The sequence below is a fragment of the Geodermatophilus sp. URMC 63 genome (genome assembly GCF_053502565.1).
On record NZ_CP199956.1, the window covers coordinates 1,817,198 to 1,929,794 of the forward strand.

105 protein-coding genes, 5 tRNA genes, 1 other RNA gene, 1 pseudogene and 1 riboswitch (2 of these 113 cut by a window edge) are annotated in these 112,597 nt (G+C 76.1%); of the genes and pseudogenes, 55 read left to right on the forward strand and 57 right to left on the reverse strand.

The genetic code is table 11. The features are described 5' to 3' along the window. From ACWIZO_RS08765 to ACWIZO_RS08805, 9 genes are all read right to left on the reverse strand, one after another. A protein-coding gene (locus ACWIZO_RS08765) for a glycosyltransferase family 2 protein (protein ID WP_448642099.1) crosses the window boundary here: on the reverse strand, positions 1–709 show its start. Its footprint begins 1,853 nt before the window's first position; 709 of the gene's 2,562 nt are visible here — the first part of the coding sequence; its start codon is at positions 707–709; its stop codon lies off the left edge, out of view. Between the two features lie 32 nt (positions 710–741). Then, positions 742–1,575, reverse strand: coding sequence for a polysaccharide deacetylase family protein (locus ACWIZO_RS08770; RefSeq protein WP_448642100.1), 834 nt, complete (start codon positions 1,573–1,575; stop codon positions 742–744). Beyond that, positions 1,572–2,597 carry a glycosyltransferase family 2 protein gene (locus ACWIZO_RS08775; protein WP_448642101.1) on the reverse strand — a complete coding sequence of 342 codons (1,026 nt, stop codon included), beginning with the start codon at positions 2,595–2,597 and terminating at the stop codon, positions 1,572–1,574. Before ACWIZO_RS08775 ends, ACWIZO_RS08770 begins: the two co-directional genes overlap by 4 nt. Beyond that, positions 2,594–3,499 (reverse strand): glycosyltransferase family 2 protein, encoded by a 906-nt coding sequence (locus tag ACWIZO_RS08780; RefSeq protein WP_448642102.1) that lies wholly within the window; start codon positions 3,497–3,499, stop codon positions 2,594–2,596. Before ACWIZO_RS08780 ends, ACWIZO_RS08775 begins: the two co-directional genes overlap by 4 nt. Before the next feature lie 470 nt (positions 3,500–3,969). After that, positions 3,970–5,787 (reverse strand): hypothetical protein, encoded by a 1,818-nt coding sequence (locus ACWIZO_RS08785; RefSeq protein ID WP_448642103.1) that lies wholly within the window; start codon positions 5,785–5,787, stop codon positions 3,970–3,972. Between the two features lie 263 nt (positions 5,788–6,050). After that, a complete protein-coding gene (locus ACWIZO_RS08790; protein WP_448642931.1) occupies positions 6,051–7,103 on the reverse strand; it encodes a PHP domain-containing protein in 1,053 nt (350 codons plus the stop codon). Then, positions 7,100–7,645: a DoxX family protein gene (locus ACWIZO_RS08795; RefSeq protein ID WP_448642104.1), complete on the reverse strand. Its 546-nt coding sequence runs from the start codon at positions 7,643–7,645 to the stop codon at positions 7,100–7,102. The genes ACWIZO_RS08790 and ACWIZO_RS08795 overlap by 4 nt, the downstream gene beginning before the upstream one ends. A gap of 221 nt (positions 7,646–7,866) precedes the next feature. After that, positions 7,867–9,312: a phosphatase PAP2 family protein gene (locus ACWIZO_RS08800; RefSeq protein ID WP_448642105.1), complete on the reverse strand. Its 1,446-nt coding sequence runs from the start codon at positions 9,310–9,312 to the stop codon at positions 7,867–7,869. A gap of 112 nt (positions 9,313–9,424) precedes the next feature. Beyond that, complete coding sequence (locus ACWIZO_RS08805; RefSeq protein ID WP_448642106.1) at positions 9,425–9,958, reverse strand: CGNR zinc finger domain-containing protein; 534 nt, start codon at positions 9,956–9,958, stop codon at positions 9,425–9,427. Positions 9,959–10,045: 87 nt separating this feature from the next. Between ACWIZO_RS08805 and ACWIZO_RS08810 the strand changes: the two genes are divergently transcribed. The 3 genes from ACWIZO_RS08810 to ACWIZO_RS08820 all read left to right on the forward strand — a co-directional run bounded on the left by ACWIZO_RS08810 (position 10,046) and on the right by ACWIZO_RS08820 (position 11,505). Then, entirely contained in the window at positions 10,046–11,338 is a 1,293-nt protein-coding gene (locus ACWIZO_RS08810) for an MFS transporter (RefSeq protein WP_448642107.1), read from the forward strand. Further along, positions 11,324–11,412 (forward strand) — tRNA-Ser (locus tag ACWIZO_RS08815). The genes ACWIZO_RS08810 and ACWIZO_RS08815 overlap by 15 nt, the downstream gene beginning before the upstream one ends. A gap of 20 nt (positions 11,413–11,432) precedes the next feature. Beyond that, positions 11,433–11,505 (forward strand) — tRNA-Arg (locus ACWIZO_RS08820). 294 nt (positions 11,506–11,799) lie between these two features. Here ACWIZO_RS08820 and ACWIZO_RS08825 read toward each other — a convergent pair. Continuing rightward, complete coding sequence (locus ACWIZO_RS08825; RefSeq protein WP_448642108.1) at positions 11,800–13,116, reverse strand: alpha-hydroxy-acid oxidizing protein; 1,317 nt, start codon at positions 13,114–13,116, stop codon at positions 11,800–11,802. Positions 13,117–13,317: 201 nt separating this feature from the next. Here ACWIZO_RS08825 and ACWIZO_RS08830 point away from each other — a divergent pair, with 201 nt between their 5' ends. From ACWIZO_RS08830 to ACWIZO_RS08870, 9 genes are all read left to right on the forward strand, one after another. Beyond that, a complete protein-coding gene (locus ACWIZO_RS08830) occupies positions 13,318–14,376 on the forward strand; it encodes a hypothetical protein (RefSeq protein WP_448642109.1) in 1,059 nt (352 codons plus the stop codon). A 25-nt stretch (positions 14,377–14,401) separates the two neighbouring features. Next, positions 14,402–14,914 carry a MarR family winged helix-turn-helix transcriptional regulator gene (locus ACWIZO_RS08835; protein ID WP_448642110.1) on the forward strand — a complete coding sequence of 171 codons (513 nt, stop codon included), beginning with the start codon at positions 14,402–14,404 and terminating at the stop codon, positions 14,912–14,914. A 103-nt stretch (positions 14,915–15,017) separates the two neighbouring features. Then, positions 15,018–16,541 (forward strand): HAD-IIIA family hydrolase, encoded by a 1,524-nt coding sequence (locus ACWIZO_RS08840; protein ID WP_448642111.1) that lies wholly within the window; start codon positions 15,018–15,020, stop codon positions 16,539–16,541. Further along, entirely contained in the window at positions 16,538–17,614 is a 1,077-nt protein-coding gene (locus ACWIZO_RS08845) for a glycosyltransferase family 9 protein (protein WP_448642112.1), read from the forward strand. The genes ACWIZO_RS08840 and ACWIZO_RS08845 overlap by 4 nt, the downstream gene beginning before the upstream one ends. Beyond that, positions 17,611–18,591, forward strand: a complete 981-nt coding sequence (locus tag ACWIZO_RS08850; RefSeq protein ID WP_448642113.1) for a glycosyltransferase — start codon at positions 17,611–17,613, stop codon at positions 18,589–18,591. The genes ACWIZO_RS08845 and ACWIZO_RS08850 overlap by 4 nt, the downstream gene beginning before the upstream one ends. Next, positions 18,588–19,832: a glycosyltransferase gene (locus tag ACWIZO_RS08855; RefSeq protein ID WP_448642114.1), complete on the forward strand. Its 1,245-nt coding sequence runs from the start codon at positions 18,588–18,590 to the stop codon at positions 19,830–19,832. The genes ACWIZO_RS08850 and ACWIZO_RS08855 overlap by 4 nt, the downstream gene beginning before the upstream one ends. Before the next feature lie 20 nt (positions 19,833–19,852). Next, positions 19,853–20,533 carry a D-sedoheptulose-7-phosphate isomerase gene (locus ACWIZO_RS08860; RefSeq protein ID WP_448642115.1) on the forward strand — a complete coding sequence of 227 codons (681 nt, stop codon included), beginning with the start codon at positions 19,853–19,855 and terminating at the stop codon, positions 20,531–20,533. Next, positions 20,530–21,948: a D-glycero-beta-D-manno-heptose 1-phosphate adenylyltransferase gene (gene rfaE2, locus ACWIZO_RS08865; protein WP_448642116.1), complete on the forward strand. Its 1,419-nt coding sequence runs from the start codon at positions 20,530–20,532 to the stop codon at positions 21,946–21,948. Before ACWIZO_RS08860 ends, rfaE2 begins: the two co-directional genes overlap by 4 nt. Further along, positions 21,945–22,910 (forward strand): glycosyltransferase family 9 protein, encoded by a 966-nt coding sequence (locus tag ACWIZO_RS08870; RefSeq protein ID WP_448642117.1) that lies wholly within the window; start codon positions 21,945–21,947, stop codon positions 22,908–22,910. The genes rfaE2 and ACWIZO_RS08870 overlap by 4 nt, the downstream gene beginning before the upstream one ends. Before the next feature lie 117 nt (positions 22,911–23,027). Here the strand turns inward: ACWIZO_RS08870 and ACWIZO_RS08875 are convergent, their stop codons facing one another. From ACWIZO_RS08875 to ACWIZO_RS08905, 7 genes are all read right to left on the reverse strand, one after another. After that, complete coding sequence (locus tag ACWIZO_RS08875; RefSeq protein ID WP_448642118.1) at positions 23,028–24,674, reverse strand: VWA domain-containing protein; 1,647 nt, start codon at positions 24,672–24,674, stop codon at positions 23,028–23,030. Between the two features lie 136 nt (positions 24,675–24,810). Further along, complete coding sequence (locus ACWIZO_RS08880) at positions 24,811–25,788, reverse strand: UDP-glucuronic acid decarboxylase family protein (RefSeq protein WP_448642119.1); 978 nt, start codon at positions 25,786–25,788, stop codon at positions 24,811–24,813. 247 nt (positions 25,789–26,035) lie between these two features. Then, positions 26,036–27,379, reverse strand: coding sequence for an ABC transporter substrate-binding protein (locus ACWIZO_RS08885; RefSeq protein WP_448642120.1), 1,344 nt, complete (start codon positions 27,377–27,379; stop codon positions 26,036–26,038). An 87-nt stretch (positions 27,380–27,466) separates the two neighbouring features. Beyond that, positions 27,467–28,630 (reverse strand): branched-chain amino acid ABC transporter permease, encoded by a 1,164-nt coding sequence (locus ACWIZO_RS08890; protein WP_448642121.1) that lies wholly within the window; start codon positions 28,628–28,630, stop codon positions 27,467–27,469. Positions 28,631–28,635: 5 nt separating this feature from the next. Further along, positions 28,636–29,517, reverse strand: a complete 882-nt coding sequence (locus tag ACWIZO_RS08895; RefSeq protein WP_446758384.1) for a branched-chain amino acid ABC transporter permease — start codon at positions 29,515–29,517, stop codon at positions 28,636–28,638. 42 nt (positions 29,518–29,559) lie between these two features. Beyond that, positions 29,560–30,366: an ABC transporter ATP-binding protein gene (locus tag ACWIZO_RS08900; protein WP_448642122.1), complete on the reverse strand. Its 807-nt coding sequence runs from the start codon at positions 30,364–30,366 to the stop codon at positions 29,560–29,562. Beyond that, positions 30,359–31,159: an ABC transporter ATP-binding protein gene (locus ACWIZO_RS08905; protein ID WP_448642123.1), complete on the reverse strand. Its 801-nt coding sequence runs from the start codon at positions 31,157–31,159 to the stop codon at positions 30,359–30,361. Before ACWIZO_RS08905 ends, ACWIZO_RS08900 begins: the two co-directional genes overlap by 8 nt. Before the next feature lie 247 nt (positions 31,160–31,406). Between ACWIZO_RS08905 and ACWIZO_RS08910 the strand changes: the two genes are divergently transcribed. Then, positions 31,407–32,657, forward strand: coding sequence for a PucR family transcriptional regulator (locus ACWIZO_RS08910; RefSeq protein ID WP_448642124.1), 1,251 nt, complete (start codon positions 31,407–31,409; stop codon positions 32,655–32,657). Between the two features lie 76 nt (positions 32,658–32,733). Here the strand turns inward: ACWIZO_RS08910 and ACWIZO_RS08915 are convergent, their stop codons facing one another. Genes ACWIZO_RS08915 through ACWIZO_RS08925 form a run of 3 tightly spaced genes read right to left on the reverse strand, consistent with a single transcriptional unit; the run spans position 32,734 to position 34,379 of the window. After that, positions 32,734–32,967 carry a DUF2630 family protein gene (locus ACWIZO_RS08915; RefSeq protein ID WP_448642125.1) on the reverse strand — a complete coding sequence of 78 codons (234 nt, stop codon included), beginning with the start codon at positions 32,965–32,967 and terminating at the stop codon, positions 32,734–32,736. Positions 32,968–33,003: 36 nt separating this feature from the next. Next, positions 33,004–33,927 carry a prephenate dehydrogenase/arogenate dehydrogenase family protein gene (locus tag ACWIZO_RS08920; RefSeq protein ID WP_448642126.1) on the reverse strand — a complete coding sequence of 308 codons (924 nt, stop codon included), beginning with the start codon at positions 33,925–33,927 and terminating at the stop codon, positions 33,004–33,006. Continuing rightward, the gene (locus tag ACWIZO_RS08925) at positions 33,924–34,379 is read right to left on the reverse strand and encodes a PaaI family thioesterase (RefSeq protein WP_448642127.1); all 456 of its coding nucleotides are present in this window, start codon (positions 34,377–34,379) and stop codon (positions 33,924–33,926) included. Before ACWIZO_RS08925 ends, ACWIZO_RS08920 begins: the two co-directional genes overlap by 4 nt. Here ACWIZO_RS08925 and ACWIZO_RS08930 point away from each other — a divergent pair. From ACWIZO_RS08930 to ACWIZO_RS08950, 5 genes are all read left to right on the forward strand, one after another. Continuing rightward, entirely contained in the window at positions 34,378–35,085 is a 708-nt protein-coding gene (locus ACWIZO_RS08930) for an O-methyltransferase (RefSeq protein ID WP_448642128.1), read from the forward strand. The two genes, ACWIZO_RS08925 and ACWIZO_RS08930, sit on opposite strands and share 2 nt — an antisense overlap. Next, on the forward strand, positions 35,082–35,585 hold the full coding sequence (locus ACWIZO_RS08935) for a tRNA adenosine deaminase-associated protein (RefSeq protein ID WP_448642129.1): 504 nt from the start codon (positions 35,082–35,084) through the stop codon (positions 35,583–35,585). The genes ACWIZO_RS08930 and ACWIZO_RS08935 overlap by 4 nt, the downstream gene beginning before the upstream one ends. Beyond that, the gene (locus ACWIZO_RS08940; protein WP_448642130.1) at positions 35,582–36,226 is read left to right on the forward strand and encodes an HAD-IA family hydrolase; all 645 of its coding nucleotides are present in this window, start codon (positions 35,582–35,584) and stop codon (positions 36,224–36,226) included. Before ACWIZO_RS08935 ends, ACWIZO_RS08940 begins: the two co-directional genes overlap by 4 nt. Positions 36,227–36,329: 103 nt before the next feature. Further along, on the forward strand, positions 36,330–36,806 hold the full coding sequence (locus ACWIZO_RS08945) for a nucleoside deaminase (RefSeq protein ID WP_448642131.1): 477 nt from the start codon (positions 36,330–36,332) through the stop codon (positions 36,804–36,806). A 10-nt stretch (positions 36,807–36,816) separates the two neighbouring features. Next, positions 36,817–36,904: transfer RNA gene (locus ACWIZO_RS08950), tRNA-Ser, on the forward strand. Positions 36,905–36,973: 69 nt separating this feature from the next. Here the strand turns inward: ACWIZO_RS08950 and ACWIZO_RS08955 are convergent. Continuing rightward, positions 36,974–38,791, reverse strand: coding sequence for a protein kinase domain-containing protein (locus ACWIZO_RS08955; protein WP_448642132.1), 1,818 nt, complete (start codon positions 38,789–38,791; stop codon positions 36,974–36,976). A 71-nt stretch (positions 38,792–38,862) separates the two neighbouring features. Next, the gene (locus tag ACWIZO_RS08960; RefSeq protein ID WP_446758396.1) at positions 38,863–39,210 is read right to left on the reverse strand and encodes a hypothetical protein; all 348 of its coding nucleotides are present in this window, start codon (positions 39,208–39,210) and stop codon (positions 38,863–38,865) included. A gap of 251 nt (positions 39,211–39,461) precedes the next feature. On the opposite strand from ACWIZO_RS08960, the gene ACWIZO_RS08965 reads away from it, so the two are divergent. From ACWIZO_RS08965 to ACWIZO_RS09005, 9 genes are all read left to right on the forward strand, one after another. Further along, positions 39,462–39,546, forward strand: a tRNA-Ser gene (locus tag ACWIZO_RS08965). 115 nt (positions 39,547–39,661) lie between these two features. Beyond that, positions 39,662–39,757, forward strand: an RNA gene (ffs, locus tag ACWIZO_RS08970) — signal recognition particle sRNA small type. A 75-nt stretch (positions 39,758–39,832) separates the two neighbouring features. After that, entirely contained in the window at positions 39,833–42,178 is a 2,346-nt protein-coding gene (locus ACWIZO_RS08975; RefSeq protein ID WP_448642133.1) for a DNA polymerase III subunit gamma and tau, read from the forward strand. Between the two features lie 91 nt (positions 42,179–42,269). After that, positions 42,270–42,665 (forward strand): YbaB/EbfC family nucleoid-associated protein, encoded by a 396-nt coding sequence (locus ACWIZO_RS08980; protein ID WP_448642134.1) that lies wholly within the window; start codon positions 42,270–42,272, stop codon positions 42,663–42,665. 54 nt (positions 42,666–42,719) lie between these two features. Beyond that, complete coding sequence (gene recR / locus ACWIZO_RS08985) at positions 42,720–43,319, forward strand: recombination mediator RecR (protein WP_448642135.1); 600 nt, start codon at positions 42,720–42,722, stop codon at positions 43,317–43,319. Positions 43,320–43,489: 170 nt separating this feature from the next. Further along, entirely contained in the window at positions 43,490–45,136 is a 1,647-nt protein-coding gene (locus tag ACWIZO_RS08990; RefSeq protein ID WP_448642136.1) for an ABC transporter substrate-binding protein, read from the forward strand. A gap of 110 nt (positions 45,137–45,246) precedes the next feature. After that, positions 45,247–46,350 (forward strand): ABC transporter permease, encoded by a 1,104-nt coding sequence (locus ACWIZO_RS08995; RefSeq protein WP_448642137.1) that lies wholly within the window; start codon positions 45,247–45,249, stop codon positions 46,348–46,350. A gap of 11 nt (positions 46,351–46,361) precedes the next feature. Further along, complete coding sequence (locus ACWIZO_RS09000; protein WP_448642138.1) at positions 46,362–47,411, forward strand: ABC transporter permease; 1,050 nt, start codon at positions 46,362–46,364, stop codon at positions 47,409–47,411. Further along, complete coding sequence (locus ACWIZO_RS09005; protein ID WP_448642139.1) at positions 47,411–49,147, forward strand: dipeptide ABC transporter ATP-binding protein; 1,737 nt, start codon at positions 47,411–47,413, stop codon at positions 49,145–49,147. Before ACWIZO_RS09000 ends, ACWIZO_RS09005 begins: the two co-directional genes overlap by 1 nt. 72 nt (positions 49,148–49,219) lie before the next feature. On the opposite strand, the gene ACWIZO_RS09010 is transcribed toward ACWIZO_RS09005, so the two are convergent. After that, complete coding sequence (locus tag ACWIZO_RS09010) at positions 49,220–49,576, reverse strand: Rieske (2Fe-2S) protein (protein ID WP_448642140.1); 357 nt, start codon at positions 49,574–49,576, stop codon at positions 49,220–49,222. Between the two features lie 105 nt (positions 49,577–49,681). On the opposite strand from ACWIZO_RS09010, the gene ACWIZO_RS09015 reads away from it, so the two are divergent. Together ACWIZO_RS09015 and ACWIZO_RS09020 are read left to right on the forward strand one after the other, a co-directional pair. Further along, entirely contained in the window at positions 49,682–51,784 is a 2,103-nt protein-coding gene (locus tag ACWIZO_RS09015; RefSeq protein ID WP_448642141.1) for a TPM domain-containing protein, read from the forward strand. Positions 51,785–51,959: 175 nt separating this feature from the next. Then, positions 51,960–52,721, forward strand: a complete 762-nt coding sequence (locus tag ACWIZO_RS09020; RefSeq protein WP_448642142.1) for a VOC family protein — start codon at positions 51,960–51,962, stop codon at positions 52,719–52,721. Positions 52,722–52,742: 21 nt separating this feature from the next. Here ACWIZO_RS09020 and ACWIZO_RS09025 read toward each other — a convergent pair whose 3' ends face one another. Genes ACWIZO_RS09025 through ACWIZO_RS09035 form a run of 3 tightly spaced genes read right to left on the reverse strand, consistent with a single transcriptional unit; the run spans position 52,743 to position 55,076 of the window. Beyond that, positions 52,743–53,171 (reverse strand): PPOX class F420-dependent oxidoreductase, encoded by a 429-nt coding sequence (locus ACWIZO_RS09025; protein WP_448642143.1) that lies wholly within the window; start codon positions 53,169–53,171, stop codon positions 52,743–52,745. Continuing rightward, entirely contained in the window at positions 53,168–54,136 is a 969-nt protein-coding gene (locus ACWIZO_RS09030; RefSeq protein ID WP_448642144.1) for a pirin family protein, read from the reverse strand. The genes ACWIZO_RS09025 and ACWIZO_RS09030 overlap by 4 nt, the downstream gene beginning before the upstream one ends. Before the next feature lie 28 nt (positions 54,137–54,164). Beyond that, complete coding sequence (locus ACWIZO_RS09035) at positions 54,165–55,076, reverse strand: DUF5996 family protein (RefSeq protein WP_448642145.1); 912 nt, start codon at positions 55,074–55,076, stop codon at positions 54,165–54,167. A 143-nt stretch (positions 55,077–55,219) separates the two neighbouring features. Between ACWIZO_RS09035 and ACWIZO_RS09040 the strand changes: the two genes are divergently transcribed. Both ACWIZO_RS09040 and ACWIZO_RS09045 read left to right on the forward strand, forming a co-directional pair. Next, on the forward strand, positions 55,220–56,239 hold the full coding sequence (locus ACWIZO_RS09040) for a methylenetetrahydrofolate reductase C-terminal domain-containing protein (protein WP_448642146.1): 1,020 nt from the start codon (positions 55,220–55,222) through the stop codon (positions 56,237–56,239). Beyond that, positions 56,236–57,000, forward strand: a complete 765-nt coding sequence (locus ACWIZO_RS09045; protein ID WP_448642147.1) for a class I SAM-dependent methyltransferase — start codon at positions 56,236–56,238, stop codon at positions 56,998–57,000. The genes ACWIZO_RS09040 and ACWIZO_RS09045 overlap by 4 nt, the downstream gene beginning before the upstream one ends. Before the next feature lie 22 nt (positions 57,001–57,022). Here the strand turns inward: ACWIZO_RS09045 and ACWIZO_RS09050 are convergent, their stop codons facing one another. Beyond that, positions 57,023–58,552, reverse strand: coding sequence for a Mur ligase family protein (locus ACWIZO_RS09050; protein ID WP_448642148.1), 1,530 nt, complete (start codon positions 58,550–58,552; stop codon positions 57,023–57,025). Positions 58,553–58,763: 211 nt separating this feature from the next. Here ACWIZO_RS09050 and ACWIZO_RS09055 point away from each other — a divergent pair, with 211 nt between their 5' ends. From ACWIZO_RS09055 to mnhG, 7 genes are all read left to right on the forward strand, one after another. Beyond that, positions 58,764–60,575, forward strand: a complete 1,812-nt coding sequence (locus ACWIZO_RS09055) for an ABC-F family ATP-binding cassette domain-containing protein (protein WP_448642149.1) — start codon at positions 58,764–58,766, stop codon at positions 60,573–60,575. Positions 60,576–60,815: 240 nt separating this feature from the next. After that, a complete protein-coding gene (locus tag ACWIZO_RS09060) occupies positions 60,816–63,692 on the forward strand; it encodes a Na+/H+ antiporter subunit A (RefSeq protein ID WP_448642150.1) in 2,877 nt (958 codons plus the stop codon). Next, positions 63,689–64,180, forward strand: a complete 492-nt coding sequence (locus ACWIZO_RS09065; protein WP_448642151.1) for a Na(+)/H(+) antiporter subunit C — start codon at positions 63,689–63,691, stop codon at positions 64,178–64,180. The genes ACWIZO_RS09060 and ACWIZO_RS09065 overlap by 4 nt, the downstream gene beginning before the upstream one ends. Continuing rightward, the gene (locus tag ACWIZO_RS09070; protein WP_448642152.1) at positions 64,177–65,895 is read left to right on the forward strand and encodes a Na+/H+ antiporter subunit D; all 1,719 of its coding nucleotides are present in this window, start codon (positions 64,177–64,179) and stop codon (positions 65,893–65,895) included. The genes ACWIZO_RS09065 and ACWIZO_RS09070 overlap by 4 nt, the downstream gene beginning before the upstream one ends. Beyond that, a complete protein-coding gene (locus tag ACWIZO_RS09075) occupies positions 65,892–66,455 on the forward strand; it encodes a Na+/H+ antiporter subunit E (protein ID WP_448642153.1) in 564 nt (187 codons plus the stop codon). The genes ACWIZO_RS09070 and ACWIZO_RS09075 overlap by 4 nt, the downstream gene beginning before the upstream one ends. Beyond that, positions 66,452–66,781: a monovalent cation/H+ antiporter complex subunit F gene (locus ACWIZO_RS09080; RefSeq protein ID WP_446758418.1), complete on the forward strand. Its 330-nt coding sequence runs from the start codon at positions 66,452–66,454 to the stop codon at positions 66,779–66,781. The genes ACWIZO_RS09075 and ACWIZO_RS09080 overlap by 4 nt, the downstream gene beginning before the upstream one ends. Next, on the forward strand, positions 66,778–67,185 hold the full coding sequence (gene mnhG, locus ACWIZO_RS09085; protein WP_448642154.1) for a monovalent cation/H(+) antiporter subunit G: 408 nt from the start codon (positions 66,778–66,780) through the stop codon (positions 67,183–67,185). Before ACWIZO_RS09080 ends, mnhG begins: the two co-directional genes overlap by 4 nt. A gap of 36 nt (positions 67,186–67,221) precedes the next feature. Here the strand turns inward: mnhG and leuA are convergent, their stop codons facing one another. The 3 genes from leuA to ACWIZO_RS09100 form a co-directional block, all read right to left on the reverse strand. Next, a complete protein-coding gene (gene leuA, locus ACWIZO_RS09090) occupies positions 67,222–68,949 on the reverse strand; it encodes a 2-isopropylmalate synthase (protein WP_448642155.1) in 1,728 nt (575 codons plus the stop codon). Positions 68,950–69,125: 176 nt separating this feature from the next. Continuing rightward, a complete protein-coding gene (locus ACWIZO_RS09095) occupies positions 69,126–69,782 on the reverse strand; it encodes a helix-turn-helix domain-containing protein (protein WP_448642156.1) in 657 nt (218 codons plus the stop codon). Positions 69,783–70,030: 248 nt separating this feature from the next. After that, a complete protein-coding gene (locus ACWIZO_RS09100; RefSeq protein WP_448642157.1) occupies positions 70,031–71,623 on the reverse strand; it encodes a phospholipase D family protein in 1,593 nt (530 codons plus the stop codon). A 94-nt stretch (positions 71,624–71,717) separates the two neighbouring features. On the opposite strand from ACWIZO_RS09100, the gene ACWIZO_RS09105 reads away from it, so the two are divergent. Genes ACWIZO_RS09105 through ACWIZO_RS09115 form a run of 3 tightly spaced genes read left to right on the forward strand, consistent with a single transcriptional unit; the run spans position 71,718 to position 75,345 of the window. Continuing rightward, a complete protein-coding gene (locus ACWIZO_RS09105; RefSeq protein WP_446758423.1) occupies positions 71,718–72,986 on the forward strand; it encodes an aspartate kinase in 1,269 nt (422 codons plus the stop codon). Next, a complete protein-coding gene (locus ACWIZO_RS09110) occupies positions 72,983–74,035 on the forward strand; it encodes an aspartate-semialdehyde dehydrogenase (protein ID WP_448642158.1) in 1,053 nt (350 codons plus the stop codon). The genes ACWIZO_RS09105 and ACWIZO_RS09110 overlap by 4 nt, the downstream gene beginning before the upstream one ends. Before the next feature lie 11 nt (positions 74,036–74,046). After that, positions 74,047–75,345, forward strand: coding sequence for a glycosyltransferase 87 family protein (locus ACWIZO_RS09115; protein WP_448642159.1), 1,299 nt, complete (start codon positions 74,047–74,049; stop codon positions 75,343–75,345). Here ACWIZO_RS09115 and ACWIZO_RS09120 read toward each other — a convergent pair. The 5 genes from ACWIZO_RS09120 to ACWIZO_RS09140 form a co-directional block, all read right to left on the reverse strand. Further along, on the reverse strand, positions 75,324–77,171 hold the full coding sequence (locus ACWIZO_RS09120; RefSeq protein WP_448642160.1) for a prolyl oligopeptidase family serine peptidase: 1,848 nt from the start codon (positions 77,169–77,171) through the stop codon (positions 75,324–75,326). The genes ACWIZO_RS09115 and ACWIZO_RS09120 overlap by 22 nt on opposite strands. A gap of 4 nt (positions 77,172–77,175) precedes the next feature. Beyond that, on the reverse strand, positions 77,176–78,297 hold the full coding sequence (locus ACWIZO_RS09125) for a hemolysin family protein (protein ID WP_448642161.1): 1,122 nt from the start codon (positions 78,295–78,297) through the stop codon (positions 77,176–77,178). Next, positions 78,294–79,640 carry a hemolysin family protein gene (locus ACWIZO_RS09130; RefSeq protein ID WP_448642162.1) on the reverse strand — a complete coding sequence of 449 codons (1,347 nt, stop codon included), beginning with the start codon at positions 79,638–79,640 and terminating at the stop codon, positions 78,294–78,296. The genes ACWIZO_RS09125 and ACWIZO_RS09130 overlap by 4 nt, the downstream gene beginning before the upstream one ends. A 102-nt stretch (positions 79,641–79,742) precedes the next feature. Next, positions 79,743–79,816: transfer RNA gene (locus ACWIZO_RS09135), tRNA-Pro, on the reverse strand. A gap of 95 nt (positions 79,817–79,911) precedes the next feature. Beyond that, positions 79,912–80,820, reverse strand: a complete 909-nt coding sequence (locus ACWIZO_RS09140; RefSeq protein WP_448642163.1) for a metallophosphoesterase — start codon at positions 80,818–80,820, stop codon at positions 79,912–79,914. A gap of 76 nt (positions 80,821–80,896) precedes the next feature. On the opposite strand from ACWIZO_RS09140, the gene ACWIZO_RS09145 reads away from it, so the two are divergent. Next, positions 80,897–81,349: a GatB/YqeY domain-containing protein gene (locus ACWIZO_RS09145; protein ID WP_448642164.1), complete on the forward strand. Its 453-nt coding sequence runs from the start codon at positions 80,897–80,899 to the stop codon at positions 81,347–81,349. 88 nt (positions 81,350–81,437) lie between these two features. Here the strand turns inward: ACWIZO_RS09145 and ACWIZO_RS09150 are convergent, their stop codons facing one another. Genes ACWIZO_RS09150 through ACWIZO_RS09160 form a run of 3 tightly spaced genes read right to left on the reverse strand, consistent with a single transcriptional unit; the run spans position 81,438 to position 85,913 of the window. Further along, positions 81,438–83,630: a transglycosylase domain-containing protein gene (locus ACWIZO_RS09150; RefSeq protein WP_448642165.1), complete on the reverse strand. Its 2,193-nt coding sequence runs from the start codon at positions 83,628–83,630 to the stop codon at positions 81,438–81,440. A 40-nt stretch (positions 83,631–83,670) separates the two neighbouring features. After that, positions 83,671–84,924 (reverse strand): ArsA family ATPase, encoded by a 1,254-nt coding sequence (locus ACWIZO_RS09155; protein ID WP_448642166.1) that lies wholly within the window; start codon positions 84,922–84,924, stop codon positions 83,671–83,673. Continuing rightward, a complete protein-coding gene (locus tag ACWIZO_RS09160) occupies positions 84,921–85,913 on the reverse strand; it encodes an ArsA-related P-loop ATPase (RefSeq protein WP_448642167.1) in 993 nt (330 codons plus the stop codon). The genes ACWIZO_RS09155 and ACWIZO_RS09160 overlap by 4 nt, the downstream gene beginning before the upstream one ends. 103 nt (positions 85,914–86,016) lie before the next feature. On the opposite strand from ACWIZO_RS09160, the gene ACWIZO_RS09165 reads away from it, so the two are divergent. From ACWIZO_RS09165 to ACWIZO_RS09175, 3 genes are read left to right on the forward strand one after another with little or no spacing between them, the layout of a single operon-like run. After that, positions 86,017–86,190 (forward strand): hypothetical protein, encoded by a 174-nt coding sequence (locus ACWIZO_RS09165; RefSeq protein WP_204692708.1) that lies wholly within the window; start codon positions 86,017–86,019, stop codon positions 86,188–86,190. 10 nt (positions 86,191–86,200) lie between these two features. Next, on the forward strand, positions 86,201–86,683 hold the full coding sequence (locus ACWIZO_RS09170) for a RidA family protein (RefSeq protein ID WP_446758434.1): 483 nt from the start codon (positions 86,201–86,203) through the stop codon (positions 86,681–86,683). Continuing rightward, complete coding sequence (locus tag ACWIZO_RS09175) at positions 86,680–87,471, forward strand: NUDIX hydrolase (protein ID WP_448642168.1); 792 nt, start codon at positions 86,680–86,682, stop codon at positions 87,469–87,471. Before ACWIZO_RS09170 ends, ACWIZO_RS09175 begins: the two co-directional genes overlap by 4 nt. A 25-nt stretch (positions 87,472–87,496) precedes the next feature. Here the strand turns inward: ACWIZO_RS09175 and ACWIZO_RS09180 are convergent, their stop codons facing one another. After that, on the reverse strand, positions 87,497–88,174 hold the full coding sequence (locus ACWIZO_RS09180) for a Crp/Fnr family transcriptional regulator (RefSeq protein WP_448642169.1): 678 nt from the start codon (positions 88,172–88,174) through the stop codon (positions 87,497–87,499). Positions 88,175–88,386: 212 nt separating this feature from the next. Then, the gene (locus ACWIZO_RS09185; protein WP_448642170.1) at positions 88,387–88,626 is read right to left on the reverse strand and encodes a hypothetical protein; all 240 of its coding nucleotides are present in this window, start codon (positions 88,624–88,626) and stop codon (positions 88,387–88,389) included. A gap of 121 nt (positions 88,627–88,747) precedes the next feature. On the opposite strand from ACWIZO_RS09185, the gene nth reads away from it, so the two are divergent. Genes nth through ACWIZO_RS09210 form a run of 5 tightly spaced genes read left to right on the forward strand, consistent with a single transcriptional unit; the run spans position 88,748 to position 92,557 of the window. Then, positions 88,748–89,542 carry an endonuclease III gene (gene nth / locus ACWIZO_RS09190; RefSeq protein ID WP_448642171.1) on the forward strand — a complete coding sequence of 265 codons (795 nt, stop codon included), beginning with the start codon at positions 88,748–88,750 and terminating at the stop codon, positions 89,540–89,542. Then, positions 89,539–90,129 carry a TlpA family protein disulfide reductase gene (locus ACWIZO_RS09195; RefSeq protein WP_448642172.1) on the forward strand — a complete coding sequence of 197 codons (591 nt, stop codon included), beginning with the start codon at positions 89,539–89,541 and terminating at the stop codon, positions 90,127–90,129. Before nth ends, ACWIZO_RS09195 begins: the two co-directional genes overlap by 4 nt. Beyond that, positions 90,126–90,896, forward strand: a complete 771-nt coding sequence (locus tag ACWIZO_RS09200; protein ID WP_448642173.1) for an NUDIX hydrolase — start codon at positions 90,126–90,128, stop codon at positions 90,894–90,896. Before ACWIZO_RS09195 ends, ACWIZO_RS09200 begins: the two co-directional genes overlap by 4 nt. Next, positions 90,893–91,372 carry a plastocyanin/azurin family copper-binding protein gene (locus ACWIZO_RS09205; protein ID WP_448642174.1) on the forward strand — a complete coding sequence of 160 codons (480 nt, stop codon included), beginning with the start codon at positions 90,893–90,895 and terminating at the stop codon, positions 91,370–91,372. Before ACWIZO_RS09200 ends, ACWIZO_RS09205 begins: the two co-directional genes overlap by 4 nt. A gap of 12 nt (positions 91,373–91,384) precedes the next feature. After that, positions 91,385–92,557, forward strand: a complete 1,173-nt coding sequence (locus tag ACWIZO_RS09210; protein ID WP_448642175.1) for a MarP family serine protease — start codon at positions 91,385–91,387, stop codon at positions 92,555–92,557. A gap of 69 nt (positions 92,558–92,626) precedes the next feature. Here ACWIZO_RS09210 and ACWIZO_RS09215 read toward each other — a convergent pair whose 3' ends face one another. From ACWIZO_RS09215 to acs, 3 genes are all read right to left on the reverse strand, one after another. Beyond that, positions 92,627–93,493, reverse strand: coding sequence for an alpha/beta fold hydrolase (locus ACWIZO_RS09215; RefSeq protein WP_448642176.1), 867 nt, complete (start codon positions 93,491–93,493; stop codon positions 92,627–92,629). 110 nt (positions 93,494–93,603) lie between these two features. Next, positions 93,604–94,107 carry a phage holin family protein gene (locus tag ACWIZO_RS09220; protein ID WP_448642177.1) on the reverse strand — a complete coding sequence of 168 codons (504 nt, stop codon included), beginning with the start codon at positions 94,105–94,107 and terminating at the stop codon, positions 93,604–93,606. Positions 94,108–94,314: 207 nt separating this feature from the next. Then, positions 94,315–96,267, reverse strand: a complete 1,953-nt coding sequence (acs, locus tag ACWIZO_RS09225) for an acetate--CoA ligase (RefSeq protein WP_448642178.1) — start codon at positions 96,265–96,267, stop codon at positions 94,315–94,317. 135 nt (positions 96,268–96,402) lie between these two features. Between acs and ACWIZO_RS09230 the strand changes: the two genes are divergently transcribed. Continuing rightward, positions 96,403–97,110 (forward strand): (2Fe-2S)-binding protein, encoded by a 708-nt coding sequence (locus tag ACWIZO_RS09230; RefSeq protein WP_448642179.1) that lies wholly within the window; start codon positions 96,403–96,405, stop codon positions 97,108–97,110. A gap of 233 nt (positions 97,111–97,343) precedes the next feature. Here ACWIZO_RS09230 and hflX read toward each other — a convergent pair. The 3 genes and pseudogenes from hflX to ACWIZO_RS09245 all read right to left on the reverse strand — a co-directional run. After that, a pseudogene (gene hflX, locus ACWIZO_RS09235) lies at positions 97,344–98,297 on the reverse strand (GTPase HflX); the annotation flags it as partial. A gap of 131 nt (positions 98,298–98,428) precedes the next feature. After that, positions 98,429–99,454 carry an S-adenosylmethionine:tRNA ribosyltransferase-isomerase gene (locus ACWIZO_RS09240; protein WP_448642180.1) on the reverse strand — a complete coding sequence of 342 codons (1,026 nt, stop codon included), beginning with the start codon at positions 99,452–99,454 and terminating at the stop codon, positions 98,429–98,431. Further along, positions 99,451–100,146 (reverse strand): SDR family NAD(P)-dependent oxidoreductase, encoded by a 696-nt coding sequence (locus ACWIZO_RS09245; RefSeq protein WP_448642181.1) that lies wholly within the window; start codon positions 100,144–100,146, stop codon positions 99,451–99,453. The genes ACWIZO_RS09240 and ACWIZO_RS09245 overlap by 4 nt, the downstream gene beginning before the upstream one ends. A 46-nt stretch (positions 100,147–100,192) precedes the next feature. On the opposite strand from ACWIZO_RS09245, the gene soxR reads away from it, so the two are divergent. Both soxR and ygiD read left to right on the forward strand, forming a co-directional pair. Continuing rightward, a complete protein-coding gene (gene soxR / locus ACWIZO_RS09250; protein WP_448642182.1) occupies positions 100,193–100,660 on the forward strand; it encodes a redox-sensitive transcriptional activator SoxR in 468 nt (155 codons plus the stop codon). A gap of 114 nt (positions 100,661–100,774) precedes the next feature. Beyond that, the gene (gene ygiD / locus ACWIZO_RS09255) at positions 100,775–101,626 is read left to right on the forward strand and encodes a 4,5-DOPA-extradiol-dioxygenase (RefSeq protein ID WP_448642183.1); all 852 of its coding nucleotides are present in this window, start codon (positions 100,775–100,777) and stop codon (positions 101,624–101,626) included. Positions 101,627–101,640: 14 nt separating this feature from the next. Here ygiD and ACWIZO_RS09260 read toward each other — a convergent pair whose 3' ends face one another. The 11 genes from ACWIZO_RS09260 to ACWIZO_RS09310 all read right to left on the reverse strand — a co-directional run bounded on the left by ACWIZO_RS09260 (position 101,641) and on the right by ACWIZO_RS09310 (position 111,818). Beyond that, positions 101,641–102,387, reverse strand: a complete 747-nt coding sequence (locus ACWIZO_RS09260; RefSeq protein ID WP_448642184.1) for an SGNH/GDSL hydrolase family protein — start codon at positions 102,385–102,387, stop codon at positions 101,641–101,643. A gap of 18 nt (positions 102,388–102,405) precedes the next feature. Beyond that, the gene (cobA, locus tag ACWIZO_RS09265) at positions 102,406–103,647 is read right to left on the reverse strand and encodes a uroporphyrinogen-III C-methyltransferase (RefSeq protein ID WP_448642932.1); all 1,242 of its coding nucleotides are present in this window, start codon (positions 103,645–103,647) and stop codon (positions 102,406–102,408) included. Next, on the reverse strand, positions 103,644–104,720 hold the full coding sequence (gene cobC, locus ACWIZO_RS09270) for an Rv2231c family pyridoxal phosphate-dependent protein CobC (protein ID WP_448642185.1): 1,077 nt from the start codon (positions 104,718–104,720) through the stop codon (positions 103,644–103,646). Before cobC ends, cobA begins: the two co-directional genes overlap by 4 nt. After that, positions 104,717–105,064 carry a cobalamin biosynthesis protein gene (locus ACWIZO_RS09275; RefSeq protein WP_448642186.1) on the reverse strand — a complete coding sequence of 116 codons (348 nt, stop codon included), beginning with the start codon at positions 105,062–105,064 and terminating at the stop codon, positions 104,717–104,719. Before ACWIZO_RS09275 ends, cobC begins: the two co-directional genes overlap by 4 nt. Then, positions 105,043–105,897, reverse strand: coding sequence for an energy-coupling factor ABC transporter ATP-binding protein (locus ACWIZO_RS09280; protein ID WP_448642187.1), 855 nt, complete (start codon positions 105,895–105,897; stop codon positions 105,043–105,045). The genes ACWIZO_RS09275 and ACWIZO_RS09280 overlap by 22 nt, the downstream gene beginning before the upstream one ends. After that, positions 105,894–106,631, reverse strand: coding sequence for a cobalt ECF transporter T component CbiQ (gene cbiQ, locus ACWIZO_RS09285; protein WP_448642188.1), 738 nt, complete (start codon positions 106,629–106,631; stop codon positions 105,894–105,896). The genes ACWIZO_RS09280 and cbiQ overlap by 4 nt, the downstream gene beginning before the upstream one ends. Before the next feature lie 87 nt (positions 106,632–106,718). Next, complete coding sequence (locus ACWIZO_RS09290; protein WP_448642189.1) at positions 106,719–107,024, reverse strand: energy-coupling factor ABC transporter substrate-binding protein; 306 nt, start codon at positions 107,022–107,024, stop codon at positions 106,719–106,721. Next, positions 107,021–107,710, reverse strand: a complete 690-nt coding sequence (locus ACWIZO_RS09295) for an energy-coupling factor ABC transporter permease (RefSeq protein ID WP_446758459.1) — start codon at positions 107,708–107,710, stop codon at positions 107,021–107,023. Before ACWIZO_RS09295 ends, ACWIZO_RS09290 begins: the two co-directional genes overlap by 4 nt. Further along, on the reverse strand, positions 107,697–109,085 hold the full coding sequence (locus ACWIZO_RS09300; RefSeq protein ID WP_448642190.1) for a cobyrinate a,c-diamide synthase: 1,389 nt from the start codon (positions 109,083–109,085) through the stop codon (positions 107,697–107,699). Before ACWIZO_RS09300 ends, ACWIZO_RS09295 begins: the two co-directional genes overlap by 14 nt. Before the next feature lie 94 nt (positions 109,086–109,179). Beyond that, complete coding sequence (cobO, locus tag ACWIZO_RS09305; protein ID WP_448642191.1) at positions 109,180–109,794, reverse strand: cob(I)yrinic acid a,c-diamide adenosyltransferase; 615 nt, start codon at positions 109,792–109,794, stop codon at positions 109,180–109,182. 2 nt (positions 109,795–109,796) lie between these two features. Beyond that, the gene (locus ACWIZO_RS09310) at positions 109,797–111,818 is read right to left on the reverse strand and encodes a putative cobaltochelatase (protein WP_448642192.1); all 2,022 of its coding nucleotides are present in this window, start codon (positions 111,816–111,818) and stop codon (positions 109,797–109,799) included. Between the two features lie 61 nt (positions 111,819–111,879). Beyond that, positions 111,880–111,950, reverse strand: a riboswitch (cobalamin riboswitch). 107 nt (positions 111,951–112,057) lie between these two features. Between ACWIZO_RS09310 and ACWIZO_RS09315 the strand changes: the two genes are divergently transcribed. Together ACWIZO_RS09315 and ACWIZO_RS09320 are read left to right on the forward strand one after the other, a co-directional pair. Then, positions 112,058–112,519 (forward strand): hypothetical protein, encoded by a 462-nt coding sequence (locus ACWIZO_RS09315; RefSeq protein WP_448642193.1) that lies wholly within the window; start codon positions 112,058–112,060, stop codon positions 112,517–112,519. Further along, positions 112,516–112,597: the 5' end (the start) of a transcriptional regulator gene (locus tag ACWIZO_RS09320; RefSeq protein WP_448642194.1), read on the forward strand. It continues 212 nt past the right edge of the window; the window shows 82 of its 294 coding nt (coding positions 1–82); it begins with the start codon at positions 112,516–112,518; its stop codon lies off the right edge, out of view. Before ACWIZO_RS09315 ends, ACWIZO_RS09320 begins: the two co-directional genes overlap by 4 nt.

Consider the following 112,597-nt stretch of genomic DNA (forward strand, 5'->3'; position numbering starts at 1 on the left):
CGAACCAGACCTGCGCCCGGGTGGCCAGCTCGGCGGGCACGACCAGGCCCGAGACGGCGTCCGCGTCCGGCCGCTCGGCCATCGCGCGGGTGAGCTCGGAGAGCCACAGCGGATCGGCGACCTCGTCGTCGTCGATCCAGGCGACGACGTCGCCCTCCAGCGCCTCGCGCAGCGCGCGGTTGCGCGCCCGGGAGAGCCCGGCCTGCGGCTCGAGGACGTAGCGGACGTCGAGGCGGTCGGCGAACGCGGCGACGACGTCCCGGGTCGCGGAGCTGACCGGCGCGTTGTCGACCACCCAGACCGTGAAGTCCGGGTGGTCCTGCTCGACGAGGCTCTCCAGGCACGTGGTGAGTGCCTCGGACCGCTCGCGCGTGCAGATCACCACGCTGGCGGGCCCGGCCGTGGCGAGGTGGCGGGCGTGCCGCTCGGCGAAGCCCTCGGCCTGCGCCCGTCGGCGGCGCACCTCCTCGCCCCAGCGCTCGTCGAGCAGGCGCCGCAGCGCGGCTGCCGGCACCCCCTCCGCCGGCAGCGGCAGCACCTCCCAGCCCAGCGGCTCGCCGTCGAGCCGGACGAGGAGCCAGGCCTCGTCGGCCGTGCTGCCGTCCGGTGCGGTGCGCGGCACCGCGGGTACCGGTCCGCTCAGCTCCACGTCCAGGACGTGAGCCGCGGTGTCGCACACGGGTGTGAGGACGTTCTCCACCGCGGTCATGTCAGGTCATCGACTCCGTTCGGGCTGTGATGTCAGGTCAGCTCGCGGTGCAGGACGTGCACGGCGGCCTGGCGGGCCAGCCGCCACGCGGGTGCGGCGACGCGCTTGAGGCGGGGCGTCAGGCCGGGCTCCCCGACGCGGAGGAGCTCCTCGAAGGCGTCACCGGTGACGCCGGGCCGGACGTGCAGGCGAGGAACACGGTACGGACCGTCCGACGACGTGGCGATCCTCCGGCCCACGGTGCACCCGTTGGAGTAACCCGCGGCAGCCACCATTCGTTCCACCCGGCGGGAGGAGTACCCGTGGGGGTAGCAGAAGGACCGCACCGGCAGACCCAGGGCGTCCTCGATCGCCCGCCTGCTGTCGACGAGCTCGGTCCGGAGGTCGGCGGCCGGCAGCACGTCCATGGTCCGGTGGTTGACCGAGTGGCTGCCGATCTCCACCCCCGCGGCGGCCGCGTCGGCCAGCTCGGCCCAGCTCAGCCGCGACCCGTGGGGGTCGTCCGCCGCCAGGCGCAGGCCGACGTCACCGGTCGGCACGTACACCGTCGCCCGCGCGCCGACCCTGGTGAGCACCTCGACGGCGTTCAGGAAGTCGAGCAGGCCGTCGTCGAAGGTGACGGCGACGACCCGCGCGGCCGGGTCGGCGGACCGGAGCGCCAGCGCCTCGGTGAGGCCCACCAGCTGCCAGCCGTCGTCGGCGAGCTGGGTCAGCTGCTCCTCCAGCTCGGCGGCGGGCACCGCGTGCTCGTGCGGCGTCGCCGGCGCCGTCGCCGGCACGGAGTGGTACATGAGGACCGGCATGCGCCACCGGGCCGGCGGCACCGTGCGCCGGTCGGCGTCCGTCCCCGGACCGGCCGCGGTCACGCCTCCATCCTCTCGAGCCGGGGCTCGAAGTCCGTCGACGAGGCCAGCCCGACCAGGGGACGGGCGTGCACGGCCGCGTCGGCGGCCTGCCGGCGCCGGGGGGTGCGGGCCGACCGGACGCCGGCGGCGAGGTAGCCGAGCGCGGCCGCGCCGATCCCGAGCACGATCGCCGCGGCCCGGGCCAGCCCGCCGAGGTCGCCGCGCGCGGCCGCGGCCAGGTCGCGCGGCACCCCGCGGGTCAGGACCGTGCGGACGAAGGCGGTCTCCTCGTCGAGGACCCCGCTGCCCGCGGCCGACAGCGACGACATGACCCGCTTGCCGGTCCCCTCCGCCCAGTTGCGGCGGAGGAAGAAGCGGAACGTGCTGCGCTCGGGCGGGACCTCGTGCGAGATGACCGCGTCGGGCACGAAGCGCCACCGGGCGCCGGCGCCCACGTGGGCGTTCATGCGCAGGCAGAGCTCGGTGTCCTCGGGCTGGGACGCGTGCCCCACCTTGCCGAACTCGTTGGCGAACCCGCCGACCTCGAGGAAGAGGGCGCGGCGCACGGCCATATTGCCGCCCCACACGTTGCGCACGTCGGTGTCCTGCGGCCGCGGTGCCGTGCCGCCGACGGTCCAGGAGAACTCCTCCGGGAACCACCGCGGGGTGCCGTGCGGCCAGCGGGCCTCGACGGCACCGCCGAGGCCCACGGCGAACGGCGCCGCGCGGTGGGCGCGGACGAGGTTCTCGATCCAGTCCGCCTCGGCGACCTCGTCGTCGTCCATGAACGCGACGAGGTCGCCCTCGGCGAGCAGCGCGCCGGTGTTGCGGCCGCCCGAGGCGCCCCGGGCGAACCGGTTGGGGACCACCCGGGCCTGCTGACCGACCGCGCGACGCAGCCGCTCGAGCAGGACGTCGTTGTGGTCCACGACGACGATCAGCTGGCACGGGTGGGTCTGGGCGAGCACGGAGCCGACGGCCCGCGTGATCTCCCCCCACCGCGCCTCGGTGAAGCAGGGGATGACGACGGAGACGGAGGTCATGCGACGTCGTCCCGACGCCGGTCGATGCCGATCTGCTGCGCCCTGGTCAGGTCGGCCAGCGTGTCGAGGTCGTGGCCGCCCTCCCGGGGGAAGCGGGAGAACTCGGCCAGCGCGGCCGGCTGCCCGGCCGCACGGGCCTCGAGGGAGCGACGCCGGTCGACCGGGACGGAGCGGCCCACGCCGTTCGCCCGCTCGACGAGCAGCGCCCACAGCACCCGGAACCCGTCGCGCCAGGTGTTGAGGTTGCTCTGGCCGTGGATCCGCGGGAACTCGAAGCTCGGGACCTCGGAGATCGCCAGGCCGGCCTTGGCCACGCGGGTGTTGATGATCGTCTCGATCTCGAAACCGTCGCCCCAGAGCTTGCCGTCGCGGCCGACGTCGGAGGCGTCGAGCTCGAGCACCGGCAGGCAGTGGGCCCAGAAGGCGTTGTAGCCGTAGCACAGGTCGCTGTAGGACGTGCCGAACAGCACGTTGACCGCACGGTTGAGCCACCGGTTGCCCCAGGCGCGGGTGCGGGTGATGTCGCTGCTGCCGCCGCCCTGGCTGAACCGGGTGCCCTTGGCGAAGTCCGCACCCGTGACGAGCGCAGCGACGTACCGCGGGATCTCCCGCGGGTCGGCCGAGCCGTCGGCGTCCAGCATGACGATGATGTCGCCGGTCGCCGCGGCGAACCCGCACGCCATCGCGTTGCCCTTGCCGCGGCGGTTCTGCTCGACGACGACGACGTCCGAGCGGAGGGACCGGGCCATCTCGACGGTCCCGTCGATGCTGTGCCCGTCGACGACGATCACCTCGTGCAGGTCGTCGGGCAGCAGCCCGAAGACGTGGGGGAGGTTCTTGGCCTCGTTGTAGGTCGGGATGACGACGCTGATCCGGGGGCTGGCGCCCGTCGTGTGGGTCATCGTCACGGTGCCCTGCTGTGTGCGCATACCGGTCCTCTCGTACTGGGAGACGGGTCCGGTTTCGCCATTGCTCGCCGTCGGGCCTTCGGCGACCAGGTCGCCCGACGGGTCATCGCTACCCGTGTTGCTGAGTGGTGTGGCTGGGTGGGGTCGTCCTGTCAGGGCACGGCGCAGCGGCGCGGACGTGCACGACTCGGACAGGGCCCCCACGGGATTCGGCTCGGTCATCTCGGGGACACGCGGTTCCCCGGATCTCGATCTGAGTGTCACGGAGCGTCATCGCACTGTCCAGGAGAGTCCCACGTCCGTGTGCGGGGGACGCGCTCACCGGGTGACCGATCACACATGGTCACGGCGGTGGCCCGGATCCCTCCGGGGAGCCCGTCGCACCGGCACCACGAGGGTGCGTCGGCCACGGTGGCTCCCGACGGCCGGGACGTCCGTGCGAGGCAGGACGCGGGCCGGCGGCCCTAGTCGGGCCGGGAGTCCGGGTCGTTCGAGCCGGGGAGGTCGCCGGCGGCACGCAGCTCCGCCATGCGCATGCTGACCTCGCCCGGTGCGCTGCTCACCGACCGCGGGAGGACGGCGTCGTGGGAGTGGTCACCGCCGCTGTGGTGGCCGTTGCCGGCACAGCTGCCGCCCGAGCTCCCGGACGGCGTCGACGGCGCCGGCGGGGGAGCGGACGGTGCCGGCGGTGCCGGCGACGGGGCGGGCGGCACCGGCGCGGACGGCGGCGGTGGCGCGAGCGCCTGACCGGGCGTGGCGGACGACGGCGCGGGCGGGGCCTGGCGTGCCGACCGCTGCGCAGGAGCCCGCGCGTTCCAGGTGACCGAGTCGTGTCCGGCCTCGACCGGTGCGCACTGCGGGTCGCCCGCGTCCTGCGCCTCGGGAACGAGGGGGGCGGCGGACGGTGCCGCGACAGGGGCGGCGGCCTCGACGGTCGGCCCGCTCGTCAGCGCGTGAGTGGGCACCGCGGGCTGCGCGGCTGCGACAGGCGCTGCCGCCGTCGGCTCCGGGGTCGTCGTCGCCGGTGCCGGGTGGACCACCACGGGCGCCGGCGGGGTCGCCGCCGTGCAGAGCGGCGCCGCCGGGGCCGGTGCCCTCGGGGTCGCGGTCGTCGGGCTCTTGGTGGCCGTCGTGGCTGTGGTGGCCGTGGTCGCGGTGCTCTTGGTGGCCGTCTTGGTGGTCGTGCCGGGAGCCGACGTGGTCTGCGGCCTCGCCGTGCTGCTCGTCGACGCGGTGGCGGGGACCGGCCCGAGGGGCGTGGTCGTGGTCCCGGTCGTGCCCGACGTCGCGGTGCTCGTGGCGGTCGTCGTCTTCCCGCTGGTGGTGCCGGTGCCGGTCGGGTTCGGGACCGGGCACGAGGTGGGCGCAGGGGTCGGCACGGCGGCCGGGGCGGCGGGGGCCGGCGTGTGAGCGGGGGACGGTGTGGTCGTCGGCGCGGCGGTCGTCCCGGTCGTCGCCGTGCTCGTGCCCGTGCCGCCCGTGGTCGCGGACCCGCTGGACGGCGTGGACGGCGTGGACGGCGTGGTCGGCGTGGACGGCGTGCCGGTGGACCCGGAGCCGTGCGTGCTCGGCGTCTGCGGCGTCCCCGCACCCGGGGCGTCGGTACCGGCGGACGGCGGCACGGGGTCCGGGGCGCACGCCGGATCGGCGTCGACCGCGGTCGTCTCGTCCTGGTCCGCGGTGGACGCGGCCACCTCGTCGTCCGACCAGGCGTCCTCGTCGTCCGCCCAGGGGTCGGCCGGCGGGACGGCACACGGGTCCGGGTCCGTCGCGGTGTCGTCCGTCGCGGGGTCGTCGGTCGCGGTGTCGTCGCTGGTCGTGGGGCCGGTCGTCGCGGACGGGCCGTCGTCGGTCGACGTGGGTGCGGAGGTCTCCGGCTGCTCGGCGGTGACCGGGGTGTCCGTCGCCGGCGGCGGCGCGAGCTCGTCGGCCTGCGGAGCGCTCGGACCGGCAGCCGCGGTGTCGTCCGCGGTGGTGTCGTCCGCGGTGGTGTCGTCCGCGGTGGTGTCGTCGGTCGACCCGGGGTCCGTGGCGGTGTCGTCCGTGGTCGTGCTGTCCGTGGCGGCGTCGTCGGTTCCGGTCCACCCGGTCTCGGGCGAGGACTCCTCCGCCGTCGTCTCCTGCACGGCGCCGGGCACCTCGGCCGACTCGGAACCGGACGTGTCCGCGCGAGCCGACCCGCTGGCCAGGGACAGCACCGTCCACGCGGCGAACAGGAGCAGGACGGTGAGCAGGGCACGGGCGAGCCACGACCGGCCACCAGCCCCGAGCGACATCGTCACCGCCCGGCTCCGGCGACCGGAAGCACGTTCCGGCTCCGTCGCGCTGACCACGCTCACCCTTCGCATCCGGCGCCGCAGGGGCGGGACCTGGTGTGTCGTCCGTCCCGACTGTGGCCAGCGCCCGGCCGGGAGGTCAACTGTGGGGACGGCGAGATGGCTCACGGTCCCGGCACGCCGACCGTTCGTTGCTCAGAGTGAGCAAGACGGTGCGGTTCACCAAGGGTCGGGACGGGATCGTGGGTCGGCTCACGGGGTGCGGAGCGTCACCGCAGCCACCGGTCGAGCAGCTCGTCGGCGGTGCAGGTGTTGACCACCCGGTCCGGGTCGACGCCCGTCTCGACGGCGCGCTCGCAGCCGTTGCCCTGCCAGTCGAGCTGGCCGGGGGCGTGTGCGTCGGTGTCGATCGCGAACTCGCAGCCCAGCTCGACGGCGAGGGCGAGCAGCCGCAGCGGCGGGTCGAGCCGCTCGGGCCGCGAGTTGATCTCCACCGCGGTGCCGTGCTCGACGCAGGCGGAGAACACCGCCTCGGCGTCGAAGTCGCTCTCGGGACGGGGGCGCTGCCGGCGTCCCTCCCGCTGCTCGCGCGGGATGAGCAGCCGGCCGGTGCAGTGGCCCAGGACGTCGGTGTGGGGGTTGGCGACCGCGGCGAGCATCCGCTCGGTCATCGCCGCGCTGTCGGCGCGCAGGTCGGAGTGCACGCTGGCGACGACGACGTCGAGCCGGCCGAGCAGCTCGTCGGTCTGGTCGAGGCTGCCGTCGAGGTGGATGTCGCACTCGATGCCGGTGAGGATCCGGAACGGCGCGAGCTCCTCGTTGAGCCCGGCGACGACGTCGAGCTGGCGCTCGAGCCGTTCGGCCGTCAGCCCGTTGGCGACGGTCAGCCGGGGGGAGTGGTCGGTGAGCGCCATGTACTCGTGGCCCAGCGCCACGGCGGCCTCGGCCATCTCGCGGATGGGACTGCCGCCGTCGGACCAGTCCGAGTGCACGTGCAGGTCGCCGCGCAGCGCGGCGCGGAACTCGGCGACGTCGTCGGCCAGGGGCACCAGCTCGGCGTAGGCGTCCTGCAGCCGGGCCAGGTACTCGGGCACCTCGCCGGCGTGCGCCTGCACGATGGCGGCGCCGGTCTTCGGGCCGATGCCGCGCAGGTCGGTGAGCGTCCGTGTGCGGATCCGTCGGTCGAGCTCGTCGGGCCCGATGCTGTCGACGACCGCGGCCGCGGTGCGGAACGCGGCCACCCGGTGCGTGGGCTCGCGGGCGCGCTCCAGGAGGAAGGCGATCCTCCGGAGCGCGGCCGCGGGCGGGAGCGGCGCGGTCAGCTGGCCTTCTTCAGCTGCTTCTTGGTCCTGCGCTCGGCCTTGGCGGCGCGCTTCTGCGCGTCCTCCAGGCTCCGCTCGGTGGCCGAGGTGGCGCGCTTGGCGGCACGGCGGGCCCGGTAGCCGACCGACGGCCTGCCCTCGGTGTCGACAGCGGCGATGAGCAGGCCGCCGAGGAGGCCGGCGTTCTTCAGGAAGTTCGACAGCTGCCCGAAGCGCTCCTCCGGGTCCTCGTGCTCCCAGAACCGGTGCCCGGCCAGCGTCGTCGGCACGATGCTGCCGGCCATGGCGAGCGCCGCCAGGCGGGGGAACTTGCCCAGCGCGAAGAGCGAGCCGGCGCCCACCTTGATCCCGGCGTCGATCCTGACCCACTGCTCGACGTCGCGCGGCACCTGCACCGGCAGCTGCGCGTCCGCCGTCCTGGCGATCTGGTCGACCACCGGCCGGGCGCCCGGCACCCGGCTCTGCGGGTTGCGCAGGGTGTCGATGCCGCCGTAGATGAACGACGACGCGAGCAGGGGCCGGGCGATCCGGCGGACCAACATGGAGGACCTCTTCCGTCGATGGGACCTGACTGCGGGCCCCGTGACCGCACGGCGGGACGGAGCCCCCGTCCGGGACCGTAGTGAGGTCATCGCCGCGGCGCTCGGTCAGCCGTCGTCGCGGCGGGGCGCTGCCGGCGTTCCCCGTGTGGTGCCGGTCCTGCAGCGCCCGCAGGATGCGAGGAGCACCGGCAGTGCGACCCGGGGGCGGGTGAGGAGGCGGCTCAGGAGGTCCGGCAGCAGTACACGGTCAGCGGCGCGCGCTTGCGGAACACGAACGACGACGACGACGCGGGCGCCGTCTCGCCGTCGTAGGCCACCGGCTCGGGGCCCGACCACAGCTGCACGCGCAGCTCCGGCGTCTGGTGCTCCGCGTAGCCCGAGCTGCGGTCGCTGAGGCCCAGCAGCGCGCCCAGCACCGCCCGCGTGCGGCTGAACGGCACGTCGGCGCGCAGGTACTGCACGTCGAGCAGCCCGTCCTCCAGCCGCGGCCGCCACGCCGGCGCCAGCCCGCGCGGGGTGTAGCAGCAGTTGCCCACGAACAGGATCCAGACCTCGACCGGCCGGCCGTCGAGCACCATCGACACCGGCACCCCGCCGTGCAGCACCTGGGCCGCCGCGACCGCGGTCGCCAGCCAGCGGCCCAGCCGGCCCTCGAGGGCGTCGCGCCGGCGCACCATCTCCGGGTAGGCGCCGATGCTCGCGGTGTTGAGGAAGGGCGTCCCGTTGACGTCGGCGACGTCCACGCACACCGCCCGCCCCTCCTCGACCGCCGCGGCGGCCTCCTCCGACGTCTCGACGCCGAGGTCCCGGGCGAAGTGGTTGAGCGTCCCCGCCGGGACGACGGCGAGCGGCAGGCCGTGCTCCAGCGCGACGGCCGCGGCCGCCGCGACGCTGCCGTCGCCGCCGGCCACCCCCAGCGCGGTCGCCCGGCCCGACCGGGCCGCCTCGGAGAGCAGGTCGGTGATCCCGTGCTCCGGGGAGGTGTCCAGCACCTCCGCGGCCGGCAGCAGCTCCCGGATCTCCGCCGCCGGGTCGTACCCGTCGGGCCCCGACCGCGGGTTGACCGCGACCACCAGGCCCTCGCCGCGCGGCAGCGCGGGCGCCGACCGGACCGGCCGCACCCGCGCCGGCTCCGTCGGCCGCACCGGCCACCACCGCCGGCCGGCCAGCGCGATCCCCGCGCCGATCGTCAGCCCGCTGACGACGTCGCCCGGGTAGTGCACGCCGACGTGCACCCGCGAGTACCCGACCGTGAGCGCCACGGGGGCCAGCGCCGCGCCCAGGACCGGGCTCTCCAGCGCGACCCCGGTCGCGAACGCGCCGGCCGAGGCGGAGTGCCCGCTGGGGAAGGACAGCGTGTGCGGCGCCCGCCGCAGCTGCCGGTCGGTCGCCAGGTTGGCCAGGTCCGGCCGCACCCGGCCGAAGAGCCGCTTGAGGACGACGTTGACCAGCGCGCTCGACACGGTCATGGCGCCCAGCCCGCGCAGCGCCGAGCGCCGCAGCGGTCCACGCCGCAGTCCGAGCAGCGCGGCGACGAGCAGCCACAGCTTCCCGTGGTTCGCCGTCGTCGACAGCCGGCGCAGCCACCGGTCGGCGGGGGACTCGGGGAGCGCTCCGATCGCGGCGTGCAGCCGCGCGTCCCAGTAGCGCAGCCGCAGCGGGGTCATGCGCGAGACGCTACGGCCCCGTCCCTGGCTCGCGAGTCGTGAGCGGGACGGTGGCCCCCCTGCAGGGTCCCGCCGCGAGCCTGCGAGTGGTGGGGGGCAGGGGGGTCCTTTCTCAGACGCGGCGGCGGGCCCGGTAGGCGGCGACGGTCGAGCGGCTGGCGCAGGTGTTGGAGCAGTAGCGGCGGCTGGCGTTGCGCGAGGTGTCGACGTAGACGTCGTCGCACCCCTCGGCCGAGCAGACGCCCAGGCGCTGCCACCCGTGCTGGGCCACCACCTGGGACAGGCCCATGGCCACCGTCGTCGTCAGCTGCTCCAGCGCGGAGGCGTCGGGCCGGGCGTAGTGCAGGTGCAGCTCGCCGTCGTGGTCGGTGGCGTAGGGGTGCGGCCGGGCGAGGGCGAGCAGTTCGTTGAGCCGCGCGATGACGTCGTCCTGGGTCCCGGCGAGGGCGACGGCCCGCACCAGGTCGGCGGTCGCCGCGGCGCGGCGCGCCTCGGCGGGGGTGAGCTCCAGCGGCGTCTGGACGGGAAACCACTCGTCGTGGCTGCGCAGGAAGGCCTCGGCCCAGTCGGGATCGCGGTCGCGGTCGGCGTTGGCCAGGTCGATGGCCAGCTCGACGGCGTTCGACCCGTAGGTGTCGTAGTCCATGTGAGTCCCTACCGCCCTGCTAGTGTCGTAGGCGGTCAACGAGGTTTGACCGCCTACTGTTCCGAGTGAGCCGAATCGAGATCCGTCGTGCGTGCCTACCTGTCGGTCTGGCGTCTGCCGTCCGCCCCCGTCCTGCTGGTCGCGGGCTTCGCCGGCCGGCTGCCCTCGGCGATGGTCCCGCTGGCGCTGCTGCTCATGGTGCAGCAGCAGACCGGCTCCTACGCCGTCGCCGGGCTCGCGTCGGCGACCTACGGCGTCGCGATGGCGGTCATGGCCCCGGTGCTCGGCCGGCTGGCCGACCGGCGCACCCCGCGCCCGGTCCTGCTGGCCCAGGCCGCGGTCCACCCCCTGCTGCTGGTGCTGCTCGTGGCCGCCGTCCTCGGCGGGGCGCCCGCCCCGGTGGTCGTGGCCGCGTCGGCCGCTGCCGGCTTCGGGACGCCGCTGGTGTCCGGTGCCGTCCGCGCGCTGTGGTCGCGGGCCGACCCCGCCGTCCGCCCCACCGCCTACGCGCTCGACGCGACGGCGACCGAGCTGGTGTTCGTGGCCGGGCCGGCGCTGGTCGCCACCCTCGCCGTGCTCGCCGGCCCGGCGTGGGCGCTCGCCGTCGCGGGGGTGCTCGCGGTCGCCGGCGCGCTCGCCATCGCGGCGTCGGCGGCCATGCGCGGCTGGGCGCCCCCGCCGGCCGCGGCCCGCACCGGCCCGCTCGCCACCGTGCTCACCCCCGGCATGCCGCGGGTGCTGGTCAGCGGCTCGCTGCTGATGCTCGGCTTCGGGGCACTGGAGGTCGCCGTCCCCGCCTTCGCCGACGCCGCCGGGGCACCCGGGGTGTCGGGCCTGCTGCTGGCCCTGTGGTCGCTCGGCTCGGTCGCCGGTGGCCTGTGGTTCGGCGCCCGGGTGGTCAGCGCGTCGCTGCCCAGGCAGTACCGGTGGCTGCTGTTCGGCGTCACGATCGGCCTGGCCCCGCTCACCGCGGCGTCCAGCCCGTGGGTGCTCGGCGCCCTGCTCTTCCTCGGCGGGACGGCGATCGCGCCGGCGCTGACCGTGCAGAACTCGCTGGTCGGCGCCCTGGCCCCGGCGCACGCCACCACGGAGGCGTTCACCTGGCTGTCGACCGTGGCCACCGGCGCCTCGGCGGTCGGCGCGGCGCTCGGCGGCGCGCTGATCGAGGGCCCGGCCGGGGTGAGCGGCAGCCTGGTGCTGGCCGTCGCGGGCGCCGCCCTCGCCGTCCTGGTGACCCTCCTGCCGGGGCGGCGGGCGACCCGGACGCTCCGGCAGGAGGCGGTGGCGGCCCGACCCCGGGCTGGGAGGGGCCAGGCGGGCGCTGGTACTGTGCTCCTCGGTGGTTCCGGGGGGACTCGGACCCCGGGAGGCTTCGCCTAGTCCGGTCTATGGCGCCGCACTGCTAATGCGGTTTGGGTTAATCCCCATCCCGGGTTCAAATCCCGGAGCCTCCGCGCACGACAACTGCACACCGGCACCCGTAGCTCAACGGATAGAGCATCTGACTACGGATCAGAAGGTTAGGGGTTCGAATCCCTTCGGGTGCACGTCTGGTTGAGACAGCACCGCGGCCCCGTCCTCCTCGTGGAGGGCGGGGCCGCGGTGTCTCCGGGGTCGTGTGCGGTGCCGTGCCGCACGGGATCGTGGGTGTGTGGGGCGGGGGACCGGTCCAGGCGGTCTGGCCGCGTTGGTCGATCCACCGAGCTGTCGGTGGCCACTCGTTGGCCGGTTGCCCCCGCCCACGACCACTGTGAGCCGGGTCACACCGGTCGTCAACCCCGCCCGCCTGCCGGGCGTGTCGGTGCCGTCCTCCCGCCGGGTCCCGTGAACGGGAGGACGCCTCACCCCACCCGGCGCAGCACCTCCGGGGTCAGCTCCGTCACGGAGGTGTGCCCGGTCAGGCCCAGGCTGAGGTCGAACTCGCCCAGCACGTCGGAGACCACCTGCCGCACGCCGGCCTCCCCGCCGAGGCCCAGCCCCCACGCGTAGGGCCGGCCGAGCAGCACCGCGCGCGCTCCCAACGCCACCGCCACCAGGACGTCGGCGCCGCTGCGGATGCCGCTGTCGAGCAGCACCGGCGCCCGGTCGCCCACCGCCGCGACGACGTCGGGCAGCGCGTCCAGCGCGGAGATCGAGCGGTCGACCTGCCGCCCGCCGTGCGTGCTGACCACCACGCCGTCGACCCCCTCGTCCAGCGCCCGGCGGGCGTCGTCGGGGTGCAGCACGCCCTTGAGCAGGATCGGCAGCCGCGTGCGGGCACGCAGCCAGGCGAGGTCGGCCCAGGTGATCGAGGGCCGCGAGTAGATCGCCTGGAAGGTCTCGACGCCGGCCCGCGGCAGCGGCGAGCGCAGGTTCTCCCGCAGCGGGCCGGGCCAGGCGCGCGCCATCCCGACCATCGCCAGCACGGCGGCGAGCGTGGGCCGGGGCTGCCGGTCGCGCCCGGCCGCCTCGCCGGCCTGCGTGGGGGCGACGTCCCCCGCCGCGGCCACCCGCTGCTCCACCAGCCGCCGGAAGACCGGGTCGGAGGTGTACTGCGCGATGCCCTTGCCGAGCGCGAAGGGCAGGTGGCCGAGGTCGAGGTCGCGCGGGCGCCAGCCGAGCATCGTCGTGTCGAGCGTGACCACCAGCGCCTCGCAGCCGGCCGCCTCGGCCCGGTGCACCAGGCTCTCCACCAGGTCGTCGGAGGTGGACCAGTACAGCTGGAACCAGCGCGGCGCGTCGCCCATGGCCTGCGCGCAGGTCTCCATCGGCACCGACGCCTGGTTGGAGAACACGAACGGCACGCCGAGGGACGCCGCGGCGCGGGCCACCGCCAGGTCGGCCTCGCGGTGCACCAGCTCCAGCGCACCGACCGGGCCGAGCAGCAGCGGGGCGGGGATCCGCCGGCCGAACAGCTCCACGGAGGTGTCGCGGGCGCTGACGTCGCGCAGCACCCGCGGGACGACGGCCCACCGGTCGAACGCCGTGCGGTTGGCCCGCTGGGTGTGCTCCTCGCCGGCGCCCCCCGCCACGTAGGCGTAGGCGCGGGCGGTCAGCCGCCGCCGGGCGCGGCGCTGTAGCGGCCGGGCGGTGGTGGGCACGAGCGGGGAGCGCCCGTACACCCCGGCGCGGTAGACCTCGTTCTGGCGGCGGCGTCCGGTCCCGGCTGCTGAGTCCACGACCGTCACCGTAGTGACCCGCGTCTCGCCCGGGACGGCCCCGTACCGGCCGGTACGACACGCCCGGGACCCGACACGCCGCGCGGGGCGGACGACGCGCCGCGGACTCCTCGTCCGCGCGCGGTCCCGCCCCGCATCATGGGGGCGCGCTCCTCGCCGGACCACCGTGCGCGGCGCCGCACGACCGTCCAGGGGGGATCCGTGCCGGTCGGGACGACGCCGACGCGTCCGCCCTCCCCCGTCCTGACGACGAGGCTCGCGCTGCTGTCCGCCGTCGCGGGCCTGCTGGTGCTCGGCGTGGCGGGCGCCGTCCCCGCGGCCGCCGTCGACGACCCGGCCCGGCCCGACGCCCGGGTCACCCACGGTCCCAGCTGCCACCCCGGCGGCGTGGTGGTCGAGGTGACCGCCGGCACCGTCGCCTACGCGGTCACGCTGGCCACCACCCGCCGGCCCGAGGGCGAGGACCGCACCGAGGTCCAGCCCGGCGCGACCGTGGTGCTGCGCACCGGCGACGTCGACTGGGGCGAGACGATCGACAGCCGGCTGGAGTACGCCGCGCTCGACGGGTCCGGCACCGTCCACGTCGACGAGCTCGACGGCTTCTCCTACACCCGCCCGGCCGAGGAGGACTGCGCGGCGATCGCCGCGCCGTCGTCCGCGGCGGAGGCCCCGTCCGGCGTCGCCCCGGCGCCCGCCCCCTCCGTGGACGCTCCGCCGGCACCGGGGTCGTCCTCGGACGCGACGCCGGTCCCCGACGTGGCGCCGGGACCGCCCGCGCCGGAGACCGTCCCGGACACCCCCGCCGACACCTCCGCCGACACCCCCGCCGACACCCCCGCCGACGGACCGGCCGTCGGTGCCGGTGCGGCCGGCGCCTCGACCCGGCAGGTCCCCGCCGGGGGTGAGGTCGTGCTGACCGGCACGGGCTTCGCGCCCGGCGAGGAGGTCACCGTCCGGACCGCCGACGGCACCGTCCTCGCGTCCGTGCCGGCCGGCCCGGACGGCACCGTCGAGATCACCGTGCGCCTGCCCGGAGGCGCGGACGCCGGCGCCACGACGGTGGAGCTGACCGGGGCCACCTCGGCGGTGACGGCCGCGGTGCGGCTGCAGGTCGCCGCGGCCGCGGCGCCGGTCGACCCCCTCCCGCTCCCGCTGGTCGCGGCCGGCGTGGCACTGCTGGCGAGCGCCACCGGGCTGGTCCTCGCGGCCGGCCGGCGCGGGTCCGCCTCGGCGCGGCCCCGGCCGAGCGGGAGCGCCTGAGCGCCGCGTCGGCGAGACTGGGGCGATGCGGCCCGAGGACGTGCTGGCGACCCCGATCCCGTCCGGGGAGGTCCCGTCCGACCCGGCGGCGCTGCCCGGGTCCGCGCCGGGCGCCGCCGAGACCTGGCTGCGCATCGTCCAGGTGCACGACCGGGTCACCCACCGCGTCGACTCCGCGCTGCACCGCGACCACGACCTCTCCCTCACCGGCTTCGAGGCCCTGCGGCGGATCGCCGAGGCGCCGGGCGAGCGGGCCACCATGGGCGAGGTGGCCGAGGCGCTCGGGCTCTCGCGCGCCGGCGTGACCAGCACCGTCGGGCGGCTCGTCGAGCAGGGGCTGGTCGTGCGGGAGCGGCGGCCCGGCGACCGGCGGCTGCTGCACGCCCGGCTCACCGACGCCGGCCGCGCACGGGTCCGGGCCGCCGCGGCCACCCACGACGAGCTCGTCGCGCACCTGCTCACCCTGCTCGGGGACGACGCCGCGGTCGTCACCGACGCGCTCGCCCGGGTCTCCGCGGCCACCCGCATCCGCCGCTGACGAAGGACCCCCTCGCCCCCCACCCGCTCGCTCCGCTCGCGTGCGGGACCCTGCGAGGGGGCCGTTCCAGCATCTCACCGGGGGAACTTCAAGCCCGTAGTGTTTGACCGGCGCCCGGGTCGGGCAGGGCGCGATCATGCTCGCGGAGTGCACCGTCGTCGTGCCGACCATCGGTCGGCCGTCGCTGGACGTGCTCCTCGACGCCCTCGCGGCCGCTCCCGGGCCGCGTCCCGCCGAGCTGGTCGTCGTCGACGACCGGCCCGAGGGGCCGACGCTGACCGTCGAGCGGCCCGGGCTGCCGCCGGTCCGCGTGGTCCGCACCGGCGGCGGCGGGCCCGCTCGCGCCCGCAACCTCGGCTGGCGGACGGCGCGCACCCCGTGGGTGGCCTTCCTCGACGACGACGTCGTCCCCGACCCCGACTGGTACCAGCGGCTGGCCGAGGACCTCGCCGGCCTGCCCGCCGACGTGGCCGGCAGCCAGGGCCGGGTCCGCGTGCCGCTGCCCGGGGACCGCCGGCCCACCGACTGGGAGCGCGGCACCGCGGGCCTGGCCACCAGCTCCTGGATCACCGCCGACCTCGCCTACCGCCGCGCCGCGCTGGCCGCCGTCGGCGGCTTCGACGAGCGCTTCCCGCGGGCCTTCCGCGAGGACTCCGACCTGGCGCTGCGGGTCATGGACACCGGCTCCCGGCTGGTCCGCGGGCAGCGCTGGATCACCCACCCGGTGCGCCCGGTCGACCGCTGGGTCAGCGTCCGCGTGCAGGCCGGCAACGCCGACGACGTCCTCATGCGCCGGCTGCACGGCCCGGGCTGGCGCGAGCGCGCCGACGCCGCGCTCGGCCGCCGTCCGCAGCACCTCGCCGTCACCGCGGCCGGGGTCGCCGCGCTCGGGCTGGCCGCGGCGCGCCGGCCGCGCGCCGCGGCCCTCGCCGCGCTGGCCTGGGCGGCCGGCACCGCCGAGTTCGCCCGGGCGCGGATCGCGCCGGGCCCGCGCGACCGCGCCGAGGTCACCACCATGGCGCTCACCAGCGCGGCCATCCCGCCGCTGGCCACCTGGCACTGGCTGCGCGGCGTCGTGCGGCACCGCCGGGTGACGCCGTGGCGCGGCCTGCCCGACCTGGTGCTCTTCGACCGCGACGGCACGCTGGTGCGCGACTACCCCTACAACGGCGACCCCGAGCTGGTGCGCCCGGTGCCCGGTGCGCGGGAGGCGGTCGAGGCGCTGCGCGCCCGCGGCGTCCGCGTCGGGGTGGTGAGCAACCAGTCCGGGGTGGCCCGCGGGATCATCACCCCCGACCAGGTCGACGCCTGCATGGCCCGGCTCGACGAGCTGCTGGGCCCCTTCGAGACGATGCAGGTCTGTCCGCACGGCCCCGACGACGGCTGCGTCTGCCGCAAGCCCGCGCCCGGGATGGTCGTGGCCGCCTGCGCCGAGCTCGGCGTCGACCCCGCCCGGTGCGTGGTCATCGGGGACATCGGCGCCGACGTCGAGGCCGCCGCCGCGGCGGGGGCCGCCGGGATCCTGGTGCCGACGCCGGTGACGCGCCGGCAGGAGGTCGCCGCCGCGCCCCGCCGGGCGCCGACCCTGACCGCCGCGGTCGACGACGTGCTGGCGGGGCGCTGGTGAGCGCCCGCCGGGGGACGGTGCTCGTCGCCCGGCTGGACAACGCCGGCGACGTGCTGCTGCAGGGCCCGCTGGTCCGCGCCGTGGCGCACGGGGCCGAGCGGGTGGTGTTCCTGGCCGGGCCGGCCGGCGCCGAGGCCGCCGCGCTGCTGCCCGGCGTCGACGAGGTGCTCACCTGGGCCTGCCCCTGGATCCTCGGCGACCCGCCGCCGGTCGACGCCGCCGACCTCGCGGCCCTCACCGAGCGGGTGCGGGCGCTGGCGCCCGACGAGGCGGTGCTCTCCACGTCGTTCCACCAGTCGCCGCTGCCGCTCGCGCTGCTGCTGCGGGCGGCCGGCGTGCCCCGCCTGAGCGCCGTCAGCGTCGACTACCCCGGCTCCCTGCTCGACGTCCGGCACCGGACCGACGAGGACCTGCCCGAGCCCGAGCGCGCCCTGTCCCTGGCCCGCGCCGCCGGCTTCGACCTCCCCGACGGTGACGACGGCCGGCTCGCCGTCCGCCGTCCCCTGCCGCCCGTGGACGCGCGAGATCTGCACACTCGCGGCTTCCGGGCGCCCGGAGGCCACCGGTGTGCAGATCTCGCGGAGGCGCTGGTGCCCGGCTACGTCGTGCTGCACCCCGGGGCCTCCGTCCCCGCCCGCGCGTGGCCGGCCGGGCGCTGCGCGGAGGCGGTCGAGGCGCTGGCCGACGCCGGCCATCGCGTGCTGGTCACCGGCGGGCCGGGCGAGCGCGGGCTCACCGCCGCGGTCGCCGGCACCCGCGGCGTCGACCTCGGCGGGGCCACGACGCTGCCGGAGATGGCCGCGCTGCTCGACGGCGCCGCGGCCGTCGTCGTCGGCAACACCGGCCCCGCGCACCTGGCCGCCGCCGTCGGCACGCCGGTGGTCTCGCTGTTCAGCCCCGTCGTCCCGGCCACGCGGTGGGCGCCCTACGGCGTGCCCACCGTCCTGCTCGGTGACCAGGACGCCCCCTGCCGCGACACCCGGGCCCGGGTCTGCCCGGTCCCCGGCCACCCGTGCCTGACCTCGGTGACCGCCGCCGACGTCGTCGCCGCCGTCGAGAAGGTGAGTGCATGAAGGTCCTGGTCTGGCACGTGCACGGCTCCTGGACGACGGCGTTCGTCCAGGGCGGCCACGAGTACCTGGTCCCGGTCGTCCCCGGCCGGGGCCCCGACGGCCTGGGGCGGGCGCGCACGTGGGACTGGCCGGCGTCGGTCCGCGAGGTGACCCCGGAGCGGCTGCACGAGGAGGACGTCGACGTCGTCGTCCTCCAGCGGACCCGCGACCTGGAGCTGGTCCGGCAGTGGCTGGGCCGCGAACCCGGTCGCGACCTGCCCGCCGTCTTCCTCGAGCACAACGCGCCGGGTCTCGAGCCCGGCGACGGGCCGGTGCCGCACACCCGGCACCCGCTGGCCGACCGCGACGACGTCCCGATCGCCCACGTCACCCACTTCAACCGGCTCTTCTACGACAACGGCCGGGCACCGACGACGGTGATCGAGCACGGCATCGTCGACCCCGGCGAGCGCTACACCGGCGAGCTGGCGCGGGCCGCCGTCGTCACCAACGAGCCGGTGCGCCGGGGCCGCACGGTCGGGGCCGACCTGCTGCCCGGACTGGCCGCGGTCGCCCCGGTCGACGTCTTCGGCATGGGCCTGGCCGGGCTGCACGAGCGCCACGGCCTCGACCCCGACCGGGTCGCGCTGCACGACGACCCGCCGCAGGCCGCGATGCACGCCGAGCTCGCCCGCCGCCGCGTCTACATGCACCCGGTGCGGTGGACCTCGCTCGGGCTCTCCCTGCTCGAGGCGATGCACCTGGGCATGCCGGTGGTCGCGCTGGCCACCACCGAGGTGGTCGAGGCGGTGCCGGCCGACGCCGGCGTGCTCTCCACCCGGCCCGACGTCCTGTGGGACGCCGTCCGCACCTACCTGCACGACGAGGACGCCGCCCGGCTGGCCGGCACGGCGGCCCGCGCCGCCGCGCTGGAGCGCCACGGGCTGCCCCGGTTCCTCTCCGACTGGGACGCCCTGCTCGAGGAGGTGACCCGATGAGGACGCACCGGGCCCCCGGCGCACCGCTGCGCATCGACCTGGTCAGCGAGCACGCCTCGCCGCTGGCCGCGATCGGCGGCGTCGACGCCGGCGGGCAGAACGTGCACGTGGCGGCCCTGGCGGCCGGGCTGGCCGCCCGCGGCCACGAGGTCACCGTGCACACCCGCCGCGACGACCCCGACCTGCCCGGCGAGGTGCCCACCGACGACGGCTACGTCGTCTCGCACCTGACCGCGGGCCCGGCGGAGGCGCTGCCCAAGGACGACCTGCTCGCGCACGTTCCGGCGCTGGCCGCCGCGCTGCGCGCCCGCTGGGCCGTGCAGCCGCCCGACGTCGTGCACGCGCACTTCTGGATGAGCGGGCTGGCCGCGGTCGAGGCCGCCGCGAGCCTGCTCACGCCGGTCCCGGTGCTGCAGACCTTCCACGCGCTCGGCTCGGTGAAGCGCCGCCACCAGGGCGACGCCGACACCTCGCCGGCGCAGCGGGTCGAGCTGGAGCGGGGCCTGTGCCGGGCGGTCGGCCACGTGGTGGCCACCTGCAGCGACGAGGTGTTCGAGCTGCGCCGGCTGGGGCTGTCCCACGACCGCGTCTCGATCGTGCCGTGCGGCGTCGACACCACGGTGTTCACCCCGCGCGGGCCGGTCGCCCCGCGCACCGACCGGCCGCGGCTGCTGGTGCTCGGCCGGCTGGTGGAGCGCAAGGGCCAGGAGGACGCCGTCCGCGCGCTGGCCGCCGTCCCCGACGCCGAGCTGGTCGTCGTCGGCGGCCCGCCGCCGGACGCGGTCGACGCCGACCCCGAGGTCCGCCGGCTGCGCGCCGTCGCCGCCTCCCTGGGGGTGGCCGACCGGGTCCGCTTCGCCGGGTCGGTCGCCCGCGCCGACGTCCCGGCCTGGGTGCGCTCGGCCGACGTCGTCCTCGCCGTGCCCTGGTACGAGCCCTTCGGCATCACCCCGCTGGAGGCCATGGCCTGCGGCCGCCCGGTGGTGGCCACCGCCGTCGGCGGGCTGCAGGACTCCGTCGCCGACGGCGTCACCGGCGACCTGGTGCCCCCGCGCGACCCGGAGCGCCTCGGCGCGGTGCTCGCCGCGCTGCTCGCCGACGACGCCCGCCGCGCCGCCTACGGGGCGGCCGGGGTGCGGCGGGCCCGCGCCCGCTACCGGTGGGCCCGCGTGGCCGCCGACACCGAGGCCGTCTACCGGCACGTCCTGTCCACCCGGCGTCCCGTCGAGGCCGTCCGATGAGCGCCCCTGGAGGTCGCCCGATGAGCTCCGCCCCGTTGTCCGAGGCCCCCCACTCGGCCGGCGAGGTCGTCTCGCCCGACTCGTGCACGCACCTCACCGGCCGCGACCACGTCGCCTCGCTGACGCACGCGCTGCGCAGCCTCGACGCGTCGGTCGACACCCTCGACCGCTGGGGCGCGCTGCTGGCCGACGTGCTGTGCGGGGAGACGCGCGGGCGGCTGCTGGCGGCCGGCAACGGGGGGAGCGCCGCCCAGGCGCAGCACCTCACCGCCGAGCTGGTGGGCCGCTACCGCGCCGACCGGCCGCCGTTCTCCGCGATCTGCCTGACGGCGGAGACCTCCTCGCTCACCGCGATCGCCAACGACTACCCGGCCGACGAGCTGTTCGCCCGCCAGGTCGAGGCGCACGGCCGCGGCGGCGACGTCCTGGTGCTGCTGTCGACGTCGGGCCGCTCGCCCAACGCCGTCGCCGCGGCCCGGCGCGCCCGCGAGTGCGGCATCACCGTCCTGTCGATCACCGGCCCGGCGCCCAACCCGCTGGCGGCGGCCTCCGACGAGGCGGTCTGCATCGACTCCCCGTGGACGGCGACCGTGCAGGAGTGCCACCTGGTCGCCCTGCACCTGCTGTGCGCCGCCTTCGACGCCGCGGTGCTCGCCGAGCCGGCGCGCGTGCCGGTCAGCCGGATCGGGGTGGCCCGGTGAGGCCGCTGGTGGTCGTCGGCGACGCGCTGCTCGACGTCGACCTGGTCGGGACGGCGTCGCGGCTGACGCCCGACGCGCCGGTGCCCGTGGTCGAGGACGTCGAGAGCCGCGAGCGCCCGGGCGGTGCCGCGCTGGCCGCGGTGGTCGCGGCGCGGGCCACCGGCCGCGAGGTCGTCCTGGTGGCGCCGATGGCCGACGACGAGGGCGCGGCGCGGCTGCGGGCGCTGCTGGCCGGGCGGGTGCGGCTGGTCGCCGTCCCGGCCACGGGCGGCACCGCGGTCAAGCGCCGGGTGCGGGTGGGCGACCACTCGGTGGTGCGCATCGACAGCGGCGCACCGACGGTCACGCTCGGCGACCTGCCCGCCGAGGCCGTGGAGCTGATCCGCGACGCCGCCGCCGTGCTGGTGGCCGACTACGGGCGCGGCACGACCGCCGACCCCGCCGTCCGGGCCGCGCTGGCCTCCGCCGGCGGGCCGGTCGTGTGGGACCCGCACCCGCGCGGGGCCGACCCGGTGCCGTCGGTGCGGCTGGTCACCCCGAACGCCGCGGAGGCCGCGCGGGTCGCAGCCGGTGTCGACGGGAACGGCCTCGCTGCCGTGGGCGCCCGTGCCGAGGCGCTCATCCGGCACTGGGGCGTCGGCGCCGTCGTCGTCACCCTGGGTGCCCGCGGTGCGCTGCTGTCCTACGGGGAGGGCGCGCCGATGGTCGTGCCCGCCGTCCCGGTGACCGGCGGCGACCCGTGCGGCGCGGGTGACTCCTTCGCCGCCGCCGCGGCGCTGGCCCTGGCCGACGGCGCGGTGACCGGCGAGGCGGTGGCGGCCGCGGTGGCCTCCGCCGGGCGGTTCGTGGCGGACGGCGGTGCCGCGGCCTGGGACTCCGCTCCCGCTGGCGAGCCGGACGGAGTCGCCGACGGCGGGGTCTCCGCGCTGCTGGCCCGCGTGCGCGCGGCCGGCGGCACCGTGGTGGCCACCGGCGGCTGCTTCGACCTGCTGCACGCCGGGCACGTGGCCACGCTGCGCGCCGCCCGCGGGCTGGGCGACTGCCTGGTCGTGTGCGTCAACTCCGACGACTCGGTGCGCCGGCTCAAGGGCCCGTCGCGGCCGCTGGTCACCGCTGCCGACCGCGCCCGGGTGCTCGAGGCGCTCGAGTTCGTCGACGCGGTCGTGGTCTTCGACGAGGACACCCCGGCGCAGGTGCTCGACCGGCTGCGGCCCGACGTCTGGGCCAAGGGCGGCGACTACGCCGGCGCGGACCTGCCGGAGGCCGCGGTGCTGCGGCAGTGGGGCGGGCAGGCCGTCGTCCTGCCCTACCTCGACGGCCACTCGACCACCGCCCTGGTCGAGCGCTCCCGGAGCAAGGACCCCGTTCTCCCCACGCTTCGCAAGCTCAGCGCGGGGCCCGGAACGGGGCCGTGAGTGCACGGCCGGTCGCGGTCGTGCTGCGGCCGCTGGGGCTCGGCGACCTGCTGACCGGCGTCCCCGCGATCCGGGCGGTGCGGGCGGCGGTGCCGGAGCACCGGCTGGTCCTGGCGACGACGGCCGCGCTCGCGCCGCTGGCCGGCCTCGTGGACGCCGTCGACGAGGTGCTGCCCGCCCGCGAGCTCGAGCCGCTGGACTGGGCCGGCCCCCCGCCGGAGCTCGCCGTCGACCTGCACGGCAAGGGGCCGGCCTCGCACGCCGTCGTCGCCGGCCTGCACCCGGCCCGGCTGCTCACCTTCGCCAGCCCCGGCTGGCCGGGCCCCACCTGGTATCCCGACGAGCACGAGGTCCAGCGCTGGTGCCGGCTGGTCGCCGAGGGCCTGGGCGTCGCGGCCGACCCCGACGCGCTCGACCTCGCCGTCCCGGCCGTGCCCCCGCCGGTGCGCGGCGCGGCGCTGGTGCACCCCGGCGCGGCCTTCCCCGGGCGGCGGTGGCCGGTCGAGCGGTTCGCCGCGGTCGCCCGGGAGCTGGCCGGCGCCGGGCACAACGTGCGGGTCACCGGCGGGCCGGCCGAGCGCGAACCGGCCTGCGCCGTGGCACGCGGGGCCGGCCTGGGCGAGGACGCGGTGCTCGCCGGGCGCACCTCGACGCTGGAGCTGGCCGCCACGGTGGCCGCGGCGCGGGTGGTGGTCAGCGGCGACACCGGGGTGGCGCACCTGGCCACCGCCTACCGCCGCCCGTCGGTGGTGCTCTTCGGCCCCGTCTCACCGGCGCTGTGGGGGCCGCCGCCCCGGACCAGGGGCGGGGGAGCGCTGCACGTCGTCCTCTGGCACGGGGACGGCACCGGCGACCCCTGGGGCACCGAGCTCGACCCGGCGCTGGCCCGGATCACGGTCGACGAGGTGACCGACGCCCTCGACGCCCTCCTCACCCGCACGCGCCACGATCAGGGGACCTGATCGTGGCGCGTCCTCCCCGACGGTGGACGGCGGCCCTCCTGCAGGGGCCCGCCGCGAGCGTGCGAGCGATGGGGGGCAGGAGGGTCCTTCGAGCGCGGCGGTGAGGGAGGACGGCGGCTAGCGCTGCCGCAGCGCGTCGAACAGGACGGTCTGCAGCGCGGTCGGGTCGGCCGAGGAGTAGGCCGCTCCGCCGGTCGCATCGGCGATCTGCTCGAGCGCGGCGATGTCGGCGTCCGGGCCGAGCGCGACGCCGATGACCTTCACCGGCCGGTCCGGGTCGGCCTCGTCGCGCAGCGTCTGCAGCAGCTCGTCGAGGGCGATGCCCTGGTCGTCCTCGTTGGTGCCGTCGGTGACGATGACGACGCTGCTCACCGCATTCGGGTCGAACTGCTCGCGGGCCGACCGCACCGCGGCGAGCGTGGTGTCGAACAACCCCGTCCCGCCGCGCGACAGCCGCTCGGGGATGGTGTCGAGCTGCTCGTCGAGCAGCTCCCGCTGGGTGGTGCCGCCGTCGACCTCGGTCTCCAGCGTGCGGATGGGCGCCAGCTCGCTCCAGTCCTGCTCGCCCTCGAGCTGGTAGGCGAACACCCACAGCCCGATCGACGACGTCCCGGGGATCAGCGCCAGCGCGCTCTTGGCGGCGTCGCGGGCCAGGCTGGCGCGGGTGCCGTCGCCGGCGGGGGCCTCCATCGACGCCGACACGTCGAAGACGGTCAGCAGCCGGGACGGCGCGGCCAGCCGGGAGAGCTCGGCCAGCAGGGCCTGCACCTGCTCGGCGTCCACCTCGAGGGCCTCCGGCGCCTCCTCGCGGATCCCCTCACCCGGGTCGGTCGGCGCGGTGCCGTCGGCGTCGCGGAAGCCGGCGGCCAGGACGGCGGTGCGCGCCGTCCCGGAGGTCAGCGTCCGGACGACGGCGTCCACGGCGGCGCGGTCCTCCTCGCCTGGCGAGCCGACGCGCAGCACCGGGTAGTCCAGCTGGGGCGAGCCCTCGGACGGGTAGACGGCGACCAGCTGGGAGTCCTCGGCGCCGCGGCCGGCCGTGACGACCTCCTGCTCGCTGACCGGCACCAGCGGTGCGTCGGCCTCGCCCGCGCCGGCCGCCTGCAGCGCCTCGGCCGGGGTGACCGCGGGGCCGCGGCGGGCGGCGAGCACCGCCTGGACGACGGCGTTGTCGGCGGCGTCGGTGCCGCCCAGGGAGGTCCGCAGCGCCGACAGCGCGGACAGCCCCTCGGCGCTGGCGGCCAGGTCGGGCACCGCCACGGGCCGCACGCCGGTGAGCGCGTCGCGCCAGGCCGGCGGCTCCTCGGTCCAGCCGAGCTCGTCGGCGGTGGCGCGGCTGGTGCCGAGGACCACCGGCGAGGTGGCCATCGAGCCGGAGTCGTCGAGGTCGGTGTCGGCGGCCCGGACCGTCCACAGGGAGCTGTCGGGCACCCACACCTCGGGGAGCGCGTCGCCCTCCAGCGCCTCGAGGTCCCCGACGGTCTGCAGCGGCTCCTGGGCGGTCACCTCGGCCGCGGCGCAGGTGCCGCCGCCGAGGTCCTGGGGCTCGTCGAGCAAGTCCTGCGCGACGTCGGCCATCTCGGGGGCGACGGTCAGCCGGACGGTGCGGGTCTCGTCGCAGCCGCCGCTGGAGCCGGCCAGCCACCACACCAGGACCCCGGCCACGAGGGCCACCACGACGAGGCCGACGACCAGGGCGATCCGCAGGGTCGGCGCGGGGAGCGGTGCCCGGCGCGCAGAGGTGGTGTCGGCGTGGCGGCCCATGCTCGCTCTCCGTCAGAGTCCGGTTCCTCGGCGTGCCCTCCGACCGCCGGTCCCCAGGGTAGATGCGGACCGGCACGCACCGCCGCGGGGTCGGTCGTGCCTGCCTGGAGGAGCGGACTGCCCGCGACCGGCCGGTTCAGCCGGCCTGGACGGCGGCCGCGGCGCGCTGCTCGGCGAACCAGGCGACGGTGCGGCGCAGGCCCTCCTCCGAGGACACCGCCGGCCGCCAGCCGAGCAGCTGCTCGGCGCGGGTGGTGTCGGGACGGCGGACCCGGGGGTCGTCGACGGGCAGGTCGATGAAGGAGATCCCCGACGACGAGCCGGTCAGCTCGACGATCCACTCGGCCAGCCGCAGCATCGACAGCTCGTCGGGGTTGCCGATGTTGACCGGGCCGGTGTGGTGCGAGAAGGCCATCGCGAGGATGCCGCGCACGGTGTCGTCGACGTAGCAGATGGACCGGGTCTGCGAGCCGTCGCCGGCGACGGTCAGCGGCCGGCCGGAGAGCGCCTGCCCGACGAAGGCCGGGATGGCGCGGCCGTCGTCCGGGCGCATCCGCGGGCCGTAGGTGTTGAAGATCCGCACGATGCCGGTGTCGGTGCCCTTCGACGTCCGGTAGGCGGTGGTCATCGCCTCGCTGAAGCGCTTGGCCTCGTCGTAGACGCCGCGCGGGCCGACCGGGTTCACGTTGCCCCAGTACTCCTCGCGCTGCGGGTGCTCCAGCGGGTCGCCGTAGACCTCCGAGGTCGAGGCCAGCACGTAGCGGGCGCCCTTCTCGTGGGCCAGGCCGAGGGTGTGCAGGGTGCCGAGGCTGCCGACCTTGAGCGTCTCGATCGGCATCCTCAGGTAGTCCAGGGGGCTGGCCGGCGAGGCGAAGTGCAGCACCAGGTCGACCTCGCCGGGCACGTGCACGAAGTCGGTGACGTCGCAGCGGACCAGCCGGAAGCCCGGGTGCTCCATCAGGTGGACGACGTTCTCCGGCGACCCGGTGAGGAAGTTGTCCAGGCAGACGACCTCGACGCCGCGGTCGAGCAGGTGCTCGCAGAGGTGGGAGCCGAGGAAGCCGGCCCCACCGGTCACCACCGCCCGCCGGATCGTCCGTGCCGCGTGCACCATGCGCCTGCTCCCTCGTCTCGCCGTCCTCCTGCGCGGAGGGGTCCCGGAGCTGCCTACCCGGAGATCAACTCCCGACACTTCACCATCTGAGTGTCTTCCGCGACTCGGACCGGACGACGACAGGCCGCCGGCCTCCGCGAGGAGACCGACGGCCCGAGGAAGGACCCCGTCCTCCTCACCCCTCGCATGCTCGGGGCGAGCCTCTGGACGGGGCCGCGCGCGTGCGAGGGAGAGGAGGGAGTTCCGGTTAGTTCACCGGCTCCTCGTCCGGGATGCCGCTCTCCGGCGGGGTGGCCGCCTCGCCGTCGTACTCCTCGATGTCGGCGTCGCCGTTGTCGGTGACCAGCACGGGGGTGAGGTCCTCGGAGGCGTTGCCCTGGATCCGGCTGACCAGCATGCCGCTGTAGCCGGCGTGCTTGTCCTCGGAGTAGCGGAACGGCGAGAAGCCCGGGCCCTGCCAGTCGCCACCGGCCTGCTCGACGGCGGCGACCAGGTCGTCACGCGTCGGGTTCTGGCCGGCCGACTGCAGCGCCTGGACCATCGTGTACGCCTGCGACATGCCGTAGGCGCGGTAGTTGGTGAGCTCGCCCTCCTGGCCGGACTCGTCCCACACCCGCTGCCACAGCTGCGTCCACGGGTTGTCGGGGGAGTCGACGCCGGGGATGTACTCGGTGGTCAGCACGCCGTCGAGCAGGCTGGCGTCGCTGACCGCGCCCTCGGAGAAGCGGGCCAGCAGCGAGCCGACCAGCGCCGGGTCCGAGCCGACGTTCGAGTAGAACCACTGCGGGTCGTAGCCCAGCTGCAGCGCGGTCAGCTGCGACAGCGCGGTGTAGCTGGGCACGTTGAAGCCGAGGACGAAGTCGGCGCCGGCGGCCTGCAGGGCCGAGATCTGCGGGCGGACGTCGGTGTTGCCCGGGACGTAGGTCTCCTCCGCGACGATCTGGTCGTCGAGGTACTCCCGGGCGCCGGCCGCGCCGTCCTCGCCGAAGTCGTCGCCCTGGAGGAAGAGGCCGACCTTGGCGTCGGGGAAGTTCTCGGCCACGTACTGGCCGATGATCTTGCCCTCGATCTCGTAGTCGGGCTGCCAGCCGAAGGTGTAGGGCTTGTTCTCCGGGTCGTCCCACAGCCGCGAGCCCGACGACACGAACAGGTCGGGCACGCCCTCGCTGTTGAGGAAGTCGGTGACGGCGTTGTGGGTCGGGGTGCCCAGGCCGGACATGATCGCGAAGACCTCGTCCTCGAGGACGAGCTGGTTGACCACCTGGCTGGTGTTGGTCGGGTTGTAGGCGTCGTCGCGGTAGACGAACTCGATGTCGCGCCCGTTCACGCCGCCGTTGGCGTTGACGAAGTCGAAGTACGCCTGGACGCCGGTCGGGATCTCGCTGTAGCCGGGCGCCGCGACACCGGTCAGCGGGTAGTGCGCGCCGAGCTTGATGGTGTCCTCGGTGATGCCGACGTCCGAGGCCTCGTTCTCCTCGGAGCCGCCACCGCCCCCACCGCTCCCGGAGTCACTGCCGCCGCAGGCGGCCAGGGTGGTGGCGACGGTCGCCGCGGCCATGAAGCTGACGAGGCGTCGTGAGGATCGTGTCAAGGGATCTCCTCTGTGCGTACCCGGGCGCCTGTGCCCGGGAGTCTGTGGGTGGGGTGGGGAGCGGGGACCGGCGCGGCCGGCGCTCCCTCAGCCCCGGGCGTGGGCGCCGGTCCGCCGGGCGCGCGCCCGCAGCCAGGCCAGCCGGACCGAGCCGACCAGGCCCGCGGGGGCGAACAGCATGACCACCACGAGGATCACGCCGTAGACGACGTAGGAGATCTCGGCGGCCTGGGCGGCGTCCATGTCCAGCGACTCACCGGCGTCGCGGAGCAGCCGCGGCAGGAAGACCAGCAGCACCGAGCCCAGCAGCGCCCCCAGCAGGCTGCCCAGGCCGCCGATGACGATGGCGGTCAGCAGGGACAGCGACAGCACGATGGTGAACGCCGTCGGCGCGGTGAGGCGGACGACGAGGGCCAGCACGGCACCGGCCAGGCCCGCCGCCGCGGCGCTGACGACGAAGGCGGTCACGCGCCACGCGCCCAGGTTGATGCCGGCGAGCTCGGCGGCGACCTCCTGGTCGCGCACCGCCCGCCAGGTGCGCCCGACGCGGCTGCGCATGAGGTTGGCCAGCAGGAAGTACGTGACCAGCAGGCAGGCGACGCTGATGTAGGCGATCCACTTGACGCCGGACGGCGAGCCGCCGGACAGGGTGCGGATGGTCTCGGTGAACCACTCCGGCCGGTCGGGGCTGGACACCGTGAGGCCCTGCTCGCCGCCGAGGCTCTCCTTGAAGTACAGCGCCAGGCCGGGCAGGCCGACGGCCAGGGCCAGGGTGGCGCCGGCCAGGTAGGGGCCGTGCAGCCGGGCGGCCGCCACCCCGACGACCGCGCCGACCAGCGAGGTCAGCGCGACCGCGGCCAGGAAGATGACCACCAGCGGCAGCGGCTCCTCGGCGTCGAGCATCAGCGCCGTCGTGTAGCCGCCGACCGCCATGAGCGCGCCGTGGCCGAGGGAGATCTGCCCGTTGAGCCCGGTGAGCACGGTGAGGCCGCCGGCGGCGATCGCGTAGAAGGCCACGTACCCGACCTGGGCGTTGAAGCCGAGGTCGGTGGACTCCAGCAGCAGCACCGCGCCGACGGCGCAGACCACCAGCACGAGCAGGTGGCGCAGCAGGGTGTTGCGCGGCAGTAGCGAGCGGCCGCCGGTGGCCTGCACCGAGCTGGCGTTCGCCGCGGCCGTGGCGGTCGAGGGCGCGTCGGAGGAGGCGGCCCCGGCGTCGGCCGAAGACGCGGGGGTGTGCAGGTCGCTCATGCCGCTCATGCCCTCCGGGTCTGGGTCGTCGAGAACAGGCCGCCGGGCCGCACCAGCAGGACGACCACGAGGATCACCAGGGCGGCCAGGCCGACCAGCTCGTCGCCGACGTAGCCGCGGACGTAGCTGAGCGCCAGGCCGAGCAGCAGGCCGCCGACGACGGCGCCGATGGGGGAGTCCAGGCCGCCGAGCACCGCGGCGACGAAGCCGAAGACGATCAGCGCGTCCATGTAGGTCGGGGTCACGAAGGTGACCTCCGCGGCGATGAGCATGCCGGCCAGCGAGCCGACGACGGCGGCCAGCGCCCAGCCCAGGGTCAGCATCCGGCCGACCCGGACGCCGAGCAGCCGGGCGACCTCCTGGCCGAAGGCCGAGGCGCGCATGGCCAGGCCGACGCGGGTGAACCGGAACAGCGCGGTGAGCCCGACCATGACCACCAGCACCGCACCGAGGGTGAACAGCGTGTTGGGGCTCAGCGCGAGGTTGGTGTCCCCGACCGAGAAGCCGATGGTCGAGAAGGGTGCGACGAAGGCCCGCTGGTTGACGCCGAACAGCACCGAGATGAGCGCCTGGATGGCGATGAACAGGCCCAGCGTGACGATGACCGCGTTCAGCTCCGGGCCGCCCTCGACCGGCCGGATGACCAGCCGCTCGACGACGGCGCCGATGACCAGGCCGGCGAGCAGCGCCACGAGCAGGCCGACCCAGTAGGACTGGCCGTTCTCGATGAGGGACAGCGCGATGAACGTGGTGATGGCGGCCATGGCGCCCTGCGCGAAGTTGACGATCCGGGTGGACCGCCAGATCAGCACGAGAGCGAGCGCGAAGGCCGCGTACACCGCCCCGGTGATGACCCCGCCGAGGGTGAGGTTGACGAACTGCGTCACGGAGGAGCTGCCTTCCTGGTGGTGCGGAGGAGCAGGGGGAGGCTAGAAGCCGAGGTAGGCGTGCCGGAGGTCCTCGTCGCCGGCCAGCCGGGCGGCGTCGTCGGTGACCACGACGCGGCCGAGGTTGAGGACGACGCCGGTGTCGGCCACCGACAGCGCGCTGCGGGCGTTCTGCTCGACCAGCAGCACCGACAGGCCCTCGGTGTCGACCAGGTGGCGGACCATCCCGAAGATCTGGGCGACGATCCGCGGGGCCAGGCCCAGCGACGGCTCGTCGAGCAACAGCACCTTCGGCCGGGCCAGCAGCGCGCGCCCGATGACGAGCATCTGCCGCTCGCCGCCGGAGAGCGTGTGCGCCGTCGCGTTCCGGCGCTCGGCGATGCGCGGGAAGAACGAGTAGACGCGGTCGAACTCCTCCTGGCCGACCTTGCCGCGGAACAGCGAGCCCACCCGCAGGTTCTCGTCGACGGTCAGCTCGGCGATGACGCCGCGGCCCTCGGGCACGTGGGACATGCCCTTGGTGACCATGGCCTCCACCGGCGCCCGGGTGACGTCCTCGCCGCCCAGCACGACCCGCCCGGCGGTGGGCCGGACCAGGCCGCTGATCGTGCGCAGCAGCGTCGTCTTCCCGGCGCCGTTGGCCCCGAGGACGGCGGTGATGCGGCCCTGCTCCGCCTGCAGGGTCACGCCGTCCAGGGCCCGCACCGGGCCGTAGGCGGCGGAGAGGCCCTCGACCGAGAGGACGGCGTCGGCCGTCGCGGTGCCGCCGGCCGCAGCCGGGCCGCCCGCCGACAGGCCGGCGGCCGAGGCGCCCGACGCGCTGCTGCCGTGTGCGCCGGTGTCAGCCACGCTGCGTCCCCCCGTCGGTGGCCGCCAGCTCGGCGGCGTCGGCCTCGGCGTCGACGGCGTCGCCGAGGTAGGCCTCGGTGACCGCCGGGTCGTTCTGCACCTGCTCGGGGGTGCCGGCGGCGATCTGGCGGCCGGAGTCGAGCACGGTGATCTGGTCGCAGACGCGCATGACCAGGTCCATGTGGTGCTCGACGAGCAGCACGCTCATCCGGCCGGACAGGTGGCCGATGAGCGTCCCCAGCTCGTGCATCTCGTCCTCGCTCAGCCCACTGGCCGGCTCGTCGAGCAGCAGCAGCTCGGGCTCGGACACCAGGGCGCGGGCCAGCGCGACCCGCTTCTGCACGGGGTAGGGGAGGCTGCCCGGGTAGCGGCCGGCGTAGTCCTCGGCGTCGAGCTCGGTGAGCGCGGCCATCGCGCGCTCGCGCAGCCGCGCCTCGTCCCGGTCGGCGGTGGGGATCGCGAACAGGGCGGACAGGAAGCCGGCGCGGGCGTGCTTGTGCGCCCCGACCATCACGTTCTCCAGCACGCTCAGGCCGGGGAACAGGCCCACGCCCTGCAGCGTGCGGGCGATGCCCAGCCCGGCCAGCTGGGCCGGCCGCAGCCGCCGCAGCTCCGCGCCGCGCCAGGCGATCCGGCCCTCGGTGGGGCGGACCAGCCCGCAGGCCACGTTGAACATCGTCGTCTTGCCGGCGCCGTTGGGCCCGATCAGGCCGTGCACCTGGCCCGGCTCGACGGTCAGCGACACGTCCGTGAGGGCCTTGACGCCACCGAAGGCGACGCTGATCCCGGTCATCTCCAGCCGGGACGTGGGCGACCGGTCCTGGGGCGGGGTGCTGCTGCCTGTGGTTCCGGGCGGCGCCAAGGGGCCCACGTCTCCTCTTCGTCGGGGAGTCGCCGGACCTCGCGCCCGTCGGCGGCAATTCGGTCACGGCTCCGTCCCGATGATCCTGCCGACCGGTGGGGGCCGTCACAATGGGCTGACCGCACAGTGATGACGAACCCGTGTTGTGCTCTGTGCGATGAACACCGGAGGTGGACGCGTGCAGACTGCCTCGTCGAGCAGCGGGCCGGACGTCGGGACGCGGCTCGCCGAGCTGGTGCCCGTGCTGCTCGACCGGCTCGACGAGATGACCGACCGGATGGTCGAGATCCTCGTCGAGACCGAGCCGGCGTACCGGGAGGCGCTCACCGGTGGCGACCCCTGCATGCGGACGACGCTGCGCCGCAACCTCGAGGTCGGCGTCCGCGGGCTGGCCTCCGACGTCCCGGCCGCCTACCACCAGAGCCACGCGGAGGGCGCCCGTGCCGTCGGGTCCCTGCGGGCGGCGCAGGGGATCCCCCTGGAGGCGGTGCTGCGCGCCTACCGGCTCGGCGGGCAGATCACCTGGGAGGCGCTGATCGCGCTCTCCCGCCGTGAGGACCGGCACGACGACGCCCTGCTGCTGGAGGTGGCCGGGTCGCTCTGGCGCACCAACGACCGCGGGTGCAGCGCCGCCGCCGAGGGCTACCGCGCCGAGGAGCGCCGCCGCTCCGGGCTCGGCGCGGCCGAGCGCCAGCGGCTGCTCGACGGCCTGCTCGACGGCCGCGGTGGGGACCCCGCCTTCGTCCGGACGGCGGGCGAGCAGTTGGCGTTGCCGCTCGGGGGGCGGCTGGTCGTCGTCGTGGCCCCGGCGGGGGAGGAGGAGCCGGCGCCGCTGGCCGAGCCCGGCGCGGTGCTGTACAAGCGCGGCGTCCGCTCGGTGTGGGGGACCCGCGCGCAGGCGCAGGTCGGCGTCGTGGCCCTGGGCACCCGCCGGCCGCCGGAGCTCCTGGGCTGGCTCGGCCTCTTGGCGGCCGGTCCGGTCGGCGTCTCGCCGGTGGTCGAGGGGGCGGCCGACGTGGCCGGCGCCTACCGGCTGGCCGAGACCGCCGCGCGCACGCTGCCGCCGGGCGCCGCCCGGGTGGTGACCATCGACGACCGCCTGCCCGAGGCGCTGCTGAGCAACTCCCCGGAGATCGGCTCGCGGCTGGTCGACCGCACGCTGGGCCGGCTGCTCGAGCTGCCCGGGGACGAGCGGGAGGTGCTGCTGGAGACGCTGTCGGCCTTCCTCGACGCCGACGGCTCACCGACCCGCGCCGCCGACCTCCTCTACTGCCACCGCAACACGGTCATGCACCGGTTGCGGCGGATCGAGTCGGTCACCGGCCGGAAGCTGAGCGACCCCCGGGTCCGGCTGCTGTGGCAGCTGGCCCTGCTGGGCACCGGCCACCACGACGCCGGCTCCCGCCGCCCCGTCCGCGACTCCGCCTAGCGACGGGATGGAACGGCCCCCTCGCAGGGGCCCGCCGCGAGCGGAGCGAGTGGTGGGGGGCGAGGGGGTCCTTCGGCTACTGCAGGTAGCCCTCGACCTCGGACTTCGGGCGGACCTCGGCGCTGTCGGGGTCCTCGTCGTACTGCCGCTTGGCGTCCCGCTGGCGCAGCAGGTCCCAGAGCTGGTCGCGGTCCTCCTCGATCTGCCGGAGCCGGGCGCGCTGCTCGTCGGTGTGCTCCGTGCCCTCCCGCAGTCGGCGCTCCTCCTCGACCAGGTCCTCGATGCGGCTGCGGATCTCGCTGTCGTCCATGACCGCTCCCTGCCCCCCGCAGCCGGGGCGAAACGGTCAGCCCTCGGGCACCCAGCCCTCGAGGAAGGCGGCCAGCCGCCGGGTCACCGCACCGCCGGCCCGGCCCAGGGCGAGCAGTGCGGTCCGGTCGACCGGGACGCGCACCGGACGGCGTCCGTCGGACCGCCCGTACGGCCCGGTGCGCACGGCGTGCCCGGCCGCGACGAGGTCCGGCCACGGCCGGTCCAGCTGCGCCCGCACCCGGTCGAGGGCGGCCGCCGTCGGCCCCGCGTTGCCCTCGACCACCGCGGTCACGAACGCCGGGTCGCTGGCGATCACCCGGGTGCCGTCGCGGAAGCTGCCCGCGGCCAGTGCCAGGGCCAGCGGGCCGGCCTCCCCGGCGGCCGCGGCGAGGGCGGCGGCGAGCAGGTGCGGCACGTGGCTGACCGCGGCGACGGCGTCGTCGTGCTCGGCCGCGGTCACCGGGACCACCTCGGCGCCGGCGTCCAGGGCCACCTCGGCCGCACGCAGCCAGCGCGGCAGCTCCGTGCCCGGCTCCAGGCACAGCGCCCAGCGCGCGCCGCGGAACAGCCCCGGGTCGGTGGCCTCGTGGCCGGACCGTTCCGTCCCGCACATCGGGTGGCCACCGACCAGGCGGCCGCCCAGCGCCGCGCCGAGCGCGTCGAGCACGGGAGTCTTCACCGAGCCGAGGTCGGTGACGGTGGCGGCGGGGTCGACGTCGAGGTCCTCGAGCGCGCCGGCCATCGCGGGCAGCGGGACGGCGAGGACGACGACCCCGGCCAGCTCCCGGGTGACCGTCACGCCGCGCGCCGCCGCGGCCGCCCGCGCCGCCGGGTCGACGTCCCACCCGCGCACCTCCCGCCCCCGTGCCACGAGCGCGGCGGCCAGCGACCCGCCCAGCTGCCCCAGGCCGACGACGCCGACCGGCGGGGCGGCCAGCGTGGGCACCGGCAGGCTCACGCGGTCGTCCAGGGCCGGTCGGTGCGGAACACCCGGGCCAGCGCGGTGCCCACCAGCCGGCCGTCGTCGCCGCGGGCGTCGATCCGGTAGACGGCGGTGCGGCTGCTGCGGTGCAGCTCGGTGCCCTCGGCGACCAGCCGCTCCCCGGGCCGGCCGGGGTGCAGGAACTCGGTGTGCACGTCCTGGGCCACCGCGACCGTGCCGTGGCTGTTGCTCACCGCGGCGTGCACCACGTCGAGCAGCGCCATGGTCGCGCCGCCGTGCGCGGTGCCGACCGCGTTGAGCAGCTGCGGGCCCACGGTCATGGACGCCCGCGCGTACCCGGGCCGCACCTGCTCCAGCTCGATGCCCAGGTGCGCCGCCAGCGGGTCGGCCGCGAGCCGGGCGAGGAGGGCGGGGTCGACGTCGGCCGCGTCGACCTGGGCGGAGTCGTCCGGGGCGGGATCGGCCATGATCGGAGGCTATGCCGTCCTCCCCGCACCGCTGGCTCCCGACGTGACGCCGCGGTCGTTCCTCCTGACCCCGGAGCTCGGGGACTACGTGCGGGCCAGCTCCGAGCCGCTCGACGAGGTGGCCCGCGCCCTCGTCGAGGAGACCGCCGCACTCGCCGAGCGCGGCGAGGCGCCGGCCACCTTCCAGATCGCCGCCGAGCAGGGCGTGCTCATGCAGCTGCTCACCCGCGCGCTCGGCGTCCGGCGGGCGGTCGAGATCGGCACCTTCACCGGTTTCTCGGCGCTGTGCATCGCCCGCGGCCTGCCCGAGGACGGCTCGCTGCTGTGCCTGGACCGCAGCGAGGAGTGGACCGCCGTCGCCCGCCGGCACTGGAAGCGGGCCGGCGTCGCCGACCGGGTCGAGCTGCGGCTGGGCGAGGCGCTGGAGCTGCTGCGCGCGCTGCCCGCCGAGCCGGTGTTCGACCTCGCCTTCGTCGACGCCGACAAGACCGGCTACCCCGCCTACGTCGAGGAGCTGCACCCGCGGATGCGCCCGAACGGGCTGGTGCTGCTGGACAACACGCTGCGCGGCGGCCGGGTGCTCGACCCGCAGTCCGACGACGACCGCGCGCTGGTCGCGCTCAACGCCGCGCTCGCCACCGACCCGCGGTTCGAGACGGCGCTGCTGCCGCTGGCCGACGGCCTGACCGTGCTGCGCGTCCGGTGACGGCCTCCGGAGCGGGCGCGCCGGCCAGCTGGGCGGTGCGGGTGAGCCGGCCGGACTCCCGCTGGCGGGTGGAGCTGCTGGCCGCCGACGCCGGCGACGAGCTGCCCGCCCTGGAGCGGGCGCTGGGCGAGCCGGGCGCCGAGGGCTGGCCGCCGCCGTTCGTCGTCGTCGTCGACTCGCGGCTGTATTTCGTCGTCCTGCGGCACGGCCCGGGCGGGATGGTCCGGGCGCTGATCTCCGACGCGACCATGCAGGAGTGGGTGCTCGGCGCCGAGGTGGTGGAGCGCTACGGCATCGCCGTCGACGAGGACGGCGCCTTCGACGACGACGAGACCGGCTGGCCGGGAGGGGATCTCGACGTGTTCGCCGACGACGGGCTGAGGGCCGACGAGCTGCGGCCGATCGTGACCGCCGACGACCTGTGGGCCGACGAGATGGTCACGCGGATCGCCGCGCGGCTGGGCTTCGCCGACGAGCTGGCCGCGGCGGTGCGGGCGTGAGCGCCACCGTGTCGGCCGTCGTGTTCGACCTCGGCGGGGTGATCACGGAGAGCCCGATGCTCGCCTTCGCCGCCTACGAGGCCGAGGCCGGGCTGCCCGAGGGCCTCATCCGGCGGCTCAACAGCACGAACCCCGACACCAACGCCTGGGCGCGGTACGAGCGCAACGAGCTCGACGCCGAGGGCTTCGTCGACACCTTCGAGGCCGAGGCGCTCGCCGCCGGCCACCAGGTCGACGCCCGCCGTGTGCTGGCCGCGCTGGCGGGTGAGCTGCGGCCGGCGATGGTCGAGGCCGTCCGCCGGCTGCGCGCGGCCGGGCTGCCACTGGGGATGGTGTCGAACAACGTGGCACCGATGGAGCGCACCGGGCAGCTGGCCGAGCTGCTGCACCTCTTCGACGCGGTGGTGGAGTCGTCGGTGGAGGGCGTGCGCAAGCCCGAGCCGGAGATCTACCGGCGGACGCTGGCGCGGCTGTCCGAGGCGGTGGGCCGGGAGCTGGCCTTCTCCGACTGCGCCTACCTCGACGACCTCGGCATCAACCTCAAGCCGGCCCGCGCGCTGGGCATGCACACGATCAAGGTCGCCGACCCGGCCGAGGCGCTGGCCGAGCTCTCGGCGCTGGTCGGCCTCCCGCTGACGTGACCTCCCGGACCCGGCAGGACCGGTTCCCCGCACCGTCGTGCTCTGCCCACCACCGTGGGCAGAGCACGACGGTCCGGGGAGCACACCGGCGGGACGGCGTGCCGTGACCGGTCCGGGAGCGGACGCCGTCGACGCGGCGATGGTGCGCGCCCTCGAGCTCGCACGGGCCGCGCAGGAGTGGGGGGACACCCCCGTCGGCGCGGTCGTGCTCGGGCCCGACGGCGCGGTGCTGGCCGAGGCGGCCAACGAGCGGGAGAAGTCGGGAGACCCCACGGCGCACGCCGAGGTGCTCGCGCTGCGGGCCGCCGCGCGGGTGCACGGCGACGGCTGGCGGCTGACCGGGACGACGCTCGTGGTGACCCTCGAGCCCTGCACGATGTGCGCCGGGGCGAGCGTGCTGGCCCGGGTGGCGCGGGTCGTCTACGGCGCCGACGACCCCAAGGCCGGAGCCGCCGGGTCGCTGTGGGACGTCGTCCGCGACCGCCGGCTCAACCACCGGCCGCAGGTCACCGGCGGGGTGCGGGCGGAGGAGAGCGGCGCGCTCCTACGCGCCTTCTTCCACCGGGAACGGGGCCTGTAGTCTCTCCGGCGGTGGCGTGTCCGAGCGGCCGAAGGAGCACGCCTCGAAAGCGTGTGAGGTGCAAGCCTCCGTGGGTTCAAATCCCACCGCCACCGCCAGCCAGGCCAGCGCGAGACCACGACGGCGGCGTCCCCGAGGGGGCGCCGCCGTCGTCGTCTCCGGCGGTGTCAGGCGATGACGTCGAGGTCGATGAGCAGCCGGCCGTCGTCATCCCGGACGAGGGTGACCGCGTGGGTCTCGACCTGGCGCTGACCCGGGTCGAGGAACTCCACGTCGGTGGTGGCGGTGATCCGGTCGCCCTGGTCGCGCACGTTCCGGACGTCGAGCAGGTTGACCTCCGACCAGCGGCCGAAGAAGCCCTGGTAGTAGCTGAAGCTGGCCCGCGACCGCAGGGTCGGCCCGGTCAGCGCGTAGGCGCCGGCGGTGTCGCCGGGGAGCAGCGCGTAGTACTGCTCGAGCGTCTGCTGCGCGGCGGTGGCCGGGTCGGCCGGCGGGGCGGTCGTCTCCGGTGACGGGGACGGGCTCTCCGACGTGGGCTCCGGCGTGGGTGCCGGTGACGGCTCCGGTGCCGTGGTGTCCGCGGCGGCGTCGGTCGTGGCGTCCGCCGGGGTGTCGGTGGCCTCCGCCGAGGGGGAGGCGTCGTCCGCCCCCGTCTGCGGCGCGGACGACGCGGCGCCGGCCGCCGAGGAGGAGGCGTCGTCCCCCTGCAGCCCCGTCCAGGTGAGCGTGCCCGCGACGGCGAGCACCACGAGGGCCAGGAGGGCGACCAGCAGCGGACGCCGCCGACGTCGCGGCCCGACGAGCGGCCCGGACCGGGCCGCCGGCTGCGGGGTCGGCTCGGAGGTCGGCTCGGAGGTCGGCTCAGGGGTGGGCCCGGCGACCGGCTCCGCGGCCGAGGGCCCGGCCGGCGGGGGAGTGCCGGGCAGGTCGGTCCGGGTGCCGGTGGGCGTCGCGCCGTCGGGCGGCGGGGCCGCGGAGGCGGCCTGCGCGGCGGGCGCGTCCGGGCCGATGCGGGTGGCCGGGCCGACCGGCGGGAGCGGGGTGGCGGGCGTCGCGGGGTCCGCGGCGAGCTCCTCGGTGCGGGAGCGGCCGGGGGCCGGCCGCAGGTCGGTGCGGGCCAGGAGCACCGTGGTGGTGTCGCCGTCGCGGCCGGCGGCGAGCTTGGCCAGTTCGTCGCGCACCTCGGTCATCTGCGGCCGTGCGGCCGGGTCGGTGGCGAGCATCCGCATGAGCGGCCGCTCCAGGGAGCCGGCGCGCCGCGGCGGGCGGACCTCCCCGCCGGCCACCTTGTGCAGCAGCCGCAGGGCGTTGAAGTCCATCCCGAACGGCGGCTCGCCGTCCAGACAGGTGTAGAGGGTGGCGCCCAGCGAGAAGACGTCGCTGGCCGCGGACATCTCGACGCCCTGGGCCACCTCGGGCGCCAGGAAGGCCGGCGTCCCGGTGATCTGGCCGGTCTGGGTCAGCGTGACGTCGCCGGCCGCGTGCGAGATGCCGAAGTCGGTGATCTTGACCAGGCCCTGGACCCGCGGACCCTCGCCGATGAGCACGTTGCCCGGCTTGACGTCGCGGTGCACGATCCCGGCCGCGTGGACGGCGGCCAGCGCGTCGGCCAGCTGGGCGCCGACCTGGGCCACCTGGTCGACCCGCAGCGTGCCCTCCTGCTGCAGCACCGCGGCCAGGCTGCGCGAGGGCAGGTACTCCATGACCAGGTACGGGACGCCGCCCTCGAGGACGACGTCGTAGACGGTGATGGCGTGCGGGTGGCTCAGCCGGGCGGCGATGCGGCCCTCGCGCAGGGCCCGCTGGCGCTGCTCGTCGCCGAGGCCCGGGGCGCTCCCGGCCGGAAGGAGGATCTGCTTGACCGCGACCTGGCGGCCGAGCAGCTCGTCCCGGCCCAGCCAGACCGAGCCCTGCCCGCCGCCACCGATCTGCGTCAGCAGCCGGTAGCGCTCCGCCACGAGGCGGCCGGGCGCGGTGGTGGTCACCGGGGCCCCTTACCCCCGGGCGCCGCTCTGCTGAACCTGCAGGTCACAAGCGACGAGTCGGGCACTCCGGGTCACACGCTGCTGGGGACGCCGAAGCGGCGGGCGTACTCCTCCTGGGCGCCCTCGGGCAGGACGTCGTAGAGCTCGCCGAGCTCCTCGACCGCCTCCGGGGAGAGGTCGTCGAACAGCCGCTCCCAGGTCGGGGGCTCGTCGTAGCTGCGGGTGAGGAGCAGCTCCCAGGCCTGCGTCTGGCGGTCGCGCTTGCTGCGCTCGGCGACGAACTCCGAGAGGTAGCGGTCCTTGGCCGCCTCCTTCTCCTCGCGCGTCGCCGACGGCGGCAGGCCCGCGGGGTCGGCGCCGCGCAGGACGGCCACGATGGCCTCCACGACCTCGGGTCGGACCTGCACCGGCTCGCTCATCAGCCTGCCTCCTCGTCGCTCGGGTGGGCGCTCCGGCCCGGCGCCCGCCGGGCCTCGCGCTGTCCTCGCGGTGTCCCCGCGTCGTTCCACGGTGTCCTCGCGGGGTCCTCGCGGGGTCGTTCCGCTCCCGTGGGGGACCAGCCTGCCCCGTGCTGCCGCGCCGGACCACCCGGAGCGGCGCGGAGTCCCGGTCGGCCACCGGGGCGCCGACTGACCCCGGCCGCGCCGCCCGCTACCATCGACGGGCACCTGGAGGATTCGCCTAGTGGCCTATGGCGCTCGCTTGGAAAGCGGGTTGGGGGCAACCCCTCGGGAGTTCGAATCTCCCATCCTCCGCAGCGACGGGGCCGCGGCGGCCGGCTCCGGCGGCGTTCCGCCCGGGGCCGTCCGGCCCGGCGCGCCCGCGGACCCCGGCAGGCGGCCCGCGGGCCGGCGTCCTCTACAGTGGTGACCAGACCCCTCGTGTGGCGTCACCCCGTGAACCTCCCCAGGGCCGGAAGGCAGCAAGGATAAGCGGGCTCTGGCGGGTGCGCGGGGGGTCCCTTCGTTCCAGCCCGCTGCGCTCGGGACGTCGCCGTCGCGCCGGTCCCGGGACGTCACCTCGGGCACGTAACCTCGCGGCGTGGCTCTGGCGCTCTACCGGAAGTACCGCCCGGCGACCTTCGCCGAGGTCGTCGGGCAGGAGCACGTGACCACCCCGCTGGTCAACGCCGTCGACGGCGGCCGGATCAACCACGCCTACCTCTTCAGCGGCCCGCGCGGCTGCGGCAAGACGTCGTCGGCGCGGATCCTGGCCCGCTCGCTCAACTGCGAGCAGGGGCCGACGTCGACACCCTGCGGGGTCTGCGGCTCGTGCGTGGCGCTGGCGCCCGACGGCCCCGGCTCGCTCGACGTCATCGAGATCGACGCGGCCAGCCACGGCGGTGTCGACGACGCCCGCGACCTGCGCGAGCGGGCGTTCTTCGCCCCGGTGAACAGCCGCTACAAGGTCTACATCGTCGACGAGGCGCACATGGTGACCACGCAGGGCTTCAACGCCCTGCTCAAGGTGGTCGAGGAGCCCCCGGAGTTCCTGGTCTTCGTCTTCGCGACGACGGAGCCGGACAAGGTGCTGCCGACGATCCGCTCCCGCACCCACCACTACCCGTTCCGGCTGGTCCCGCCGACGACGCTGCGCGGCCTGCTGGAGAAGACCTGCGCCGCGGAGGGCGTGCAGGTCGAGCCGACGGTGTTCCCGCTCGTCGTGCGGGCCGGCGGCGGCTCGGTGCGCGACTCGCTGTCGATCCTCGACCAGTTGCTGGCCGGCGCGGGGCCCGAGGGCGTCACCTACACCAGCGCGGTCGGCCTGCTCGGCGTCACCGACGATGCGCTGCTCGACGAGGCCATCGACGCGCTGGCCGCCTCCGACGCGCCGGGCGTCTTCCGCGCCGTCGACCGCGTCGTCGAGGCCGGGCACGACCCGCGGCGCTTCGCCACCGACCTGCTCGACCGGCTGCGCGACCTCATCGTCCTCGACGCGGTGCCCGACGCCGGCGGCAACGGCCTCATCGACTGCCCGCCCGACCGGCTCGACCTGATGAGCCAGCAGGCCCGGGCGCTGGGCTCGGCGACGCTGTCGCGCCTGGCCGACACCGTGCACGACGGGCTCACCGACATGCGCGGGACGACGGCGCCGCGGCTGCTGCTCGAGCTGGTCTGCGCCCGCATGCTGCTGCCCGGCACCGACGACTCCAGCGTCGGCACGCTGCAGCGGCTCGAGCGCCTGGAGCGCCGGCTGTCGATCGCGGGCGGTGCCGGTGCCGGTGCCGGTGGCGGTGCCGCCGTCGACGTCCCCCCGCCCGTGCGGGAACCGGCGCGGCCGGCTCCGGCCCGCGACGAGCCGGCCCGCGACGAGCCGGCGCCCGCCGAGCGCTCCGGTGCGCCGCGGCGGGAGTACGTCCGCCCGTCCCAGCGGGGTGCGGCGGCTGCCGCCGCCGCACCGGCCGAGGCCCCCGCCGCACCTGCGCCGGCGCCGTCCGCTCCTTCGACCTCTCCCGAGCCGGCCGCTCCGCAGCCGGCCGCGGAGGCCGCTCCCGCGCCGGCCGGTGCACCGGCCGCGGCGGCCGACGACTGGCCCGAGACCACCCCGCCCGGCTCGGGCGCGTCGCGCCCGGCGCCGGCCCCGGCGCCCGCCGCGTCCGACGACTGGCCCGAGACCACCGCGCCGGGCTCGGGTGCCGGCCGGCCGGCCGACGCCCCTGCTCCCGCCGAACCCCGGACGGGCGCGCGCGGAACGACCGGCGAACCGGACGTCCCGCTGCCGCCCGAGCCCACCGACGACGAGGACTGGCCGCACGCGGCCGAGCCCGCCGCCGCCCGGGCCGCGGCCGCGCGGGTGGCCGAGCCCCGCCCGCCCGCCTCGCCCCCGCGGGCGGCCGCGGAGTCCGCGCCGGCACCGCGCGGTGGCGAGCCGACGCCGGTCGTCTCCGCCGACCCGGGGGGGATCGGCGGGGCCGGGGACGGCGCGCTGACCACCAGCGACGTCCGTCGCGTGTGGCCGGAGCTGCTCGCCGTCGTCAAGCGGCACAAGCGCACGACCGAGGCGTTGCTCAAGAACGCCCAGGTGCACGACCTGCGCGCCGGTGTGCTGACGCTGTCGACCGCCTCTCCGGCACTGGCCCGCCGGATCGGTGACGACCTCAACAAGGACGTGCTGCGCGAGGCGCTCAACGAGCTGCTGGGGGTGCGCTGGAAGGTCGAGGCGGTCGTCGAGGGCGCGACCGCCCCGGGCGGCGGCGGCACGGTGACGCCCGAGGTGGCCCGGGAGGCCGCCCGCGCCGCCGAGGCCGCCGAGGCCCGCGAGCTCATGGCCGAGCGGGCCGCGGAGGTCTCCGACGACGGCGTCCGGGAGCACGTGCCGGCCCTCGACCCGGAGCAGGCGGCGCTGGCGCTGCTGCGCGCGCAGCTGGGGGCCCGGCCGGTCGAGTGACCGACCCCGTCCCCCTCGTCGCTCGCGGACCCGCGGCGAGCCGCCGCACGAGGTCGAGCGGTGCGTCGGTGGCTGCGCCTACGCTCGGGTCATGTTCCCCGGTGGTGGCCAGCCCGACCTGCAGGCGATCCTCCAGCAGGCCCAGCAGATGCAGCAGGCGCTGGCGGCCGCGCAGGAGCAGCTGGCGAGCGAGGAGGTCACCGGCTCGGCGGGCGGTGGCCTGGTCACCGCCACGATGACCGGCGACGGCGAGCTGCAGTCGGTCACGATCGCGCCGGCCGCCGTCGACCCCGACGACCTGGAGACGCTGCAGGACCTCGTGGTCGCCGCGGTCCGGGACGCCTCCCGCCTGGCGAGCGAGCTGACCGCCGACCGGATGGGCCCGCTGGCCGGCGGCCTCGGCGGCGGCTTCCCCGGCGGTGGTCTCCCCGACCTGCCCGGCGGCGGGGGCGGCCTCCCCGGCCTGCCCGGTCGGCCCGGCTCCTGATCTCCCGCACCCCGGCGCGCGCCGGGGTGCTCCACCCCCTCCCCGAGGAGCACCGTGTACGAGGGTGCCGTCCAGGACCTCATCGACGAGCTCGGCCGCCTGCCCGGCGTCGGGCCCAAGAGCGCGCAGCGCATCGCCTTCCACCTGCTGGCCGCCGAGTCCGCCGACGTCGGCCGCCTCGTGGCCGCCCTGCAGCGCGTCCAGGCCGAGGTGCGCTTCTGCGTGACCTGCTACAACGTCGCCGAGGGCGAGCAGTGCCGGATCTGCCGGGACCCGCGCCGCGCCGACGACGTCATCTGCGTCGTCGAGGAGCCCAAGGACGTCGTCGCGATCGAGCGCACGCGGGAGTTCCGCGGCCGCTACCACGTGCTCGGTGGCGCGATCAGCCCCATCGAGGGCGTCGGCCCCGACGACCTGCGGGTCAAGGAGCTCATGACCCGGCTGATGGACGGCTCGGTGACCGAGCTGATCATCGCCACCGACCCCAACCTCGAGGGCGAGGCGACCGCGGCCTACCTGGCGCGGCTGGTCGGCCCGCTGGGGCTGACGGTGTCCCGGCTGGCCAGCGGCCTGCCCGTGGGCGGCGACCTCGAGTACGCCGACGAGATCACCCTGGGCCGGGCCTTCGAGGGCCGCCGCCGCATCGACGCCTGAACCGCGGCGCCCACGGCGTCCGGCGGGGCGTCGTCACGGTCCCGTAACGCCCGCTGCCGAGGTCTCTGAGCGCTGAGAGACATGTGCTACCCATGAGTACGACAGGCCAACGGCGGCCGCGGGACGGCGCTCCGGCGCAGCGCGGCCGCGCCCCGAGAACGAGGTGGCGGATGACTCCCGTAGGAACCAGCGGCCGGCGCGTGCGCGCGGCCACGGCCGGCATCGCGGTGACAGCACTGGCGCTGTCCGCCTGCGGTGGAGGCGACGACGGCGGCTCCGGCGGAGGCGGTGGTGGTGGCGGCGACACGCTGACGATCGGCACCACCGACCGGATCGTCACCCTGGATCCCGCGGGTTCCTACGACAACGGTTCCTTCACGGTGATGAACCAGGTCTACCCGTTCCTGCTGAACACGCCGCTGGGCAGCCCGGACGTGCAGCCCGACATCGCCGAGTCGGCCGAGTTCACCTCGCCGACCGAGTACACGGTCACGCTCAAGCCGGGGCTCACCTTCGCCAACGGGCACGAGCTGACCTCGTCGGACGTGAAGTTCAGCTTCGACCGCATGGTGGCGATCAACGACCCGAACGGCCCGGCCTCGCTGCTGTACAACCTCGCGGGTGTGGACGCGCCGGACGACTCCACCGTCGTCTTCCGCCTGACGAACCCCGACGACCAGATCTTCCCGAAGATCCTGTCGAGCAACGTCGGGCCGATCATCGACGAGGAGGTGTTCGACCCCGCGGCGCTGACGCCGGACCAGGACATCGTCGACGCCAACGCGTTCGCCGGCCCGTACACGATCACGAACTACGACCAGAACAACCTGGTGTCCTACGAGGCCAACCCGGACTACCAGGGCCTGCTGGGTGCGCCGAAGACCGCGGCGATCAACGCCAAGTACTACGCCGACGCGTCCAACCTCAAGCTCGACATCCAGGAGGGCAACATCGACGTCGCCTTCCGCAGCCTGACGGCGACCGACATCGACGACCTGCGCGGCAGCGACGGGGTGGAGGTCGTGGACGGTCCCGGCGGCGAGATCCGCTACATCGTCTTCAACTTCAACACCCAGCCCTTCGGGGCGACGACGCCCGAGGCCGACCCGGCGAAGGCGCTGGCCGTGCGGCAGGCGGTGGCCCACCTGCTCGACCGCGAGGAGCTCGCCGACCAGGTCTACAAGGGCACGTACACGCCGCTGTACTCCTTCGTGCCCGAGGGCCTGACGGGGGCGATCACCCCGCTGCGCGACCTCTACGGCGACGGCCAGGGTGGTCCGGACGCCGACAAGGCGGCCCAGACCCTGCAGGCGGCCGGTGTGCAGACCCCGGTGCAGCTGAGCCTGCAGTACAACCCGGACCACTACGGTCCGTCCTCCGGTGACGAGTACGCCCTCATCAAGGACCAGCTGGAGGCGACCGGCCTGTTCCAGGTCGACCTGCAGAGCACCGAGTGGGTGCAGTACTCCGAGGACCGGACGGCCGACGTCTACCCGGCCTACCAGCTCGGCTGGTTCCCGGACTACTCCGACGCCGACACCTACCTCACGCCGTTCTTCCTCACGGAGAACTTCCTGGCCAACCACTACACCAACCAGCAGGTCAACGACCTGATCCTGCAGCAGGCCACCACGGCCGACCCCGCCGCGCGCCAGGCCCTCATCGAGCAGATCCAGCAGCTCGAGGCCCAGGACCTGTCCACGGTGCCCTACCTGCAGGGTGCCCAGGTCGCCGTCGTCCGGACCGGTGTCGAGGGGGCGAGTGACACACTCGACCCCTCCTTCAAGTTCCGCTACGGCGCCCTCAGCCAGGGCTGACCGGACCGGCCTGGTAGACCAGCCACACCGGCCCCGGGGAACCCCGCCGCGCCGCGGGGTTCCCCGGGGCCTCCCGTGTGCGGGGGGCCCGCACAGACGGAGTCGACGCGATGACCACAGCAGCCACCGAGCTGGCGGCGGGCGAGCCCGCCCAGGAGGGGGCGTCGACCGGACGCCGTCGCCGGGGCGGCGGGGGTGGGCTGGGCAGCTACCTCGTGATCCGCTTCCTGCTGATCTTCCCGACCGTCTTCATCCTCGTGACGACGGTCTTCTTCCTGATGCGCTCGACCGGTGACCCGATCACCGCGGCGCTGGGCGGCCGGCTGACCGGAGCGGAGCTGGCCGAGCGCGTGCGGGAGGCCGGCTACGACCGGCCCCTCCTCGTGCAGTACCTCGACTACCTCGGCGACGTCTCCACCGGCGACTTCGGGACGACGCTGAGCGACCGCCGGCCGGTGACCGAGGTGCTGACCACCTTCGGTGTGGCGACCCTGGAGCTCGCGTTCTACGCGCTGCTGGTGGCCTTCGTCGTCGGCATCCCGCTGGGCCGGCTGGCCGCCTACTCCCGCGACCGGTGGCCCGACGCCGTGCTGCGGGTCTTCGCGATCCTCTGCTACGCGACACCGGTCTTCTTCGCGGGCCTGGTGCTCAAACTCGTCTTCGCCAGCGGCCTGGGCTGGCTCCCGGTGGCCGGCCGCGCCTCGACCGGCGCGGAGATCCAGCTGCAGTTCCTCGACGACCCCACGGGCAGCTACCTCATCGACTCGATCCGCACCGGGGACGGCGAGGTGGTCCTCGACGTGCTGGAGCACGCCGTCCTGCCGGCCATCGCGCTCGGGCTGCTCACCGCCGGGGTGTTCCTCCGGCTGGTGCGCACCAACGTCATCGGCACGTTCGGCTCCGGCTACGTCGAGGCGGCCCGCTCCCGCGGCGTCGGGGAGCGGCGGCTGCTGCGCAAGCACGCCTACCGCCCGGCGCTCATCCCGATCATCACCGTCATCGGCCTGCAGGTGGCCCTGCTCATGGGTGGCGCGGTGCTCACCGAGACCACCTTCGAGTGGAAGGGGCTCGGCTTCCAGCTCGCCGAGTACCTGCAGGCCCGCGACTTCGTGGCGGTGCAGGGCATCGTCGCGCTGCTCGCCGTCATCGTCGCGGTGACCAACTTCGTCGTCGACGTCATCGCCGCGCTCATCGACCCCCGGGTGAGGTACTGATGGCCACCGCCGTGTCCACTCCCACGGACCAGACGCCCGCGCCCGACCCCGCCCGACGGGGCTGGCGCCGGCTCCCGGTGGTCCACCAGCTGCGGCAGAGCGTCGGCCTGCAGCGCGGCATGCTCGTCGCCGGGCTGGTCCTCACCGGCGTCTTCCTGCTCGTCGCGCTGTGCGCGCCGCTGCTGGCGCCCTACGGGTACGACCAGCTGCGGGACGCCGACGGTCCCTTCGGCGCGCAGCAGCCCCCGTCGGGCGACCACTGGCTGGGCACGACGGTGGGCGGCTACGACGTGCTCTCGCGCGTCCTCTACGGCTCACGCACCGCGGTCATGGTGATCGTGCTGGCGATCGCGCTGTCCCTGTTCGCCGGCGTGCTGCTCGGGCTGGTCTCGGGCTACTTCGGCGGCTGGCTGGACCGGGTGCTCGTGGTCGTCTGCGACGCGGTCTACGCCTTCCCGTCGCTGCTGCTGGCGATCGTCATGGCGATCGTCATCAGCGGCGGCCAGTCCAGCCTCTTCGGCGGGATCCTCGCGGCGGCCATCTCCATCACCGTCGTGTTCATCCCGCAGTACTTCCGGGTGGTCCGCGCCGAGACGATGCGGATCAAGAGCGAGGCCTACGTCGAGTCGGCCCGCGTCATCGGCGCCGGCCACTGGCGGATCATGAGCCGGCACGTGCTGCGCAACGCCACCCGCACGCTGCCGCTGATCCTCACGCTCAACGCCTCCGAGGCCATCCTGACCCTCGCCGGGCTCGGCTTCCTGGGCTTCGGCATCGAGCCCACCGCCGCCGCCGAGTGGGGCTTCGACCTCAACAAGTCGCTGTCCGACGTCACCAGCGGGATCTGGTGGACGTCGATCTTCCCGGGGGCGGCCATCGTGCTGGTGGTGCTCGGCCTGACCCTGGTCGGGGAGAGCCTCAACGACCTGGCCGATCCGCGGCTGCGCAGCCGGCGCGCGGCCGAGGCGGGGGAGACCGCGGAGGTCGCGGTGGTGCCCGGGGGGCCGCTCGACACCGGCGTGGACGTCGCCCGGGTCACCGGTGCAGGAGGGATCGCCTGATGACCGGCACGCCGACGGGCGACGTCGTCGACATCGAGAACCTGTCCGTCTCCTTCGCCACCGACGCCGGGACCATCGCCGCCGTCCAGGACGTGAGCCTGTCCGTGGCCGCCGGCGAGGTGCTCGCCGTCGTGGGGGAGAGCGGCAGCGGCAAGACGGTCACGGCCCGCAGCATCCTCGGGCTGCTGCCGGAGACCGCCACCACGCGCGGGGCCGTCCTCCTGCGCAGCAAGGACGGGAGCGAGCAGCACGACGTCGTGACGCTGTCCCGCAGCCAGCTGGGTGCCGTGCGCGGTCGGGACGCGGCGATGGTCTTCCAGGAGCCCTCCACCGCGCTCAACCCGGTCTACCCCGTCGGCTGGCAGATCGCCGAGGGCCTGCGCGCGCACGGCCGGTACAGCCGCAAGGAGGCGCGCGCCAAGGCCGTCGACGTCCTGCGGCGGGTGGGCATCCCCGACCCGGAGACACGGGTCGACCACTACCCGCACCAGTTCTCCGGCGGGCAGAAGCAGCGCATCGTCATCGCCCAGGCGCTGGTCCTCGACCCCGGCGTCATCATCGCCGACGAGCCGACGACGGCCCTCGACGTCACCGTGCAGGCCGAGATCCTCGACCTGCTGCGCCGCTGCCGGGACGAGTTCGGCGCCGCGATCGTGCTGATCACCCACAACATGGGGGTGGTCGCCGACCTCGCCGACCGGGTCGCGGTCATGTACCAGGGGCAGTTGGTGGAGGAGGCCGACGTCCGCACCCTGTTCTCCGCGCCGAGGGAGGCCTACACGCGGCAGCTGCTGGCCTCCGTGCCGCGACTGGGACAGGGACTGGCACGCACGCAGGCGCGCGCCGCGGCCCGGCCGGCCGGGTGGGACACCGCCGCGCCGGTCGTGGAGGCCCGCGACCTGCGGATCGTCTACCCCGGCCGGCTGCGCCGCCCGGACTTCACCGCCGTCGACGGCGTCAGCTTCCGCATCCGGCCCGGCGAGGTGCTCGGTCTGGTCGGGGAGAGCGGCAGCGGCAAGACGACCATCGGGCGGGCCATCGCCGGCCTGACGAAGGTGACCGGCGGGTCGCTGTCGGTGCTGGGCACCGAGATGAACGGCGTCAAGGAGAAGCGCTTCCGGCCCGTGCGCGAGCGGATTGGGTTCGTCTTCCAGGACCCCGCCTCGAGCTTCAACCCGCTGCTCACCATCGCCGAGGCGGTCGCCGAGCCGCTGGTCGTCCACGGGCGGGCCGGCGACGCGCGGGAGGCGCGGGGCCGGGTCGACGAGCTGCTCGAGTCGGTGCAGCTGCCCCGCGCCTTCGGCGAACGCTTCCCGCACGAGCTCTCGGGCGGCCAGCGGCAGCGGGCCAGCCTCGCGCGGGCGCTGGCGCTGGGGCCGGAGCTGCTCATCGCCGACGAGCCGACCTCGGCCCTCGACGTGTCGGTGCAGGCGCGGGTGCTCGACCTCTTCGACGAGATCCAGCGCGAGTTCGGCTTCGCCGCACTGTTCATCAGCCACGACCTCGCCGTCGTCGACCTGCTGGCCGACCGGATCGCCGTCCTCTACCGCGGCCGGCTGGTCGAGGAGGGGACGGGCGAGGAGGTGCTCGGGGCGCCGCAGCACCCCTACACGCAGCGCCTGCTGGCCTCGCTGCCGGTGCCCGACCCCGATGAGCAGGCCGCCCGCCGGGCCGGCTGGCAGCAGCTGACCGAGGCGGGCCGGGCGGCTCCGACGGCTCCGGCAGCTCAGGCATAGCGGAAGGACCCTCCTGCCCCCCACCGCTCGCAGGCTCGCGGCGGGCCCCTGCAGGAGGGCCGCCCGTGTGCCTCACTCCACGACGACGTCGTCCCCGCGGCGCAGCGCCCGCCTCACCCGCAGCCGCAGCACCTTCGCGTAGCCGCGGACGAACTGGGTGTAGCCCGGGGTGGGCCCGTGGTAGCCGAGGAACCCGCGCGGGCCGGCGACCATCTCCCCGGTGCGGACGTCGTAGCGCGCGCCGTGCCAGGGGCAGACCAGGCACCCGTCGGCGTCGATGCTGCCCGTCGACATGTCCGCCAGCTGGTGCCGGCAGCGGCGGGAGACGGCGAAGTACTCCCCGTCGCGGTTGCCGACCGCCCAGTTGCCCGCCCGGCGCACCGCCCCCGGAGGCAGCTGGCTGGCGGGGATGCGGTCGTTCTCGCTCACGGGTCCTCCTCGGGCCGGATGCTGGGCTGACGGGGCCCTACCCGGTTGCGGACGTCCTACCCGGCCGGGCTGCCCGGGCGAGGTGCCGCACCTAGGGTCGGTGCCGTGCGCCGGCTGATGGGAGTCCTCGGGGTCGCGGCTGCCGTCCTGGTCGCCGGCGGCGGGCCGGCGCTGGCCGAGCCGCCGTTCGACGTCCCCGACGAGGTGACCGACCGCGCCGGCGTCCTCGACCCCGCGGGTCGCGCGGAGGTGCAGCAGGCGGTCGACGACCGGCAGGCCGAGGACGGCACGCAGGTGTTCGTCGTCTACGTGACCTCCTTCGACGGCGCCGACCAGGGCGAGTGGGCACAGCAGACCGCGGAGGCCTCGGGGCTGGGCCGCACCGACGTGCTGCTCGCCGTCGCGGTGGGCGACCAGCGCTACGGCTACTGGGTGGACGACGCGTTCCCCCGGACCAACGCCGAGATCGAGGACTTCCTGGCGCGGGACGTCCTGCCGCAGCTCGGGGACGACGACTGGGCGGGGGCGGCGGTGGCCTTCGCCGAGGGGATCGGCGGCTCGTCGTCCAGCTCGTCGTCCGGTGGGGGGTCGGGGTCGGGGTCGGGCGCGGCCACCGCTGCCGTCGTCGGGGGGATCGCCGTCGTCGGGGGCGGGGCGTACCTGGTGGCGCGGTCCCGGCGGCGGCGCCGCGAGGCCCAGCCGCCGCCCACCACCCGGCTGGAGCGGCCCGACCCCCACGCCGGCGTGCCGACCGACGAACTGCAGGGCCGCGCCAGCACCGCGCTGCTCGAGCTGGACGAGGCCGTGAAGACCTCCCAGCTGGACCTGGACTTCGCCCGGCTGCAGTACGGCGAGGCCGCCGTAGCCGGGTTCGACGAGGCGCTGGCCCGGTCGCGCCAGGAGCTCACCCGGGCCTTCACGCTGCGCCAGCAGCTCGACGACGAGATCCCCGAGGACGAGCCGACCCGGCGGGCGATGGTCACCGAGATCCTGCAGCTGACCTCCGCGGCCGACGAGCGGCTCGACGCGCAGGCCGAGGCGTTCGCGCAGCTGCGCGACCTCGAGCGCACCGCACCGCAGGTCCTGGAGGGGCTGGGCCCGCGGATCACCGCGCTGCACGGCCGGCTGCCCCAGGACGAGGAGCGCACGGCCCGGCTGCGCCGCCGGTACGCGCCCTCGGCGCTGGCGCCGGTCGCCGACAACCTCGACCAGGCCCGCGCGCGGCTGGCCGCCGCCGAGCAGGAGGTCGCCGAGGCGCGCGCCGCCCTCGACGCCGGCCGGTCCGGCGAGGCGGTGGGCGACCTGCGCGCGGCCGAGGACGCCGTGGCCCAGGTGGGCACCCTGCTCGACGCCGTCACCCGGCTCGAGCGCGACCTCGAGGCCGCGACCGCGCGCATCCCCGCCGTCCGCGCCGAGACCGAGGAGGACCTCGCCGAGGCCCGCGCGCTGCTGTCCTCCGGCGGCGACAGCGCCGGGCTGCGCCCGCAGGTGGCCCGCGCGGAGGCCGGGCTGGCCGCCGCCGACGAGGCCCTCCGCCCCGGCGACGGCGGGCCGCCCGACCCGATCACCGCGCTGCGCCGGCTCGAGGAGGCCGACCTCGCGCTCGAGCAGGCGCTGGCCGTGGCCCGCGACGCGCAGACCCGCGCCCGCCGGGCCGCCGCCGCGCTCGACCAGACCCTCCTGCGCGCCCGCTCGACCGTCGCCGCGGCCGCCGACTTCGTCGCCACCCGGCGCGGGGCGGTCGGGCCCGAGGCGCGCACCCGGCTGGCCGAGGCGCAGCGGCACCTCGACGCCGCCGCGGGCACCGGCCGGGCCGATCCCGAGGGGGCGCTGCGGGAGGCGCAGCTGGCCGACCAGCTGGCCCAGCAGGCGCTGCAGCTCGCGCAGGACGACGTCGCCACGTGGTCCGGGGGCTACGGCGGGGGCTATGGCGGGGGCTACGGCGGGGGCTATGGCGGGGGTTATGGCCGGGGTCACGGCCCGGGCTACGCGCCCGGCCGCGGTGGTGTGGACCTGGGCAGCCTCGTGCTCGGCGGCATCCTGGCCGGTGGGATGCGCGGTGGTCTCGGTGGTGGTCTCGGCGGGGGTCTCGGCGGTGGCCGTCCGCGCGGTGGCGGCTTCGGGGGCTCCGGTGGCCGCGGACGCTCGGGCGGGGGCAGTTTCGGTGGTGGCGGCGGTCACGGACGCTCGGGCGGCGGCCGCTTCTGAGGCGGTAGCGCCACGATCAGGGAACCTGATCGTGGCGTGTCCTCCCTCACCGTGCACCGTGGGGGAGGACGCGCTGCGGTGCGGGAGGAGGCGTTCCCCGGTGCCGTGTGCGCGGGCCCGGGAAGTGTCGGTCCCCGGTGGGACGGTTCCCTCCCCACACCCCGAGGAGGAAGCCATGCCCACCCGGAACACCCCCTGGCCCGACGGCACGCCGTGCTGGATCGACTACGGCGCCCCCGACATCCCGGCCGCCAAGGCCTTCTACGGCTCCCTGCTCGGCTGGGAGTGGACCGCCGACAGCCCCGAGTTCGGCGGCTACGTCAACGCGCTCAAGGACGGCCACCAGGCCGCCGGCCTCGGCCCGCTGATGGACCCGGGCGCCGCACCGTCCTGGACGACGTACTTCGCGGCCGCCGACGCCGCGGCCACCTGCGACCGCATCCGCGCGGCCGACGGCACCGTCGTCGTCGAGCCGATGGAGGTCGGGCCGATGGGCACGATGGTCGTCGCGCGGGACCCCCAGGGGAACCAGTTCGGACTCTGGCAGGCCGGCACGCACACCGGCGTCGAGGTGTTCAACGAGCCCAGCTCGCTGGTGTGGAACGAGGCCGCGGTCGACGACCCCGCCGCGGCCCGCGAGTTCTACGCCGCCGTCTTCGGGTTCACCTACGAGGAGGTCCCCGGCGCCGAGGGCTACACGACCTTCGCGACCGGTGACCGGCCGCTCGGGGGCCTCGGCGGGATCTCGCCTAGTGCGTCCAAGGGGTGGGCGACCTGCTTCGCCGTCGCCTCCACCGACGACACGGTCGCCGCGGTCGAGGCCGCCGGCGGCAAGGTCGCCATGGCGCCGATGGACACCGACTTCGGCCGGTTCGCCGTCGTCAGCGACCCGTGGGGCGCGTCGTTCTCGGTGATGCAGACGCCACCCGAGGGCTGAGCGGGCGGACGGGGGCCGGCCTCACCCGCGCAGCTGGCCGTAGGTGTGCTCCGGCGTGAACCGGACGACGAGACGCCGGTCGGCGACCATCGCCGCGCGGTACTCGTCCCAGTCCTGGTGCTCGCCGGAGACGCCGCGGTAGTAGGCGACCAGCTCCTCGACCGTGGCGTCGTGCGGGTCGGCGGCCACCGGCGTGAGCTCCGCGGTGCCCTCGACGGCCACCCACGACCAGAAGTCCTGCGACGACACGTGCAGGGTGACCCGGGGGTCGGCCTGCAGGTTGCGGGTCTTGGCGCGGTCGGCGGTCACCGACACCCGGAACAGCCGCTGCGCCGGGTCGTGGGCGTACCCGACGTTGGACAGCTGCGGCCGGCCGTCCCGCTTCACCGTGGCGAGCACCCCCCAGCGGTGCTCGGCGAAGAAGGCGAGGTGCCGCTCGTCCACGGTCACCGGACCCGCCCCCGGGCCTTGAGCGGCACCGGCGGCAGCGCCGGCGCGAGCAGCCGGTCGCCCTCGTACCCCTCGACGGCGCCGAACCGTTCGTCCTCGGCGTTCCACCGCTCGGCGTACTCGACGATCTCCTCACCCGACCGGCCGACGAAGTTCCACCACATCACCAGCTGCTCCTCGAACGGCTCGCCGCCGAGGAGCAGCAGCCTCGCCGGCGCCTCGGTGCGGACCCGCACGGTCCGCCGGCCGGTGCCGAGGTAGACCATCGCGCCGTGGGCCAGCGGCGCGCCCTCGACGTCGGCACCGCCGGAGGCGCCGAGCAGCGCGTGCTCGAAGTCCGGCTCCAGCGGCAGCTCGACGTCGGCACCGGCGGCCAGGTCCAGGTCGGCGCCGACGATCGGGGTGTGCGCCGTCCCCGGTGAGGTCTGGCCGCCGAACCCGCCCATCAGCACCGTGGCGCGCACCCCGTCGGAGTCGAAGCCCGGCAGCGTGGCGTGGTGCTCGAAGGCCGGTGCGGTGTCACGGGTGACGTCGGGCAGCGCCACCCACAGCTGCGCGCCGTACAGGTAGCGCGGGTGCGGCACCGGCGACTGCTCGGAGTGCGCGATGCCGTGCCCGGCGGTCATGAGGGCGAGCTCGCCGGGGCCGAAGGAGACGTCGCTGCCGAGGGAGTCGCGGTGGTGCACGCGGCCCTGCAGCAGCCAGGACACCGTCTGCAGCCCGGTGTGCGGGTGGGGGGCCACCTGCATGCCGGGACCGTCGGCGACGTCGTCCGGGCCGTAGTGGTCGACGAACGCCCAGGCGCCGACCATCCGGCGGCCCAGCGTCGGCAGCAGCCGCCGCACCCGCGTGCTCTCCCCGAGCGCGATCTCCTTGGCGGGCAGCAGGTCGAGGGCGGGGCCGGCGGCGGTGTCGGCCAGCCCGCCGAGCTCGCGGGCGGGCGGGCGGCGGTCGAGGTTGCTCATGTGCTGGGCCTCCAGGGGGTGCGGCGGTTCATCGGGGCTCGGGCGCGGTCGGGCAGCGCAGGGCGCCGAGGTCCCAGCCCGCCCGGCGGGCACCGGCCGCGTAGGCGCTCTCGAGGAAGTCCAGGACGGTGCCCCGTGGGTCGGCCGCCGTCCGCACGTCCTCGTAGGGCAGCAGCGCGAGGTGGGCGCCCCGGCTGTCGATCCAGCGGGCCGCGGCCGGCCGCAGCGGCTCCTCGGCCAGGCCCGCCGGCTCGGGCGCGGTGTAGGAGTAGAAGGCGGGCTCGGGCACCTGGTCGTCGCCGAACCAGAAGCCGGCGCTGATCACCTCGTGCGAGTAGGCCTCGCGGGTGACCGGGTCGACGGTGTCGGGCTGCGGCACGCGCCGGTCGGAGAAGCGGGTGACGGCGAGGTCGAAGGTGTGCCAGAAGTGGTGCACCGGGCTGGTCTTGGCGTAGCTGCGCCCGGCGAACTCCTCGAGCACCTGCGCCACCTGGCCCAGCACCACCCAGTAGCGGGTCACCATGGCCCGGTCGTAGGACGCGTGGTGCTCGTCCTCGGCGAACGGGGTGCGGTCGGCCAGGTCGAACGGGACGGGCAGCTCGACGGTGGCCGGCAGGCCGAGCGTGGCGAGGGTGTCGAGCAGCTGCCGGTAGAACGCGGCCACGCTCAGCCCGGGCAGCGGGAACGACGCCCGCCGTCCGTCGGCGACGGTCACCTCGAGCCGGTGGTCGACCAGGTCGAGGTCGACGGCGAAGACCGGGTCGAAGCCCATCGGGCGGGTGGTCAGCCCGCGGCCGGTGAGGTGGAAGGGGACGTGCCACCAGTGGTTGCGCCGCGGGGCGTTGGCCAGCCGCAGCTTGCCGACGACCTGCAGGAACCGGTGCACGGTGTCCTTGGTGTCGGCCCACTCGGCCAGCGGGATGGGCGGGAAGACGGACACGGGCGGCTCCTGCGTTGGCTCCGGGGCGACGGGACCGGTGCGGCCAGCATGCAGCCCGCGGCGGCCGCGCGGTAGCCGCTCCCCGGGGCGGCGGATGCCCCGCCCCCCGCCCGGCCGGCGCCGGGAGGTGTCAGGCTGCGGGCGTGGACGACGACGCCCGCCGGCCGGGCTGCCCGAAGCGCATGGTCTTCGGCCCGTGCGGCGGGGTCCGGGACGACGGCCGCTGCGAGGTCGCCGAGCACCGCTGCCCCTTCGTCGACGCACCCGCCCCCGCATGGGCCGGGCCGACGCCGCCTCCGGTCCCGCCTCCGCCGGGCAGCCTGCTCGACCGTGCGCGCACCGGGCCGGTGGTGCTCACCGACCTCACCGTCGCGCCGTTCGACCCGGCCTCGCTGCGCCGGGTGGTCGGCGTCCTGGCGCCGTTCTCCGACGGGCTGCTCGTCGGCGAGCACGCCAACCGGCCCGACTTCCCGCCCACGCTGTTCGCCGCCGAGATCCTGGACGCCGGCGGGCGGCCGTGGACGACGCTGGCCTGCCGCGACCGCAACCGCGTCGTCCTGGAGCAGGAGCTGGCCGGTCTGGCCGCGGTCGGCGTCGACGGCGTGCTGTGCGTGACCGGGGACGCCCGCGGCCCCGGCGTCCGGCCCGGCGTCACCCAGGTCTTCGACCTCGACGGTCCGCGGCTGGCCGCCCTCGCCGCGGACGCGGGGCTGCCGGTCGCCGTCCCGGAGTCGCCGGCGGCCCCACCGGTGCACCGGCGGCCGGCCCGGGTCGCGGACAAGCAGCGGGCCGGCGCGCAGGTGTGCGTGCTCAACCACGTGCGCACCCCGGGTGAGGTGGCCGCCTTCGTCGCCGCCGCGCGCGAGGCCGGGGCGACGCTGCCCTTCGTCGCCGCGGTCGCCGTCTACACCGACGAGCGCTCGGCGCGGGTGCTGCAGCGCTTCCCCGGCCTGCACGTCGACGACGCGACGGTCGAGCAGGTCCTGGCCGCGCCGGACCCCCGGTCGGCGGGGATCGCGGCCGCGGTGGCCGAGGCCCGGGCGCTGCTCGCCGTCCCCGGGGTCGTCGGGGTCAACCTCTCCGGCCTGGCCTCCAGCGGCGGGGAGGACGACGGCGCCCGGGTCAAGGCCGAGGTCGCCGCCGCGGTCAGGGAGGTCGCATGAGAGAGCTGGAGAGCGAGGCGATGGAGGCCGAGTTCGGCACCGTCGCCGGCTGGACCGAGGAGGCCGTGCGGGCGCTGGGACCCGAGCACGCCGTCCCGGCCGGGTGCCGGGGCAGCGGGAGCGAGGGGGCGCTGCGCTGGCTGGCCGACCGCATGGCGCTGACGGCCGGCAGCCGGGTGCTCGACGACGGCGCCGGCGTCGGCGGCCCGGCCGGGTGGCTGGCCGCCGACCGCGGCGCGCGCGCCGTCTGCGCCGAGCCGATGCGCGCCGCGGCCCGTGCCGCCCACCGGCTGTTCGGGCTGCCCTCGGTCGCCGCGCTCGCACAGGCGCTGCCGTTCGCCGACGCCGCGTTCGACGCCGCCTGGTGCCTGGGGGTCCTGTGCACCACCTCCGACAAGGCCCCGGCGCTGGCCGAGCTGCGCCGGGTGCTGGCCGACGGCGGCCGGCTCGGCCTGCTGGTCTTCGTCGCCGACCGGCCGCTGCCCCCGCCGCTGCCCGAGGGCAACGACTTCCCGGCCGAGGCGGAGCTGCGCGCGCTGCTGGACGCGGCCGGCTTCCGGTTGGGGGACACCGCCACCGCCGACTTCGGCGACAGCCCGCCGGGGTGGGGTGAGCGCGCCGACGCGGTGGACGCCGAGGTCGCCCGTCGGCACGGCGACGACCCCCGCTGGCGGGAGGCCCAGGAGCAGTCGGCGCGGGTGGGGCGGCTGCTCGGCGACGGGGCGCTGCGGCCGTGGCTCGGGGTCGCCGAGGCCCGCTGACGCCGGCGGCACGCGGCGGCCGTCAGGAGGCGCGCTCGACCCGGGCGGCCGCGTGAGGCGGGCCGTGCTCGGCGATGAGGGCGGTGTTCGCGACCTCGGCGTCGTCGAGGTGGACGGCGTCGCGCGGGTCGGTGGTGTCGAGCACCCGCGTCTCGTGGCCCCGGCCGACGACGAGGACGACGTCGGCGGGGCCGGCCGCGCGGACCGCCGCGGAGATGGCCTGCCGCCGGTCGGGCACCGTGCGCACGGCCGCGGTCGCGCCGAGCAGCCCGACCCGCAGCTCGGCGATGATCGCGGCCGGGTCCTCGCCGTGGCTGCCCTCGTTGGTCAGCCACACGCGGTCGGCGGCGCGGGCCGACTCGCCCAGCCCCTGCCGCTTGTAGCGGTCGCGCCGGCCGCGGGCACCGAGCACCAGGTGCACGCGGCCGCCGGGGCCGCACAGGTCGCGGGCGGTGGTGATCGCCGCCGCCAGGGCGTGCGGCGTGTGCGCGTAGTCGACGACGACCACCGGCCGCCCCGAGCCGCCGAGCACGGTGCCGCGTCCGCGCGGCGGGGCCACCGCGGCCAGGCCGGCGGCGATCCGGTCGGGTGCCACGCCGAGCACCCGCCCGGTGGCCCACGCCGCGGCCAGGTTGCCCACGTGCACCCGGCCGACCAGCCGGCTGCGCACCCGGTGGCCGCCGGTGTCGTCGCCCAGCAGCACCTCGGTGCCCGCGGCGCCGGTCCGCCAGCCGAGCACCCGGACGTCGGCGTCGGCCGCCGTGCCCACCCGGGTCACCGGCACCGGGGCCTGGTCGGCCAGCCGCCGTCCCCACGGGTCGTCGACGACGACCACCCCGGCCGCGGTCCGCTCGCGCTCGAACAGCCGGGCCTTGCTCGCCCAGTAGTGCTCCAGGGTGCCGTGGTGGTCGAGGTGGTCCTCCTCGAACCCGGTGAAGACGGCGACGTCGAAGCCGAGCCCGTCGAGGCGGCCGCGGTCCAGTGCGATCGACGAGGCCTCCACCACCGCGCGGTGCGCCCCGGCGTCGACCATCCAGCGCAGCAGCTCGTGCAGCTCCGGGGCCTCGGGGGTGGTCAGCGCGGTCAGCCGCGAGCGCGTGCCCACCCGCGCGCCGAGCGTGCCGACGACGCCGGTGCGGTCGCCGCCGGCCTCCAGCACGCCGCCGACGAGCGCGCTGGTCGTCGTCTTGCCGTTGCTGCCGGTCACGCCCACCAGGCCCAGCGCCCGCGCGGGGTCGCCGGCCAGCAGCGCGCCCAGTGGACCGAGCTGCGCGCGCACCCACGGCACGAGCAGCAGCGGCAGGTCCGTGGCGACCGGGCGGTCGGCCAGCAGGGCCACCGCGCCCGCCCGGGCCGCGGCGCCGGCGTGCCGGTGCCCGTCGCTGGCCGCTCCGCGGACGCAGGCGAACAGCGAGCCGGGGACGACCCGCCGCGAGTCGGTGACCAGGCCGCGCACGGTCAGGTCGTCGGCGCCGCCGGACCGGAGGACGGGACCGCCGGGGACAGCGCGCGCGCGGCGCTCCACCTCCGACCAGGGGACCGCGGGCAGCACCCGGCCGACGGTAGGCCCGCGGTGGTGTCCGCGCTGGTCGCAGCGGTGGACCGCGGGGGCGCGCCGCCCTCCGTCCCCACCTGCGCGACCGGCCGGTCACTGAGCGCAGCACGCGGGGTGCTGGGTGCCACCTGCCGCGTCGGCGCGACGGTGCCGGACGGGGCGCGCGCGGCGACGGCGATACTGGGGCCCTCATGACCTGGACCCGACGGTGAGCGCCCCGCTGAACCTGCTCAACCTCGAGCGGGTGTCCAAGGCGCACGGCACGACCGTCCTGCTCGACGACGTCTCCCTCGGCGTGGCGGCCGGCGAGCGGATCGGCGTCGTCGGGCGCAACGGCAGCGGCAAGTCCACGCTGCTCGGCGTCCTGACCGGTGCGGAGGAGCCCGACAGCGGCCGGGTCACGCAGCGCGGCGACCTCGCCGTCGGCGTCCTCGACCAGTCCGGGACGCTGCCGCCGGGCGCCACGGTCCGCGACGTCGTGCTGCCCGGGACCCTGTTCGCCGCGGAGCACGAGTGGGCCGCCGACCCGGCCGTGCGCAGTGTCCTGACCGGCCTGGAGCTCGACCGGCTGGGCCTGGACAGCCCCGTGGCGCCGATGTCGGGTGGCGAGCGGCGCCGGGTGGCGCTGGCCGCGCAGCTGGTCCGGCCGCTGGACCTGCTGGTCCTCGACGAGCCGACCAACCACCTCGACGTCGAGGGCGTCGCCTGGCTGGCCGACTACGTGCGCGAGCGGGTGGGCGCGCTGGTGGTGGTCACCCACGACCGGTGGTTCCTCGACGAGGTGTGCACGCAGACGTGGGAGGTCTCCGACGGCGCGGTGCACGCCTACGAGGGCGGCTACGCGGCCTACACGCTGGCCCGCGCCGAGCGCGCCCGCATCGCGGCGGTCACCGAGGAGCGCCGGCTGAACCTGGTCCGCAAGGAGCTGGCCTGGCTGCGCCGCGGCCCGCCGGCGCGCACCAGCAAGCCGCGGTTCCGGATCGAGGCGGCCGAGGCGCTCATCGCCGACGAGCCGCCGCCCCGCGAGTCGATGGCGCTGAAGGGCTTCGCCGCCCGCCGGCTCGGGCGCACCGTCTACGACGTCGAGGACGTCGACTACGCCGTCCCCTCCGACGACGGCCCCCGGCCGCTGTTCCGCGACCTGACCTGGCACGTGGGCCCGGGCGACCGGATCGGCGTGGTCGGGGTGAACGGCGCGGGGAAGACCTCGCTGCTGCGGCTGCTGGTGGGGGAGACCGAGCCCGACCGCGGCACGGTGGTGCGCGGGCAGACGGTCGCGCCGGCGTACCTGTCGCAGCACGTGACCGAGCTGCCCGGGCGGCTGCGGGTGCTCGAGGCGGTGCAGGAGATCGCCCGCATCGCGCGGATCGGCGGCCAGGACATCTCGGCGTCGTCCCTGGCCGAGCGGTTCGGTTTCCCGGCGTCGCGGCAGTGGACGCCGGTGGGGGACCTGTCCGGAGGCGAGCGGCGCCGGCTGCAGCTGCTGCGCCTGCTCATGGCCGAGCCGAACGTGCTGCTGCTCGACGAGCCGACCAACGACCTCGACATCGACACGCTCACCCAGCTCGAGGACCTCCTCGACTCCTTCCCCGGCACGGTGCTGGTGGTCAGCCACGACCGCTACTTCGTCGACCGGGTCTGCGACTCGGTGGTGGCGCTCATGGGCGACGGCTCGCTGGCCGCGCTGCCCGGCGGCGTCGAGGAGTACCTGCAGCGGCGCGCGGCGGGGGAGGCGGCACTGCCCTCGGCGGCGTCCGGCCCGGCTCCCGCGGCCCCGCCGGCGGCTGCGACCGGGCCCTCGGCGGGCGAGGTGCGCGCCGCCCGCAAGGAGGCCGCCCGGCTGGAGCGGCGGCTGGAGAAGCTGGGGACCGAGGAGGAACGGCTGCACGCCGAGCTCGCCGCCGCCGCGACCGACCACGCGCGGGTGATGGAGCTCGACGGCCGGCTGCGCGCGCTGCTGGCGGAGAAGGACCAGGTCGAGACCGACTGGCTGGCCGCCGCGGAGCTCGCCGAGGGCTGAGCGCCGGCGCGTCCTCCCGCACCGCAGCGCGTCCTCCCGCACCGCAGCGCGTCCTCCCGCACCGTCCACCGTGAGGGAGGACGCGCGACGATCAGGTGCCCTGATCGTGGCCGGGCGGCGGAAGGGCCCTCCTGCAGCGGGGCCGGGCGCACACGACCTCCCGGGTAGACTGGCTGTACCGCCGGCCGTCGTCGACCGACGTCAGTGGTCCCCGAGCCGCCCTCGACTCCCGGGAGACCCGTGATCGCACTGTTGTCCCTCCACCTGCTGGCCGCGCTGCTGGCGCCCCTTCTCGCGCGGTGGTGGGGCAGACGGGCCTTCCTCGTCCTCGCGCTGGTCCCGGCCGCGGGCTTCGTCTGGACGCTGCTGCAGCTGCGCACGGTCCTGGCCGGCGACGACGTCCGCGAGACGGTGCCGTGGATCCCCGCCCTCGACCTCGACGTCGCGCTGCGGCTGGACGCCCTGGCGCTCACCTTCGCCGCACTGGTCACCGGCATCGGCGCCCTGGTCCTCGTCTACTGCGCCCGCTACTTCGGGCCCGACGACGAGGGCACCGGCCGCTTCGCCGGCACCCTCACCGCCTTCGCCGGGTCGATGCTCGGCCTGGTCCTCGCCGACGACGTGCTGCTGCTCTACGTGTTCTGGGAGCTCACCACCGTCTTCTCGTTCCTCCTCATCGGGGGCTCGGGACGGCGGCTGGCCGCGCGGCGGGCGGCGTCGCAGGCGCTGATCCTGACCACCGCCGGTGGGCTGGCCATGCTGGTCGGGCTGATCCTGATCGGGCAGGCCAGCGGCTCCTTCCTGCTCTCGGAGCTGGTCGCCGACCCGGGCAGCGGCACCGCGATGACCGCCGGTGCGGCCCTCGTGCTCGTCGGGGCGGTCACCAAGTCCGCGCTCGTGCCCTTCCACTTCTGGCTGCCGGCGGCCATGGAGGCGCCGACGCCGGTGAGCGCCTACCTGCACGCCGCGGCGATGGTGAAGGCCGGTGTGTACCTGGTCGCCCGGCTGGCCCCCGGGCTGGCCGACGTCCCCGGCTGGCGCCCGGTGGTGCTGGGCCTGGGCGTGGCCACCATGCTCGTCGGCGGCTACCGCGCGCTGCGCCAGAGGGACCTCAAGCTGCTGCTGGCCTTCGGCACCGTCAGCCAGCTCGGGTTCCTCGTCACGCTGGTCGGCGGGGGCAGCCGCGAGCTGGCCGCCGCCGGGCTGGCGATGACCCTGGCGCACGCACTGTTCAAGTCCACGCTGTTCCTCACCGTGGGTGTCATCGACCACGCGACCGGCACCCGCGACCTGCGCCGGCTGTCCGGCCTCGGCCGCCGGCTGCCCGTGCTCGCCGCGATCGGGATCGCCGCGGCGGCGTCCATGGCCGGGCTGCCGCCGCTGCTGGGGTTCGTCGGCAAGGAGGCGGCGTTCGCCGCGCTCTGGGACGCCGGCCTGCCCGACCGCACGGCCGCGGCCGTCGTCCTGGCCGGGCTGGTCGCGGGGTCGGTCCTCACCGCCGCCTACACCGCGCGCTTCGTGTGGGGCGCCTTCGCCCGCAAGGCCGGCGTCGCGGACACCGCGGTCGAGCACGCGCCGGAGCCGCTGTTCCTCGCCGCCCCCGCCGTCCTGGCGCTGACCGGGCTGGTCCTCGGGCCGGCCAGCCCGCTGCTGGAACCGCTGGTCGCCGGCTACGCCGACACGCTGCCGCTGCTGGCGCCGGAGCCGGAGCACCTGGGCCTGTGGCACGGCTGGCAGCCGGCGCTCGTGCTGTCGGCGGTGTCGATCGCCGGCGGCGCCGCCCTGTTCGCCCTGCGCGGGCAGGTCACGCGCCTGCAGGGTCGGGTGGCCGTGGGTGCCTCGGCCGACGAGGGCTACTGGAACGTCGTCCAGGGCATCGACCGGCTCGCCGTGCTGGTCACCGGCACCACCCAGCGCGGCTCCCTGCCGGCCTACCTCGGGACCATCCTGGTCGCCGTGCTCGCGCTGCCGGGCACGCTGCTGGTCACCCGCGCGCCGTGGCCGGACGAGTGGCGGGCGTGGGACACCCCGGTGCAGGCCGTGGTCGGCGTCGTCGTCGTGACCGCCGGTGCGCTCGCCCTGCGGATCCGGCAGCGGCTGTCCGCGGTGCTCGTCGTCGGGGTCACCGGCTACGGCCTCGCGGTCGTGTTCGCGCTGCAGGGGGCCCCCGACCTGGCGCTCACCCAGTTCCTGGTCGAGACGCTCACCCTCGTCGTCTTCGTGCTGGTGCTGCGCAAGCTGCCCAAGGACATCACCGAGCGGCACCGGCCGCGGGAGCGCGCCGTCCGCGGGGGGATCGCCGTCGCGGTCGGCGCCTTCATGGCCGCCGTCGGCGCGGTGGCGCTGTCCGCCCGCACCGCCGTGCCGGTGTCGGAGGGCTGGCCCGGGCCGGCGTACGAGTTCGGCGGCGGCAAGAACGTCGTCAACGTGACGCTGGTCGACATCCGCGCCTGGGACACCCTCGGCGAGATCTCGCTGCTGGTCGTCGCGGCCACCGGCGTGGCCAGCCTGGTCTTCCTGCGGCGGCGCACCGGCGGCGTCGACCGCGTCGACCGCGCGCAGCTGACGCAGCGCCGTGAGCGCAGCCGGCGGGCGCCGCGCGACCGCTGGCTGGCGGCCACCGCGACCCTCGACCCGGCGCGCCGCTCGGTCGTGCTCGAGGTGGTCACCCGGATCCTCTTCCACACGATCGTCGTCTTCTCGCTGTACCTGCTGTTCAGCGGGCACAACGAGCCCGGCGGCGGGTTCGCCGGCGGCCTGGTCGCCGGCCTGGCGCTGGTGCTGCGGTACCTGGCCGGCGGGCGCTACGAGCTGGGCGAGGCCGCGCCGGTGGCGCCGGGCCTGCTGCTGGGCTGCGGGCTGCTCTTCGCCGGCGGCACGGGTGTGGCCGGGCTGCTCCTGGGCGCCGGGGTGCTGCAGACGGCGGTCCTGCAGACGACGCTGCCCGTGCTCGGCGACGTCAAGCTCGTGACCTCGCTGTTCTTCGACCTCGGCGTCTACCTGATCGTCGTCGGGCTGGTCCTCGACGTGCTCCGCAGCCTGGGCGCGGAGCTCGACCGCCAGGAGGACCAGGAGGACCCGATCGAACTGTCCCCCGGTGAGGTGGTGCTGCGATGACCCCCACGATCGTGCTGCCGGTGATGATCGGCGGCCTGTACGCGGCGGGGGTGTACCTGCTGCTCGACCGCAGCCTCACCCGCGTGCTGCTCGGCTTCGTGCTGCTGGGCAACGCCACCAACCTGCTGGTGCTGTCGGCCGGCGGGCCCGCGGGGCTGGCGCCGATCCTCGGCTACTCCGACGCGGAGGGGTTCAACGACCCGCTGCCGCAGGCGCTGATCCTGACCGCGATCGTGATCACCTTCGGCGTCTCGGCGTTCGTGCTGGCGATCATCCACCGCTCCTGGCGGCTGGCCCGCAACGAGGCCGTCGGCACCGACGAGGAGGACCGCCGGGTCGCCGCCAGCCGGGACACCGACGCCGACGAGCTCGACCCGGACGACCTCGACCCGCAGGACCGCGCCGCCGGCCACGCCGACAGCCTCCCCGCGGACCTCGAGGACCTGGCCGACGACGTCGACGTGCCGGCGGGGAGCGGCACCCGGTGATCGAGGTCCTCGCCCCGCTGCCGGTGCTGCTCCCGCTGCTCGGAGCGGCCGGCGCGCTGCTGGCCTCCGGGCACCCGGGCCACCAGCGCACCCTCAGCACGGTGGTGCTCACCGTCGTGCTCGCCGTCTCGGTGGCCCTGCTGTTTCTCGCCGACGCCGCCGGCGCGAGCGCGGTCTCCGTCGGCGGCTGGCCGGTGCCCCTGGGCATCGTGCTGGTGGTCGACCGGCTCTCGGCGCTCATGCTGGTGGTCGCCTCGACCGTGGCGCTGGGCGTCCTCGTGTTCGCCATCGGCCAGGGGGCGGCCGACGGGTCGGAGGAGACGCCGCTGTCGATCTTCCACCCGACGTTCCTGGTGCTGGTCGCCGGCGTCAGCAACGCCTTCCTCGCCGGCGACCTGTTCAACCTCTACGTCGGCTTCGAGATCCTGCTGATGGCCTCCTACGTGCTGCTGACCCTCGGCGGCACCGCCGGCCGGATCCGCGGCGGCATCACCTACGTCGTGGTCAGCCTCACCAGCTCGCTGGTGTTCCTCGCCGCGATCGGCCTGGTCTACGCCGCGACCGGCACGGTGAACATGGCGCAGCTCGCGGTGCGGCTGGGCGAGCTGCCCGCGGGTACGCAGGTGCTGCTGCAGTCGATGCTGCTGATCGCCTTCGGCATCAAGGCCGCGGTCTTCCCGCTGTCGGCCTGGCTGCCCGACAGCTACCCGACCGCGCCGGCCCCGGTCACCGCCGTCTTCGCCGGCCTGCTCACCAAGGTCGGCGTGTACGCGATCATCCGCACCCAGACCCTGCTGTTCCCGGGCGGTGCGCTCGACGGCGTGCTCATGTGGGCAGCGCTGGCCACGATGCTCATCGGCATCCTCGGGGCGGTGGCCCAGAGCGACCTGCGCCGGGTGCTGTCGTTCACCCTGGTCAGCCACATCGGCTACATGGTGTTCGGCATCGCCCTGGGGACGGCGGCGGGCCTGGCCGGTGCGGTCTTCTACGTGGCCCACCACATCGCCATCCAGACGACCCTGTTCCTCGTCGCCGGGCTCGTCGAGCGCCAGGGCGGGACCACGTCGATCAACCGGCTCGGCGGGCTGGCCCGGCGCTCGCCGCTGCTCGCCGTGCTGTTCTTCGTGCCGGCGATGAACCTGGCCGGGATCCCGCCGCTGTCGGGGTTCATCGGCAAGCTGGGCCTGCTGCAGGCCGGGGTCGCCGAGGGCAGCGCCGCGGCCCTCACCCTGGTCGCTGCCGCGGTGGTCACCAGCCTGCTCACCCTGCTCGCGGTCGCCCGGGTCTGGACGCGTGCCTTCTGGCGGTCCCCGAGCCAGGCACCGTTCGAGGACACGGCCGCGGCCGCGGCCGCGGACGCCGGGCCGCAGCACCCCGCGAGCGAGGACGGGTCCTCCGCCGACGGCGCCGTGTCCTCCGCCGACGGCGCCGTGTCCTCCCCCGACCGGCCGCGCACCGCGCTGCAGGACGCCTGGCGCCGGCACACCGCGGTGGCGACGGCGTCCGAGCCCGACCTCCCGCCCGCGGCGGGCGCCGTCCGGGCGCTGCGGCCGCTGCCGCGGACGATGGTGGGCGCGACCGCCGCACTGGTCGCGCTGACCGTGGCCCTCACCGGGCTGGCCGGGCCGCTGTACGGCCTCGCGGACCGGGCGTCGACCGACCTGGTGGAGCGCACGCCCTACCTCTCGTCGGTGCTGGGGGAGGAGGACCGGTGAGCGTCGAGCCGGCCGCGACCCGGTTGCGCCACCAGGTCCCCCTGCTCGCCTGGCTGGTGCTGGTCTGGATGCTGCTGTGGGGGACCTGGTCGTGGGCGAACCTGCTCTCCGGCCTGGTCCTCGGGCTGTTCGTGCTGGTGGTGCTGCCCCTGCCGCACGTGGTGGGCGGCGTGCGGGTGCGGCCCCTGCCGGTGCTGATCTTCCTCGGCCACTTCGTCACCGACCTGGTCGTGTCCGGGGCGGAGGTCGCCTGGCAGGCCCTGCGGCCGCAGGGACTGCGTCGGACCGCGATCGTGCGGGTGCAGCTGCGGGCCGACTCCGACCTGCTGCTGACGATGGTGGCCGAGGCGACCTCCCTCGTGCCCGGCTCCCTGGTGCTGGATCTGGACCGGGAGCAGCGGGTGATGACCCTGCACCTGCTGCCCGTCCGCGACCGCGACGACGTCGAGCGCAAGCGGGCGCACGTCCTCCTGGTCGAGGAGCGGCTGGTGCTGGCGTTCGGCTCGGCGGAGGACGTCGCCGCCCTCGAGCGGGACCGGGCGGAGGTGGCGGCGCCGTGACGGTGGTGGCGGGCGCGCTGTACGCGCTCATCGGCGGGGGAGCCCTCCTCGCCCTCGTCCGCCTGGCCCGCGGCCCGTCGCTGCTGGACCGGGTCGTGGCCACCGACACGCTGCTGGTGATCATCTCCGCCGGGCTGGCCGTCCACGCCGCGGTGGTGCGCGACCCGACGCTCGTGCCGGTGCTGGTCGTCGTCGCGCTGCTGGCCTTCGTCGGGTCGGTCTCGGTCGCCCGCTACGTGGGCGGGATGCTGCTGAGGTCGCGGACCGAGGACGGCCGGGACGTCGGCCTGCCGGTGGCCGCCGAGGAACGGGAGAGCCGGTCGTGACCGCACTCGCCGACGTCGTGGCGTTCGCGTGCCTGCTGGCCGGCGCCTTCCTCTGCCTCACCGCCGGGCTGGGACTGGTCCGTTTCCCGGACGTGCTGTCGCGGATGCACGCCGGGACCAAGCCGCAGGTGGTGGGCGTGCTGCTGGTCATGGTCGGGGCCGCCATCCGGCTCGGCGGCTGGTCCAACGCCTGGATGCTCCTGCTGGTGGCGGCCTTCCAGCTGCTGACCGCGCCGGTCAGCGCCCACCTGATCAGCCGGGTCGCCTACCGTCGCCGGCACGTCCGGCGCGACCTGCTGCTCGTCGACGAGTTCCGCGGTGCCGGCCGCCAGGACGACGTCTACCGGGGCGACGAACCCGGCGACGCCCCACCCGAGCAGCCGGGGTCCCACCCGGGCGGCTGAGACCGGGGCGTGCACCGCACGCCCCGGTCCCGGCGCTCACCGCTGGGCGCGGTTCACCGCGGAGACGACGGCGCGCAGCGACGCCGAGACGATGTTCGGGTCGATCCCCACGCCCCACAGCACCCGGTCGCCGACGGCGCACTCGACGTAGGCGGCGGCGCAGGCGTCCCCGCCGGCGCTGAGCGCGTGCTCGGCGTAGTCCAGGACGCGGACGTCGACGTCGAGGGTCTTCAGCGCGTCGACGAAGGCCGCGATCGGGCCGTTGCCGCTGCCCTGCACGGTGACCGGGACGCCGCCGTCGGTCAGCTCGACGACCATCTCGTCGAGCTGGTCGCCGTGCGCGGTGTGCCGGTGGCCGGCCAGCGCGAAGCGGCCCCACGGGGCGTCGGGGTCGGGCAGGTACTCGCTGCTGAAGGCGGCCCACATCTGCTGCGCGGTGACCTCACCGCCCTCGTCGTCGGTGTGCCGCTGGATGACCGCGCTGAACTCGATCTGCAGCCGGCGGGGCAGGTCCAGCTGGTTCTCGGTCTTCATGATGTAGGCGACGCCGCCCTTGCCGGACTGGCTGTTGACCCGGATGACCGCCTCGTAGCTGCGGCCGACGTCCTTGGGGTCGATCGGCAGGTAGGGGACCGCCCACGGCATCTCGTCGACGGTCCTCCCCGCTGCCTGCGCGTCGGCGGCCAGCGCGGTGAAGCCCTTGTTGATGGCGTCCTGGTGGGAGCCGGAGAAGGCGGTGTAGACCAGGTCGCCGCCGTAGGGGTGCCGCTCGTGCACGCCCAGCTGGTTGCAGTACTCGACGGTGCGGCGGATCTCGTCGATGTCGGAGAAGTCGATCTGCGGGTCGATGCCCTGGCTGAACAGGTTCAGGCCGAGGGTGACCAGGTCGACGTTGCCGGTGCGCTCGCCGTTGCCGAACAGGCAGCCCTCGATGCGGTCGGCGCCGGCGCGGTGGCCGAGCTCGGCGGCGGCGACGGCGGTGCCCCGGTCGTTGTGCGGGTGCAGGGAGAGGACGACGGCGTCGCGGCGGCCCAGGTTGCGGTGCATCCACTCGATCTGGTCGGCGTAGACGGTGGGCTCGGCCATCTCGACGGTCGCGGGCAGGTTGAGGATGGTCGGCCGGTCAGGCGTGGGCTCCCAGACGTCGGTGACCGCGTTGCAGATCTCGACGGCGAAGTCCAGCTCGGTGCCGGTGAAGGACTCCGGGCTGTACTGGTAGCGGATCTCGGTGTCGCCCATCTGCTCGGCCAGCTTGCGCACCAGCTGCGCGCCGTGCACGGCGATGCCGGCGCGGTCGGAGCCGAACACCACGCGCCGCTGCAGGGTCGACGTCGAGTTGTAGAGGTGCACGATCGCCTGCCGGGCGCCGCGCAGGGACTCGAAGGTGCGCTCGATCAGCTCGTCGCGGGCCTGGGTGAGCACCTGGACGGTCACGTCGTCGGGGACCAGGTCCTCCTCCACCAGCTGGCGGATGAAGTCGAAGTCGGTCTGGCTGGCGGCCGGGAAGCCGACCTCGATCTCCTTGTAGCCCATCCGGACCAGCAGCTCGAACATCCGCCGCTTGCGGTCGGGGGTCATCGGGTCGATGAGGGCCTGGTTGCCGTCGCGCAGGTCGACGGCGCACCAGCGCGGGGCCGCGGTCGTGACCCGCTCGGGCCAGGTGCGGTCGGGCAGGTCGACCGGGGTGAACGGGGCATAGCGGTGGACGGGCATCCGCGAGGGACGCTGGGGGTTGCGGACGTGCGGGTGCTGCGGGGTGCTCACGGGGACTCGACTCCTCTGGCGCGGGCTGGACTGTCGCTCCTGGGGGCGGTCAGCAGCGCCGGGGACGCGCTCACGTCACGGCAGGACACCGCGGCGAGGGGGCCGACCTAGGAGAGGGCCTCGCCGCGGCGGGTAAGCAGGAGGCTGCCGCGCACGACGCCCACGGTAGCAGCGGGTCAGCTCAGGTCGCAGCGACACACGCAGTCCGGCGCGTGCGGCCCGGGCCGGCCCGGGGTGGGCGGGCCCTCGTCGAGCAGGAGGTCGTCGCAGGCCGGCGGGCACTCGCAGCGGAACCGGTCGCCGGCCGGCCGGAGGGCGCCGGCCGCGCGCCGGCGCTCCAGCTCCTCCTCGCGGGCCCTCCGCGCGGCCGCCCTCCGGGCCGCGGCCCGGGCGGCGAGACCGTCCCCGGGCCGGGGGAGCCGGTGGTCCTCCGGTGTCCCGCCATGCACCCTCCGCCGCTCGTCCCTGCGCCGGCGGTGGCGGGTGAAGGTGTAGGTGACCGGGGTGCGGTCGTACCGGTGCGGCCCGTGCCACCAGCCCTCGTCGCCGTGCCGGGTGTCGAGGTGCGCGGGGAAGCGCCGGCCGCCCTCGTCCCGGACGGCCCTGCCGTCCATCGGCGCGACCTCGGTGCCCTCCCCGTCGACCAGCACCAGCCGCAGCCCCGCCACCTCCGCGAGCCGGGCGAGGTCGCGAGCGTCCAGGCCCCGCGTGCCCGCCTCGGCTGCCGCGACCGTCGCCTTCGGGATCCCGGTGGCCCCGGCGATCTCGCGCTGCGACAGGTCGGCTGCGCGTCGGATGCGGCGGATCAGGCCGGGCAGGTCCAGGTCGGGCACCGCGGCAGCGTCCCGCGCGGAGCGCACCAGGAGGCACCCCGGACGTCCACCTGGGGACCGTCGTGCTCTGCCCACAGCCGTGGGCAGAGCACGAGGGCCGGGGGTGGTATGGCGGTGCTCTCCTTCGTGCTCTGCCCACAGTCGTGGGCAGAGCACGACGACGCGGGGGAGGAGGGTGCCCGGGGCGGGTGCCCCGGCTGCGCCGGTGTCCGGACCGGGCGTCCCCGTGCGGCCGGGACCGCGGGTGGTCAGAAGTCGCCGCGCAGGCGCAGCTTCAGCGGGCGGCCGTCGGGGTCGTCGATCAGGCGGTAGACCGGCGTCGCCCACAGCCGGGTGGGCAGCGACAACCGCTCGGCCTCGTGGTGCCGCAGCCGGCCGCGCGGGCGGGGACCGCGGCGGCCGCCCGCGTGCCAGGCGTCGAGCTCGTCAGCGGCGTGCTCCAGCGCGGCCACGAACGCCTCGGGGTCGAGCAGGTCGGCGTCCTCGCTGCCGTCGGCGGCCCGGTCGGTGTGCTCGCGCGCGAGCTCGAGCCGCAGGTCGCGGGCGAAGGTCCGCGCGCCGTCGCCGGCGCCGGCCGGGTCGCGCGGCTCCCGGGGGTCGAGGGTGGTGTCGAGGACGGCGCTGGACAGCTCGCTGTCGTGCGTCCACGAGCGCCGGTTGAAGTTGTCGCTGCCCACGCTGGCCCACACGTCGTCGACCACGCACACCTTCGCGTGCACGTAGACCGGCGTGCCGGAGTGGTTCTCGACGTCGAACACGTGCACCCGGTCGCGTCCGGCCCGCCGGCACATCTCGATCGCCTGCCACCGCCCGACGAACTGCGGCCGCTCGGCGAAGGCGCCCTCCTGGTCGGGCACCCGGGGGACGACGACGACCAGGTGCAGGTCCGGGTGCTGGGCCAGCGCCTCGGCGAACAGCCGGGCCACCGCGCCCGACCACATGTACTGGTCCTCCAGGTACACCAGCCGGCGCGCCCGCTGGATGGCCTTGGAGTACCCGCGGGCCACCGAGCGCTCGCCCTTCGGGGCGAAGCGGTAGGGCGGGCGGATCGCCGGATAGGTCCGCAGGTTCTGCACCAGGTGCGGCCCGGCCGGCGGCGGGGGTGGCAGCTGCGGCGGCAGCGGGTCGCCCTCGAGGCGGGCGTGGTTCAGCTTGTCGCGCAGCCACGCGACCGGGTGGTCGGTGTCGGGGCTGTTCGGGTCGTCCCAGCGCTCGCGGAAGACGGTGTCGAGCACGTGCACCGCCGGGCCGCGCAGCTCGAGCTGGACGTCGTGCCACGGCGGCGTCGGGCCGTAGGCGGAGGCCATCGCGACCGCCTGCGGGTCCCCCCGGTGCTCGGCGTCGTCGCGCCGGCTGTGGCACAGGTCGATGCCGCCGACGAAGGCGACGTCCTTCGTGGCGTCCTGGTCGTGCCGGCAGACGACGAACTTCTGGTGGTGGCTGCCGAAGCGCCGCACGCGCTGGTCGAGGATCACCTCGCCGCCGCCGTGCTCGATCTCCACGTCGAGCGCGCGGTTCTCCTCCTTGGAGAACGAGGCGGCGTCCAGGTGCGAGCGCCACACCAGGCCGCGCACCGTCACCCCGCGGCGCACCGCCTCGGTGAACAGCTGGGCGACCGTCGGCCCGCCCGGGCGCAGCTGCTCGTCGGGGTCGCCGCGCCAGTCGGTGAAGAACAGGTGGTCGCCCTCGTCGAGGGCCTCGACCACCTCGACCAGCCGGTCGAAGTAGGCCGACCCGTGGACCAGGGGGACGACGAGGTTGCCCTCGGTGAACGCGGGCAGGTCCGTGGCAGCGTTCCCCCGCTCCTCGGCGCTCAGCAGCCAGTCCTCGGGGTCGGTCACCCGGTGATCACATCGCGAGCGACCCGGCGGGCGCAACGGGGGACACGGACGGGGAGTCCGGTGCCGCCGTCGCGCATCGGTAGCCTGTGGACCCGTGGCCCTCGTCGTGCAGAAGTACGGTGGCTCCTCCGTGGCCTCCGCCGCCCACATCAAGCGCGTCGCGGAACGCATCGTGGCGGAGAAGAAGGCCGGCAACGACGTCGTCGTGGTCGTCTCCGCGATGGGCGACACCACCGACGAGCTGCTCGACCAGGCCAGCCAGATCACCGACGACCCGCCCGGTCGCGAGCTCGACGTGCTGCTCACCGCGGGCGAGCGCATCTCCATGGCGCTGCTGGCCATCGCGATCAGCACGTACGGCTACGAGGCCCGGTCGTTCACCGGCTCGCAGGCCGGGGTGATCACCACCAGCAGCCACGGCAAGGCCCGCATCATCGACGTCACGCCCGGCCGGCTGCGCTCGGCGCTCGACGAGGGCTCGATCGTCATCGTCGCGGGGTTCCAGGGTGTCAGCCAGGACACCAAGGACATCACCACCCTCGGCCGCGGCGGCTCGGACACCACCGCCGTCGCCGTCGCCGCGGCGCTGCAGGCCGACGTCTGCGAGATCTACACCGACGTCGACGGCGTCTTCACCGCCGACCCGCGGATCGTGCCCAACGCCCGGCGCCTGGAGACGGTCACCTACGAGGAGATGCTCGAGCTGGCCGCCTCCGGGGCGAAGGTGCTCGTGCTGCGGTGCGTCGAGTACGCCCGCCGCTACGGCATCCCGGTGCATGTCCGCAGCTCCTACTCCCAGCTCCCCGGCACGATCGTGACCGGCTCGATGGAGGACCTCAGCGTGGAACAGGCGATCATCACCGGCGTCGCGCACGACCGCAGCGAGGGCAAGATCACCGTCTACGGCGTCCCGGACCGGCCGGGCGAGGCCGCGCAGCTGTTCCGCGTGCTCGCCGAGGCCGAGGTCAACATCGACATGATCGTGCAGAACGTGTCGACGGCGGCCAGCAAGCTCGCCGACATCTCCTTCACGCTCCCCAAGAGCGACGGCCCGGCGGCGATCGCGGCGCTGGAGCAGGTCAAGAACACCGTCGGCTACACCGACGTCACCTTCGACCAGCACATCGGCAAGGTGTCGCTGGTCGGGGCAGGCATGCGCTCGCACCCCGGCGTGTCCGCCCGCTTCTTCGGCGCGCTGGCCGACGCCGGGGTCAACCTGGAGCTGATCAGCACCTCGGAGATCCGCATCTCCGTGGTGTGCCGAGACACCGACGTGGACGTCGCCGTCCGCGCGGTGCACGACGCCTTCGACCTCGGCAGCAACGAGGCCGAGGCCGTCGTCTACGGAGGGACCGGACGATGAGCGACAGCACGGGACCGCGCGTCGGCGTCGTCGGCGCCACTGGCCAGGTGGGCGCCGTGGTGCGGCGGCTGCTCGCCGAGCGGCAGTTCCCCGTCAGCGAGCTGCGGTTCTTCGCCTCGGCCCGCTCCGCCGGCAGCACCCTGCCCTGGGGGGACGGCGAGATCTCCGTCGAGGACGCCGCCACCGCCGACCCCGCCGGCCTTGACATCGCGATCTTCTCGGCCGGTGCGTCGACCTCGCGGGCCCAGGCCCCGCGGTTCGCCGCGGCCGGCGTTACCGTCATCGACAACAGCTCGGCCTGGCGCCGCGACCCCGACGTCCCGCTGGTGGTCAGCGAGGTCAACCCGCACGCCCTCGACACCATCCCCCGGGGCATCGTCGCCAACCCCAACTGCACCACCATGGCCGCGATGCCGGTGCTGCAGCCCCTGCACGCCGAGGCCGGCCTCGTGCGGATCGTCGCGAGCACCTACCAGGCCGTCTCCGGCAGCGGGCTGGCCGGCGTGGAGGAGCTCGACGGGCAGGTGCGGGCCGTCGCCGACAAGGCGGCCGAGCTCACCCACGACGGGTCGGCGGTGGCCTTCCCCGAGCCGCGGAAGTACGTCGCCCCGATCGCGTTCAACGTGCTGCCGATGGCCGGCTCGGTCGTCGACGACGGGTCGTCCGAGACCGACGAGGAGCAGAAGCTCCGCCACGAGAGCCGCAAGATCCTCGGCATCCCCGACCTGCGGGTGTCGGGCACGTGCGTGCGGGTGCCGGTCTTCACCGGGCACTCGCTGTCGCTCAACGTCGAGTTCGCGCGGCCGCTGTCGGTGCAGCGGGCCACCGAGCTGCTCTCGACCGCGCCCGGCGTGCAGCTCACCGACGTCCCGACCCCCCTGCAGGCGGCGGGGCAGGACCCGAGCTACGTCGGCCGGATCCGGCAGGACCCCGGTGTCGACGACGGCCGCGGCCTCGCGCTGTTCGTCAGCAACGACAACCTGCGCAAGGGCGCGGCGCTCAACGCCGTGCAGATCGCCGAGCTGCTGCTCGCCCGCCGCGGCCGGTAGTCGACCGCCTCGTGGCGGTCGAGGAGCGCGTCGCCCCCCGCGCCGGCCGGGCCCGGACGGCGCGCCGGGCCGGGCTGGTGCTGCTGCTCGCGGTGCTCGCGGCCGTGGTGTGCCTGGTCGTGCCCAACGACCCGTGGCACGACTTCTTCGACCTGCGGGTCTACCGCGGCGCCGTCGCGTGGTGGCTCGACGGGCGGCCGCTGTACGACTTCACCTACGGACGCAGCCCCTACGGCTTCACCTACCCCCCGTTCGCCGCGCTGCTGGTGGCCCCCATGGCCGCGCTGCCGGTGTGGGCGGTGGCGACGGCGCACACGCTGCTCAACGTCGTCGTCCTGGCCGGCCTGACCCGCTGGCTCGTCGTCCCGGTGGCCCGGCGGCACGGCTGGCCGCTGCCGTCCACCTGGGTCGCCGCCGTCCCGGTCCTGTTCGTCCTGGAGCCGGTGCGGGAGACGATGGGCTTCGGTCAGGTGAACCTGTTCCTGGCCGCGCTCGTGCTGGCCGACGTCGCGGCGCTGCGGCGCGGCTCGCGGTGGGCCGGCGCCGGCACCGGCCTGGCCGCGGCGGTGAAGCTGACCCCCGCCCTGTTCGTCGTGTACCTGCTGCTCACCGGGCGGCGGCGCGCGGCCGGGGTCGCCACCGCGACCGCGGCCGGCGCCACGCTGCTGGCCGCCGCCGTCGCGCCGGGGACGTCGTGGCGGTTCTGGACCGAGACGCTGTGGCACACCGAGCGGGTCGGCCGGCTGGACAAGACCTCCAACCAGTCGCTGCTGGGCGCCCTCGCCCGGCTCGCCGACCCGGGGGATCCGCCGCGGGCGGTGTGGGCCGTGCTCGCCGCCGTCGTGCTGGTCGCCGTGATGGCGCGGGCGGTGCGCGTGGCCCGGGCCGGCGACGACCTGGCGGGGGTCACCCTCACCGGGCTGGCCGCGTGCCTGGTCAGCCCGATCTCCTGGTCGCACCACTTCGTGTGGCTGGTGCCGGCGCTGGTGGTCCTGGTCGACGTCGCCGCGGGCGCCCCGGTCGCCCCCGGACGGTGGCCGGGCCGGTCCCGCGTCGCGGCCGGGACGCTGGCCGCCGTCCTCGCGCTGGTGCTGGCCTCCTCGGCGATCTGGTTCGCCGAGGCCCACCCGGGCCACCACCACGACGCCGGCGTGTGGGGGCTGCTGGTCGAGGACCTCTGGCTGCTGGTGACCCTCGTCGTGGTCGCGGTGCTCCCGGCCCGCGGAGCGGTGTCCGCCCGGGTGTGGGGGCCGGAGGCCTCCCGGTCGGGTGGACGGGGGGGCTCCGCTCAGCGGGGGGACGGCACCTGACCGCGGTGTCCACCGGTGGGTGGACAGTGCCGCAGCGCGAACGACAGCGCCGTCTCCACCTGGCGGATCGTCTCCTCGATGACCAGCGACCCGTGGCCGGCGTCGAACCGGTACACCTCGTGCGGCGTCCCGAGGCGGTCGAGCTCGCCGAGGTAGTTCTCGATCTGCCGGATCGGGCAGCGCGGGTCGTTGGCCCCGGCGACGACGAGCACCGGTGCCCGCACCGCCTCGACGTAGGTGATCGGGGAGGACCGCACGTAGACCTCGCGCACCTCGTCGGGCGAGCCGCCGAACAGCGCGCGGTCGTAGGCCCGCAACCCCTCCATCTCGTCCTCGTAGGCGGCCAGGTAGTCGGCCACCGGCACCTCGGCGATGCCCGCGGCCCAGCGCTCGGGCTGTGTGCCCAGCCCCAGCAGGGTGAGGAAGCCGCCCCACGACCCGCCGGTGAGCACCGCCCGCGCCGGGTCGAGGAACCCCTCGGCGACGAGCGCGTCGTACACCGCCGCGACGTCCTCGAGCTCGGTCAGCCCCGGCCGGCCGGTGAGCGCGTCCCGCCAGGCGCTGCCGTAGCCGGTGGAGCCGCGGTAGTTGACGTGCACGACGGCGTAGCCGGCGTCGACGTAGGCCGCGCGGCGGGCGCGGTAGGAGTCGTCGTCGGCGGCCTCCGGACCGCCGTGGACGAGGAACGCCGTCGCGTACGGGGCCGGTCCGGCCGGCCGGACGACGAGCGCGTGCACGTCGCCGCCGGGGCCGGGCACCCAGCGGTCCTCCACCGGGTGGGCCGCCGGCGGCTCCTCGCCGGGCGCGGCCAGCACGACCGGACCGTCGGCCCGGCGGATCACCGGCGGGTGCTGCGCCGACGACCAGGCCAGCTCCACCGTGCCGTCGGGGCGGGCGGTGGCCCCGCGGACGACGCCCGGCGGGGTGTCCAGCCGCTCCAGCGTCCCGCTGCCGAGGTCGTAGCGGTACAGCTCGCTGCGGGCGGCGTGGTCGTGGCCGACCAGCAGCGCCGACCCGTCGGGGTACCAGCCGGCCGTCACGTCGCCGGGCAGGTCGAGCGCGAGCTCGACCTCGGTGTCGGCCGCGACGTCCCAGACCAGCAGCTCCTCCCGGCCGTGCCGCTCGTGGCCCACGAGCAGCCGCCGGTCGCCGGGCAGCGGGGCGAACTCCAGGGCGTGCAGGCCGCGGCCCTCGCCGTCCCACTTCTCGGCGACCACCGCCGGCGCCTCCTCGGTGGTGGTGGCCGTCCGCAGCACCCGCAGCGCCGGGTAGCGCGGGTCGCCGTGCTCGGAGTGCGAGATCACCAGCAGCTCGTCGTCGAGGGTCAGGGCGTCGACCGAGGCGGGGTCCTCGTGCCGGTAGACCACCCGCGGGCTCCCCCCGGCGGGGACCAGCCACAGCTCGCTGCCGTCGTCGGTGGAGCGCCCGATCGCCACGAGGCCGGCGCCGATCTCCAGGCCGGCGGGGTAGGCCGGGCCGACCTCGGCGACGGCGACCCGGTCGTCCCCGCCGCTGAAGGGCTGCACCATCCAGACGCCGAACTCGTCGCCGTCGGTGTCGGCGAACCACCAGATGGTCTCGCCGTCCGGGCTGATCGTGCTGATCAGCGTGCCGTTGGCCCGGTCGGTGACCTGGCGGTGCACGTCGGTCGTGCGGTCCCAGGCGTACTGCTCGACGACGCCGCTGACGTCGGAGGAGTACAGGCTGCGGTGCGGGGCGTGCAGCGCCCAGTCGGGCAGGCTGACCCGGGGGGCGCGGAAGCGGGCCTGCCAGCGGGCGGTGACGTCGGGCGGGAGAGCGGGGACGGCGGCGGGCTCGGCACTCACCCGGTCATCGTCCCCCGGCGCCGACACCGGCCGGGTACCCGGCCCGGCCGGCCCGCACGCCGCGGGCGGCCCGGTCGGCCAGCACCCGGGTGTGCTCGGCGGCGGCGTCGCGGACGTCACCGATGAGCAGCTCCAGCACGTCCTCCAGGGCGACGAGGCCCACGGTCCGCCGCTCGGCCACCACGCCCCCGAGGTGGGCGCCCTGGGCCCGCATCTCGGCGAGGACCTCGGGCAGCTTGCTGCCGGGCGCCAGCGGCACCAGCGGGGTGACGTGCTCGTCGGGGATCGGCTCGTCGCGGCCCTGCGCCTCGATGCCCAGCACGTCCTTGACGTGCACGAAGCCCAGCAGCACGCCGTCCTCGTCGCGCACCGGGTAGCGGCTGAAGCCGTGCTCGGCGACGACGGCCTCCAGCTGCCGGGGCGTGGTCGAGCGCGGCACCGTGACCACGGTGTCCATCGGCAGCAGGACGTCCTCGACGGTGTGCTGCTCGAAGGTCAGCGCGCCCGCGGCGAGTTCGCTGACCTCGCTGCCCAGGAGCCCCTCCCGCCGCGACTGGGTGATCATCGAGCGGATCTCGGTCTCGTCGAAGCTGGCCGCGACCTCGTCGGTGGGCGTGACCCCGAAGAGCCGCACGAAGGCGTTGGCGGTGGTGTTGAAGAACCAGATCACCGGCTTGAGCAGCCGGGAGAAGGTGGCCAGCGCCGGGCCGAGCGCCATCGCCGCGCGGTCGGGACCGGCGATGGTGATGTTCTTGGGCACCATCTCGCCGAGCACCATGTGCAGCACGGTCACCAGCGACAGCGCGATGACCAGCGCGACCGGGTGCAGCAGCGCCTCGGGGACGCCGAGGGCCTCCATCGGCGCCTCGATGAGGTGGGCGACGGCGGGCTCGCCGACCGCGCCCAGGCCCAGCGAGCACAGCGTGATGCCCAGCTGCGCGCCGGCCATCATCTGCGAGACGTTGCGCATGGCGGTGAGGGTCTTCCGCGCCCGCGTGCTGCCGGCGTCGGCGCGCGGCTCGATCTGGTCGACCCGGGCGGAGACCAGCGCGAACTCCGCCGCGACGAAGAAGGCGTTGCCCAGCAGCAGGGCCACCAGGACCAGCAGGCTCACGGCGTCGCTCACGCCGCCGTCCTCTCCGCGCGGATGCGGGAGGCCGTGGCGCCCGGGGGCAGCACCACCGTCCGCTCGGCGCGCACCCGGGCGACCCGGCGGCCGTCGAGGGTCTCGACGGTGAGCCGCGCGCCGTCGAGCTCGACGGTGTCGCCGACCTCGGGCAGGCGCTGCAGCCGCTCGGCGAGCCACCCGGCCAGCGTCTCGTAGCGGCCCTCGGGCACCGGGATGCCGGTGCGCTCGAGCACCTCGTCGGGGCGCAGCAGCCCGGAGAGCAGCCAGTGCCCGTCGCCGAGCCGCCGCAGCGTGCGCAGCGGCCGGTCGGTCTCGTCGGCGATCTCGCCGACCAGCTCCTCGACGATGTCCTCCAGGGTCACCACGCCGTGCGTCGCACCCCACTCGTCGACGACCAGGGCGATCTGCAGGCCCTGCTCGCGCAGCAGGTCCATCAGCCGCTCCAGCCGCAGCGACGACGGGACGGCGAGCACGGGGTCGGCCAGCTCCCCGGCCGTGCGGCGGGGGCGCTCGGCCTCGGGGACGGCGACCGCGCGCTTGACGTGCACCACCCCGGTGACCTCGTCGAGGTCCGAGCCGTACACGGGGAAGCGGGAGTTGCCCGACTCGCTGGCCGCGGCGATGACGTCGGCGGCGGTGGCGCTGGCCCGCAGCGTCCACAACCGGGTGCGCGGGGTCATGACGTCGGTGGCGTACTTCTGCCGCAGGCCCAGCGACCGCTCCAGCAGCCGGGCGGCGACGGGGGAGAGGTCGCCCTCCTCGGCCGAGCGGCGGGCGACGGCGGCCAGCTCGTCGGCGCCGCGGGCGGAGTCGAGCTCCTCGCGCGGCTCGAAGCCCAGCCGGCGCACGATCGCGTTGGCCAGCCGCTGCAGCGCGGCGACGACGACGCCGGTGACCGCGGTGAACGCCCGCATCCCCGGTGCGACGACCCGGGCGACGCCGAGCGGGTTGGCGATCGCGAGGTTCTTGGGCCCCAGCTCGCCGAGCAGCATCTGCAGGGTCGTGGCCAGCGCCAGGGCCAGGCCGTAGGCGACCGCGGTGACCGCGCCGCCGGACAGGCCGACCAGCTCCAGCGGGCCGCGCAGCAGCTCGCCCAGGGCCGGCTCGGCCAGGTAGCCGACGACCAGCGTGGTGAGCGTGATGCCCAGCTGGGCGGCCGACAGCTGGGTGGACAGCGACCGCAGCGCGGTGACCACACCTCCGGCTCCCGCGTCACCGGCCCGGGCGGCCTCCTCGGCGCGCCCCCGGTCCACGGTGGTGAGGGAGAACTCGGCGGCGACGAAGAAGCCGGTGAGTGCGGTGAGCACCACGGCGGCGAGGAGGAGCAACCACTCGGTCATCGGGCTGCCGGTGCCCGCCGGGGGACCTCCCCAACCGGAGACGGACGATCCCGGCCCCGGAACGGCTCAGGGGCCGCCTCTCGGCGGCCCCTGAGCGGTGGGTCGGGGTGACAGGATTTGAACCTGCGGCCTCGTCGTCCCGAACGACGCGCGCTACCAAGCTGCGCCACACCCCGGTGGTGCCTGGACCACTCTAGCGCCCGCAGCCGGCGGCCCCTCTGCAGGGTCCCGCCGCGAGCCTGCGAGTGGCGGGGGGCAGAGGGGTCCTTCCTCAGGGCTCCCGGGCGGTGAGGGTCAGCAGCGTCGCCTCGGGCGGGCAGGCGAACCGGGCGGGCGCGTACGGGCTGGTCCCGAGCCCGGCCGAGACGTGCAGCCAGGTCCCGGAGGGGCGGTCGGGAGCCGGCGGCGCCCAGCGGTGCAGCCAGCGGGCGCGCGCCCGGTCGATGCCGCAGTTGGTCACCAGCGCGCCGTAGAACGGCACCCGCAGCTGCCCGCCGTGGGTGTGCCCGCACAGCAGCAGGTCGTGGCCGTCGGCGGCGAACCGGTCGAGCACCCGCGGCTCGGGGGAGTGGGCCAGCCCGACCCGCAGGTCGGCGCCGCGGTCGGCGGGGCCCTGGACCAGGTCGTAGCGGTCCCGCCTCAGGTGGGAGTCGTCGACGCCGGCGAAGGAGATCCGCCGCCCGGCCACGGTCAGCTCGCCCCGGGCGTTGGTGAGGTCCAGCCAGCCGCGGGCGGTCATCCCGTCGCGCAGGTCGCGCCAGGGCAGCGGGTCGCCGTGCACCCGCTTGTGCTCGCGCTTGAAGTACTTCAGCGGGTTCTTCGGCCGCGGGGCGTAGTAGTCGTTGCTGGCCATGACGAACACCCCGGGCAGGTCCAGCAGCGGGTCCAGCGCGCGCAGCGTCGGCCCGACGGCGTCGGCCCCGGCCAGGTTGTCACCGGTGTCGACGACGAGGTCGGGTGCCAGCTCGGCCAGCCCGGCCACCCACGCCTGCTTGGACCGCTGCCCGGCGGTCATGTGCAGGTCCGACAGGTGCAGCACGCGCAGCGGCGCGGACCCGGGGGCCAGCACGGGGACCTCGAAGCGGCGCAGCGTCCAGCGGTTCCGCTCGTAGAGGGAGGCGTAGCCCAGCGTCGCGGTGCCCGCTGCGACGGCGGCCGAGGGCACGGTGTACCAGCGCACGATCGCCGAGCCTACGGGCGCGGCCGGTGCGCCACCCGGCGCCGGGGGACGCGCCGGCCGTGCCAGGCTGGGGCGCGTGTCCGCCCTCAAGGACCGGCTCCGAGCCGACCTCACCAGTGCCATGAAGTCCCGCGACGAGCTGCGCACCGCGACGCTGCGCATGGTGCTCGCGGCGGTGAGTGCGGAGGAGGTCGCCGGCAAGGAGGCCCGGGAGCTCAGCGACGACGAGGTGCTCGCGGTGCTGCGGCGGGAGGCCAAGCGGCGTCGGGAGGCGGCCGAGGCGTTCGCCGGTGCCGGCCGCGCCGAGCAGGCCGACCGCGAGCGCGCGGAGGGCGAGGTCGTGACCGGCTACCTGCCGGCGCAGCTGGAGGACGCCGATCTCGCCGCTCTGGTCGCCGACGTCATCACCCGCACCGGCGCGGGCGGGATGAGGGACATGGGCCGGGTGATGGGTGCCGCCAACGCCGCGGTCGCCGGCCGCGCCGAGGGCGGCCGCGTCGCCGCGGAGGTCCGCCGCCAGCTCGGTTGACGACGGTCCCGCTGCTGGCCCTCCCCGTCGGCCCCGCTGCAGGGGCCCGCTGCGAGCTCGCGAGCAGTGGGGGCAGCGGGGTCCTTCGTCAGTTGCCGCGGCCCCCGCCGTTGCCGTTCCAGTTGCCCCGGCCCCCGCCGTTGCCGTTGGTGGTGCCGTTGCCGTTGGTGGTGCCGTTGCCCTGGTCGGCGGTACCGGTCGTGCCGGTGCCGGTGGTGCCCGTGTCGGCGTCGTCGTCGGCGGTGGCCGGAGCCTGGTCCGCCGGGCTGCCCTGGCCCATCAGGGTCGGGTCGACCGGCGGGAAGGTCCCGGTGGGCTTGTCGGCGAGGTAGGGCGTCATCGCGTCGCGGAAGATCGTCGCCGGCATGTTGCCGCCGTAGCCGCCGACGTCCTGCTGGGTCTTGGGGTTGAACACCATGACGCTGGCCGCGTACTCGGGCATGACACCGACGAAGGCCACGGAGTCCCGGCCCTGCGAGGTGCCGGTCTTGCCGGCGATCTGGTGGCCCGGGATGTCCGCCCGGGTGCCGGTGCCGATGGGGCTGGCGACGTCGCCGATGAGGATGTTGGCCAGCGTGTCGGCGATGCCGGGCGGGATGGCGTTCTCCGTGCAGTTGTCACCGGTGACCAGCGGCCGACCGTCGTCGCCGGTGAGCGGCTCGCCGTCGGGGTCGAGCACCTGCGTGACCGGGACCGGGTCGCACCGGGTGCCCTGCGCGCCGAGGGTGGCGTAGGCGTTGGCGAGGTCCAGCGGGCTGGTGGCCTCCGCGCCGAGGGTGAACGACCCCCGGTTCTCCGCGATGATCTGGTCGGCCGGGGTCTGGTTGGGCTGGCCGAACCCCATGCCCATCCGCTCGGCCATGCGCACCGGCCCCTCGACGCTGCCGAGCTGGTCCTCCAGGGCCACGAAGTAGGTGTTCGACGAGCGGACCAGCGCCTCCACCATGTCGAGGGTGTCGGGGTAGTTCGCGCTGGCGTTCTCGACGCTGTAGGGCGCGCTGCCGTTCTTGTAGACCCGCGAGGTGTACCGGCCACCGGGCGTGCTGATCACGTGGCTGGCCGGGATGCCGGCCTCGAGCGCGGCCGCGGCGGTGAAGACCTTGTAGGTCGACCCCGCGCCCTTGCTGGCGACGGTGTTGAGGACCACGGACTCGCACTGCGGGTCCGAGCAGCCGTACTGCCGGTTGACGCTCATGGCGAGCACGTGCCCGGTGCCCGGCGCGAGGGCGGTGAACATGCCGGCCAGCTCGTCGCCCATCGGCAGGGTGGTGAGCACCGCTTGGTCGCCGAGGGTCTGCAGCTGCGGGTCCAGCGTCGTCTGGACCGTCAGCCCGCCGTTATCGAGCTGGTCCTGGCTGATGCCGAGCGTGCCGGTGAGGTAGTCGGCGACGAAGGCGCAGAAGAAGCCGCCGACCGTGGCGTCGATGCAGCCGTTGGGCGCGCTGGCGCCGGGGGCCACCTGCACCGGCTGGGCGGAGATCTCGGTGAGCTCGGCCTCGGTGATGTGGCCGAGGTCGAACATCCGCTGCAGCACCTGGTTGCGCCGGGTCTGCGCGTTGTCCGGGTTGGTGATCGGGTCGTCGTTGGCCGGGCTCTGCACCAGCCCGGCGAGCATGGCCGCCTGGGGGAGGTCGAGGTCGGCGGCGTCGACGCTGAAGTACCGCTGCGCGGCGGCCTGGATGCCGTAGGCGCCCTGGCCGAAGTACACGAGGTTGAGGTATCGCGTGAGGATCTCGTCCTTGGAGTAGGTCTCCTCCAGGGCGAGGGCCAGCCGCGCCTCGCGCAGCTTGCGGCCGATGTCCTGCTCGGTGGCCGCCTGCCGCTCCTCGGCGGTGTCGGCGGTCTCCAGCAGGGTCTGCTTGACCAGCTGCTGGGTGAGCGAGGAGCCGCCCTCCTGGACCGAGCCGGCGGCCACGTTGGTCACCGCGGCGCGCAGCGTGCCCTGCACGTCGAGGCCGTTGTGCTGGTAGAAGCGCGAGTCCTCGATGTCGACCAGCGCCTGCTTCATGACGTCGGCGATCTGGTCGGAGGCCACCACGGTGCGGTTGTTCGTGTAGAAGTTCGTGATCAGCGACCCGTCGGCGGCCAGCACGCGCGTGTTGCCCGCCGGGGTGGCGTCGGTGAGCTCCACCGGCAGCGCGTCGAGCAGCGAGGCGGAGTTGCGCGCGGCCAGGCCGGCGCCTCCGACGGCGGGCAGCGCCAGGCAGGCGACGAGGGCGCCGGCCAGGACGATCATGGCGGCGAGCTTGGCCAGCACCCTGGCGCGACTGGGAGTGGACATCACCGCCAATGTACGGCGGGCCGCTGCGTGGAGTGGCGACTCAGGCGCGGCGCGCGGGGAGCACCCGGGTGCGCGGCACGCCCGTCGGCGTGTCGCCGTCCGGCCCGGTCAGCGCCTCGCCCATCACCCGCAGGCCCTCGAGGTCGTGCACGTCGCCGGCCGCCGCGGGCACCGTGCGCATCGCCACCTCGGGGTGGGCGCTGGTGAACCGGTCGGCCAGCCGCTGCTCGCGGGCGGCCAGGGTCATCCGCTCGGCGTGCACCCGCAGCGCGCCGGCGGCCAGGGCCGTGGCCGCGTCGCCGTCGTCGACCGCCTCCGCGGCGGCCTCGGCGCGGGTGGCCGACAGCGCCGTGCTCGCCGGCGGGTGGGTGCGGTTGAGCACCAGCCCCGCCAGCGGCATCCCCTCCGCGGAGAGCCGGTCGACGAAGTAGGACGCCTCCCGCAGCGCGTCGGGCTCCGGCGTCGCGACGACGACGAACCAGGTGCCCGGGCGGCGCAGCAGCTCGTAGGTGGCCGTGGCCCGCTCGCGGAACCCGCCGAACATCGTGTCGAGCGCGGTGACGAACGCGGAGATGTCGCGCAGCAGCTGCCCGCCGAGCACCTTGGAGATGATCCGGGTGAAGATCAGGAAGCCGGCGCTGGCCATCTTGAACCCGGCGCGGCCGCCGGCCCGGGCCGGCGCGGTGAGCAGCCGGATCATCGTGCCGTCGAGGAAGCGGCTCATCCGGTTCGGGGCGTCGAGGAAGTCCAGCGCCGACCGCGACGGCGGGGTGTCGACGACGATGAGGTCCCACTCGTCGTCGGCGCGCAGCTGCCCCAGCTTCTCCATCGCCATGTACTCCTGCGTGCCGGCGAAGGACGAGGAGAGGGTCTGGTAGAAGGGGTTGGCCAGGATCTGCTCGGCCCGCTCGGGGGTCGAGTGCGCCACGACGATGTCGTCGAACGTGCGCTTCATGTCCAGCATCATCGCGTGCAGCTCGCCGGGGACCCCCGGGACGTCGACCGGCCGCGGCTCGTTGCCCAGCTCGACCAGCCCGAGCGACTGGGCCAGCCGGCGGGCGGGGTCGATGGTGAGGACGACGACCCGGCGGCCGGCCTCCGCGGCGGCCAGCGCCAGCGCCGCCGACGTCGTGGTCTTGCCGACGCCGCCCGACCCGCAGCAGACGACGATCCGGGTGTCCGGGTCGGCGACCAGCGCCGCGAGGTCCATGGGCGGGGCCAGCCGGTCGGCCGCCGGGTGCGCGGCGCGGGCCGGGCGCGACGCGGTGCCGGGCGTCTCCTCGGCCGCGCTCACGCCGCCACCTCGGCCCCGAGGTGCTCCTCGAGGCGGCCGGCCAGCTCGAACAGGCAGCCGAGGTCGATCGGCGCGGCCAGCAGCGGCAGCTCCACGGTCGGCCGGCCCAGGGACTCCACCCGGGCGCGCAATGCGTCCTGGGCGGCCCACCGTCGCGCGTGGTCGACCGCCTCGGTGGCCAGCGCGTCGGCCAGGCCGTCGTCGGTGCGCAGTCCCGCCGCGGCCAGCCCCGGGGCGAGGTCGGCCCCGGTGAGCCGGCCGTCGGTGGCCCGGGCCAGGTCCGCGGCCGGCAGCACCGGCTCGGTGGCCATGTTGACCATCACCGAGCCCACCGGCAGGCCGACCTCGGTCAGCTCGGCGATGGCGTCGGCGGTCTCCTGCACCGGCATGTCCTCGAGCAGGGTGACCAGGTGCACCGCCGTCTGCGGGGAGCGCAGCACGGCCATGACGCCGTCGCTCTGCGTCTTGATCGGGCCCGAGCGGGCCAGGCCGGCCATCTCGCCCGTCACGTTGAGGAACCGGGTGATCCGCCCGGTCGGCGGGGCGTCGACGACGACGGCGTCGTAGACCGGCCGGCCGTCCTTGCGGCGGGTGACCGCCTCCTTGACCTTGCCGGTGATCAGCACGTCGCGCAGGCCCGGGGCGATGGTGGTGGCGAAGTCGACGGCGCCCATCTTGCGCAGCGCCCGCCCGGCCCGCCGCAGGTTGTAGAACATCTCGAGGTACTCCAGCAGGGCCTCCTCGACGTCGATCGCCAGCGCCCGCAGCTCGCCGCCGCCGCGCGTGACCGCGACCCGTCGCTCCTCGTAGGGCAGTGGCGGGGTGTCGAAGAGCTGGGCGATGCCCTGGCGGCCCTCGCACTCGACCAGCAGGACGGTACGTCCCTCGGCGGCCAGGGCGAGGGCCAGGGCGGCGGCGACGGTCGTCTTGCCGGTCCCGCCCTTGCCGGTCACGACGTGGCAGCGCACGGGGAGGGAGGAGGGGTTCACCTCCGCCAGCCTAGGAGTCGCAGGACCCTCCTGCTCCCCACCGTCTGCAAGGTCACGGCGGGGCCCGGGACGGGGCCGTGGACCTGCGCTAGCGTCGTCCCCCATGAGCGAACCGGCCCGTCGCCGCTGGGAGTACGCGACCATCCCGCTGCTGATCCACAACACCAAGGCGATCCTCGACTCCTGGGGTGTCGACGGCTGGGAGCTGGTCACCGTCCTGCCGGGTCCGAACGGCGCCGGGCAGCCGGTCGCCTACCTCAAGCGCCCCGTCGACTGAGGGCCCGGCGATGACGCAGGCGCCGGGCGCCCCGGTGCAGAGCTGGAAGTCCCGGCTGGCCGAGCTCGGCATCCGGCTGCCCCCGGTGGCGGCACCGGTGGCCTCCTACGTCCCGGCCGTGCGCAGCGGCCAGCTGGTCCTCACCTCCGGGCAGCTCCCCTTCGTCGACGGCGGCCTGCGGCGCACCGGCAAGGTCGGCGGCTCGGTCGACCCGGAGGACGCCGCCGCCGACGCCAAGCTGTGCGTGCTCAACGCCCTGGCCGCCGTCGACGAGCTGGTCGGCCTGGACGCGGTGGCCCGGGTGGTGCGGGTGGTCGGCTACGTCGCCAGCGCCGAGGGCTTCACCGGCCAGCCGCGGGTGGTCAACGGCGCCAGCGAGCTGCTCGGCAAGGTGTTCGGTGAGGCCGGCCGGCACGCCCGGAGCGCCATCGGCGTCGCCGAGCTCCCGCTGGGCGCCCCCGTGGAGGTCGAGCTGACCGTCGAGCTGCGGTGACGCCGATCCGCCCGGCGGCCACGGTCCTGCTCCTGCGCGACGGAGCCGCCGGCCTGGAGGTCCACCTGCTGCGGCGCACGCGGGGCATGCCGTTCGCCGGCGGGATGACCGCCTACCCCGGCGGCGGGGTCGACCCGCGGGACGGCGACACCGACGTCGCCTGGGCGGGGCCGCCCCCGTCGGTCTGGGCCGGGTCGCTGGGCTGCGACGAGCGCGGTGCCCGGGAGCTGGTGTGCGCCGCCGTCCGGGAGACGTTCGAGGAGGCCGGCGTCCTGCTGGCCGGGTCCCCCGACGGGGCCGGCGTCGTCCCGGACGTCTCGGGTGAGGAGTGGGAGGCGCAGCGGCAGGCGCTGCTCACCCGGGACCTGTCGCTGGCCGAGCTGCTCGCCGTCCGCGGGCTGGCGCTGCGCTCGGACCTGCTGCGGCCCTTCGCGCACTGGGTGACCCCACCGCAGGAGACGCGGCGCTACGACACCCGCTTCTTCGTCGCCGGGCTGCCGGCCGGGCAGGAGGCCCGCGACGTCTCCGGCGAGGCCGACGAGGCCAGCTGGCTCACCCCCGGGGTGGCGCTGGCCGAGATGCGGGCCGGCACCCGGCCGATGCTGCCTCCGACCGTCCACACCCTGGGTCAGCTCGCCGCGTTCCCCGACGTCGCCGCGGCCCTGGCCGGCAGCCCGCCCGAGCCGCTGTCGCCGATCAGCCCCACCTTCGAGGAGACCCCGGACGGGCGCTGGGCGGTCCTGCCCGACGGCACCCGCATCCGCCTGGTCGTGCCGCTCCCCAGCTAGCAGTTCGGCCCTGCAGGGAGGTCCTTCACCGCGCGCGGCGGCGCAGGCGGTCCTCGTCGAGGACGACGACCGACTTGCCCTGCAGCTGGATCCAGCCGCGGTGCACGAAGTCGGCCAGCGCCTTGTTCACCGTCTCGCGGGAGGCGCCCACGAGCTGGGCCAGCTCCTCCTGGGTGAGGTCGTGCTTGACGCGCAGGCCGTCGGCCTCGCGGCTGCCGAAGCGGTCGGCCATCTGCAGCAGCGCCTTGGCCACCCGGCCGGGGACGTCGGTGAAGATCAGGTCGGCCACCGAGTCGTTGGTGCGCCGCAGCCGGCGGGCCAGCACCCGCAGCAGCTGCTCGCCGATCTCGGGGTGGGCCTCGATCCAGGGGCGCAGCACCGACTGCGGCATCTTCGCCAGCCGGACGTCGGTCACCGCGGTCGCGGTGGCCGTGCGCGGCCCGGGGTCGAAGACCGACAGCTCGCCGAACTGGTCGGAGGGGCCCATGACGGCGAGCACGTTCTCCCGGCCGTCGGGGGCGCGGCGGGAGAGCTTGATCTTGCCGCTGAGCACGATGTAGAGGCTGTCGCCGGGCTCACCCTCGTTGAAGACGACCCGGCCGCGCGGCAGGGTGATCGTCTCCAGACGGTGGGCGACCGGGCCGACGGCCTCCTCCGAGAGCCCCTGGAAGATCCCGGACTGGGCCAGCACCTCGTCCACCACGCGTCTCTCCACCTCGTCACTCACGCTCGACCTGCGGGGCCGACGGCACCCGCGTCCACGGCGAGTCTAGGGGGCTGTGCCCGCCGTCACCCGTCCGGTACGGCGGAGGACACCCCGGCGGGGTGAGCCGGCCCTCCTGCAGTGATCCGCCGCCGGCCCCGTCCAGGGCACCGCCCTGAGCTCGCGAAGGGTGGGGAGGACGGGGTCCTTCCTCAGACCAGCGGCTCGGTGCTGCGGCGCACGCGCGAGCGGCGCCGCCGGCGCCAGCGGGCCATGGCCCGGCGGATGCCCGAGGCGGCCAGCGTGTCGACCTCGCCCGGCGTCGCGGACTGCAGGAACTCGGCCACCTCGCGCGGCGAGGTCGGCCGGCGCAGCGGCTCCTCCACGCGCTCCATGATCAGCAGGAAGGCGATGACCATGGGCGGGAAGAGGATGACGATGAGCGCGACCACGTCCACCTCCGGTCCGGTCGCAGCGGGCCGGCCCTGCACGGACCCCTGTACGGCCATGCCCCTGTACGGCCATGGTGGCACGTGACCGGCGGTGTCGCTGGCGCCGCCTACCCTCGACCGCGTGTCCTCGCCGGCCCCCGTGCAGCCTCCAGCGCGCCCCGCGGGGCGCCGCGCTCCCGCCCGCCGCCCGGCCGCCACGCCGTTCGACCCCGACGAGACGCCGCTGGCCCGCACCCGCCGCGCCCGCCGGATGGCGCGCGAGCTGGCCGTGCTCCACCCCGACGCGCACTGCGAGCTGGACTTCACCACGCCGCTGGAGCTGCTGGTCGCCACCGTGCTCTCGGCCCAGACCACCGACAAGACCGTGAACAAGGTCACCCCGCGGCTGTTCGCCCGCTACCCGGACGCGGCCGCCTACGCCGGCGCGGACCGCGCCGAGCTCGAGGAGATCCTCAAGCCCACCGGGTTCTTCCGTGCCAAGGCGAGCTCCGTGATCGGCCTGGGCCGGGCGCTGGTCGAGCGGTTCGACGGCGAGGTGCCCGGCCGGATGGCCGACCTGGTCACGCTGCCGGGGGTGGGCCGCAAGACGGCCAACGTCGTCCTGGGCAACGCCTTCGGCGTCCCCGGGCTGACCGTCGACACCCACTTCGGCCGGCTGGTCCGCCGCTTCGGCTGGACCGCCGAGGAGGACCCGGTGAAGGTGGAGGCCGAGGTCGCCGAGCTGGTCCCCAGGCGCGACTGGACCATGTTCAGCCGCCGCGTGATCTTCCACGGCCGGCGCGTCTGCCACGCCAAGAAGGCCGCGTGCGGGGCCTGCGGGCTGGCGCGCTGGTGCCCGTCGTTCGGCATCGGCCCCACCGATCCCGAGGTGGCCGCGAAGCTGGTCACGACGCCCGCCGCGTCGGACACCGAGTGAGCGCCCGGGGACGGGTGGCCGCACTGCCCCTCCTGGCCGGTGCGCTGCTGTCGGCCTGCACGGCGTCGACGGCCGACGACGGCGACAGCACCCCGGCCGCCGCGCCGGCCACCTTCAGCACGCCGCTGCAGGCCTGCCCCGAGCAGCCCGACGAGCCGGCGAGCGGCGCCGAGACCCTGCCGGCGGTGTCCCTGCCCTGTCCCGGCGGCGGCACCCTCGACCTGGGCCGCGCGCCCGGGGTGCCCACGGTGGTCAACCTGTGGGCCAGCTGGTGCGGCCCCTGCCGCGAGGAGCTGCCGCTCGTGCAGCAGTTCGCCGACGCCGCGGCCGGCCGGGTGCACGTGGTCGGCGTCATCAGCAAGGACGGCGTCCCGCAGGCCGACTCCTTCGCCGGCGACGCCGGGGTCACCTTCCCCAGCGCCTACGACCGCGACGGCGAGCTGATGGACGCGCTGGGGGTCAACGTCCTGCCCTTCACCTACCTCGTCGACGCCGACGGCGCCCTGGTGTTCACCCAGGTCGGGCCCGTCGCGTCGGTCGACGAGCTGCGCGCCCTGGTCGCCGAGCACCTCGGGGTGCAGCTGTGACCGGCGTCCTGCCCGGCGCCGACCTCACCGGCCTGCCCGCCCACGTGCGCCGGCTGCTCGAGTCCGGCCCCGACCTGCCCCTGCGCCACCGCACGCCGCGTCCCAGCGCCACCGCGCGCCGCTCAGCGGTGCTCGTCCTGTTCGGCGAGGGCCCGCGCGGCGCCGACGTCCTGCTCATCGAGAAGTCGGCGCGGCTGCGCACGCACGCCGGGCAGCCGGCCTTCCCCGGCGGAGGTGCCGACCCGGGCGAGGACTACCCGGTGGCCACCGCGCTGCGCGAGGCGCAGGAGGAGGCCGGCGTCGACCCGGCCGGCGTCCGCGTGCTGGCCACCCTGCCCGAGCTGTTCCTCGGCCCGTCGGACAACCTCGTCGTCCCCGTCGTCGCGTGGTGGGACGACCCGACCGAGGCGGTCGTCGGCGACCCGCGCGAGGTGGCCCGGGTGGCCCGGGTGCCGCTGGCCGAGCTCACCGACCCGGTCAACCGGTTCCGCGTGCGACACCCCTCGGGCTACGTTGGCCCGGCGTTCGGGGTGGCCGGCATGGTCGTGTGGGGCTTCACCGCCGGGCTGCTCGACGCGGTGCTCGAGGCCGCCGGGCTGGCGCGGCCGTGGGACGCCGCCGACGTGCGCCCGCTGGAGGTCGCCGGGACGCAGCCGGCGGCCGCACCGGGCTCCCTCGACGAGGGCGGGGACGAGGACGCCGCCGCGCCGATGGTCGCCGACCCCGCACCCGACGGGGGTCCGGCGCGTACGGTTCCCCCGCGATGAGGGGGACGAGGGGACGGGCCGGGCGCGTCCCGGCACTGCTGGGCGGGGTGCTGCTGACCGCCGGCGTGCTGGCCGGCTGCGGCACGGACGGCGGCGCGGGCGGTGGCGCGGGTGGCGGGGCCGGTGCCTCGGCGCAGCCGTCGGACCCGTCGGCGGGCACGGTGACCACCGCGCCCGACGGCGTCCAGGAGGTCACCATCGAGACCCCCGACGACTACGTGTTCGTGCCCGACGCCTTCACCGTCGCCCCGGGCCGCGTCCGGCTGACGGTGACCAGCACGGCCGAGCAGATGACCCACAACTTCCGTTTCCGCCCCGGGGCCGGCCCGGAGGAGATCGCCGAGGAGATCCCCATCCTCGCGCCGGGGGAGAGCCGCACCATCGAGTTCGAGGTCACCGCGAGCGGGGACCACCCCTTCGACTGCACCTTCCACGCGCAGCTGGGCCAGTCCGGCGTCATGACGGTCTCGGGCTGAACCGTGTCGCTGGTGGACCTCGTCCTCGTCCTCCTCGCCCTGGCCTTCGCCTTCTCCGGGTACCGCCAGGGCCTGGTGGTCTCGGCCACCTCCTTCCTCGGCTTCCTCGGCGGGGCGGTGCTCGGCGCGCAGCTGTCGGGCCCGGTCGCCGACCGCCTCGACGGCTCGCCGGTCACGCGCGTGTTCGCCGCGCTGGTCGTCGTGCTCGCCGGGGCGCTGCTCGGGCAGGTGCTGGCCGGCGCGGTCGGGCGGGCGGTGCGCCGGCGGGTCACCTGGCAGCCGGCCGAGGTGCTGGACTCGGTGGCCGGCGCCGTCGTCTCGGCGGTGGCCGTCCTGCTCGTGGCGTGGATGGTGGCCACCCCGCTGGCCAGCGCGCCCTTCCCGCAGGTCGCCGGTCAGGTGCGCCAGTCGGCGCTGGTGCAGGTGGTCGACCGGGTGGTCCCCGACAGCGTGCGGGCGGTCTACGACTCCCTGCGCGAGGCGATCGACCGGCGCGGCCTGCCCGACGTCCTCGACCCGCTCACCCCCACCCAGGTGCGCGACGTCCCGGCGCCGGACCAGGCGCTGCTGAACAGCCCCGTGGTCGCCCGGGTGACCGGCTCGGTGGTGAAGATCCGCGGGGTCGCGCCGTCGTGCTCCCGGCAGATCGACGGGTCGGGTTTCGTCTACGCCGACGACCGGGTGATGACCAACGCGCACGTGCTGGCCGGCGTCACCGACCCGGTGGTCCTGGCCGAGGGGCAGGAGTACCCCGCGACACCGGTCTACGTCGACGAGGAGGTCGACGTCGCGGTGCTCGCCGTCCCGGGTCTGCCGCAGGTGCCGCTGCAGTTCGTCGGGCAGCCCGCGGGCACCGGCGACGACGCGATCATCATGGGGTACCCGGGCGGCGGGGACCTGTTCGTCGGCCCGGCCCGGGTCCGCGACCGCGGCGAGATCAGCGGACCCGACTTCCGCAACGCCCGCACCGTCGAGCGCGAGGTGTACGCGCTCTACGGCGAGGTGCGGGCCGGCAACTCCGGCGGGCCGCTGTTCGACCCCAGCGGCCAGGTCCTCGGCGTCGTGTTCGCCTCGGCCATCGACGACCCGTCCACCGGCTACGCGCTGACCGCCGAGCAGGTCGCCCCCGCGGCCCGCGAGGGCGCGGCGAGCACCGCACCGGTCGACACCGGCGCCTGCGAGTGAAGGACCTCCTCGCCCCCCACCACTCGCTCCGCTCGTGGCGGGCCCCTGCGAGGAGGCCGTTCCAGCAGGTCACGGGGCCCAGGCGGTGATCGCCGCGCTGACCTCGGCGGCGGCCTCCTCGGGCGGGAAGTGGCCGATGCCGGGCAGCTCCCGCCACTCGTAGGCCCCGGCGACGTAGCGGCCCGAGCCGCGGGCGGTGCCGGGGAGTACGAGGGGGTCGTCGGTGCCGTGCAGCTGCAGGGTGGGTGCGGTGACCGGGGCGGACATGCGGCGGGCGTAGCGCAGCCCGTCGGGACGCAGCTGCGAGCGGCCGGCCCAGCGGAAGTACTCCATCGACCCGTAGGCGGCCTGCGGGATCCGCGCCGCCGACCGGTAGCGCTCGACCGCCTCGGCGAAGTCGGCGGTGTGCGTCCACCCCCGACCGGCCCAGCGGCGCAGGAAGTCGGCGACCGGGTCGTCGTCGGCCCGGGTCAGTCGCCGCTCGGGCAGCCGCGGGACCTGGAAGCCGACGACGTGCCGCAGCGCGCGGCGCTGGGCGGCGTCGGCCAGCCCGGCGCGCAGCAGCCGGGGGTGCGCCATCGAGAGGACGACGAGACGACGCACGCTGCGCGGGTGCAGCGCGGCCATCGTCCAGGCGACCAGGCCGCCCCAGTCGTGCCCGACGACGACGGCGTCACGCTCACCGAGGGCGCGGACCAGCGCCGCGGCGTCGCTGGCCGCGGTCGGCAGGTCGTAGCCGCGCGGCGGCTTGTCGCTCGCGCCGTAGCCGCGCAGGTCGGGCGCGACGGCGCGGAAGCCGGCCTCGGCGAGAGCGGGCAGCTGCGCACGCCAGGTCCACCAGAACTGCGGGAAGCCGTGCAGGAGCAGCACCAGCGGACCCTCGCCGGCCTCGGCCAGGTGCAGCCGGACTCCGTTGGCCGAGGCGTCGCGGTGCACCCACGGGCCCGGCAGCAGGACGCTGGTGGCGTCGGGCCGCTCGTCGGCGGGGACGGTCGCCGGACCGCGCCCGCCCCGGCCGGTGGGTTCCGGCCGGGCGGACCCGGCGCTCAGACCAGGTACGTGTCGGGGTCGCGCCGCTCGACGCGGCCGTTGTTCACCGTCGGCAGGGCGCGGCGACGCTGGCCGGGTGCCTCGCGGTGCATGACCTCGGGCAGCTCGCGCAGCGACTCCATCGTCCGCTCGGGCTTGTCGATCTTCTTGACCATCCGCAGCCCGATCAGCCCGGCCATGCCGGCGACCACCAGCAGGAGGACGGTGACGATCAGGTAGGACACCCAGCGGGGCAGGCCCAGCCAGGTCAGGAACTCCGCGAGCGTGACGAACAGGTAGATCCCGGCGAAGGCGAGCAGGACGCCGGCGACGGCGAACAGGCCGACGCTGACCCCGGCCTTCTTCGCCGAGCGGCTGATCTCGGCCTTGGCCAGCTCGATCTCCGAGCGGATGAGCGTGGAGACGTCGGCCATGGCGCTCTGCACCAGTGCCCCGACGCTCGGGTCGTCGGTGCCGGCGGACCGCCCGGCCGACGAGGTGGACGACACGCTGTGGGCCACGGGGGCTCCTCCCAGGTCGGGCTCGGCGGACGCCGCCCGGAGGCGGCCTCCCGTGATCGTCCCTCATGATCGCCGCGCCCGCGCCCCGGCGTCCCCCGCGCGAGCTGCGCGGAGGACGCCGGACGCCCCGGGCGCAGCCCCCGTCCGGAGACCCACCCGAGCCGGCGAGGGGTGAGGGGGACGGGCGGCCCCCTGCAGGGGCCTCGTTTAGTCCTCGGACGAGGAGTTGGCCGGCAGCTTGTCCTTGATGAGGTTCATCACCGACGAGTCGGTGAGGGTCGTGACGTCGCCGAGCTCGCGGTCCTCGGCGATGTCCCGCAGCAGGCGGCGCATGATCTTGCCCGAGCGGGTCTTGGGCAGCTCCTGCACGACCATGATCTGGCGGGGCTTGGCGATCGGGCCGATGTCCTTGGCCACGTGGGTGCGCAGCTGCTGCACCAGCTCGTCGCCGGAGTCCTCGGCGTTCCCGCGGAGGATGACGAAGGCGACGATGCCCTGCCCGGTGGTCGGGTCGCTGGCGCCCACGACCGCGGCCTCGGCGACCGTGGGGTGCGCGACCAGCGAGGACTCGACCTCGGTGGTGGAGATGCGGTGTCCGGAGACGTTCATGACGTCGTCCACCCGGCCGAGCAGCCAGACGTCGCCGTCGGCGTCCTTCTTGGCGCCGTCCCCGGCGAAGTAGACCTCCTTGCCGAACCGCGACCAGTAGGTGTCGACGTAGCGGTCGTCGTCGCCCCAGATGGTGCGCAGCATCGACGGCCACGGCTCGGTGACCACGAGCAGCCCGGTGGTGTCGTCGCCGAGCTCGTTGCCCTCGTCGTCGACGACCTTGGCCGAGATGCCGGGGAAGGGCGTCTGCGCCGAGCCGGGCTTGAGGCTGGTCACCCCGGGCAGCGGGTTGATCATGTGCGCGCCGGTCTCGGTCTGCCACCAGGTGTCCACGATCGGGCAGCGGCCGCCGCCGATGTGCTCGTGGTACCAGAGCCACGCCTCGGGGTTGATCGGCTCACCGACCGAGCCGAGGACCCGCAGCGAGGACAGGTCGAAGTTCGCCGGGATGTCCTCGCCCCACTTCATGAAGGTCCGGATCACCGTGGGCGCGGTGTAGAGGATCGTGACCCCGTACTTCTCGATGAGCTCGAACCAGCGGCCGCGGTGCGGGGTCTCCGGGGTCCCCTCGTACATGATCGAGGTGGCCCGGTTGGCCAGCGGCCCGTAGACGATGTAGCTGTGGCCGGTGACCCAGCCGATGTCGGCCGAGGTCCAGAAGACGTCGCTGTCGGCCTTGAGGTCGAAGGACGCCCAGTGCGAGTAGGCGACCTGGGTGAGGTAGCCGCCGGAGGTGTGCAGGATCCCCTTGGGCGAGGCCGTCGTCCCCGACGTGTACATGATGTAGAGCGGGTGCTCGGCGTCGAACGCCTCGGCCGTGTGCTCGGTCGACTGCCGGTCGACGACGTCGTGCCACCACAGGTCGCGGCCCTCGGTCCACTCGACGTCCTGCTCGGTGCGCCGGACGACGAGCACGTTGCGGACGCTCTCGGTGCGGCCGACCGCGTCGTCGACCGCGGGCTTGAGCGCGCTGGGCGCCCCGCGCCGGTAGCCGCCGTCGGAGGTGATGACCAGGACGGCGCCGGAGTCGGTGATCCGGCTGGCCAGCGCGTCGGCGGAGAAGCCGCCGAAGACGACCATGTGGACGGCGCCGATGCGGGCGCAGGCCAGCATCGCCACGACGGCCTCGGGGATCATCGGCATGTAGATGGCCACCCGGTCGCCCGTCTGCACGCCGAGCTCGAGCAGGGCGTTGGCGGCGCGGCAGACGTCGTCCTTGAGCTGGGCGTAGGTGATGGTGCGGGTGTCGCCCGGCTCGCCCTCCCAGTGGTAGGCGACCTGCTCGCCGTGGCCGTCCTCGACGTGCCGGTCGACGCAGTTGTAGGCGACGTTGAGCTTGCCGCCGACGAACCACTTCGCGAAGGGCGGGTTGCTCCAGTCCAGGACCTCGTCCCACTTCTGCGCCCAGGTCAGCCGCTCGGCCTGCTCCGCCCAGAAGCCGAGCCGGTCCTGCGCCGCGCGCTCGTAGACGTCGGGACCGACGTTCGCCTGGGCGGTCAGCTGCTCCGGCGCCGGGAAGCGGCGGCCCTCCTGCCCGGTCGACTCGCTCACTGGGGGCTCCCTCCGTGTCGGGTGGTGCGCCGCCCGGGATTCGGACGACGTGGTCCAGCACACACCGTAGGGCCCAACCCGGTTGCGCGGAGAGTCCACCCGCGACATCGCGGCGGGGGTGCGCAGACTGGGCCGGTGGACGGCGGACCCCAGGCGCTCGTGGCGGCCCGGGTGCCCGGCGCCGCCGGCCTCGGGCTGCTGGCGCCGCCGTCGGCCCGGGCCCTGCCGGCCGCGCTGCTCGCCGACCCCGCGTGGACGGCGCAGCGCGTGGCCGCACTCGGCCGCCGGTACGAGAGCGACGACCGCCGCGTGCTGGCCACGGTCTGGTGGTACTCGGCGTCGGCGGTGCTGCTGACGCCGGTGGCCGCCGGGCTGGCCACCGGCCGGCCGCTGTCGGCACGGCTGGCCGACACGACCCTGTACGAGCTGCCCGGCGGCCTGCTGGTGGCCGGGGTCTCCGCCGCGCCGGCGGGCCCGGACCCGGCGGGGGAGCTGCGGGAGGCGCTCGGCGCGGCGGTCGCCGCCGTGGCCGCCGCAGGCGGGGTGCGCGAGCGGCCGCTGTGGGCGGTGGCCACCGACTCGCTGGCGGGGCGGCTGCTGGCGGTGGGGCGGGCGCTGCGGGCGGTGGACGCCGTCACCGCGCTGGCCGCCCCGGTGGCCGCGGCCGTGGGCGCCCCGCTGCCGCCGCCGCGCTACACCGACGTCGCCGGCGTCCGGTTCGTGCGCCGGGCCTCCTGCTGCCTGCTGTACCGGCTGCCCTCCGAGCCGATGTGCACGGCCTGCCCGGGCCGGCCGCCGGCGCACCGGCAGGTCCTGCTGGAGGACGCCGCCGGGCTGTGGTGAGACGCCGGCGCCCGGCGGGCCGGGTCAGCGGGCCAGCGCGCGGCCGATCGCGGTGCGCAGGTCCTCGACGCCCTCGCCGGTGACCGCTGAGACCGGCACCGCGGTCGGGTAGGCGGCGCACAGCGCGGCGACCCACTCCGGCGGTGCGACGTCGGTCTTGTTGAGGGCGAGCAGCTCGGGTGGTCGCGCGCGACGATCTCGTACAGGACGCCGCGCACCGCCGTCACCTGGCTCATGGCGTCGGGTGCCGAGGCGTCGACCACGTGCAGGACGAGGTCGGCCTCGATCACCTCCTCCAGCGTGGCGCGGAAGGCGTCGACCAGCTGGTGCGGCAGGTGGCGCACGAAGCCGACGGTGTCGGTGAGCGTGAACGGGCGGCCGTCGGGGGTGCGGGTCCGGCGCACGGTCGGGTCCAGCGTGGCGAACAGGGCGTCCTGGACGAGGACGTCGGCGCCGGGGGGCCGGTTGAGCAGCGCGGACTTGCCCGCGTTGGTGTAGCCGGTGAGCGCCATCGCGGGGACGCGGTTGGACCGGCGCCGGGTGCGGGTCCGCTGCCGGCGGGCGGCGGTTTGCTGCACCTGGCGCCGCAGGGTGGTCATGCGGCGGCGCAGGTGCCGGCGCTCAGTCTCCAGGCGCTGCTCACCCGGGCCCCGCACGCCGGTCCCGGCGCCACCGGCCGTCCGGCCGCCGCCGATGCGCGAGAGCTCCGTCCCCTGCCCGCGCAGCCGCGGCAGCTGGTAGGCCAGCTGCGCGAGCTCCACCTGGGCGCGGCCCTCGCTGCTGCGCGCGTGCTGGGCGGAGACGTCGAGGATCAGCGCGGTGCGGTCGACCACCCGGGCGCCCACCCGGTCCTCGAGGTTGCGCACCTGCGCGGGCGAGAGGTCGCCGTCGGCGATGACGAGCGCGGCTCCGCGGCCGGCGACCAGGCCGGCCAGCTCGCCCACCTTGCCCGAGCCGAGGTAGGTCGCCGGGTCGGGGTGCTCGCGCGCCTGCACCATCCGGCCGACGATGCGCACGCCGTCGGTCTCGGCCAGTCGCGCCAGCTCGTCGAGCGGGTCGACGGCGCCCTCCCGCTCGGGACGCAGGTCCAGCAGGACCGCGCCGGGCAGGTCCCCGCCGTCGCCGTGCCCGCCTCCCGCGGGGTCCTGCTGGGCCTGCGTCGCTCCGAGCAGCCACGCGCCTGGCATCCCGGCCTCCCGGGCCGTCGTCGCCGGAGGAGGGGGCGGTCCTGGCCCCGGCCGGGCGGTGCGAGCGCCCGGGCGTCCCGGCACGTCCGGCCCCGCCGGTCGGGACGGCGGCCGCCACCGGACCGCGGGCCTCACGGCAGGAAGAGCATCGAGTCGCCGTACTCGTGCCACAGGTACCCGCCGGCCACCGCGGCCCGGTAGGCGGCGGCCACCAGGTCCGGCCCGGCGACGGCCTCCAGCAGCAGCAGGTGGCTGGCCTCGGGCGCGTGCAGGCCGGTGACCAGCCCGGTCACCGCGCGGGCCGGCCGGTCCGGGCCGAGCACGAGGTCGGTCCAGCCCTGCCCGGGGCGGGTGACCCCGTCGTCCCCGGTGACGGTCTCCAGCGCCCGGGTGACCGTGGTGCCCACCGCGACCACCCGCCGCCCGGCGGCCCGGGTGGCGGTGACCAGCCGCGCGGTGACCTCGGGGACCCGGTAGCGCTCGGGCGCCGGCGGCTCGTGCAGCTCCGGGCTGGAGACGCCGGCGTGCAGCACCAGCGGGACCACCGGGATCCCGCGGGCCACCAGCCGGACGAGCAGCCGGTCGGTGAACGGCCGCCCGGCGCTGGCGTTCTCGGCGCTGCCGGGTTCGGTGGCGTAGACGTTCTGCGCCTCGTCGAGCCGCACGGGCGCCGACAGGTAGCCGTAGCGCACCGGCTGCCCGTGCTCGGCCAGGTACGGCACGAGGGCGACGGCGGGCTCGGGCCGGGCCTCCCACAGCCGCGACGGGCGCGCCGGGTCGGGGAAGCCGGTGCGCAGCCGCAGCCGGACCCCGCCGGGCAGGGCGAGCTCCGTGCCGGGCTCCAGGCCGGTCTCGGGCCCGTCGTTGCCGGGACGGCGGACCTCGACCACCCAGGAGCCGTCGTCGAGCGGGGTGGACACGTGCAGCGGGACCAGCTGCCCGTCGGCGCGGCGGGCGTCGAGGCGGGCGGGCAGCGTGGCGGAGGTGTTGACCACCACGAGGTCGCCCGGGTCGAGCAGGTCGGGCAGGTCGGCAAAGCGGGCGTGGGTGAGGCTGCCGGGGCGGACGGCCAGGAGCCGGACGGCGTCGCGCGCCAGGCCGCGGTGCTCCGGCGGCGCGGGAGCCTCGCGGCCGGGCGGGAGGACGAAGGTGCTCACCGGGCCGCTCCTGCCACGAGCAGCTCGGCGGCGCGCAGCCGGCCGCTGGGCGGGGGGTCGTCGAGCAGCCGGAGGAACGCGGGGACGACGCTCCCCGGCTCCGGCAAGCCGTCGTCCTCGGGCGCGGCGGCCCGGTGCATGTCGGTGGCCATGTCGCCGGGGTCGACGGCGTACACCCGCAGCTCCGGGTGCTCGGCGGCGAGGACGGCGGTGAGCTGGTCGAGGGCGGCCTTGCTGGCGCCGTAGCCGCCCCAGCCCGGGTAGGCCTCGACGGCGGCGTCGCTGCTGACGTCGACGACGACCCCGCCGGCCGCCCGCAGCGCCGGCAGCACGGCCTGGACCAGGGCGAGCGGCGCCACGGTGTTGACCGCGAGCACGCGCTCGAGCGCGGCGGGCGGCAGCTCGGCCAGCGGGGGCAACGGCGTGGGGCCGAGGTCGCTGGCGTTGTTCACCAGCAGGTCGAGCCGGTCGCCGACGGCGGCGGCCAGGGCGGCGCGGTGCGCGGGGTCGGCGACGTCCCCGGCGATCGCGGTGACCAGGTCGGGGGAGGGCAGGGTGGCGACGGCCGCGGCGAGCCGGTCGCCGTCCCGGCCGTCGACGACCAGGCGCCAGCCGCGCGCGTCCAGAGCGGTGGCGAGGGCCCGCCCGAGGCCGCGCGAGGCGCCGGTGAGGAGTGCGGTGCGAGGGGTCATGGCCGTAGGCTCTGACCTCAAGTGCACTTGAGGTCAAGGGGGCGGGATGGACGGGTTGCCGATCGGCGAGGTGGCCGCCCGGTCGGGGCTGGCGCCCTCGGCCCTGCGCCACTACGAGGCGCAGGGCCTGATCACCGCCACCCGCACCGCGGGGGGCGCGCGGCGCTTCCCGCGGTCGGTGCTGCGGCGGCTGGCCTTCGTGCGCGCGGCGCAGAACGTCGGGCTCACCCTGCCGGAGATCCGCGCCGCCCTGGACACCCTGCCGGAGGGGCGCACGCCCTCGGCCCGCGACTGGGCGCGGCTCTCGCAGGGCTGGCGCGACCGGCTCGACGCGCGGATCCGGGCGCTCGAGCAGCTGCGCGACGGGCTGTCGTCGTGCATCGGCTGCGGCTGCCTGTCGCTGACGACCTGCGCGCTGTCCAACCCCGGCGACGTCGCCGGCACCGAGGGCCCCGGCGCCCGGTGGCTGTCGCCCCTGCTGCGGCGGGTGCCGCCCTCGAGCAACGCCGGCTGACCGGCCCGAGCGACGCCGGCCGACCGGCCGGGTGCACCTCGCGCGACCGGGCCCGGAGCGGGAGGATCCGGGACGGCGCCGTCCACCCCTCGACCGCCGGATGAGGAGAGCCGCATGACCCTCATGCCCGCGGCCTTCATCGGCCACGGCAACCCGATGAACGCCCTCGAGCGCAACCGCTACACCGAGGCCTGGCGCGCCTTCGGGCAGGCGGTGCCGCGACCGCGGGCGATCCTCGTCGTCTCGGCCCACTGGTACGTGCACGCCACGGCGGTGACCGCGATGCCCCGGCCGCGCACCATCCACGACTTCTTCGGCTTCCCGCCCGAGCTCTTCGACGTCCGCTACGACGTCCCGGGGCTCCCCGACCTGCACGAGCAGGTCGCCGACGTCGTCTCCCCGACCTGGGTGGGCGCCGACCTCGACAGCTGGGGCATCGACCACGGCGCCTGGTCGGTGCTGCTGCACGCCTTCCCGGAGGCCGACATCCCGGTCGCGCAGCTGTCGATCAACGCGCTCAAGAGCCCCGACTACCACCTGCAGATGGGGGCGGCGCTCGCTCCGCTGCGCGAGGACGGCGTCCTGGTCATCGGCAGCGGCAACGTGGTGCACAACCTCGGCGGGGTCAGCCGGGCCATGCCCGACGCCGGCTTCGACTGGGCCCAGCGCTTCGACGAGCGCGCCAAGGAGCTGATGCTCTCCGACCCGGGCGCCGTCCCGCGCCTGGACGGCCACCGCGACTTCGACCTCGCCGTCCCCACGCCCGACCACTTCCTGCCGCTGCTGTACGTGGCCGGGATGGCCGGGGCGACCGGGACGGCGGCGGAGGTGCTGGTCGACGGCTACGCCTACGGCTCCCTGTCGATGACCTCCTACACCGTCGGCATGCCGGCACCCCGCCCCGACGGCAGCGGCTTCGCCGCGCCGCTCCCCGACGGCCCGCCACCGGACGGCGCCAACATCTGAAGCCGCGGGCCGGGTCAGCCGGCCAGGGCGGTCCCGGCCAGGGCGATCCCGGCCAGGGCGGTCGCCCACTCGCGGACGGCGGCCGCGTTCGGGTGGAAGCCGTCCGCGGCGAAGTGGTCGGCACCGGACAGCGGGGGCGCCGGGGCGTGCCGCACCCCGGGACGCCGGGCGGCGAGGCGGTCGAGCTCGCGGTCCAGCGCCCGCGCGTGCCACCCGAGCACCCCGCGCAGCGGCTGCGGGAGCGTCGGGAAGGCGGCCAGGTCGGGCAGCCCGGCCAGGACCACGACGCCGTCCGGCGCGACCAGCGGCGCCAGCGCGTCGAGCAGCGCGGTGACGTCGCGGCGCCAGGCCGCCCGCGAGCGCAGCCGCAGGGTGTCGTTCACCCCGAGCTGGACCAGGACGACGTCGGCGGCCGGCCCGGCCAGCGCGGGCACCAGCCGGGGGACCGCGCGCCCGGCCGTCGTCCCGGTGCGGGCCGACAGCCGCCAGTGCACCTCCCGGCCGCTGCGGCCGGCCAGCGCGGCGGCGAAGCGCGCGGCCAGCGCGTCGTCCTGGGTGGCCACGCCCACGCCGGCGGCCGGCGACTCCCCGACGACCGCCACGGTCAGCGGCGGGCCGTCGCCGGCGACGACGCCGCCGCGGGGGCCGGCCGCCTCCGGCAGCAGGGGTGTGCGCCGGCGGACGCCGGCGCCCTGGACGGCCAGCACCGGCGCGAGCACGACGGCGGCGGGGCGGGTGGCGCGGACGGCGACGGCTCCCATGCGCCCGGACCGTAGACCTCAGGCGCCGAGGGCGACGACCTCCCCGACCACCCACACCGCGGGGGGCCGGATGCCCTCGTCGGCCAGCGTCCGCGCCAGGCCGGCCAGCGTCGTCCGCACCACCCGCTGCGTGGTCGTCGACCCGTCGGCGACCACGCCGACCGGGGTGTCGGGGGAGCGCCCGTGCTCGACCAGCGCCGCGGCGATCGCGCCCGCGGTGTCGACGCCCATGAGCACCACGATGGTGCCGCGCAGCCGCCCCAGCGCCGGCCAGTCGACCAGCGAGGCCGGGTGCCCGGGCGGCACGTGCCCGGAGACGACGACGAACTCGTGGGTCAGCCCGCGGTGGGTGACCGGGATGCCGGCCAGGCCCGGGACGCCGATCGCGCTGGTCACGCCGGGCACCACCTCGACCGGCACGCCCGCCGCGACGCACGCCTCGAGCTCCTCCATGCCGCGGCCGAAGACGAACGGGTCCCCGCCCTTGAGCCGCACCACCCGCTTGCCGGCCAGCGCGTGCTCGACCAGCAGCGCGTTGATCTGCTCCTGCGCCATCGACCGCCCGCGTGGCAGCTTGGAGGCGTCGATGACCTCGACCTCCGGGGGCAGCGAGGCCAGCAGCCCCTGCGGTGCCAGGTGGTCGGCCAGGACCACGTCGGCCTGCGCGACCGCCTGTTGCCCGCGGACGGTGATCAGCCCCGGGTCGCCCGGCCCGCCGCCGACCAGCACGACGCTGCCGGTCCGCCCGCCCTCGGGCTCGCGGGCGGCGCGGTCCCGGATGCTGCCGTCGGTGAGCCCGGCGACGACGGCGTCGCGCACGCCGACGGCCCGCTGCGGGTCGCCGCCGCCGTGGACGCCGACGACCAGGTCGCCCTGCCGGCCGACGGCGGGGGTCCAGACGCTGGAGGCCGAGCGGTCGTCGGCGCGGGCGCAGAAGACGTGCAGGCCCTCGGCCTCCTCGGCCACCGCCGCGTTGACGGCGGGGTCGTCGGTGGCGGCCACGGCGTACCAGGCGCCGTCGAGGTCGCCGGGCCGGTAGCGGCGGCGCACCCAGGTGAGCGACCCGGGCTCGACCAGGGCCTCGAGCGCGGGGGTCACCTCGGGGCTGACCACGGTCACGCGGGCACGGGCCTCCAGCAGCCCGGCCACTCGGCGGTGGGCGACCTGGCCGCCGCCGACCACCACGACGCGGCGGTCGAGCAGGCGCAGGCCGACGGGGTAGACGACGCCGGACTGCGGGTCGACGGGCGTGGCGCTCAGCGGTGCTCCTCCGGGACGGCGGCCGGCAGCGACGTCGTCGTCGGCATCGGGACCAGGGTTTCCTCGGCCCCCAGGATCGCAGCGAGGTCGGCGGCGAACGCACGCGAGGTCGCCGGGTCGCGGACGGCCACCCGCAGATGGTCGGGGGACAGGCCCGGGAAGGTGTCGCCGCGGCGGACCGCCCAGCCCCGCCCGCGCAGCGCCGCGCGCACCCGCCCGCCGTCCGGCACGCGCAGCAGCACGAACGACGACCGCGGCTCCCCGAGGACGGTCACCCCCCGCGGCAGGGCGGCCAGCAGCGCGGCGCGGTGCGCGGCCAGCTCCCGCGCCGCGGCGCCGGCCTGCGCGCGGGCGGCCGGCGCCGTGCAGGCGACCGCCGCGGCCAGCGCGGGCGTGGACAGCGGCCAGTGCGGCTGCGCGGCGGCGAGCGCGGCGACCAGCTCCCGCGGCCCCAGCACGTAGCCGACCCGCAGGCCGGCCAGCCCCCAGGTCTTGGTCAGGCTGCGCACGACCAGCAGGCCGGGCAGGTCGGTGCGGTGCGCCAGCGACGCGGGCTCGCCGGGGACGGTGTCGGCGAAGGCCTCGTCGACGACCAGCACGCGGCCGGGGCGGGTCAGCGCGGCGACGTCGTCCGCCGGGTGCAGCACCGACGTGGGGTTGGTCGGGTTGCCGAGGACGACGAGGTCGGCGTCCTCGGGAACCGCCCGCAGGCGGTAGTGCGGCGGCTCCAGCAGCAGCCGCTCCACCGGGTGGCCGGCCGCGCGCAGGGCGGCCTCGGGCTCGGTGAACGACGGGTGCACCACGACCGGGCGCCGGGGCGAGAGGGCCCGTGCGAGCAGCACGAACGCCTCGGCGGCGCCGGCGGTGAGCAGCACCTCGGCGGGGTCGCGGCCGTGCGCGGCGGCCACCGCGGCGCGCGCCGGGCCGGCGTCGGGGTAGGCGGCGACGTCGTCGAGGGCGCGGCGCAGCACGTCCCGCAGCCACGGCGGCGGGGTACCGGCGCGGACGTTGACGGCGAGGTCGGTGAGGCCGGGCGCGAGGTCGCGGTCGCCGTGGTGGTCGAGGTCGGTCACGCGGCCACCGCCACGGTGACCCGGCCGTGCGCCGTCTTGCCCACCACCAGCCGCGCACCGCCGAGCAGCGCCGCGGCCTCGGCCACCGAGGCGGTCCCCACGGCCGCGGCCACCCGGGCCGAGGGGGCGGGGACCTCGACCACGGCGAGCGCGGCGGCGGGGTGCCCGGTCAGCGGCCAGCCGCGGGCCGCCGCCGCGGCGACCAGCCCGGGCTCGGCGGCGCGGGCGTCGAGGGTCGCCAGGCCGGTCACGCGCGCACCGGGCGGCAGGACGGCGTCGACGGCGGCGAGCACCTCCTCGGCCCGCACCCCCGACACCGCCCCTACGCCGACGGTGACGTCCACGTCGGCACGCCGGGGAGCGCGGCCAGCAGGGCGGCGGCGTCGCGGGGGAGGGGCCCCTCGGGCAGCAGGCGCAGCGCCCGCAGCCGCGCGCCGACCGTCAGGGCCCACGGCCGGTCGAGGCGGGCGCGGGCCAGCAGGCCGTCGTCGGCCAGGACGTCCTCGGGCGCGCCCTGCACCACCCGGCGGTCGACGACGACGGCCACCTCGTCGGCCCAGCGCAGGGCCAGGTCGACGTCGTGGGTGCTCATGACGACCGTCGAGCCGGACTCCTGCAGCCGGGCCAGCGCGGCCAGCGCCTCGGTGACGGCGGAGGGGTCCAGCCCCGCGGTCGGCTCGTCGAGCAGCAGCACGCACGGGCGCATCGCCACCGCGCCGGCGATGGCGACCCGCTTGCGCTCGCCGTAGGAGAGCTGGTGGGTGGGCCGGCCGGCCAGCGCGTCGACGGCGAGCAGCGCGAGCGCCTCGGCGACCCGCTCGCGGACCTCCTCCTCGGGCAGGCCCAGGTTGAGCGGGCCGAAGGAGACGTCCTGGGCCACCGAGGCGCTGAACAGCTGGTCGTCGGGGTCCTGCAGGACCAGCTGCACCTCCTGCCGGTGCGCCCGCAGGCCGCCGCGGGTGTGCCGCAGCAGCGCCCCGTCGACGGCGACCCGGCCGGCGTCGGGTCGCAGCGCGCCGGACAGGCAGCGCAGCAGCGTCGTCTTGCCCGAGCCGTTGGCGCCGAGCAGGGCCAGCCGGCGCCCGGCCGGGACGCTCAGCGAGGCGCCGTCGAGCACCCGGCGGCCGCGCTCGTAGCCGACGACCAGCCCCTCGGCGGTGAGGCTGCGGTGGCTCATGCCGCCAGCCCGACGGCCACCAGCGCGGCCAGGCCGGCGGCGGTGGCGGCGAGGAAGGCGCGGGAGGAGGGGTGGGCCTCCGGCAGCACCCGCAGGCCGGTCTCCAGGCCGCGGCCGGCCAGGCCCTCCTGCAGGCGGCGGGCGCGGTCCCACGAGCGGGTGAGCACCGCGGCGGCCAGCGCTCCCGAGGAGCGGTAGGAGCGGCGCACCGAGGAGTAGCCCATCCGGTTGGCCTGGGCCTCGCGGATGGTCGACAGGCTCTCCAGCAGCACGAACAGCATCCGGTAGGTCACGCCGGCGACCTCGACCACGGCGGCGGGGACGCGCAGCCGGTGCAGGGCGGTCAGCAGGTCGCTCATCGGCGTGGTGGTGGCTAGCAGCAGCACCGCGGCGCCGCCGGCGACCGAGTGCCCGACCAGCGAGCCGGCCCGGGCGGCGGCGTCCGGCGCCCAGCCGAGCCCGGCGCCGTCGAGGGAGACGACCGCGGTCAGCGCGCCGACGGCGACGAAGGCCAGCGGCCAGCGCACGGCGCGGCCGAAGGTGCGGGCCGGCACCCGGGCCGGGCCGAGGGCGAGGACGACGGCGGCGGCGGCGACCAGCACGCTGCCCGGCCAGGCCGGCAGGACGAGCGCGCAGACCACCAGGCCGGCGCAGAGCAGCAGCTTGTCCAGCGGCGCGCGGGTGCGCCAGGCGCTGGCCCAGGCGGCGTCGTCGACGGCCAGCCCCGCGCTCACGCCGTCGTCCCCGTGGTCATCGGCACCCGGTCGCCGACGCGCCGACGACGGACGACCACCCGCCGATGATGACGGGGGAGGAGAGGCTCACGGGCGGCCGTCCTCGTGCGAGCGCTCGGCCTGCCGGCGGCCGCGCAACCGGCCGAGCACGTAGCCGAGCACCCCGCCGCCGAGCGCGGCCTGCAGCGCGAACAGCCCCGACTCGACCTCCTTCGACGACGGCGAGAACACCGACTGGAACCAGGGCCGGTAGCCCGACTCCTCGATGGCCGCGGTGGCCTGCCCGTCGGTGCCCGCGTACTCGGTCGAGCCGCCGTCGAGGAGCAGCGGCAGGGCGAGCAGCGCCAGCACCGCGACGACGAGCAGCGCGGTGACCAGGCGGCGGCGGGTCACGCGGCCTCCTCCGTCGGGGCCGGCTCGGGACGCAGGACGCCGAGCCGCTCGAGCTCGGGGCGGGCGTTGACCGTGAGCACCCGGAACAGCAGGACCCCGAGCAGTCCCTCGGCCACCGCCAGCGGCACCTGGGTGACGGCGAAGACGCCGAGGAACTTCACCGCCGCGCCGGCGAACCCGCTGGACGCGTCGGGGAAGGCCAGCGCCAGCTGCAGCGACGTCGTGACGTAGGTGGCCAGGTCGGCCAGCGCCAGCGCGACGAAGACCCCGGGCAGCAGCCCCGCACCGAGCGCCCGCGCCAGCCGGTACGCGCCGTAGCCGGCCCACGGCCCGACGACGGCGAAGGCGAACGCGTTGGCGCCGAGCGTGGTGAGCCCGCCGTGGGCCAGCAGCAGCGCCTGGAAGAGCAGGACCACCGTGCCCAGCAGCGCCATCACCGGGGGCCGGAACAGCACCGCCCCGGCGCCGGTGCCCGTCGGGTGGCTGGAGCTCCCGGTGACCGAGGGCAGCTTGATCGCGCTGAGCACGAAGGTGAACGCGCCGGCCGCGCCGAGCAGCAGCGTGGACTCCGGGTGCTCGCGCACCTCCCGGGTCACCGCCCGCGCGCCGTGCACCACGAAGGGCGCGGCCGCGACCGTCCAACCGATCGCGTGCGGCGCCGGCAGGAAGCCCTCAGCGATGTGCATGCCGTACCCCTTCCGGCACGGCCGCCGCGCAGGCGGCCACGAACCGTTCGGCCAGGGCCGGGGACCCCGCCCAGTGCAGGTGCAGGTAGGAGGCGTGCACCGAGCCGGAGACGAACCCCTCGGGGCCGGCCGCCGACCACTGCCAGGCCGGCGTCGCGCCGGCGCCGGGCAGCGCGTGCGTGCGGTGGAACTCGTGGCCGCGCACCCGGGTGCCGGCCGGGGCCAGCACGCTGTCGGTGACGGCGACCGCCTCGCGGTAGCCCAGGGTCAGCCGCGGGGACATCGCCGTCGCGACGTCGAGGACGCCGCACATCGGGTGCCCGTCGAGCTCGCGGGCGAGGTAGAGGAGCCCCGCGCACTCGGCCGCGACCGGCCCGCCGCGGGCGGCGAGCGCGGCGACGTCGGCGCGCAGCGTCCCGTTGGCCGACAGCGCCTCGGCGTGCACCTCGGGGAACCCGCCGCCCACCACCAGCCCGGCGGTGCCCTCGGGCAGCGCCTCGTCACGCAGCGGGTCGACGGTCACCACCTCGGCGCCGGCCGCGGCCAGCAGCTCGGCGTTCTCCGCGTAGCCGAAGGTGAAGGCCGCACCGCCGGCGACGGCGACCCGCGGCCGGCCGGGGACGGCGGTGACCTCGGCGGCGGGGTCCCACGCCACGGCGTCGAGCGCGGGCGCGGTACGGGCCAGCCGCAGGACGGCGTCGAGGTCGACGGCGCCGGCCACGACCTCGCCCAGCCGCCGCACGGTGGCCAGCGCCTCGGCCGACCGCTCGGCGGCCGGCACCAGCCCGAGGTGGCGCGACGGCGTGCCCAGCTCGGCGAGGCGGTGGACCGCGCCGAGCACCGGCACCCCCGAGGCCCCCAGCGCGTCGCGGAGGATCTCCTCGTGCCGGTCGCTGCCGACGCGGTTGAGCACCACGCCGCCCAGCCGCACGGTCGGGTCGTAGGTGGCGAACCCGTGCACGAGCGCGGCGACGCTCTGCGCCTGCGCGCTCGCGTCCACGACCAGGACGACCGGCGCCCGCAGCAGCCGCGCGACGTGCGCGGTGGAGGCGAAGCCGGGCGCGACGTCGGGGGAGGTGGCGCCGTCGAACAGGCCCATGACCCCCTCGACGACGGCGACGTCGGCACCGCGGGCCCCGTGCAGGAACAGCGGGGCGATCCGCTCCTCGCCGGCCAGCACCGGGTCGAGGTTGCGGCCGGGGCGCCCGGCGGCCAGCCCGGTGTAGCCGGGGTCGATGTAGTCGGGGCCGACCTTGTGCGGGGAGACCGCGAGCCCGCGGGCTGCCAGCGCGGCGACCAGCCCGGTGGCGACCGACGTCTTGCCCGCGTTGCTGCTCGGGGCCGCGACGACCACGCGCGGGACGGCGGTGCTCACCGCAGCTCCCCGCCGATCACCGGCACCCGGCCGTCGACACGCCGGACGCGGGCAGCCGGCCGCCGATGACCACGGTGGAGAGCGCGGTCGCTGCTCACCACTCGATCCCCCGCTGCCCCTTCTGGCCGGCGTCCATCGGGTGCTTGACCTTGGTCATCTCCACGACCAGGTCCGCGGCGTCGACCAGTGCCGGCGGGGCGTCCCGGCCGGTGACGACGACGTGCTGGCTGCCCGGCCGGTTCGCCAGCGTCTCGACGACGTCGTCGACGTCCACCCAGCCCCACTTCAGCGGGTAGGTGAACTCGTCGAGGACGTAGAACCGGTGTGCCTCGGCGGCCAGGTCGCGCTTGATCTGCGCCCAGCCCTCGGCGGCGTCGGCGGCGTGGTCGACCTCGGTGCCCTGCCGGCGCGACCAGCTCCAGCCCGAGCCCATCTTGTGCCAGACCACCGGCCCGCCCTCGCCGGTCTGCTCGTGCAACCGGCCCAGCGCGGTGAGCGCGTTCTCCTCGCCCACCTTCCACTTGGCGCTCTTGACGAACTGGTAGACCGCGACCGACCAGCCCTGGTTCCACGCCCGCATCGCCATGCCGAACGCGGCGGTGGACTTGCCCTTCATCTCGCCGGTGTGCACCGCGAGCAGCGGCCGGTTGCGCCGCTGCCGCGTCGTCAGCCCGTCCTGCGGGGGAACCGCGACCTGTCCCTGCGGCATGCCTAGGCCGCCGCTCGGACGGCGCGGACGGTGCCGGCGAGCGTCTCGGCGGCCAGCTCCTCCAGCCGGAGGGTCTGCGCCCCGAGGTGGCTGCCGAGGACGCCGGCCAGCCCGAGGCGCACCGGCCCGGACTCGCAGTCGACGACGACCGCCGCCGTCCCCTCCCCGGCCAGCCGCCGGGCGGCCGTGTGGGCCGCGCCGAGGGCGTCGCTGCCGCGGGCGCCGGTGGCCCGGCCGTCGGTGACGACGACGAGCAGCGGCCGCCGCTGCGGGTCGCGCACCCGCTCGACCCGCAGCACCTCGGCGGCGCGCCGCAGGCCGGCCGCCAGCGGCGTCCGGCCCCCGGTGGGCAGCGTGCGCAGCCGGGCCGCGGCCGCCTCGACCGACCAGGTGGGCGGCAGCGCGAGCTCCGCGTCGCCGCCGCGGAAGGTGACCAGCCCGACCTTGTCGCGGCGCTGGTAGGCGTCGAGCAGCAGCGAGAGGACGGCGCCCTTCACCGCGCCCATCCGCGAGCGCGAGCCCATCGAGCCGCTGGCGTCGACGACGAACAGCACGAGGTTGCCCTCGCGACCCTCCAGGGTGGCCTGGCGCAGGTCCTCGCGGGCGACCCGCAGGCCCGGGCCGGTGCGCCCGCGCGCGACCTGGTGCGGCGCGGCGGCGAGCACGGTGTCGGCCAGGTGCAGCCGGGTCACCGGTCCGGACGGGCGGACCGACCCCACCACCCGGCCGCGCTCGGCCCGCGCCTTCGACCGCCGTCCGGCCGCGCCCGCGCCGACGCCGGGCACCTCGAGCCGCCGCGCGCGGAACGGGTCGGCCGGCGCGACCGCCGCCCGCTCGGACGCCGGAGCCGACCCACCGGACTCGTCGAGATCGCGCGATCCCGGCTCCTCGTCCGCGGGGCCGCCGTCGAGATCGCGGGATCTCGACGGGGAGTCCGGGCCACCGCCGTCGCCGGACGGGGGTGGGGGAGGGGCGCCGCCGCCGTCGTCCGGGCCCTGCGGGGGCGGGTCCTCGTCGGGGCGGGAGTCCTCCAGCGCCTGCTCGAGGGTGTCGTCGTCCAGGCCCGGGGCGTCGAAGGGGTCGCGCCGACGGCGGTGGGGCAGCGCCAGGCGGGCGGCCACGCGGACGTCGTCCTCGGTGACCTCGTCGCGCCCGCACCACGCGGCGTGCGCGATCGCGGCGCGGGCGGTGACCAGGTCGGCACGCAGCCCGTCGACGTCGAAGGCGGCGCAGACGGCGGTCACCTGGCGCAGCGCGTCGTCGGAGAGGACGACGTGCGGCAGCCGGGCGCGGGCGTCGGCGATCCGCACGGCCAGCCCGGTCTCCTCGGCGGCCCAGGCCGCCGCGAACCCGGCCGGGTCGGCGTCGTACGCGAACCGGCGACGCACCACCTCGGCGCGCTCGGCCGGGTCCCGGGGCGCGGCCACCTCGACGGTGAGCCCGAACCGGTCGAGCAGTTGCGGGCGCAGCTCGCCCTCCTCGGGGTTCATCGTCCCGACCAGCAGGAACCGCGCCGCGTGCCGCACCGAGACGCCCTCGCGCTCGACGTAGGCGGTGCCCAGCGCGGCGGCGTCCAGCAGCAGGTCGACCAGGTGGTCGTGCAGCAGGTTGACCTCGTCGACGTAGAGCACCCCGCGGTGCGCGGCGGCCAGCAGCCCAGGCTCGAACGCCTTCACACCCTCGGTGAGCGCCCGCTCGAGGTCCAGCGAGCCGACGACGCGGTCCTCCGAGGCGCCCACGGGCAGCTCGACCAGCCGCGCCGGACGCGTCTGCCCGGGGACGCCGGTGTCGTGGGGGCCGTCGGGGCAGGCCGGGTCGGGGGCGGCGGGGTCGCAGGCGAACCGGCAGCCGGCGACGACGGTCACCGGGGGGAGGACGGCGGCCAGCGCCCGCACCGTCGTCGACTTCGCCGTGCCCTTCTCACCGCGGACGAGCACGCCCCCGATGGCCGGCGAGACGGCGTTGAGCAGCAGGGCCAGCCGCATGTCGTCCATGCCGACGACGGCGCCGAAGGGGTACGTCATGCGGGAGCACGGGTCCTCTCCCCGGGTATCCACGCCCGGAGGTGGCAGGAGGCGACGGCGGGAGTTCCTGACTCCCCGGCGGCTGCCGGGTCACAGTGGCGGGACCGCGCCGGAGTCGCACCGGGCTTCCTCCACTGCCGTCGCTGTGGCGGCGCCCATGGAACCACGCCGGAGCGCCGCGCCGACAGCCCGGGCCGCTGACTTGACGGGTCGGAAAGCGGCGGTCCATGCTTTCCGACATGGAAAACGATGAGGTGACCGACCGGACGGCGGCGGCTCAGTTGGCCGCCCTGCAGGCGGACCGGGCGCGTCTGGCCGAGCGGGTCGTCCAGCCCTGGTGGTACGACGCGCTGCTCGGCCTGATCATCGCGGCCTTCCTCGCCAGCTACTCGCTGCGGAGCACCTGGGTCACCCTCGGTGCGCTCGTGCTCCTCGTGCTGGCGATGCGCGGGATGATCGCGCTGTACACGCGCCTGACCGGCCTGTGGGTCCACGGGTTCCGGAAGGGCCCCACGCGACGGGCGATCCACGTCTGGCTGGTCCTCTACTCCGTCGTGCTGGGCGCCGCCGCGTTCGCCGAGTACCTGCTCGACCTGCGTGGCGCGATGGCGGTGGGTGGCGTGGTGATCGGGATCGGCCTGGCCCTGGTCAGCCGCTGGTGGACGCGGATCTACGTCGCCGAGCTGCGCGGGCAGTCGTGACCGCGGTCGCGCCGCACTTCGACGCGGTCATCCACCCACCGCCGCGGCTGCAGATCTGCGGGCTGCTCGCCGCCGTCG

Excerpts from the sequence above, each read along its gene's own strand:
- ACWIZO_RS08775 (WP_448642101.1), bottom strand. The coding sequence starts at position 2,597 with ATGACCTCCGTCTCCGTCGTCATCCCCTGCTTCACCGAGGCGCGGTGG.
- ACWIZO_RS08780 (WP_448642102.1), bottom strand. The coding sequence starts at position 3,499 with ATGACCCACACGACGGGCGCCAGCCCCCGGATCAGCGTCGTCATCCCG.
- ACWIZO_RS08795 (WP_448642104.1), bottom strand. The coding sequence starts at position 7,645 with ATGTTGGTCCGCCGGATCGCCCGGCCCCTGCTCGCGTCGTCGTTCATC.
- ACWIZO_RS08800 (WP_448642105.1), bottom strand. The coding sequence starts at position 9,312 with ATGACCCCGCTGCGGCTGCGCTACTGGGACGCGCGGCTGCACGCCGCG.
- ACWIZO_RS08805 (WP_448642106.1), bottom strand. The coding sequence starts at position 9,958 with ATGGACTACGACACCTACGGGTCGAACGCCGTCGAGCTGGCCATCGAC.
- ACWIZO_RS08835 (WP_448642110.1), top strand. The coding sequence starts at position 14,402 with ATGCGGCCCGAGGACGTGCTGGCGACCCCGATCCCGTCCGGGGAGGTC.
- ACWIZO_RS08850 (WP_448642113.1), top strand. The coding sequence starts at position 17,611 with ATGAAGGTCCTGGTCTGGCACGTGCACGGCTCCTGGACGACGGCGTTC.
- ACWIZO_RS08855 (WP_448642114.1), top strand. The coding sequence starts at position 18,588 with ATGAGGACGCACCGGGCCCCCGGCGCACCGCTGCGCATCGACCTGGTC.
- ACWIZO_RS08860 (WP_448642115.1), top strand. The coding sequence starts at position 19,853 with ATGAGCTCCGCCCCGTTGTCCGAGGCCCCCCACTCGGCCGGCGAGGTC.
- ACWIZO_RS08875 (WP_448642118.1), bottom strand. The coding sequence starts at position 24,674 with ATGGGCCGCCACGCCGACACCACCTCTGCGCGCCGGGCACCGCTCCCC.
- ACWIZO_RS08880 (WP_448642119.1), bottom strand. The coding sequence starts at position 25,788 with ATGGTGCACGCGGCACGGACGATCCGGCGGGCGGTGGTGACCGGTGGG.
- ACWIZO_RS08890 (WP_448642121.1), bottom strand. The coding sequence starts at position 28,630 with ATGAGCGACCTGCACACCCCCGCGTCTTCGGCCGACGCCGGGGCCGCC.
- ACWIZO_RS08905 (WP_448642123.1), bottom strand. The coding sequence starts at position 31,159 with ATGACCGGGATCAGCGTCGCCTTCGGTGGCGTCAAGGCCCTCACGGAC.
- ACWIZO_RS08915 (WP_448642125.1), bottom strand. The coding sequence starts at position 32,967 with ATGGACGACAGCGAGATCCGCAGCCGCATCGAGGACCTGGTCGAGGAG.
- ACWIZO_RS08930 (WP_448642128.1), top strand. The coding sequence starts at position 34,378 with ATGATCGGAGGCTATGCCGTCCTCCCCGCACCGCTGGCTCCCGACGTG.
- ACWIZO_RS08925 (WP_448642127.1), bottom strand. The coding sequence starts at position 34,379 with ATGGCCGATCCCGCCCCGGACGACTCCGCCCAGGTCGACGCGGCCGAC.
- ACWIZO_RS08960 (WP_446758396.1), bottom strand. The coding sequence starts at position 39,210 with ATGAGCGAGCCGGTGCAGGTCCGACCCGAGGTCGTGGAGGCCATCGTG.
- ACWIZO_RS08980 (WP_448642134.1), top strand. The coding sequence starts at position 42,270 with ATGTTCCCCGGTGGTGGCCAGCCCGACCTGCAGGCGATCCTCCAGCAG.
- ACWIZO_RS08990 (WP_448642136.1), top strand. The coding sequence starts at position 43,490 with ATGACTCCCGTAGGAACCAGCGGCCGGCGCGTGCGCGCGGCCACGGCC.
- ACWIZO_RS08995 (WP_448642137.1), top strand. The coding sequence starts at position 45,247 with ATGACCACAGCAGCCACCGAGCTGGCGGCGGGCGAGCCCGCCCAGGAG.
- ACWIZO_RS09005 (WP_448642139.1), top strand. The coding sequence starts at position 47,411 with ATGACCGGCACGCCGACGGGCGACGTCGTCGACATCGAGAACCTGTCC.
- ACWIZO_RS09020 (WP_448642142.1), top strand. The coding sequence starts at position 51,960 with ATGCCCACCCGGAACACCCCCTGGCCCGACGGCACGCCGTGCTGGATC.
- ACWIZO_RS09030 (WP_448642144.1), bottom strand. The coding sequence starts at position 54,136 with ATGAGCAACCTCGACCGCCGCCCGCCCGCCCGCGAGCTCGGCGGGCTG.
- ACWIZO_RS09045 (WP_448642147.1), top strand. The coding sequence starts at position 56,236 with ATGAGAGAGCTGGAGAGCGAGGCGATGGAGGCCGAGTTCGGCACCGTC.
- ACWIZO_RS09065 (WP_448642151.1), top strand. The coding sequence starts at position 63,689 with ATGACCCCCACGATCGTGCTGCCGGTGATGATCGGCGGCCTGTACGCG.
- ACWIZO_RS09110 (WP_448642158.1), top strand. The coding sequence starts at position 72,983 with ATGAGCGACAGCACGGGACCGCGCGTCGGCGTCGTCGGCGCCACTGGC.
- ACWIZO_RS09130 (WP_448642162.1), bottom strand. The coding sequence starts at position 79,640 with ATGACCGAGTGGTTGCTCCTCCTCGCCGCCGTGGTGCTCACCGCACTC.
- ACWIZO_RS09150 (WP_448642165.1), bottom strand. The coding sequence starts at position 83,630 with ATGTCCACTCCCAGTCGCGCCAGGGTGCTGGCCAAGCTCGCCGCCATG.
- ACWIZO_RS09165 (WP_204692708.1), top strand. The coding sequence starts at position 86,017 with ATGAGCGAACCGGCCCGTCGCCGCTGGGAGTACGCGACCATCCCGCTG.
- ACWIZO_RS09170 (WP_446758434.1), top strand. The coding sequence starts at position 86,201 with ATGACGCAGGCGCCGGGCGCCCCGGTGCAGAGCTGGAAGTCCCGGCTG.
- ACWIZO_RS09205 (WP_448642174.1), top strand. The coding sequence starts at position 90,893 with ATGAGGGGGACGAGGGGACGGGCCGGGCGCGTCCCGGCACTGCTGGGC.
- ACWIZO_RS09245 (WP_448642181.1), bottom strand. The coding sequence starts at position 100,146 with ATGACCCCTCGCACCGCACTCCTCACCGGCGCCTCGCGCGGCCTCGGG.
- soxR (WP_448642182.1), top strand. The coding sequence starts at position 100,193 with ATGGACGGGTTGCCGATCGGCGAGGTGGCCGCCCGGTCGGGGCTGGCG.
- ygiD (WP_448642183.1), top strand. The coding sequence starts at position 100,775 with ATGACCCTCATGCCCGCGGCCTTCATCGGCCACGGCAACCCGATGAAC.
- ACWIZO_RS09260 (WP_448642184.1), bottom strand. The coding sequence starts at position 102,387 with ATGGGAGCCGTCGCCGTCCGCGCCACCCGCCCCGCCGCCGTCGTGCTC.
- ACWIZO_RS09280 (WP_448642187.1), bottom strand. The coding sequence starts at position 105,897 with ATGAGCCACCGCAGCCTCACCGCCGAGGGGCTGGTCGTCGGCTACGAG.
- ACWIZO_RS09295 (WP_446758459.1), bottom strand. The coding sequence starts at position 107,710 with ATGCACATCGCTGAGGGCTTCCTGCCGGCGCCGCACGCGATCGGTTGG.
- cobO (WP_448642191.1), bottom strand. The coding sequence starts at position 109,794 with ATGCCGCAGGGACAGGTCGCGGTTCCCCCGCAGGACGGGCTGACGACG.
- ACWIZO_RS09310 (WP_448642192.1), bottom strand. The coding sequence starts at position 111,818 with ATGACGTACCCCTTCGGCGCCGTCGTCGGCATGGACGACATGCGGCTG.
- ACWIZO_RS09315 (WP_448642193.1), top strand. The coding sequence starts at position 112,058 with ATGGAAAACGATGAGGTGACCGACCGGACGGCGGCGGCTCAGTTGGCC.